This is a genomic window from Nonomuraea sp. 3N208, assembly GCF_052245935.1.
Lineage (GTDB): Bacteria > Actinomycetota > Actinomycetes > Streptosporangiales > Streptosporangiaceae > Nonomuraea.
This window is the reverse complement of record NZ_JBQQBR010000029.1, coordinates 1-110449: the sequence shown is the minus strand read 5'-3', so window position 1 is coordinate 110449 and position 110449 is coordinate 1. Positions and strand designations below refer to the sequence as shown.

The 110449-nt window shown below is 69.3% G+C and carries 114 protein-coding genes, 1 tRNA gene and 4 pseudogenes; 74 read left to right on the top strand and 45 right to left on the bottom strand.

Translation table 11 applies throughout. The features are described 5' to 3' along the window. Positions 1-66 precede the first annotated feature (66 nt). Positions 67-1137, top strand: coding sequence for a LacI family DNA-binding transcriptional regulator (locus ACTWPT_RS37665; protein ID WP_443182288.1), 1071 nt, complete (start codon positions 67-69; stop codon positions 1135-1137). A gap of 582 nt (positions 1138-1719) precedes the next feature. Here the strand turns inward: ACTWPT_RS37665 and ACTWPT_RS37660 are convergent. After that, entirely contained in the window at positions 1720-2421 is a 702-nt protein-coding gene (locus tag ACTWPT_RS37660) for a TetR/AcrR family transcriptional regulator (RefSeq protein ID WP_443182287.1), read from the bottom strand. 52 nt (positions 2422-2473) lie between these two features. Here ACTWPT_RS37660 and ACTWPT_RS37655 point away from each other — a divergent pair. From ACTWPT_RS37655 to ACTWPT_RS37610, 10 genes and pseudogenes are all read left to right on the top strand, one after another. Continuing rightward, positions 2474-2992 (top strand): annotated as a pseudogene (locus tag ACTWPT_RS37655) (amidohydrolase family protein); the annotation flags it as partial. Between the two features lie 25 nt (positions 2993-3017). Beyond that, positions 3018-3182 (top strand): amidohydrolase family protein, encoded by a 165-nt coding sequence (locus ACTWPT_RS37650; RefSeq protein ID WP_443182286.1) that lies wholly within the window; start codon positions 3018-3020, stop codon positions 3180-3182. A gap of 12 nt (positions 3183-3194) precedes the next feature. Continuing rightward, positions 3195-4571 carry an NAD(P)/FAD-dependent oxidoreductase gene (locus ACTWPT_RS37645; protein ID WP_443182285.1) on the top strand — a complete coding sequence of 459 codons (1377 nt, stop codon included), beginning with the start codon at positions 3195-3197 and terminating at the stop codon, positions 4569-4571. A 244-nt stretch (positions 4572-4815) separates the two neighbouring features. After that, a complete protein-coding gene (locus tag ACTWPT_RS37640) occupies positions 4816-5922 on the top strand; it encodes an aminotransferase class V-fold PLP-dependent enzyme (RefSeq protein ID WP_443182284.1) in 1107 nt (368 codons plus the stop codon). Beyond that, positions 5919-7229 (top strand): ABC transporter substrate-binding protein, encoded by a 1311-nt coding sequence (locus ACTWPT_RS37635; protein WP_443182283.1) that lies wholly within the window; start codon positions 5919-5921, stop codon positions 7227-7229. Before ACTWPT_RS37640 ends, ACTWPT_RS37635 begins: the two co-directional genes overlap by 4 nt. Further along, a complete protein-coding gene (locus tag ACTWPT_RS37630) occupies positions 7226-8128 on the top strand; it encodes a carbohydrate ABC transporter permease (RefSeq protein ID WP_443182282.1) in 903 nt (300 codons plus the stop codon). The genes ACTWPT_RS37635 and ACTWPT_RS37630 overlap by 4 nt, the downstream gene beginning before the upstream one ends. Continuing rightward, positions 8125-8934: a carbohydrate ABC transporter permease gene (locus ACTWPT_RS37625; protein ID WP_443182281.1), complete on the top strand. Its 810-nt coding sequence runs from the start codon at positions 8125-8127 to the stop codon at positions 8932-8934. The genes ACTWPT_RS37630 and ACTWPT_RS37625 overlap by 4 nt, the downstream gene beginning before the upstream one ends. A 2-nt stretch (positions 8935-8936) precedes the next feature. Beyond that, positions 8937-10646: a glycoside hydrolase family 36 protein gene (locus ACTWPT_RS37620; RefSeq protein ID WP_443182280.1), complete on the top strand. Its 1710-nt coding sequence runs from the start codon at positions 8937-8939 to the stop codon at positions 10644-10646. Beyond that, positions 10647-11672, top strand: a complete 1026-nt coding sequence (locus ACTWPT_RS37615) for a LacI family DNA-binding transcriptional regulator (RefSeq protein WP_443182279.1) — start codon at positions 10647-10649, stop codon at positions 11670-11672. Further along, on the top strand, positions 11673-12968 hold the full coding sequence (locus ACTWPT_RS37610) for a hypothetical protein (protein ID WP_443182278.1): 1296 nt from the start codon (positions 11673-11675) through the stop codon (positions 12966-12968). A gap of 678 nt (positions 12969-13646) precedes the next feature. Here the strand turns inward: ACTWPT_RS37610 and ACTWPT_RS37605 are convergent. Genes ACTWPT_RS37605 through ACTWPT_RS37595 form a run of 3 tightly spaced genes read right to left on the bottom strand, consistent with a single transcriptional unit; the run spans position 13647 to position 16376 of the window. Further along, positions 13647-14468, bottom strand: coding sequence for a hypothetical protein (locus tag ACTWPT_RS37605; RefSeq protein WP_443182277.1), 822 nt, complete (start codon positions 14466-14468; stop codon positions 13647-13649). Continuing rightward, positions 14465-15172: an aspartate racemase/maleate isomerase family protein gene (locus tag ACTWPT_RS37600; RefSeq protein WP_443182276.1), complete on the bottom strand. Its 708-nt coding sequence runs from the start codon at positions 15170-15172 to the stop codon at positions 14465-14467. The genes ACTWPT_RS37605 and ACTWPT_RS37600 overlap by 4 nt, the downstream gene beginning before the upstream one ends. After that, positions 15150-16376, bottom strand: a complete 1227-nt coding sequence (locus ACTWPT_RS37595; RefSeq protein WP_443182275.1) for a radical SAM protein — start codon at positions 16374-16376, stop codon at positions 15150-15152. Before ACTWPT_RS37595 ends, ACTWPT_RS37600 begins: the two co-directional genes overlap by 23 nt. A gap of 91 nt (positions 16377-16467) precedes the next feature. On the opposite strand from ACTWPT_RS37595, the gene ACTWPT_RS37590 reads away from it, so the two are divergent. Beyond that, positions 16468-16746, top strand: coding sequence for a hypothetical protein (locus ACTWPT_RS37590; RefSeq protein WP_443182274.1), 279 nt, complete (start codon positions 16468-16470; stop codon positions 16744-16746). Positions 16747-16876: 130 nt separating this feature from the next. Here the strand turns inward: ACTWPT_RS37590 and ACTWPT_RS37585 are convergent, their stop codons facing one another. The 3 genes from ACTWPT_RS37585 to ACTWPT_RS37575 all read right to left on the bottom strand — a co-directional run bounded on the left by ACTWPT_RS37585 (position 16877) and on the right by ACTWPT_RS37575 (position 19118). Further along, positions 16877-17698: an alpha/beta fold hydrolase gene (locus ACTWPT_RS37585; RefSeq protein WP_443182273.1), complete on the bottom strand. Its 822-nt coding sequence runs from the start codon at positions 17696-17698 to the stop codon at positions 16877-16879. Positions 17699-17717: 19 nt separating this feature from the next. After that, on the bottom strand, positions 17718-18287 hold the full coding sequence (locus ACTWPT_RS37580) for a DJ-1/PfpI family protein (RefSeq protein ID WP_138666282.1): 570 nt from the start codon (positions 18285-18287) through the stop codon (positions 17718-17720). Between the two features lie 87 nt (positions 18288-18374). Beyond that, complete coding sequence (locus ACTWPT_RS37575; protein WP_443182272.1) at positions 18375-19118, bottom strand: GntR family transcriptional regulator; 744 nt, start codon at positions 19116-19118, stop codon at positions 18375-18377. Positions 19119-19557: 439 nt separating this feature from the next. On the opposite strand from ACTWPT_RS37575, the gene ACTWPT_RS37570 reads away from it, so the two are divergent. The 9 genes and pseudogenes from ACTWPT_RS37570 to ACTWPT_RS37530 form a co-directional block, all read left to right on the top strand. Next, positions 19558-20925: an extracellular solute-binding protein gene (locus ACTWPT_RS37570; protein ID WP_443182271.1), complete on the top strand. Its 1368-nt coding sequence runs from the start codon at positions 19558-19560 to the stop codon at positions 20923-20925. Between the two features lie 80 nt (positions 20926-21005). Beyond that, on the top strand, positions 21006-21872 hold the full coding sequence (locus tag ACTWPT_RS37565) for a carbohydrate ABC transporter permease (RefSeq protein ID WP_443182270.1): 867 nt from the start codon (positions 21006-21008) through the stop codon (positions 21870-21872). After that, positions 21872-22783 (top strand): carbohydrate ABC transporter permease, encoded by a 912-nt coding sequence (locus ACTWPT_RS37560; RefSeq protein ID WP_327585834.1) that lies wholly within the window; start codon positions 21872-21874, stop codon positions 22781-22783. The genes ACTWPT_RS37565 and ACTWPT_RS37560 overlap by 1 nt, the downstream gene beginning before the upstream one ends. Next, on the top strand, positions 22783-23850 hold the full coding sequence (locus ACTWPT_RS37555; protein ID WP_443182269.1) for an ABC transporter ATP-binding protein: 1068 nt from the start codon (positions 22783-22785) through the stop codon (positions 23848-23850). Before ACTWPT_RS37560 ends, ACTWPT_RS37555 begins: the two co-directional genes overlap by 1 nt. Then, a complete protein-coding gene (locus ACTWPT_RS37550; RefSeq protein WP_443182268.1) occupies positions 23850-24926 on the top strand; it encodes an ABC transporter ATP-binding protein in 1077 nt (358 codons plus the stop codon). The genes ACTWPT_RS37555 and ACTWPT_RS37550 overlap by 1 nt, the downstream gene beginning before the upstream one ends. 275 nt (positions 24927-25201) lie before the next feature. Then, entirely contained in the window at positions 25202-26662 is a 1461-nt protein-coding gene (locus ACTWPT_RS37545) for an NAD-dependent succinate-semialdehyde dehydrogenase (protein ID WP_443182326.1), read from the top strand. Then, on the top strand, positions 26659-27099 hold the full coding sequence (locus ACTWPT_RS37540) for an Ldh family oxidoreductase (RefSeq protein ID WP_443182267.1): 441 nt from the start codon (positions 26659-26661) through the stop codon (positions 27097-27099). The genes ACTWPT_RS37545 and ACTWPT_RS37540 overlap by 4 nt, the downstream gene beginning before the upstream one ends. A gap of 51 nt (positions 27100-27150) precedes the next feature. Further along, positions 27151-28386, top strand: a complete 1236-nt coding sequence (locus ACTWPT_RS37535) for an iron-containing alcohol dehydrogenase (protein WP_443182266.1) — start codon at positions 27151-27153, stop codon at positions 28384-28386. 546 nt (positions 28387-28932) lie between these two features. Next, positions 28933-29166: pseudogene (locus ACTWPT_RS37530) on the top strand (hypothetical protein); the annotation flags it as partial. 31 nt (positions 29167-29197) lie between these two features. Here the strand turns inward: ACTWPT_RS37530 and ACTWPT_RS37525 are convergent. The 3 genes from ACTWPT_RS37525 to ACTWPT_RS37515 form a co-directional block, all read right to left on the bottom strand. Beyond that, entirely contained in the window at positions 29198-29911 is a 714-nt protein-coding gene (locus ACTWPT_RS37525) for an SDR family NAD(P)-dependent oxidoreductase (protein ID WP_443182265.1), read from the bottom strand. Continuing rightward, the gene (locus tag ACTWPT_RS37520; protein WP_443182264.1) at positions 29904-30722 is read right to left on the bottom strand and encodes an SDR family NAD(P)-dependent oxidoreductase; all 819 of its coding nucleotides are present in this window, start codon (positions 30720-30722) and stop codon (positions 29904-29906) included. Before ACTWPT_RS37520 ends, ACTWPT_RS37525 begins: the two co-directional genes overlap by 8 nt. A gap of 120 nt (positions 30723-30842) precedes the next feature. Then, a complete protein-coding gene (locus ACTWPT_RS37515; RefSeq protein WP_443182263.1) occupies positions 30843-32087 on the bottom strand; it encodes a PucR family transcriptional regulator in 1245 nt (414 codons plus the stop codon). 362 nt (positions 32088-32449) lie between these two features. Here ACTWPT_RS37515 and ACTWPT_RS37510 point away from each other — a divergent pair, with 362 nt between their 5' ends. The 15 genes and pseudogenes from ACTWPT_RS37510 (at position 32450) to ACTWPT_RS37440 (ending at position 46282) form a co-directional block, all read left to right on the top strand. Next, complete coding sequence (locus tag ACTWPT_RS37510; RefSeq protein ID WP_443182262.1) at positions 32450-33319, top strand: transketolase; 870 nt, start codon at positions 32450-32452, stop codon at positions 33317-33319. Next, the gene (locus ACTWPT_RS37505) at positions 33316-34326 is read left to right on the top strand and encodes a transketolase family protein (RefSeq protein WP_443182261.1); all 1011 of its coding nucleotides are present in this window, start codon (positions 33316-33318) and stop codon (positions 34324-34326) included. Before ACTWPT_RS37510 ends, ACTWPT_RS37505 begins: the two co-directional genes overlap by 4 nt. 23 nt (positions 34327-34349) lie before the next feature. Continuing rightward, complete coding sequence (locus ACTWPT_RS37500; RefSeq protein ID WP_443182260.1) at positions 34350-35168, top strand: SDR family NAD(P)-dependent oxidoreductase; 819 nt, start codon at positions 34350-34352, stop codon at positions 35166-35168. Further along, complete coding sequence (locus ACTWPT_RS37495) at positions 35165-36478, top strand: ABC transporter substrate-binding protein (RefSeq protein ID WP_443182259.1); 1314 nt, start codon at positions 35165-35167, stop codon at positions 36476-36478. Before ACTWPT_RS37500 ends, ACTWPT_RS37495 begins: the two co-directional genes overlap by 4 nt. Then, entirely contained in the window at positions 36478-37350 is an 873-nt protein-coding gene (locus tag ACTWPT_RS37490) for a branched-chain amino acid ABC transporter permease (RefSeq protein WP_443182258.1), read from the top strand. The genes ACTWPT_RS37495 and ACTWPT_RS37490 overlap by 1 nt, the downstream gene beginning before the upstream one ends. 14 nt (positions 37351-37364) lie before the next feature. Further along, on the top strand, positions 37365-38423 hold the full coding sequence (locus ACTWPT_RS37485; RefSeq protein ID WP_443182257.1) for a branched-chain amino acid ABC transporter permease: 1059 nt from the start codon (positions 37365-37367) through the stop codon (positions 38421-38423). Further along, the gene (locus ACTWPT_RS37480; protein ID WP_443182256.1) at positions 38416-39120 is read left to right on the top strand and encodes an ABC transporter ATP-binding protein; all 705 of its coding nucleotides are present in this window, start codon (positions 38416-38418) and stop codon (positions 39118-39120) included. The genes ACTWPT_RS37485 and ACTWPT_RS37480 overlap by 8 nt, the downstream gene beginning before the upstream one ends. Then, positions 39117-39869 (top strand): ABC transporter ATP-binding protein, encoded by a 753-nt coding sequence (locus ACTWPT_RS37475; protein ID WP_443182255.1) that lies wholly within the window; start codon positions 39117-39119, stop codon positions 39867-39869. The genes ACTWPT_RS37480 and ACTWPT_RS37475 overlap by 4 nt, the downstream gene beginning before the upstream one ends. Before the next feature lie 74 nt (positions 39870-39943). Beyond that, positions 39944-40177 (top strand): annotated as a pseudogene (locus ACTWPT_RS37470) (aldehyde dehydrogenase family protein); the annotation flags it as partial. A 166-nt stretch (positions 40178-40343) separates the two neighbouring features. Continuing rightward, positions 40344-41204, top strand: a complete 861-nt coding sequence (locus ACTWPT_RS37465) for an SDR family NAD(P)-dependent oxidoreductase (RefSeq protein WP_443182254.1) — start codon at positions 40344-40346, stop codon at positions 41202-41204. Positions 41205-41214: 10 nt separating this feature from the next. Further along, positions 41215-41763: a MerR family transcriptional regulator gene (locus ACTWPT_RS37460; RefSeq protein ID WP_443182253.1), complete on the top strand. Its 549-nt coding sequence runs from the start codon at positions 41215-41217 to the stop codon at positions 41761-41763. A gap of 772 nt (positions 41764-42535) precedes the next feature. Next, positions 42536-42859, top strand: a complete 324-nt coding sequence (locus ACTWPT_RS37455) for a hypothetical protein (protein ID WP_443182252.1) — start codon at positions 42536-42538, stop codon at positions 42857-42859. A gap of 22 nt (positions 42860-42881) precedes the next feature. Continuing rightward, positions 42882-44105, top strand: coding sequence for a cupin domain-containing protein (locus tag ACTWPT_RS37450; protein ID WP_443182251.1), 1224 nt, complete (start codon positions 42882-42884; stop codon positions 44103-44105). A gap of 717 nt (positions 44106-44822) precedes the next feature. Next, positions 44823-45809 (top strand): tyrosine-type recombinase/integrase, encoded by a 987-nt coding sequence (locus ACTWPT_RS37445; protein WP_443182250.1) that lies wholly within the window; start codon positions 44823-44825, stop codon positions 45807-45809. Between the two features lie 20 nt (positions 45810-45829). Next, a complete protein-coding gene (locus ACTWPT_RS37440) occupies positions 45830-46282 on the top strand; it encodes a hypothetical protein (RefSeq protein ID WP_443182249.1) in 453 nt (150 codons plus the stop codon). Between the two features lie 363 nt (positions 46283-46645). Here the strand turns inward: ACTWPT_RS37440 and ACTWPT_RS37435 are convergent, their stop codons facing one another. Next, positions 46646-47026: a VOC family protein gene (locus ACTWPT_RS37435; RefSeq protein WP_443182248.1), complete on the bottom strand. Its 381-nt coding sequence runs from the start codon at positions 47024-47026 to the stop codon at positions 46646-46648. Positions 47027-47089: 63 nt separating this feature from the next. On the opposite strand from ACTWPT_RS37435, the gene ACTWPT_RS37430 reads away from it, so the two are divergent. Beyond that, positions 47090-47842, top strand: coding sequence for an AraC family transcriptional regulator (locus ACTWPT_RS37430; protein ID WP_443182247.1), 753 nt, complete (start codon positions 47090-47092; stop codon positions 47840-47842). Positions 47843-48059: 217 nt separating this feature from the next. Here the strand turns inward: ACTWPT_RS37430 and ACTWPT_RS37425 are convergent, their stop codons facing one another. From ACTWPT_RS37425 to ACTWPT_RS37415, 3 genes are all read right to left on the bottom strand, one after another. Continuing rightward, positions 48060-48707, bottom strand: coding sequence for a hypothetical protein (locus ACTWPT_RS37425; protein ID WP_443182246.1), 648 nt, complete (start codon positions 48705-48707; stop codon positions 48060-48062). 147 nt (positions 48708-48854) lie between these two features. After that, positions 48855-49361, bottom strand: a complete 507-nt coding sequence (locus ACTWPT_RS37420) for a single-stranded DNA-binding protein (RefSeq protein WP_443182245.1) — start codon at positions 49359-49361, stop codon at positions 48855-48857. 93 nt (positions 49362-49454) lie between these two features. Then, positions 49455-49643 carry a hypothetical protein gene (locus ACTWPT_RS37415; RefSeq protein ID WP_443182244.1) on the bottom strand — a complete coding sequence of 63 codons (189 nt, stop codon included), beginning with the start codon at positions 49641-49643 and terminating at the stop codon, positions 49455-49457. 467 nt (positions 49644-50110) lie between these two features. Here ACTWPT_RS37415 and ACTWPT_RS37410 point away from each other — a divergent pair, with 467 nt between their 5' ends. The 3 genes from ACTWPT_RS37410 to ACTWPT_RS37400 all read left to right on the top strand — a co-directional run bounded on the left by ACTWPT_RS37410 (position 50111) and on the right by ACTWPT_RS37400 (position 51531). Then, positions 50111-50353: a hypothetical protein gene (locus ACTWPT_RS37410; RefSeq protein WP_443182243.1), complete on the top strand. Its 243-nt coding sequence runs from the start codon at positions 50111-50113 to the stop codon at positions 50351-50353. Between the two features lie 393 nt (positions 50354-50746). Continuing rightward, positions 50747-51046 carry a hypothetical protein gene (locus tag ACTWPT_RS37405; protein WP_443182242.1) on the top strand — a complete coding sequence of 100 codons (300 nt, stop codon included), beginning with the start codon at positions 50747-50749 and terminating at the stop codon, positions 51044-51046. A gap of 80 nt (positions 51047-51126) precedes the next feature. After that, positions 51127-51531, top strand: coding sequence for a hypothetical protein (locus ACTWPT_RS37400; RefSeq protein ID WP_443182241.1), 405 nt, complete (start codon positions 51127-51129; stop codon positions 51529-51531). An 856-nt stretch (positions 51532-52387) separates the two neighbouring features. On the opposite strand, the gene ACTWPT_RS37395 is transcribed toward ACTWPT_RS37400, so the two are convergent. The 4 genes from ACTWPT_RS37395 to ACTWPT_RS37380 all read right to left on the bottom strand — a co-directional run bounded on the left by ACTWPT_RS37395 (position 52388) and on the right by ACTWPT_RS37380 (position 55604). Next, positions 52388-52939: a hypothetical protein gene (locus tag ACTWPT_RS37395; RefSeq protein ID WP_443182240.1), complete on the bottom strand. Its 552-nt coding sequence runs from the start codon at positions 52937-52939 to the stop codon at positions 52388-52390. Between the two features lie 218 nt (positions 52940-53157). Beyond that, on the bottom strand, positions 53158-53682 hold the full coding sequence (locus ACTWPT_RS37390) for a hypothetical protein (RefSeq protein WP_443182239.1): 525 nt from the start codon (positions 53680-53682) through the stop codon (positions 53158-53160). Positions 53683-54067: 385 nt separating this feature from the next. Continuing rightward, on the bottom strand, positions 54068-54559 hold the full coding sequence (locus ACTWPT_RS37385) for a hypothetical protein (RefSeq protein ID WP_443182238.1): 492 nt from the start codon (positions 54557-54559) through the stop codon (positions 54068-54070). A 748-nt stretch (positions 54560-55307) separates the two neighbouring features. Beyond that, positions 55308-55604, bottom strand: coding sequence for a hypothetical protein (locus ACTWPT_RS37380; RefSeq protein ID WP_443182237.1), 297 nt, complete (start codon positions 55602-55604; stop codon positions 55308-55310). Positions 55605-55718: 114 nt separating this feature from the next. On the opposite strand from ACTWPT_RS37380, the gene ACTWPT_RS37375 reads away from it, so the two are divergent. The 4 genes from ACTWPT_RS37375 to ACTWPT_RS37360 all read left to right on the top strand — a co-directional run bounded on the left by ACTWPT_RS37375 (position 55719) and on the right by ACTWPT_RS37360 (position 59823). Beyond that, positions 55719-56117: a hypothetical protein gene (locus ACTWPT_RS37375; protein WP_397115065.1), complete on the top strand. Its 399-nt coding sequence runs from the start codon at positions 55719-55721 to the stop codon at positions 56115-56117. Between the two features lie 248 nt (positions 56118-56365). Further along, complete coding sequence (locus ACTWPT_RS37370) at positions 56366-57508, top strand: hypothetical protein (protein WP_443182236.1); 1143 nt, start codon at positions 56366-56368, stop codon at positions 57506-57508. Positions 57509-57669: 161 nt separating this feature from the next. Further along, the gene (locus tag ACTWPT_RS37365; protein WP_443182235.1) at positions 57670-58956 is read left to right on the top strand and encodes a hypothetical protein; all 1287 of its coding nucleotides are present in this window, start codon (positions 57670-57672) and stop codon (positions 58954-58956) included. 135 nt (positions 58957-59091) lie between these two features. After that, positions 59092-59823 carry a hypothetical protein gene (locus ACTWPT_RS37360; protein WP_443182234.1) on the top strand — a complete coding sequence of 244 codons (732 nt, stop codon included), beginning with the start codon at positions 59092-59094 and terminating at the stop codon, positions 59821-59823. Between the two features lie 411 nt (positions 59824-60234). Here ACTWPT_RS37360 and ACTWPT_RS37355 read toward each other — a convergent pair whose 3' ends face one another. After that, positions 60235-60657, bottom strand: coding sequence for a hypothetical protein (locus ACTWPT_RS37355; RefSeq protein ID WP_443182233.1), 423 nt, complete (start codon positions 60655-60657; stop codon positions 60235-60237). Continuing rightward, positions 60654-62189: a WD40 repeat domain-containing protein gene (locus tag ACTWPT_RS37350; protein WP_443182232.1), complete on the bottom strand. Its 1536-nt coding sequence runs from the start codon at positions 62187-62189 to the stop codon at positions 60654-60656. Before ACTWPT_RS37350 ends, ACTWPT_RS37355 begins: the two co-directional genes overlap by 4 nt. Before the next feature lie 245 nt (positions 62190-62434). Here ACTWPT_RS37350 and ACTWPT_RS37345 point away from each other — a divergent pair, with 245 nt between their 5' ends. From ACTWPT_RS37345 to ACTWPT_RS37335, 3 genes are all read left to right on the top strand, one after another. Further along, the gene (locus tag ACTWPT_RS37345; RefSeq protein WP_443182231.1) at positions 62435-62884 is read left to right on the top strand and encodes a hypothetical protein; all 450 of its coding nucleotides are present in this window, start codon (positions 62435-62437) and stop codon (positions 62882-62884) included. A gap of 73 nt (positions 62885-62957) precedes the next feature. Further along, on the top strand, positions 62958-66443 hold the full coding sequence (locus ACTWPT_RS37340) for a protein kinase domain-containing protein (RefSeq protein ID WP_443182230.1): 3486 nt from the start codon (positions 62958-62960) through the stop codon (positions 66441-66443). Between the two features lie 760 nt (positions 66444-67203). Next, a complete protein-coding gene (locus ACTWPT_RS37335) occupies positions 67204-67614 on the top strand; it encodes a hypothetical protein (RefSeq protein WP_443182229.1) in 411 nt (136 codons plus the stop codon). Here the strand turns inward: ACTWPT_RS37335 and ACTWPT_RS37330 are convergent. Then, positions 67611-69113, bottom strand: a complete 1503-nt coding sequence (locus ACTWPT_RS37330) for an IS4 family transposase (RefSeq protein ID WP_443182228.1) — start codon at positions 69111-69113, stop codon at positions 67611-67613. The genes ACTWPT_RS37335 and ACTWPT_RS37330 overlap by 4 nt on opposite strands. A 178-nt stretch (positions 69114-69291) precedes the next feature. On the opposite strand from ACTWPT_RS37330, the gene ACTWPT_RS37325 reads away from it, so the two are divergent. Continuing rightward, on the top strand, positions 69292-70239 hold the full coding sequence (locus tag ACTWPT_RS37325; RefSeq protein ID WP_443182227.1) for a site-specific integrase: 948 nt from the start codon (positions 69292-69294) through the stop codon (positions 70237-70239). On the opposite strand, the gene ACTWPT_RS37320 is transcribed toward ACTWPT_RS37325, so the two are convergent. Both ACTWPT_RS37320 and ACTWPT_RS37315 read right to left on the bottom strand, forming a co-directional pair. Continuing rightward, a tRNA-Ile gene (locus tag ACTWPT_RS37320) sits at positions 70237-70310 on the bottom strand. The genes ACTWPT_RS37325 and ACTWPT_RS37320 overlap by 3 nt on opposite strands. Before the next feature lie 264 nt (positions 70311-70574). Continuing rightward, positions 70575-70892, bottom strand: coding sequence for a hypothetical protein (locus ACTWPT_RS37315; RefSeq protein WP_443182226.1), 318 nt, complete (start codon positions 70890-70892; stop codon positions 70575-70577). A 167-nt stretch (positions 70893-71059) separates the two neighbouring features. Here ACTWPT_RS37315 and ACTWPT_RS37310 point away from each other — a divergent pair, with 167 nt between their 5' ends. The 3 genes from ACTWPT_RS37310 to ACTWPT_RS37300 all read left to right on the top strand — a co-directional run bounded on the left by ACTWPT_RS37310 (position 71060) and on the right by ACTWPT_RS37300 (position 74847). Beyond that, positions 71060-72979, top strand: a complete 1920-nt coding sequence (locus ACTWPT_RS37310) for a sensor histidine kinase (RefSeq protein ID WP_443182325.1) — start codon at positions 71060-71062, stop codon at positions 72977-72979. Continuing rightward, positions 72967-73602, top strand: a complete 636-nt coding sequence (locus ACTWPT_RS37305) for a response regulator (protein ID WP_443182225.1) — start codon at positions 72967-72969, stop codon at positions 73600-73602. Before ACTWPT_RS37310 ends, ACTWPT_RS37305 begins: the two co-directional genes overlap by 13 nt. Positions 73603-73710: 108 nt before the next feature. After that, the gene (locus ACTWPT_RS37300) at positions 73711-74847 is read left to right on the top strand and encodes an FAD-dependent oxidoreductase (RefSeq protein WP_443182224.1); all 1137 of its coding nucleotides are present in this window, start codon (positions 73711-73713) and stop codon (positions 74845-74847) included. A 101-nt stretch (positions 74848-74948) separates the two neighbouring features. On the opposite strand, the gene ACTWPT_RS37295 is transcribed toward ACTWPT_RS37300, so the two are convergent. Both ACTWPT_RS37295 and ACTWPT_RS37290 read right to left on the bottom strand, forming a co-directional pair. After that, positions 74949-76412, bottom strand: a complete 1464-nt coding sequence (locus tag ACTWPT_RS37295; RefSeq protein ID WP_443182223.1) for a S1 family peptidase — start codon at positions 76410-76412, stop codon at positions 74949-74951. Between the two features lie 85 nt (positions 76413-76497). Continuing rightward, on the bottom strand, positions 76498-77430 hold the full coding sequence (locus ACTWPT_RS37290; RefSeq protein WP_443182222.1) for a LysR family transcriptional regulator: 933 nt from the start codon (positions 77428-77430) through the stop codon (positions 76498-76500). Between the two features lie 96 nt (positions 77431-77526). Here ACTWPT_RS37290 and ACTWPT_RS37285 point away from each other — a divergent pair, with 96 nt between their 5' ends. After that, positions 77527-77751 (top strand): DUF6158 family protein, encoded by a 225-nt coding sequence (locus ACTWPT_RS37285; protein WP_443182221.1) that lies wholly within the window; start codon positions 77527-77529, stop codon positions 77749-77751. Next, complete coding sequence (locus ACTWPT_RS37280; protein ID WP_443182220.1) at positions 77751-77987, top strand: hypothetical protein; 237 nt, start codon at positions 77751-77753, stop codon at positions 77985-77987. Before ACTWPT_RS37285 ends, ACTWPT_RS37280 begins: the two co-directional genes overlap by 1 nt. On the opposite strand, the gene ACTWPT_RS37275 is transcribed toward ACTWPT_RS37280, so the two are convergent. Beyond that, positions 77988-78974, bottom strand: coding sequence for an NADP-dependent oxidoreductase (locus tag ACTWPT_RS37275; protein WP_443182219.1), 987 nt, complete (start codon positions 78972-78974; stop codon positions 77988-77990). Between the two features lie 67 nt (positions 78975-79041). Between ACTWPT_RS37275 and ACTWPT_RS37270 the strand changes: the two genes are divergently transcribed. Then, positions 79042-79452, top strand: coding sequence for a winged helix-turn-helix transcriptional regulator (locus ACTWPT_RS37270; RefSeq protein WP_443182218.1), 411 nt, complete (start codon positions 79042-79044; stop codon positions 79450-79452). On the opposite strand, the gene ACTWPT_RS37265 is transcribed toward ACTWPT_RS37270, so the two are convergent. From ACTWPT_RS37265 to ACTWPT_RS37255, 3 genes and pseudogenes are all read right to left on the bottom strand, one after another. Beyond that, the gene (locus tag ACTWPT_RS37265; protein ID WP_443182217.1) at positions 79439-79603 is read right to left on the bottom strand and encodes a hypothetical protein; all 165 of its coding nucleotides are present in this window, start codon (positions 79601-79603) and stop codon (positions 79439-79441) included. The two genes, ACTWPT_RS37270 and ACTWPT_RS37265, sit on opposite strands and share 14 nt — an antisense overlap. Continuing rightward, the gene (locus tag ACTWPT_RS37260) at positions 79600-79803 is read right to left on the bottom strand and encodes a hypothetical protein (protein WP_443182328.1); all 204 of its coding nucleotides are present in this window, start codon (positions 79801-79803) and stop codon (positions 79600-79602) included. The genes ACTWPT_RS37265 and ACTWPT_RS37260 overlap by 4 nt, the downstream gene beginning before the upstream one ends. A 77-nt stretch (positions 79804-79880) precedes the next feature. Next, a pseudogene (locus ACTWPT_RS37255) lies at positions 79881-79967 on the bottom strand (hypothetical protein); the annotation flags it as partial. Between the two features lie 195 nt (positions 79968-80162). Here ACTWPT_RS37255 and ACTWPT_RS37250 point away from each other — a divergent pair. Then, positions 80163-80963: a putative hydro-lyase gene (locus ACTWPT_RS37250; RefSeq protein WP_443182216.1), complete on the top strand. Its 801-nt coding sequence runs from the start codon at positions 80163-80165 to the stop codon at positions 80961-80963. Here ACTWPT_RS37250 and ACTWPT_RS37245 read toward each other — a convergent pair. Next, on the bottom strand, positions 80948-81523 hold the full coding sequence (locus ACTWPT_RS37245; protein ID WP_443182215.1) for an AAA family ATPase: 576 nt from the start codon (positions 81521-81523) through the stop codon (positions 80948-80950). The two genes, ACTWPT_RS37250 and ACTWPT_RS37245, sit on opposite strands and share 16 nt — an antisense overlap. A 134-nt stretch (positions 81524-81657) precedes the next feature. Here ACTWPT_RS37245 and secY point away from each other — a divergent pair, with 134 nt between their 5' ends. Beyond that, the gene (gene secY / locus ACTWPT_RS37240; protein ID WP_443182324.1) at positions 81658-82947 is read left to right on the top strand and encodes a preprotein translocase subunit SecY; all 1290 of its coding nucleotides are present in this window, start codon (positions 81658-81660) and stop codon (positions 82945-82947) included. Positions 82948-82955: 8 nt separating this feature from the next. Here secY and ACTWPT_RS37235 read toward each other — a convergent pair whose 3' ends face one another. Genes ACTWPT_RS37235 through ACTWPT_RS37220 form a run of 4 tightly spaced genes read right to left on the bottom strand, consistent with a single transcriptional unit; the run spans position 82956 to position 85939 of the window. Continuing rightward, a complete protein-coding gene (locus ACTWPT_RS37235) occupies positions 82956-83624 on the bottom strand; it encodes a response regulator (RefSeq protein WP_443182214.1) in 669 nt (222 codons plus the stop codon). Next, positions 83621-84562, bottom strand: a complete 942-nt coding sequence (locus ACTWPT_RS37230) for a sensor histidine kinase (protein ID WP_443182213.1) — start codon at positions 84560-84562, stop codon at positions 83621-83623. Before ACTWPT_RS37230 ends, ACTWPT_RS37235 begins: the two co-directional genes overlap by 4 nt. A gap of 45 nt (positions 84563-84607) precedes the next feature. Then, a complete protein-coding gene (locus tag ACTWPT_RS37225; protein WP_443182212.1) occupies positions 84608-84997 on the bottom strand; it encodes a PPOX class F420-dependent oxidoreductase in 390 nt (129 codons plus the stop codon). 33 nt (positions 84998-85030) lie between these two features. Beyond that, a complete protein-coding gene (locus ACTWPT_RS37220; protein ID WP_443182211.1) occupies positions 85031-85939 on the bottom strand; it encodes a phosphotriesterase family protein in 909 nt (302 codons plus the stop codon). Positions 85940-86098: 159 nt separating this feature from the next. Here ACTWPT_RS37220 and ACTWPT_RS37215 point away from each other — a divergent pair, with 159 nt between their 5' ends. Continuing rightward, on the top strand, positions 86099-86554 hold the full coding sequence (locus ACTWPT_RS37215; RefSeq protein ID WP_443182210.1) for a TIGR02611 family protein: 456 nt from the start codon (positions 86099-86101) through the stop codon (positions 86552-86554). Positions 86555-86608: 54 nt separating this feature from the next. Then, the gene (locus ACTWPT_RS37210) at positions 86609-87523 is read left to right on the top strand and encodes a TolB family protein (protein WP_443182209.1); all 915 of its coding nucleotides are present in this window, start codon (positions 86609-86611) and stop codon (positions 87521-87523) included. Here ACTWPT_RS37210 and ACTWPT_RS37205 read toward each other — a convergent pair. Together ACTWPT_RS37205 and ACTWPT_RS37200 are read right to left on the bottom strand one after the other, a co-directional pair. Then, a complete protein-coding gene (locus ACTWPT_RS37205; protein ID WP_443182208.1) occupies positions 87518-87838 on the bottom strand; it encodes a GroES family chaperonin in 321 nt (106 codons plus the stop codon). The genes ACTWPT_RS37210 and ACTWPT_RS37205 overlap by 6 nt on opposite strands. Before the next feature lie 92 nt (positions 87839-87930). Further along, a complete protein-coding gene (locus ACTWPT_RS37200) occupies positions 87931-88851 on the bottom strand; it encodes an endonuclease/exonuclease/phosphatase family protein (RefSeq protein ID WP_443182207.1) in 921 nt (306 codons plus the stop codon). 142 nt (positions 88852-88993) lie between these two features. Between ACTWPT_RS37200 and ACTWPT_RS37195 the strand changes: the two genes are divergently transcribed. Further along, entirely contained in the window at positions 88994-90169 is a 1176-nt protein-coding gene (locus tag ACTWPT_RS37195; protein WP_443182206.1) for an ArgE/DapE family deacylase, read from the top strand. Positions 90170-90201: 32 nt separating this feature from the next. Here the strand turns inward: ACTWPT_RS37195 and ACTWPT_RS37190 are convergent, their stop codons facing one another. After that, complete coding sequence (locus ACTWPT_RS37190; RefSeq protein ID WP_443182205.1) at positions 90202-90519, bottom strand: rhodanese-like domain-containing protein; 318 nt, start codon at positions 90517-90519, stop codon at positions 90202-90204. Between the two features lie 81 nt (positions 90520-90600). On the opposite strand from ACTWPT_RS37190, the gene ACTWPT_RS37185 reads away from it, so the two are divergent. Further along, positions 90601-91194: a TetR/AcrR family transcriptional regulator gene (locus ACTWPT_RS37185; RefSeq protein WP_443182204.1), complete on the top strand. Its 594-nt coding sequence runs from the start codon at positions 90601-90603 to the stop codon at positions 91192-91194. 6 nt (positions 91195-91200) lie between these two features. On the opposite strand, the gene ACTWPT_RS37180 is transcribed toward ACTWPT_RS37185, so the two are convergent. From ACTWPT_RS37180 to ACTWPT_RS37170, 3 genes are read right to left on the bottom strand one after another with little or no spacing between them, the layout of a single operon-like run. After that, complete coding sequence (locus ACTWPT_RS37180) at positions 91201-92007, bottom strand: ABC transporter ATP-binding protein (protein ID WP_443182203.1); 807 nt, start codon at positions 92005-92007, stop codon at positions 91201-91203. Continuing rightward, the gene (locus ACTWPT_RS37175) at positions 92007-93014 is read right to left on the bottom strand and encodes a FecCD family ABC transporter permease (RefSeq protein WP_443182202.1); all 1008 of its coding nucleotides are present in this window, start codon (positions 93012-93014) and stop codon (positions 92007-92009) included. Before ACTWPT_RS37175 ends, ACTWPT_RS37180 begins: the two co-directional genes overlap by 1 nt. Continuing rightward, entirely contained in the window at positions 93011-94060 is a 1050-nt protein-coding gene (locus ACTWPT_RS37170; protein WP_443182323.1) for a FecCD family ABC transporter permease, read from the bottom strand. The genes ACTWPT_RS37175 and ACTWPT_RS37170 overlap by 4 nt, the downstream gene beginning before the upstream one ends. A gap of 97 nt (positions 94061-94157) precedes the next feature. On the opposite strand from ACTWPT_RS37170, the gene ACTWPT_RS37165 reads away from it, so the two are divergent. After that, a complete protein-coding gene (locus ACTWPT_RS37165) occupies positions 94158-95174 on the top strand; it encodes an ABC transporter substrate-binding protein (RefSeq protein ID WP_443182201.1) in 1017 nt (338 codons plus the stop codon). Here ACTWPT_RS37165 and ACTWPT_RS37160 read toward each other — a convergent pair. Next, positions 95158-97587, bottom strand: a complete 2430-nt coding sequence (locus ACTWPT_RS37160) for a helicase-associated domain-containing protein (RefSeq protein ID WP_443182200.1) — start codon at positions 97585-97587, stop codon at positions 95158-95160. The genes ACTWPT_RS37165 and ACTWPT_RS37160 overlap by 17 nt on opposite strands. Before the next feature lie 78 nt (positions 97588-97665). Then, positions 97666-98172, bottom strand: a complete 507-nt coding sequence (locus tag ACTWPT_RS37155) for an ATP-binding protein (protein WP_443182199.1) — start codon at positions 98170-98172, stop codon at positions 97666-97668. A 221-nt stretch (positions 98173-98393) separates the two neighbouring features. Here ACTWPT_RS37155 and ACTWPT_RS37150 point away from each other — a divergent pair, with 221 nt between their 5' ends. The 6 genes from ACTWPT_RS37150 to ACTWPT_RS37125 all read left to right on the top strand — a co-directional run bounded on the left by ACTWPT_RS37150 (position 98394) and on the right by ACTWPT_RS37125 (position 101874). Next, positions 98394-99215, top strand: a complete 822-nt coding sequence (locus tag ACTWPT_RS37150; protein ID WP_443182322.1) for a helix-turn-helix domain-containing protein — start codon at positions 98394-98396, stop codon at positions 99213-99215. Beyond that, positions 99216-99452 carry a DUF397 domain-containing protein gene (locus ACTWPT_RS37145; protein WP_138670671.1) on the top strand — a complete coding sequence of 79 codons (237 nt, stop codon included), beginning with the start codon at positions 99216-99218 and terminating at the stop codon, positions 99450-99452. It abuts the gene before it with no gap. Positions 99453-99540: 88 nt separating this feature from the next. Beyond that, complete coding sequence (locus ACTWPT_RS37140) at positions 99541-99798, top strand: hypothetical protein (protein WP_305924687.1); 258 nt, start codon at positions 99541-99543, stop codon at positions 99796-99798. Between the two features lie 43 nt (positions 99799-99841). Continuing rightward, positions 99842-100600: a hypothetical protein gene (locus tag ACTWPT_RS37135; protein ID WP_443182198.1), complete on the top strand. Its 759-nt coding sequence runs from the start codon at positions 99842-99844 to the stop codon at positions 100598-100600. Between the two features lie 20 nt (positions 100601-100620). Then, a complete protein-coding gene (locus ACTWPT_RS37130) occupies positions 100621-101502 on the top strand; it encodes a hypothetical protein (protein ID WP_443182197.1) in 882 nt (293 codons plus the stop codon). A 105-nt stretch (positions 101503-101607) separates the two neighbouring features. After that, positions 101608-101874, top strand: coding sequence for an RNA polymerase sigma factor (locus ACTWPT_RS37125; RefSeq protein ID WP_443182196.1), 267 nt, complete (start codon positions 101608-101610; stop codon positions 101872-101874). Here ACTWPT_RS37125 and ACTWPT_RS37120 read toward each other — a convergent pair. Further along, entirely contained in the window at positions 101861-102451 is a 591-nt protein-coding gene (locus ACTWPT_RS37120) for a histidine phosphatase family protein (RefSeq protein WP_443182195.1), read from the bottom strand. The genes ACTWPT_RS37125 and ACTWPT_RS37120 overlap by 14 nt on opposite strands. A 58-nt stretch (positions 102452-102509) precedes the next feature. On the opposite strand from ACTWPT_RS37120, the gene ACTWPT_RS37115 reads away from it, so the two are divergent. Continuing rightward, positions 102510-103478, top strand: coding sequence for a zinc-binding dehydrogenase (locus tag ACTWPT_RS37115; RefSeq protein WP_443182194.1), 969 nt, complete (start codon positions 102510-102512; stop codon positions 103476-103478). Here the strand turns inward: ACTWPT_RS37115 and ACTWPT_RS37110 are convergent. Further along, entirely contained in the window at positions 103462-104379 is a 918-nt protein-coding gene (locus ACTWPT_RS37110; RefSeq protein ID WP_443182193.1) for a TIGR03621 family F420-dependent LLM class oxidoreductase, read from the bottom strand. The two genes, ACTWPT_RS37115 and ACTWPT_RS37110, sit on opposite strands and share 17 nt — an antisense overlap. A gap of 196 nt (positions 104380-104575) precedes the next feature. Between ACTWPT_RS37110 and ACTWPT_RS37105 the strand changes: the two genes are divergently transcribed. Continuing rightward, a complete protein-coding gene (locus tag ACTWPT_RS37105; protein WP_443182192.1) occupies positions 104576-104716 on the top strand; it encodes a hypothetical protein in 141 nt (46 codons plus the stop codon). Positions 104717-104720: 4 nt separating this feature from the next. Here the strand turns inward: ACTWPT_RS37105 and ACTWPT_RS37100 are convergent, their stop codons facing one another. Beyond that, entirely contained in the window at positions 104721-105365 is a 645-nt protein-coding gene (locus tag ACTWPT_RS37100; protein WP_443182191.1) for a hypothetical protein, read from the bottom strand. A gap of 96 nt (positions 105366-105461) precedes the next feature. Between ACTWPT_RS37100 and ACTWPT_RS37095 the strand changes: the two genes are divergently transcribed. The 5 genes from ACTWPT_RS37095 to ACTWPT_RS37075 all read left to right on the top strand — a co-directional run bounded on the left by ACTWPT_RS37095 (position 105462) and on the right by ACTWPT_RS37075 (position 110110). Then, positions 105462-106229, top strand: a complete 768-nt coding sequence (locus tag ACTWPT_RS37095) for a phytanoyl-CoA dioxygenase family protein (protein WP_443182190.1) — start codon at positions 105462-105464, stop codon at positions 106227-106229. Further along, positions 106214-107170, top strand: a complete 957-nt coding sequence (locus ACTWPT_RS37090; protein ID WP_443182189.1) for a phosphotriesterase family protein — start codon at positions 106214-106216, stop codon at positions 107168-107170. Before ACTWPT_RS37095 ends, ACTWPT_RS37090 begins: the two co-directional genes overlap by 16 nt. 2 nt (positions 107171-107172) lie before the next feature. Further along, positions 107173-108360, top strand: a complete 1188-nt coding sequence (locus ACTWPT_RS37085) for a cytochrome P450 (RefSeq protein WP_443182321.1) — start codon at positions 107173-107175, stop codon at positions 108358-108360. After that, complete coding sequence (locus ACTWPT_RS37080) at positions 108357-109160, top strand: SDR family NAD(P)-dependent oxidoreductase (RefSeq protein ID WP_443182188.1); 804 nt, start codon at positions 108357-108359, stop codon at positions 109158-109160. Before ACTWPT_RS37085 ends, ACTWPT_RS37080 begins: the two co-directional genes overlap by 4 nt. Before the next feature lie 92 nt (positions 109161-109252). Beyond that, positions 109253-110110: a Gfo/Idh/MocA family protein gene (locus tag ACTWPT_RS37075; protein ID WP_443182187.1), complete on the top strand. Its 858-nt coding sequence runs from the start codon at positions 109253-109255 to the stop codon at positions 110108-110110. Positions 110111-110449: the final 339 nt, after the last annotated feature.

The window sequence follows — 110449 nt, the reverse complement described above, 5'->3', positions numbered from 1 at the left end:
GATGGAACGATTCTGCAAAGCTGAGAGGGGTGGCGGAGCGTCAGGCCAGATGACACGATCTCACTCATGAGCCAGTCAGACCGCAGGCCCAGAGTCCGCCTCGTGGACGTGGCCCGCGCTGCGGGGGTGTCCAAGACCACCGTGTCGGACGCGCTTAATGAGGCCGGACGGCTCCCTGCCGCCACCCGGGAGCACGTGCGAAGGGTGGCACGGTCCCTCGGCTATCGCCCGAACGCCACGGCACGGTTGCTGCGCGCCGGGCATACCCGCCTGCTCGGCGTCGCGGCCCGTGAGTACGTCGAGACGCCGTGGGTCTACGCGGAGCTGGCCTACTTCGCCCAGATCGTCACCGCCACGACCCAGGCGGCTCTGGCCCACGGCTACGGCGTCGTCCTGCTGCCCACATACGGGCCGGACGACTGCTGGCTGGACATGCCGCTCGACGGCGTGTTCGTCATCGACCCGGTCCAGGGAGACCCGATGGTCAGGGACTTTCTCGTGGCCGGCGTCCCCGTGGTCGCCGACCGGAGGGCGCTGGCGGAGGCCGCCGACGAGGCACGGGAGATCGGCCGGTGGGTCGACTTCGACTACGCCGCCGCCGTACGCCAGGTCCTCGACCACCTGGAAGAGGCGGGCGCCGAGCGGATCGCGGTTGCCGCGGGCGCGACCACGGCCTGCTTCCACCAGCAGACCGTCAGCGCCTACCACGACTGGTGCGCCGAGCGGCGGCGCGAACCCCGGATCTCGTTCCTCCCCGCCCCCGGAGTCCGGCAGACGCTGGACGCGGTGACGGAGTTGCTGGCCGCCCCCGTTCCGCCGGATGCGCTTTTCACCCTGGTCGAGCTCAGCCCGCCGCTCCTGCTTGACGCGATTCGCAGGCTCGGTCGATCCGTCCCCGATAACCTGCTGCTGGTCTGCGCTACGGAGGACCCGGCGGCCGGCTACACCGACCCGCCGATCAGCACGCTCGGCTTCCTGCCCGGCCAGACCGCGCAGGCGGCGGTGAACCTGCTCGTCGACTGCCTCGAAGGCCGCCCGGGCGATCTCGGCCGCCTGTTCTCGGCCGACTTCCAGGTCCGCGCGTCCTCGGTCGCTCCAGGCCGGCGACCGGCGGTGGCGAGTCTCACCCTCGGCTGACGCGCGCCCTGGACTCCCTGGGGTCGGACGCCGAACTCGGCCTTGAACAGCTTGCTGATCGCTGGGGCCCTCAAATGCCCACCGGCTCGCCACCACGGACGCGGCAGGATGGACCTGAGCGGGGCCGGTGAGGTCCAGGTGACGGCCGTCTCCCCCTGTCCATCGCTACGATCTCCACCTCTATGCCGAGCCGGGCTCCGCGCTACTCCGACATGGCCGCCGAGCTGTGGGGCGAGAAGCCGGACATCACCGCATACATCCAGAGCTGGGCCGGCCGCGCCACGCTATCACCCGCCTGCGGAAACTGTCCGGCACGGGCACCGTCCTGCTCACCCCGAGCTCAGCCGAGCCGCCCTTCGAACAGGACGCCGACATCCTTGACCCCGCCCGCACCCGCGACCTGATCCCGCCCAGTGGCACATGACCGCCGTGCCGGGCCTCGGTTTCCCGGCCGTTCACGGTGCCGACCGGCGTGGCCGACGGGCTGCCGACGGGCATGCAGCTCATCGGCGCGCGCTTCGCCGAGGCCCTCCTCCTCGATGCCGCCAGGCCGTCGAGGACCGCACGCCCGGTTGACGCCCGTCACCTGACAGGCCGCGGAAGCTGCGCCGCCATCCCGTCGAGCAGGAGTTCCAGCGCCCCCGCGTAGGCGCTGCCGATCATCGTCGCGGCCAGGGCCTCGGCGCACGCGGCGATGTTCGGGTACTCCTCGGCCGGCAGTTTCGCGTACGTCGAGCGCCACGCGTCCTCGTCCGCGGTGGCGGCGGGCTCCGGCAGCGTCCTGGCGGCGGCTTCCAGCGCGGCGAATCCCAAACTCATGTCGATGAAGCTGTGGTAGTGCCGTGCGGCCTGCTCGGGACCGAAGCCCGCCGCGCGCAGGATGCCCAGCCCCACTTCCACGGCCCTGATCTCGCTCGGGCGGCGGGTGACCCGGGCCGCCGACAGGCGCGCGGCCTCGGGATGCCGCTGGTAGGTGACATACAGGCGGCGGCCGAGCTCGCGTAGGCTCTCCCGCCAGTCCCCGCTCGGGCGAAATCCCTCCATCGCGTGGCGGATGAGCTCGTCCGCGATCGCCAGGACGAGCTCGTCGGTGTTGCGGAAATAGCGGTAGAGCGACGAGGGATCGGCTCCCAGGGCGGCGCCCAACCGGCGCACCGACAGCGCGTCCGCGCCGTGGTGGCTCAGCAGCCGGATGGCGGTCTCCACGATCAGCTCGCGGGAGAGCACCACGCCTGACTTGGCGGGCCGCCGCCTGCGTGGTGCGCCGATGACGCGATCATTCACGCCTTCCAGATTACGACAACACCGTTGACGGGCCAAGCGGCCCGCTAGTTCCATGGGGCCAGGCGGCGATGACAGCCCCCACGCCGAGGTTCGAGCCGTGTCGCTCGCCGCATGCAGCCTTTCCCGATTGGACCTGTCCTCCATGGCGCATCCCCATGCTGACCTGCTGTTCTCTGGCGGCCCCATCCTGACCATGGACGGAGCCCGCACCTGGGCGAGCAGTCTCGCCGTCCGCGACGGCCGGGTCGTCGCGATCGGGCATGACGAGGTGAAGGAGCTGGCCGGGCCCAGCACCGAGGTCGTCGACCTGTGGGGACGGCTGTTGCTCCCCGGTTTCCAGGACGCCCACGTCCATGCCGTCATGGGCGGAGAGGAGCTGGGGCAGTGCGACCTGACGGGCACCACCGACCCGCAGGAGTACGCCCGCCGGATCCGCGCCTACGCCGACGCGAACCCCGGCAAGGAGTGGATCACCGGCAGCGACTGGTCCATGGAGAGCTTCGACGGCGGCACGCCCACCCGTGACCTGCTGGACACCATCATCCCCGACCGGCCGGTCTACCTCACCAACCGCGACCACCACGGGCAGCGCGTACGTGAACCACCTCGACGACGCCGGCAGCCTGCGCCCCGGCAACCGCGGCGACCTCGTCGTCCTGGACCGCAACCCCTTCGACGGCCCCGCCGCGGCGATCGCCGACACCCGTGTCGCCCTCACCTACGTCAGCGGCGAGCGCGTCCACACCGCACCCGACGCCTGAAGGAAACGCACCATGCATGCCGAATCCCTCATCGACCGCGCTCTGAGCAAAGCCATATCGACGCCCCTCTGGCTCGACACCCCCGACCGTCCGGCTCCCAGGCGACCGCTGGACGGTGAGACCACGGCGGACCTGGTCGTCGTCGGCGGCGGGTTCACGGGCCTGTGGGCCGCTGTCCGGGCCAAGGAACGAGATCCCGGGCGCGACGTCCTCCTCGTGGAGGGCGATCGCATCGCCGAGCACGCGAGCGGCCGCAACGGCGGCTTCTGCGACGCGAGCCTCACCCACGGCCGTGCCAACGGGCTCAGGCGCTGGCCCGACGAGTACGACCTCCTGGAGCGGCTCGGCGCGGAGAACTTCGCCGGCATCGCCGCGACCGTGGACAGGTACGAGATGAGCTGCGGCTTCACGCCGGGCGGCGCGCTCTCGGTGGCCACCCGCCCGCATGCGATCGCTTCCTTGGAGCCCGACGTCGCCGGGTTCCTCGACCGCGACGACGTCCGCCGCCTCGTGCGATCGCCCACCTATCTCGCCGGACGTCTCGAAACAGGGGAAGACGCGACCGTGGACCCGGCACGCATGGCCTGGGAGCTGGCCCGGGTCGCCGAAGCCCTCGGGGTGCGTATCGTCGAGCACACCCCCGTCACCCGGCTGCGGAAGCATCGCGACGGGCTGACGGTCCACAGCGGCGCGACACGGATCCACGCCGGCCAGGCCGTTCTGGCCACGAACGCGTTCACGTCACTGCTCGGCCTGCGCTCGCTCGCCGTCGTCCCCGTCTACGACTACGTGCTCGCCACGGAACCCCTTACCCCCGAACAATGGGAATCCATCGGCTGGCAGGAGCCCTACGGCATCAGCGACATCGGCCACCAGTTCCACTACTACCGCCGTACCGCGGACAACCGCATCCTCTGGGGCGGCTACGACGCGATCTACCACTACGGCCGGTCCATCCGGGCCGAGCACGAGCATCGCCCTCAGACGCACCGGCTCCTGGCCCGGCACTTCTTCGAGACCTTCCCGCAGCTCAGCTATGTCTCCTTCACCCATCGCTGGGCCGGGGTCATCGACACCTGCTCGCGCTTCTGCGCCTTCTACGGCCTCACTCACGGCGACCGCGTCGCCCACGCCGCCGGGTACACCGGCCTGGGCGTGGGAGCGTCGAGGTTCGCCGCCGACGTCATGCTCGACCTGCTGTCCGGAGCCGACACCGAGCGCACCCGCCTGCGCATGGTGCGGCAGCAGCCGGTGCCCTTCCCGCCGGAACCGCTCGCCTGGGCGGGCATCCAGCTCACCCGCCGGGCAATGGCCGGGGAGGATGAGACGGGCAGGCGCACCCTGTGGCTGCGCCTGCTCGACCGCCTCGGGATGGGGTTCGCCTCATGAGGCCATCTCGTGTTCCGTCCGGCGGCACATCGGATCGGCCTGCGGCATGCCGCAGGCCATCGAGACCGTCTGGCCGCAGGCCGTGGTCCAGACGTGCGTCGTGCCCCTGCTCCTGTTCTGCCACATCGCGGCAAACTGCCTCTTGCATACGATATGAACGTTCAAATATCGTCTGCCTAGCGTTTTGGCGCACTGCCTCCTGCTATCTGCTGTCTTTATGCCCCCTAACTGGTCTGGAGCTGGTTTGAACGTTCCACCTGCATATCTGAGCCAGTTCCGGGAACCGGCCGGATATGTTGACTTCGCCAGGATCGGGCCGCCCTCGCTGGCCGTAGCACGGACCGTCGCGCAGGCTGCGGAGTCGCTGGCCCACGATCCGTCCGCAGCGCTCACCAGACTGGAACTTGAGGCGAGCAGTGCACGCGCCGCCGCGGCCCGCCTGCTGAGCTGCGCCCCGCATGAGGTGGCCTTCGTCTCCTCCACCAGCCACGCGCTGTTCGCCGCCGCGGCGGGCCTGGGCGGCGGCGTGGTGCTCGTCCCGCGCGGAGAGTTCCCCGCCAACGTCTATCCGTGGCTGCGGTTCCAGGAACGCGGCGGGCTGCGGCCACGCTGGATCGACTCGGCCGCGATCACCGCTGACGTCCTGCTCGAGCACCTCGACGACGACGTCAGGGCGCTGGCGGTCAGCGCGGTGGACGCCACGACCGGCCACCGCGCCCCGCTGGGCGCGCTGAAGGAGGTGCTGGGCGAGAACCGGCTGCTGGTGGTGGACGCTATCCAGGGCCTCGGCGCGGTGCCGCTGGACGTGGCGGCGGCGGACGTGCTCGCCTGCGGCGGGCAGAAGTGGCTGCGGGCGGGCTGGGGAGCGGCGCTGTTGCTCGTCCGCGACCGGGTGGCCGACCGCCTCGCCCCCGGTCTCGGCGGCTGGTCGGGCGTGCACGCTCCCTTCGGAGCCCGGCACCCCATGCCGCCGCTGCCCGGAGCTGTCGCGCACACGCCCACCAATCCCGACCTCTCCGCCGTCGCCGCACTGGGAGCCGCCATCGACCTGGTGCTCTCCGCCGGAGAAATGAACATCGCCCGGCAGATCGCCCACACCCTGGCGAGCCTGCTGGATGCCGCCAGGACCGCGGGCGCCGAGGTCCTGGTCCCCGCCGAGCCGGCCGGGATCGCCCGCGTGCGACTGCCCGGCCACGACCCCGCCAACACGCACGCGGCACTCGGCGCCGCCGGACTCACCACCACGCTGCGCGGCGGCTGGATCCGGCTCTCCCCGCACGCCACCACCCCCGGCGACACTGCCGACCGGCTCCGCGCAACACTCACCCCCCGAAAGGAAACACACAAATGATCAACCGTCGTGGAGCCCTCGCGCTCGCACTCACCGGCACGCTCGCCCTGGCCGCCTGCGGCGGCGGCAAGACCCCGGAGAAGGGCGGCGGGCCCGTCAAGATCACCGTCTGGAGCTGGAAGCCCGCCTCCGACGGCCTGGCCGCCGTCGCCAAGGACTTCGAGCAGACCCACCCCGGCATCAAGATCGACGTTCAGGCCGTCGGCAATCCGGCTATCTGGGACAAGATCACCATTGGCATGGCCGCGGGCGGCAAGGGCCTGGCCGACGTGCTGCACATCGGCATTGACTACCTGCCCGGGTACATGGACAAGTTCCCCGGCGGCCTGGCCGACCTGCGCAAGCTGGGCGCCGACACGTACAAGGACGCCTTCGCCAAGGGGCTGTGGCCCACGGTGACCGGCAAGGACGGCGGCGTCTACGCGATGCCCTGGGAGGTCAACCCGGTCGGCTTCTTCTACCGCGCGGACCTGTTCAAGAAGGCAGGCATCGACCCGGAGAAGATCCAGACCTGGGACGACGCCATCGAGGCCGGCAAGACGCTCAAGGAGAAGACGGGCGCCTTCCTGATCGGCCTGAACAAGCCCGCGGCCGGCGGCGTGGACATGGACTTCTACCAGGCGCTGCTGCAGCAGCAGGGCGCCTTCTACTTCAACCAGCAGGGCGAGGTCACGCTCGCCTCGGCGCCGGCCGTACAGGCGATGACCCTCATCAAGAAGATGAACGACGCGGGCATCGTCGCCGACACCTCCGGCGAGAACACGGCCAAGCAGCTCATCAGCGGCGGCAAGCTGGCCGTGCTGCCGTGGGCGGCCTGGGCGGTCAGCTACATCCCCGAGATGCGTCCCGAGCAGAAGGGCCTGTGGCGCGTCATGCAGCCGCCCGCGGTGACGCCAGGCGGCAAGCGCGCCGCGATCGTCAACTCCACCCATCTGTCGGTCTCGGGGAGCAGCCCGCACCAGGCGGAGGCGTTCAAGTTCGTGGAGTACGCGCTGACCAAGCCCGAGGTCATCAACAAGGTCTTCAAGGAGGGCGGCGTCTTCCCCGCGCTGACCGCGGCCTATTCCGACCCGGCGTTCACCGCGCCCCAGCCCTACTTCGGTGATCAGCCCGCGCTCAAGACCTTCGTGGACGCGCTCACCGAGGGCGCGGACGCAACCTACTACTCGGGTGACTACGCCAGGGCGCTGAAGATCGCCAGTGACGCTCAGACGAAGGTCCTGCTCAAGGGTGCCGACCCGGCCGCGGCGCTGACCGAGGCCGCCACGCTGCTGTCCCAGCAGACGAACAGGAAGCTCGCGGGATGACACTCACACTGTCGCGCCCCGGGCGGGTGGCGGTGGGCAGGCGCTCCCTCGTCACCAAGCGGAACATCCCGTACCTGCTGGTCCTGCCCGCGCTGCTGGGCTTCGTGGGGTTCAAGGCCTATCCGATCGTGGCCGCCATGTACATCAGCCTGACCACCGGCGCGGGCGCGGCACGCAGCTTCGTCGGGCTGGACAACTACGTGCGGCTGGTGAACGACCCGCTGTTCTGGACGTCGCTGTGGAACACCGGGCTGATCCTGGTCGTCCAGGTCCCGATCATGCTGCTGCTCGCGCTGCTGCTGGCGCTCGCGCTCAACTCCTCCCTGGTACGGCTGCGCGGCCTGTGGCGGCTGGGCGTCTTCATGCCGTCGCTGACCGGTCTGGTCGCCTACGGCGTGATGTTCTCGGTGATCCTGCGCAAGGACGCGGGACTGCTCAACTGGCTGCTCAGCCTCTTCGGCGTCGAGGCGATCGACTGGCTGGGCAGCCCGTTCTGGGCCCGCATCGCCATCGTCATCGCCCTCACCTGGCACTACACCGGCTACAACGCGGTGATCTACCTGGCCGGCCTGCAGAGCATCCCGAAGGACCTCTACGAGGCGGCGATGGTGGACGGCGCCGGCTCGGCTCGCAGGTTCTGGTCGATCACAGTGCCCCAGCTGCGGCCGATTCTGCTGCTGACCGTGGTCCTGTCCACGATCGGCACCCTGCAGCTGTTCGACGAGCCGTTCGTGCTGACCGGCGGCGGGCCGGACAACTCGACCCTGACGATCTCGCTGTACTTGTACCAGAACGGCTTCCGCTACTTCGACTTCGGTTACGCCGCGGCGATTGCCTACGCGCTCACGCTGATCGTGGCCGGATTCGGGATCGCACAGATGAGGATGCAGAAACGATGAAGGGCTGGACGCTCACCTTCGTGCTCGCCGCGGTGTTCGGCCTGTGCGTCGGCCCGTTCTACTGGCTGGCCATGGCGGCCACGCACGCCAACTCCGACATCTTCTCCTGGCCGCCGAGGTTCTACCCCGGCGACCAGTTGGTGGCCAACACGGCGAAACTGGAGGAGTCGATCGGTCTGGTCAACGTGCTGGGCAACACGCTCTTCGTCGCGGTCGTGCAGACCGCGGGGGCGATCGTGGTCTCGCTGCTGGCCGGTTACGCCTTCGCCAAGTTCCAGTTCGTCGGGCGCAACGCCTTCTTCGTGCTGCTGCTGTCGACGCTGGTCATCCCCGGCGGCGTGACCATCATCCCGATCTTCGAGATGATGAACGACATCGGGCTGATCGACAGCTTCCCCGCGCTGATCCTGCCAAGCCTGTCCGTCCCGTTCGGCATCTTCCTGATGCGCCAGTCGCTGCTGGCCATCCCCGACGAGCTGCTCGACGCGGCCAGGGTGGACGGCGCGGGCGAGCTGCGGGTGCTGTGGCGGGTGGTGATCCCCGTCATGCGCCCGGTACTCGCGGCGCTGGCGGTCTTCCTCTTCCTCGGCGCGTGGAACGACTTCCTGTGGCCGCTGATCGCGCTGCGCACGCCGGAGATGTACACCCTGCCCGTCGCGCTGGCCACCCTGCAGGGGCTGGCCAGGACCGACTTCGGCCAGGTCATGGTGGGCACCGCGATCTCCTCGCTTCCCATGATGGTCCTCTTCCTCATCCTCCAGAAACAGTTCATCTCCGGCCTGCTGGCCGGTGCCACGAAGGGATAAGCATGCAGGTCTGGGAGCCCTACGCGCTCGGCGAGACGACCGCGGTACGGGCCGGCGCGGTCGAGCTGGTACTGGCCGGAGCGGCCGATGCGAAGGTGACGCAAGTCGCCGACCGCACCTGGCTGATCGACGCGCCAGAGGCCACGGCCGCGCAGTGGCGAGTGCCGTGCGTGCGCGTCAGCGCGTTCTGGACGCCCTTGGGCGGGACCCGCTGGGTGCCGCCGATCTGGAGCGCGCCGCTGGTGTCGAGGCTGACAGCGGGCGCGCCGGTGGTCTCCCTCATCGGTACGGCCGGCGCCAACGTCTGTACGGTTGGCCTGGCCGAACCGGTGGCCCAGGTGAGCTTCACCGGCGGGGTGATGGAGGAGACCGGCGAGTTCGTCTTCACCCTGCACGGCGACGGGCTGCGGATCCGGCTGGACCTGTCGGAGCGGCCGTTCTCGGCGGCGGTGGCCGACGTGGCGGCCTGGTGGAAGGACGACGCGAGCGACCTGCCGCCTGCGCCGGATCGTGCCCGGCTGCCGGTCTACTCGACCTGGTACAGCATGCACCAGGAGGTCACCGCCGAGTCCGTGGAACTCCAGGCGCGGCTGGCCAAGGAGTTGGGCTGTGAGACGATCATCGTGGACGACGGCTGGCAGACCGCCGACCGGACGCGCGGCTACGCGTTCTGCGGTGACTGGGAGCCGAACCCGGCCGCATTCCCCGATATTCCGACACATGTGGCTCGGGTGCGCGAGCTCGGCATGTCCTACATGCTCTGGTACGCGCTGCCGTTCGTGGGCAAGCACAACGCCGCCTTCGAGCGCTTCGAGGGCAAGTTCCTGCGTTACCTCGACCATATGGACGCCGCCGTGCTCGATCCGCGCCACCCGGAGGTACGCGAGTTCCTCATCGACCGGCTCGTCCAAGCGGTCGAGACGTGGGGCATGGACGGCCTGAAGATCGACTTCGTGGACCGTTTCGCGACCCCGGGCGGTGACCCGGCGCCCGGCGAAGGGACCGACTGCACGGATGTGGACGAAGGGGTCAGGCGACTGCTCCACGATCTGGACGCGCGGCTCCGCCGTACCAGGCCGGACGTGCTGATCGAGCATCGCCAGCCGTACACCAGCCCCGGGCTGTGGCCGTACGCGAACATGATCCGAGCGGTGGACTGCCCGCTCAGCTCTCAGGAGAACCGGCAGCGGACCGTGGACCTGCGGCTCGCCGCCGGTCCTGTGGCCGTGCACTCCGATATGATCCTCTGGCATCCCGACGAGCCCGCCGAGCAGGTGGCCGTGCACCTGATCAACGCGCTGTTCTCGGTGCCGCAGATCTCTGTGGACCTGGCGGTACAGCGGCGGGACCAACTCGCCGCGATCCGGTTCTGGCTGGGGATCTTCCACCGCTACCTGGGCACGCTCCAGCTGGGGACGCTGCGGCCCGAGCAGCCCGAGCACGGCTACCCGCTCGTGCGGGCCTACGATGGTCACACCACGATCGTCGCTCGGTACGCGGCGCTGCCCGTGGACGTGCCGGAGTCCGGGGAGCTGCTCGTCGCCAACGCCGACTCCGATCCGCGCGTCGTCCTCTACGGCACCGGCTCGGCGCACGTCGAGGTGCACGACTGCGGCGGCGCCCCGGTCCGCGCGGCCACGCTCGCGCTGGAGTCCGGGGCCTGCGTCGTCGAGGTGCCCATGGGTGGCCTGCTCACGCTGAGGAGAGATTGAGTGACGACACGCCGGCCACGCACACGCGGGGTCACCATCGAGGATGTCGCGCGGGCGGCCGGCGTATCCCGCCAGACGATCTCCAACGCGCTCAACGCCCCGTACCGGCTGAAGGCGGAAACACTGGAGCGGGTCTCGGCGGTCATCGAGGAGCTCGGCTACCGGCCCGACCAATCGGCACGCAGCCTGAAGTCGGGCACCAGGCGGATCATCGGCTACCCGACTCCGGTGGATGATCCGGCCAATCCCAACCCGCTGATGGGCGGCTTTCTCGAAGCGGTCGTGGCGGCGTCGGGCGAGGTGGGCTACCGCATCTTGCTGGTGCGCCCGCAGCCGGGCCAGAGCCAGGAGCAGGCGCTCGACGAACTGATCGCCGCGCGGACCGTGGACGGCTTCCTGCTGTCGGACATACTGCGCGATGACCCCCGTGTGGCCCACCTGACCGGCGCGGGCTTCCCGTTCGCCGCCTTCGGCAGGACCGCGCCCGAGCAGCCGCAGTCCTGGGTGGACGTCGACAGCGTGCAGGCGGTGATCGAGTTGGTCGGCATGGTGGCGGCCGGAGGGCACCGGCGGGTGGCCTTCCTGGCCTCCTCCTCCGGGCAACCGTGGATGGATGACCGGCGTGACGGGTTCCTGGCCGGCGTGCGCCGCCATGGCTTGGCCGGGCAGGTGTACTCGCCGGGCGACGATCCAGACGAGATCGTCGCGGCCACCCGCGAGTTGCTGGCCGGGCGCAACCGGCCCACCGCGATCGTGGCCGGCGGCGACTGGCTCGCGCTCGGCCTCTACACGGCGGCTCGCGCCGAAGGGCTGGAGATCGGTAAGGACCTGGCCGTAGCCGCCTTCGATGACCTGCCGATCACCGGGTTCCTCCAGCCCGCGCTGACGACGGTGCGGCTGCCGCTGCGCCGCATCGCCGAGGCCCTGATCAGCCGCCTCCTCCAGATCATCGAAGACGGCGTCACCCCGCAGGCGGGGCTCTTGCTCCCCGGCGAGCTGGTGATCCGCCCGAGCCTAGGACCATGAATGCAGTTGGACTCCGGCCACGACGAGCTCGTGGCGATGTTCGCGTGGGCGCGCGACCGCGCGCTGCGCTGGGCGCATCCCGGCGGGACGCGCGGCCCGGTGAATGTTGACGAGCGGCGCCCGCACGGCACCGGCGAGGGCGTCTACCTGCCCTCCTACTGGGCCGGGTACGCGCACCGCAGTGGGTTCTACGCCCGTGACTTCGTCCACCAGGCGGCGGGCGCCCACCTGCTCGGCCTGGCCGAGGCCAACCTGGCGATGATTCGCTGCTTCGCCGCCTCGGCGACCGAAGAGCACGGCCACCGTCCGGTGTGGGCGTTCAATTTCGACGGCTCCTACCTGTCGATCGACTACCGCGGTCCCGACGAGTTCGTGAGGGAGGTGCCCGCGGTCTTCGAGCTGGTGGAATGCGTGGCGGCGCTCTACCGCTGGACCGGCGAGCGCGCCTACGTCCATGACTCCGTGCTGCGTGACTACTGCTCGAACGCGATCGCGCTTCCCGCGACCGGTCGGGGCGCGGGCATCTTCCAGGGCATCGCCAGCTACAACGAACTGAGCGGCGAGCCGCTGGCGGTGGCCGGTGACGGCATCGCCGCGCAGTACGCCGCCCACCTGGCGATGGCCGAGCTGACCAGGGCGCGCGGAGAGGACGGCGGGCGGTTCGAGGCACTGGCCGCACGGCTGCGCCGCCATTACGAGCAGGAGTGGAACGGCGCTCGCGGCTTCACCTTCGATGGCCGGTCGGTCACCGGGTGGGGTGCGGAGAACAGTTGGTTCATGCCGTTGAAGGGTCTGCGCGAAGACCCTGCCTACCTCGACTACATCGACGCGCAGGCGAGTGGTCCCGGGCGGCCGGAGAACGTCGAGGCGTGGACGTACCTGCCCGACGTCTTCTTCCGGCACGGCAGGCAGGAGACCGCCTGGCGGTGGATGCGGGAGATCTTCCACGCCCGCACCGCCCCGCACGTCGCGGGCGGGCTCAACGGCGACTACCCGGAGGTCTCCTTCACCCTGGTCAGCCAGGTGGTGGAGGGGCTGCTCGGTGTCCGGCCGGACGCGCCGGGCAACGCGTTGACCACCCTCTCGCGGCTGCCCGCCGAGATCGGCTGGGCCGCCGTCTCCGGCATCCCGATCGGGCGGGGCAGCGTCACGGTTCGGCACGACGGCGGGCACGCCACCACGCTCACCAACCTGTCCGACCGGGTGAGGTACCGGTGGACCGCCCGCTTCCCCGACGGGTCCGCCACCACCCGACACGTCCCGCCCGGCGCCACCGTCACCGCGGAACACGGCTGAGCGTATGGATCCCTCCGGCCTCGATGGCCACGGACGCACTTGTAGCCGCCGTCCCTTACGGGAGACTTGGATCTTCACGAGTGCGCGAACAGCGCGATCGCGGGAAGGACCAGTCCGGCGGACCAGAAGCTGCAGGCCTGTACCGCGTCAAAACACCGTCGTGGCCTTCTGAGCTGTGGTTTGACTGAGTTCGCAGGTACAGACAAGATCACGGCTTGTGCCTGTTCGCCTGTTCCATCTGATGATATCTATACGGCGGTGCTGCCGGGGGTGGCGCGGTCGGTGGCGGAGGCGAGCGTTGCTCTGGTGCCGCGGAGGGTGGCGGTGGGGAGGCGTCCGAAACTGGCGGTCCCCCTTCGGTCCGCCCTTAGGGCGGTAGGCCGACCCACGGATTCGGGATCGGCTGTTGCGCCCCTGGTGGAGTGAGTAGGGCGGGTGGGACTCGCCCGCAACGGTGGACACAAGCGACAGGTCGAGCCTCTCGGCGAGCCATGGGCGAGCCTGCAATGGGGCGAGGTCACCGCCGATGACGGCGACGGGGCGGGCGGTCGTCCCCGCTCGGGCAGCGGCCAGGGCGACGTATAACGCGGCCCCACCGATCAGGACAGATGTGCGGCCGTCGGGGTATCGGGTGGTGTCGATCGAGATATTGCCGATCACGCCGAGGCAGGGCACTGGCTACCTCCGAGGTCGGCGGGGCAAGTGGTCGCAGTCGAGGACGGTTGAGCATGCTGGCCTGTTGGCGCACAATTTGGGGCTCGCCGGAGGGTTGAGGAACAGGCGCTTGAAGTAGATCAGGACCAGATGCAGCCACCACGTGGGCGGTGCCTGGTCGGGAAGCGTGACGCGGTATCCGCGGGCGGTGATGAGGCCCCGGTAGCGGGAGCAGTCGGCGGCGGCGCAAGCCTCCAGGACGAGCCGCATCCGCTCGTGGGCGAAAGCCCCGTTGCCCGCATTCAGGCCGAGCAGCGGAGCGAGCTTGCCGACCATGCCGGAGTCCACGGGGATGATGCCGCAGTGGTAGCCGCGGGCGTAGAGGGCGGCGCACTGGGCGACCTTGTAAGAGGCGCCGTGCACCTCGGCGGCGAATGCCTCGATAAACGCGTTGGGCGCCATGGCGAGCGGTCGCCGGCCGCGGACCTGCGAGGTGGCGATGAAAGTCTCCAAGGAACGCAGATAGCGGATGCGGGCGTCCACCAGTCCGAGCGGGCGGACGAGTTCGACGACCTCGGGGTCCTGGAAGCTAATGAGCGCGTCCCAGCCATAGGCGTCGGCCTTCTTCACCACCTCGGCGTAGACGTCCACCATGGTGTAGGACACGCGGGTGCTCCATCCGGCCACGAGCATACGTATCCGCCAGTCGTCCACGTGCAGGGGCCACCACTGGTTGTTGTCGTGGTTGGCCTCGACCGCTGCCTTCACCCCCTCCTGCGCGCTGACGACCGAGACCAGGTCGTACAGGCGTGGGGCGAGTTCGGGTATCTCGTCGCTGTCGTTCACGGGTGCTCCTGGAGAGCGTGCAGGGCGATGGCCTTGTTCGAGGAGGTCACGGGCCGTCCCAACCGACGCCGCAGCATCTTGATCGCAACCCGGGTTGGCCACCCCGTACAGGACAGTACGATCGTGTCCGCTTGCTGTACTGCCTCTTTTCTCAACTGATCCACGAGCGCAGCCTGTTGGTTGAGAGTAACCTCGGCGTACCCATCGGCCTGGCCGAGGCTCGCTGAGCCCGTGACGATGACGCCTTGCTCGGCGAACTGGATGACCTCAACCTCGGTGATCTCGTCTGGGTAGGGCGTCACCAAGGCAATCTTCCGCGCGCCGTGCGACCGGAGCTGTGCCAGGATCGCCTCGAACGCACTGACCACGCGCACCGGCGAACCGGTCGCGACCTCGGTGAAGCGGTCGAGTTGCGTGAAGGCCGCCGACGTGCACGCCAGGTAGACCCGTCCCAGCGGGAGCCGGGAGAGTTGGTGCAGCGCTCCGGGAACGGCCTCGATCAGCCCGGACAGGAAATCGTCGTCCAGCGCCGTACCACCGTGGGCAGGCACCAGCCGGGCGTAGTGCCATACCGTACGTCCGCGCCCCCACTCTGGCAGCTCGGTCTCTACGACCGCGTTGGCCCAGGGCACCAGCACCCCGACGTGTGAAAGGGAAGGGCAGGGGAGTAGGTGGGAATGGTCAGACGTCTGCTGGAGCGTCATCCCGTTCTCCATAGATATAGCGGGGCGCGTGGGCGGTGACCGTCATGTCGGCGACCTCATACAAGGGGCGGGCGGTGCCGGCTTCTACGACTTGGATGGGGTATGAGCCCAGGCGCCGATGCCAGGTCCCCCGGGTCGTGACGAAGAACGAGTGCAGCTCGGGAATCTTGCGGCCCTTGGGGTAGACCCGCTGCTTCATCGGCTGGTCGAAGATGTGATCGATGTCCGCCTTCCAGCTCGTGAAGTGCTCGGACGAAGGCAGCGTCTTCTGCTCCTGTACCGCGGCCAGTGGCGTGCCTGGGTAGGCGCGGGCCTGCCGGACGTTGATCCTGTGGCACAGCAGCCCGGCGTCGAGGATGCGCACCAGCCCGGCGAGGTTCTCGTAGTGGGTGCGGTGGGTCTCGCCGGGTAGGCCGTAGATCAGGTTGAGGCCGGGGAGCAGGATACTCAGTCCGCCGGGGCCGACTTGGGCGCCCGCCTGGTTCACGTGCTCGACGGCCCGGACGAGAATGTCGGGCGTGCAGGTGAGGGTATTGCGCTTGATGACCTCCAGGTCGAAGGACTCGATGCCCATCGGCGCGCAGTTGCCCTCGGTGCAGTACGCGGCGACCAGGCGGGCGATCTTCGCGCCTGCCGGTGAGGCCACCGCGAGCGGGTCGGCGTTGTCGATATGCAGGGTCACCAGGTCGGGGGCCGCGGACTCCCGGATGGTGGCAAGCAGCTTCTCGATGGCTCCAGCATCGCGGTTCATGTACGAGAAGAAGCAGGTCTGTTGCCCGAGCCTGAAGTGCCGCACACCGGCGGCGTGCAGGATGGCCACCTCGGCCAGGACGTCCTCGATTGGCCGGAAGTCCACCACCGGTGCCTTGACGGGCTCGTTGCAGAAGTCGCAGAACCGGCGCCGGGTGCATCCCCGGTACAGCTCGATCTCCGCGACCGGCGTCCAGCACAACTGATCGACCAGGTCTCGGTAATCGACGCGGTCCACGGTCAACCGCTCGTACGGGGCTGCCTGACGGCTCCCCGCGGTGATGTCGGCCGAGGTGAGCGTGTGCGTGTGGACGGCGTCGAACAGCCCACCATAGGCTGCCGGGTCGGCCAGCGCGTAGGCGGCCAGTGGGCCGAGCAGGACGCGGCAGCCGCGTGTGCAGGCAAGCGCCCGTGCGATCTCCTCGACTGAACCGTTCTGTGCCTGGAGATGCACTGAAGGCACGGCGTCCCCGGCGATCACCACGGTGAGGGCGGCGTCGCTGAGCAGGCGCAGCGCATCCTCCCGGTTGACGGTGGCCGAGTAGGTGAGCCGATCCGACAGCGGAGGCTCCTCGTACGGCCGGCCGCCGTTCAGACACCAACGGTGTCATCAACTCCGCCCACGCCAGGCTCCGCGCTCCCGGCGAACGCGCGAATACCGTCCTGCCATCGTCTGGCACCTACTGTCGGATCCCAACGCTCGCTTCATCGACCTCGGCGCCGACTTCTACGACACCCGCATCGGCCCCGAGCGCAAGAAACGCAACCACGCCCGCCAGCTCGAAGCCCTGGGCTATCGAGTCATCTTGGAACCCATCGCCTGACCAGCTGACCTGATCACAAACCCTGTCGCACCGAACCACGCCGGGGTTCGCTGCCGCCTTCCTACTTACGCTCCGATTTTCGGATCAGAAGTCCGTAGCTTGAGCACGGGCTGCGGACCTGTCGCAGCAATTAGGGACCTCGTTCCCGGCCGAGGAAGCACGACAGGAGTCGCCTGAAGTCGTGCGGGTGTTCGAGCGCCGGCACGTGCCCGCATCGGCCGAGCACGTACAGACGGACATCGGCCAGGTGTTCGAGCAGGGGCAGGGCTGCCGTCCCGAGCGGGGTGACTCGGTCCTCGGCGCCGTGGACGAGCAGCACGGGCGCGCGGACCCCCGCCAGCGTTTGCGCCGAGAGGGTGAGGTCGTCGGCCCAACGTGCCCTAGGTGGAGGGAACAACGACGCGAATGCGGCCGCTCCCGCTCGCATCGCGGCTGCACGGGCAGCGACGGCCGACTCGGTCACGAGCGCTTGGTCGAGGACGAGGCGACTCAACATGTCTCGTGCCCCGAGCGGGTCGGCGGGGGCGGCCCAGACCGCGTCGAGCTCGGCGGACAGCGGCGCCGCGGGGGCGCCCATCGTCGAGACCGCCACGACACGGGTGACCTGCTGGGGACGCGCGGCCGCCAACGCCAGCGCCACGGCACCGCCCATGGAGTGGCCCACCACGGCGTAGTGCTCGACACCGAGAGCATCCATCAGGCCCGCGGCCTGCTCCGTCCACAGCCGGAGCCCACCCCTGGAGCCGGCCGGGATCGGTGTATGGCCGAACCCCGCCTGGTCAGGAGCCACCAGGTGCCAGGACGTGCCCAGCGCCTGTGCCGTCGTTGCCCAGGCTCCGGATCCGGTCGTACCGGGTCCGGAGCCGTGCAGCAACAGCACCGCGGGCCCGGTGCCGCTCTCCAGGACGTGGACGGGGGAGCCGTCGACTGTGACGGTCCGAAGTGCCGTCACCGGGACAGGCCAGGTGTGCTCATGCCGATGCGGAGTTGATGGACTTCGAGAAGACCTCCATCATCGCCCTGCCGAATTGCGGCATGTCGGGCCACCCCCGGCAGGAGACGAGGTTGCCGTCCACGACGTCGGGAGCGTCGATGACCGTCGCGCCCGCGTTCTCCATGTCACCGGTGATGGGGGGGAAGCACGCCGTCTTTCGCCCCTTCAGCAGCCCGTACACAGCTGGCACCTGCGCGCCGTGGCACACCAGCGCGATCGGGAGGTTGCGCGCGAAGAAGTGCTCGGTGATGCGCCTGACGTCGGCGTCGACCCTGATCCACTCGGGGGCACGTCCCCCAGGGATGATGAGGGCGTCATAGCGCTCGACGTCGACCTCGGCCCAGGGCACGTCGACCGGCAACTTTCGGCCGTTCTTCTCCACGTAGGCGTCGGAGTTGGGGTCGAACTCGTGGATGACCAGCTGAACGTCACGCATCGTCCGTGACGAGACGTCAACGTCCCAGCCGCCCTCCTGCACGCGATAGTAGGGATACATGGTGTCGAGCTCCTCGGCGGCGTCGCCGGTCAGGAGCAGCGCTCTGGGCACCTGCTTCTCCTCGCATCTGGGGCGGGTGAGGTGGATCCAATCCGATCCGATCGGATTGAGTTAGCATTCCTCGGCCCAGCCCGCCCGTCAAGCCTCTACCGCCATTCCGTCCGCGCCCTTGGCCTCGTCGAACAATCGTCGGAACCGCTCGCCGGACAGCAGGATGTGCCGACGCATGGCGTAGGCGGCGGCGTCGGGGTCACGCGCGGCGATCGCGGCCAGAACTTCTTCGTGCTCGGCCATGGCCAAGTGAGTGACCTGGGTGTCGTGGAGAAGCCGGAACAGGTGCACGTGCGTGTGCAGGCGAGCGAGCGCTTCGCGGATGACCTGGTTCTCCGCGCTCAGGGCGACGAGATCGTGAAAAGCGGCGTCGCGTAGCCCGAAGGCGCCATAGGCCATGGGCCCGCCGCCCCCCTCCAGCTCCGCCATCTCCTCCAGCATTCGTCGCAGACCGGCCACCTGCTTCAAGGATGCGCGTTCGGCGGATCTGCGCGCCGCTGCCGGCTCGAGGAGCAGGCGGACCTCAAGCATGTCCTCGAATCGGTGACGGGTGATTTGGGGGGGAATGCGATAGCCGGCATGGGGCACACGCACGACCAGGCCCTCGGCCTCCATGCGGTTCAGAGCGTCTCGAATCGGCGTCTGTGAGACCCCCAGCTCTCGCGCCAGGACGTCGATCGTGACGCGGGAGCCAGGCTCGATCCGTAGCGACATCATCTGTCCGAGCAGCGTGTCGTACACCTCGTCGGCAAGCCGGCCGCGAGATCTTCCCGGCGGCATTCCGCCCGTCATGGCCCCACGGCGCCGCGCGATCATCGCTTCGTCGTCCATCGTGACGTGAGGTCCTTTCTTGCGTCTTCGGGAACCTGTTGACATCGGTCGCAACACTGCGGGATGTTGACGCTCCCACTCGGATCGTATAGGAAAGGTGACGGATGCCGGCCATCCTTCACCCATCGGGGAACCGCCCGCCATCGCTCCGCTTCGATCAGTTGGAGCTCCCATGAGCATGCTCGACGTCCTATTCGGTTCGCCACCGGGCCGCACCAGGACCGAAGGACTTCTCGACTGTTGAAGCCCCATTACGTCGCGGCGTACTCGTGACGCCGGTCTGCGGGTCAGCCCCTGCGACAGCCGGCAACACGCCTGAACAACCCAGCAACTGCTCGGCGAAGCACGCAGCAAGGCTCCAGAAGTCCCCACCCAGAAAGCAGGCAAGAAGATGCGGTATCCAAAGCGAATAGGACGATTGTCCGTTCCCGGTCGAAAGGTGCAGCTGGCGACGGCGGCCATGTTAGTGGCCACGACCGTGGCGGCTTGCGGCGGCCAGGACGACAGCGCCCCCAAGGCACCGGCGACCATCCCGGAGCTCACCAAGGATCCGCTGACCCTCAGCTTCATCTGGTTCGACTGGCCCCCCGCCCACGCGCTGGAAGCCTTCGCGAACGCGGAGTACACCAAGGAGCGGTCGAACGTGACCATCAAGGTCAAGACCGTGCCGAACGCGAACTGGCACGACGCGATGTTCACCCAGTTCGCCGCGCACAAGACCGACTTCGACATCCCGATCCTGGACTCGCAACACATCGGCGAGGCCGTGACGAACGGCAACATCCTCGACATCACCGACTTCGTCAAGAAGAACATCGACGTCAAGGCCTACAACCCGTACCTCCTGGCGGCCTACGGCCAGTTCCCCCAGGCGGAGACCGGGAAGCGCGACGAAAACGCCAGCCTGTACGGACTGCCGCTGCTCGGCGACACCTGGACGATGATCTACCGCAAGGACCTGATCGGCGACAAGCCACCGCAAACCTGGGACCAGATGATCTCAGTCGCCGAGAAGTGCCAGGCGGACCACCCTGGCGTCAGCGGGCTGGCTTTCCACCAGGCCAACGGCTCCGACGCCGCGGCCGTAACCTACAACACGGTCAACGGCGTCTACGGCGGCAACCTCTGGGACCCCAAGACGCGCAAGATCGACGGCGTCCTCAACGACACTGCGGGCCAGGAGGCGATGGACGTCCTGGTCAACAAGATGAAGCCGCTGACCGCCAAGGGCTCCGGCAACTGGTTCATCGACGAGGTGAACGCGGCGGTCGCCCAGGGCAAGGCATGCATCGCGTTCAACTGGATCGCCGCGAGCGGCGGCCTGCTTGACCCGAAGCAGTCGACGCTCGGCACCACGCGGGAGCAGATTCTCGACAAGCTGGGTTTTGCCACCCTGCCGAGCCAGAAGACGAACCTGGTGCCTCTCGGCGGCATGGGGATGCACGTGTCGGCCTACTCCCCCAAGGCGAACCAGGCGGAGGCCCTGAACTTCATGAAGTGGTTCGAGCAGGCTGATATCCAGAAGAAGTGGGCCGCGGCTGGTGGCGTGCCATCGCGTACGGACGCCCTGGAGTCGCCCGAGTTCCTCAATGCCCAGCCGTTCAACCAGGTGTACACCGACTCGGTTCCGCGGATGCGGGACATGTGGAACGTGCCCGAGTACGCGCGCCTCGTCGACATTGAGAACACCAACGTGAACGCGGCTCTCAACGGCGCGAAGACGCCGAAGGATGCGCTAGACGACATCGCCAAGGAGCAGCAGGGCGTGCTCAACGCCAGCAGCCGCAAGGGCGGCGGCGGATTGTGAGTGACTCCGCCCCTCTGACGACCGACCACCCCGGGCAGGTGGCGTCTGCGACGCCGCCTGCACCGGGTCGGTCCCGCCGCTTGAGCGACCGCGGGCTCGCCGTGGCCTTCATCTCCCCCGCGCTGCTGCTGTTGCTCGCAATGTCGGTGTTCCCGTTGCTGTGGGCGTTGTACCTGTCTTTCACCGACTACTCGGCCACTCGCGGGGGGCCCGCCCAGTTCATCTGGTTCGGGAACTACACCGCCATCCTGACTTCGGCGCAGGTCCACCTGAGGGCCTTGACGACGTTGATCTACGTGTTCGGCGCGGTCGCCCTGCAGACCGTGCTCGGTTTCGCCATCGCCTACCTGATCTCACGGCGCACGCACGGGCGAGGACTGCTGACCACTCTGTTCTTGGTTCCGATGATGCTGTCGCCGGTCGTGGTCGGGCTGTTCTGGCGATTCATGCTCGACGCGCAATTCGGCGTGATCAACAGCGTGCTCGGCTCGCTCGGCCTGGGGCAGGTGGAGTGGCTCACCCGGCAGCGAACGGCACTGATTTCCCTGATCCTTGTCGACACCTGGCAATGGACGCCGTTCATCATGCTCATCGCACTTGCGGGCCTTACCGCGGTTCCCAAGTACTTGTACGAGGCCGCCTCGATCGATCGGGCGTCCGAGTGGTTCCAGTTCCGCACCATCACTCTTCCGCTGGTGTGGCCGCTGCTCCTCATCGCCGTGTTGTTCAGGGCCATCGAGGCCTTCCGGCTGTTCGACCTCGTCTACATCCTCACCAGCGGAGGTCCGGGGGTCTCCACCGAGACGTTGTCGTTCCACGTCTACAAGGTCGCGTTCCTGGGCTTCAACACCGGAACCGCCTCGGCGTACGGGATCCTCATGGTCCTCGTCGTCATCGTCCTTACGCAGCTCTACCTGCGCTACTTGAACAAGCTCAAGGAGGACTGATGGCCCTCTCCGTCGACGAGGCCGTGTCCACAGGTCCTGCCCGGGATCACACGCCCCCCGCGCGCCGCTTCGGCGGCCGGGGCCGCTCCGTGCTGGAGGTCGCGCTGCTGACCGTGCTGGCCGTCGTGATGCTCTTTCCGGTGCTGTGGATGATCGAGACGTCCATCAAGGAGAACCGGGACGTCTACGCCATCCCGGCCAAGTTCTTCGACTTCAAGGTCACTATGGACCATTTCAAGGACGTGTTCGTCGCCTCCGGCGGCGGTCGTTCGACCTTGTCCGTCTCGTTCCTCAACTCTGTCGTGGTCGCCGGGGTCTCCACGGCGCTGGCCACCGTGCTGGGGGTCCCGGCGGCCTGGGCCTACTCACGCTTCGCCGTGAAGGCAAAGAAGGACCAACTGTTCTTCATCCTGTCCACCCGCTTCATGCCGCCCGTGGTGGTCGTGATCCCGATCTTCCTCATGTACCGCCAAGTCGGACTCATCGACACCAAGCTCGGCCTGATCCTCATCTACGCCGCGTTCAACGTCCCGTTCACGATCTGGATGATGAAGGGGTTCGTCGACGAGGTGCCCGCAGAGTACGAGGATGCCGCCATGCTCGACGGCTACACCCGCTTGCAGGCGTTCTGGCGATTCACCCTTCCCCTGCTCCTGCCCGGCATCGCCGCGACGGCGGTCTTCGCACTCATCTTCTCGTGGAACGAGTTCGTGTTCGCCATCTTCCTTACCTCCAGCGACAACGTGCGGACGGCCCCACCTGCCATCGCCGGCCTCATCGGTGGAACCACTGTGGACTGGGGTCTCGTGGCCGCCGCCTCCGTAGTGTTCGCCCTACCGGTGCTCGTCTTCGCCTACCTGGTGCGCAAGCACCTCGTCGCCGGTGTGACGCTCGGGGCGGTGCGACGCTGATGGCGGGCATCGAGGTGACGGCCCTGCACAAGCGCTACCCGGACGGGACGGTCGCAGTTGATCACGTGGACCTGTCCATCGGCGACGGCGAGCTGTTCGTGATGCTCGGCCCTTCGGGTTGCGGCAAGACGACCACGCTGCGGGCCATGGCCGGCCTGGAGAGGCAGACGACGGGCGACATCCGCATCGGCAACACGCTGGTCAACGACCTGCCGCCCGCCGAGCGCGACATCGCCATGGTGTTCCAGTTCTACGCTCTCTACCCGCATCTGAGAACCCGCGACAACCTGGCGTTCCCACTGCGGGCCGAGGGACTGCCCAAGGCGGAGGTGCGCGAGCGGGTCGACGAGGCCGCCCGGCTGATGCGGCTCGGTCCGCTCCTGGACCGGCGACCGCGCCGGCTGTCCGGCGGGGAGCAGCAGCGCGTCGCGCTCGCTCGCGCCCTGGTGCGACGACCGCGCGCATTCCTCATGGACGAACCTCTCACCAATCTGGACGCGGAGCTGAGGGCGGACATGCGCACGGAGATCAAGCACCTGCAGGGGGAGCTGGGGACGACGATGGTCTACGTCACCCACGACCAAGTCGAGGCGATGTCGCTCGGTCACAGAATCGCCATCCTCAACAAGGGCCGCGTCGAGCAGATCGGCACGCCGCTGGAAGTCTACGACCGTCCGGCGAGTCTTTTCTGCGCCGCGTTCATCGGCTCCCCGCCGATGAACCTGATTGAGGTGGAGGTGGCCGACGGGAAGCTGCGCAGTCAGGGCGGACTGGCCCTCACGCCACCGCCAGGCCTGCCGCGCGACCGTCGTCTGGTCGCAGGCGTCCGGCCGGAGGCGCTGGAAGTCACAGAACCAGGGGCGGAACGTTCGGTCCCGGCCCGCGTGGTCTCGGCGGAGTGGCTCGGCGACGAAATCATCTACGTGGTTGACCACGGCGGCCAGCGCGACGTACGGGTTCGGATGCCACCGACTGTCCGTTTCGCCGCTGACGCACCGGTCGGGCTGCGGCACACCGGCGGGACCCCGGCGGTCTACGACGTGAGCACGGAAGAGCTGGTGGCCTGATGGGAACCGTGGCAGTGCACGGGCTGTGCAAGTCCTTCGGTAAAGTCCAGGCCCTGGACGGGGTGACGCTGGACGTACCGGACGGATCGTTCTTCGTCGTGCTCGGACCCTCCGGGGCAGGCAAGACGACGACCCTGCGAGCGATCGCCGGCCTTGAGAAGCTTGACGCCGGGTCGGTGCATCTGGACGGGAGGGACGCGACCGGTGACGCCCCGGCCGCACGCGACCTGGCCATGGTCTTCCAGAACTACGCCCTCTACCCTCGACACACGGCGTACGAGAACATCGCTTCGCCGCTGCGGGCACGCCGCTGTTCTTCGAGCGAGATCGCCGCTGCCGTCGAGCAGATGTCGAGCCTGCTGCACATCGAACGTCTGCTGCAGCGTCGTCCGGCGCAGTTGTCGGGCGGTGAGATGCAGCGTGTCGCCCTGGCCCGGGCACTGGTCCGTCGCCCACGCGCGTTTCTCATGGACGAGCCGCTGACGAACCTCGACCTCAAGCTCCGCGTCGAGATGCGCACCGAGCTCACCCGCATCCACCGGAGCCTCGGAGCAACCTTCGTCTACGTGACCAACGACCAGGTCGAGGCCCTGTCCATGGCCGACCAGGTCGCGGTCCTCAAGGAGGGGAAGGTGCAACAGGTCGGAACGCCGGCCGAGGTGTACGAGCGTCCAGCCAACCAGTGGGTCGCGGGATTCGTCGGGAGCCCGCCGATCAGCCTGCTCGCCTGCCACGCCGAGGGAGATCGTCTGGTCGGGGCGGAAGGCTGGACGCTGCCGCGGCCCCGCTGGACCACGGCTGAGGACGGTCGTCCGCTGCTGCTGGGCCTGCGCGCGGAGGACCTGTCCGTCGAGCAGCGTGGGGACGCGTCGTTGTCGGGTGAGCTCTACGGCCTTGAGCCACTCGGTGACCGAACGGTGGTCGACGTCCGAGTGGGGACGGAGATCCTCAAGGTCAAGGCACGAACCACCGTTACCGGTACGCCGGGCGAGCGGCTGCTTGTCACGGTCGACCTGGACCGTGCGCACCTGTTCGATGCGCGCACCGGGCTGGCGCTGTCCGAGGCCGGGAGGTAATCGCGCAGGGCGGCGACGTCAATATGCGCCCGCACGTGGCAATCGAGCCTCGGCGGACCGTCACTGGTGAGCACGGCCTGACGACGCTGAAGCAGCCATGGCCCGAGAAGGCGATCGGTGGCGCGGGGCGTCGCCCTGCAGCCAGGGCCAAGGTCACATTGACCCGCTCGGCAACCTCGACCCCGACGAGATCGGGTGACCCGTTCGTCAACGCGCGTGGCGCGATCGCTGAGGTCACGCTGGACATCACCAAGAACATCACAGGAGGCGACGCAATGAGTGACCCGATGAACGTCCTGGCCCCCGAGCACCGGCGGCTCCGGATTGGCGACGCCTGGCGCGACGCCGCCAGCGGAGCCACCTTTGTCGTCGAGGACCCGGCCACCGGCAAGACCATCGCCGAGGTGGCGGACGCCGACGTCGTTGACGGGCTCGCCGCTCTGGACGTGGCAAGCAAGGCAATGGCGGAGTGGGCGGCGACCCCGCCGCGAAAACGGTCAGAGTTGTTGACCGCGACGTACCGGGCACTGACCGAGCGATCCGAGGAGGTCGCCCGGCTGATAACGCTCGAGATGGGCAAGCCGCTCGCGGAGGCTCGGGGAGAGGTGGCCTACGGCGCCGAGTTCTTCCGTTGGTTCGCCGAGGAGGCGGTGCGCGTCGAGGGGCGCTACAACACCGCTCCCGCTGGTGGATATCGCGTCCTCACCGTGCCGAGGCCGGTCGGACCGTGCGTCTTCGTGACGCCCTGGAACTTTCCGTTGGCCATGGGTGCCCGCAAGATCGCTCCTGCGCTGGCGGCGGGCTGCACGACGATCACCAAGCCAGCAGCCCAGACGCCACTCACCATGCTGTTCCTGGCCCGCATCATGGAGGAGGTCGGCGTTCCCCCGGGCGTCGTCAACGTCGTGACAACCAAGCGTGCCGGCGAGGTGGTCTCAGCACTGCTGGCCGACCGTCGGACCCGCAAGCTTTCGTTCACCGGGTCGACCGAGGTCGGGCGCGTGCTGCTACGACAGGCGGCGGACAACGTGCTGCGCACCTCCATGGAACTGGGCGGCAACGCGGCCTTGATCGTGTGTGCCGACGCGGACCTGGACGTCGCGCTCGACGGTGCCATGGTGGCCAAGATGCGCAACATCGGGGAGTCCTGCATCGCGGCCAACCGAATCTACGTCGAGGAGCCGGTGCGCGAGGAGTTCACGGCGCGCTTCGCCAAGCGGATGGGCGCGCTCTCGGTGGGCCATGGTCTCGACGACGGCGTGGACGTCGGGGCGTTGATCGACGAGGCCTCGGTCACCAAGATCGACGAGCTCGTCGCCGACGCGGTCAATCGCGGAGCCCGTGTCTTGGTGGGCGGCGAGCGTCCGGATGGGCCGGGCCACTTCTACCCGCCTACGGTCCTCGTCGACGTGCCCGAAGACGCGCGGATGCTGGAGGCGGAAATCTTCGGCCCGGTGGCCCCGATCATCTCGTTCACGTCCGACGACGAGGTGATGGCGAAGGCCAACGACACCGAGCACGGCCTGGCCGGATACGTCTTCACCCGTGACCTCCAGCGGGCGCTCCGGTTCGCCGAGGGGCTAGAGACGGGGATGCTCGGCATCAACCGTGGTCTGATTTCGGACCCGTCAGCTCCGTTCGGAGGTGTGAAGCAGTCCGGGATCGGCAAGGAGGGGTCGCACGAGGGCATCCTTGAGTACCTCGACGTCACCTACGCGGCGATCGACCTACCGTGACCGGCCTGCTGCTCCGGGTGCCCGCCGAGGATCACCGCGCCCTGCGCGCACATGACCTGACCGGCCTCCACCCGTGGGGCGGGACCCGGGCCATGGTCGGCACGGATCCGCTGGCACCAGGGGACGCCGTCGACTCCGCCGGTGTACGCGCCACAGACGCGGCCGCGGCGGTGGATGGGGCGATCAGCCCTTTCGGCGGTCCCAAAGGCTATGCCCTCGGGCTCATGATCGAGGTGCTGGTCGCGACCTTGACTCGTACCGCCCTTGGCGACGATGTCCGCGGGACCCTCGACCCGACTGACCAGCCCACCAAGGGCGACGTCTTCATCGCGATGGACCCGAGGGCGCCCGGGCACGACCGAGTCTGGGAGCCCGGCGCGCGCGCCTGCGCCACCCGGCCGCCAACCTTGCCGGCGCCGTCCCGGTCTCGCAGGTGACCCGGACGTCCGCCCAGCAAATCACCGCCGACGTTCCAGAGAGGCACTGACATGCTTGAGACCGTCCGCGGACCACGCCAGCTGATAGTGGGCGAAGGGGTCGCGCAGAACATCCCACGAGTGGTGGCCGAGTGTGGCTCGCGAGTCCTCATCGTGACCGACCGGGTTCTTCTGGGGCAGCCGGGCGTGGCCGAGATCGTGGCCGCCGTGCGGGAGAAGGTCGAAGTCGTCGGGGTGTTCGCCGACGCGACTCCGGACGTGCCACTCACCGATGTCGCCCTGGCCGTCTCGGTCGCCGCAGAGGTGGACGCCGACGTAATCCTCGCCATCGGGGGTGGCACGGTGATCGACCTCGCCAAAATCGTCGGCGTCATCCGGTGCCACGGTGGGACGCCGCGCGACTTCTACGGGGAGTCGAAGGTGCCGGGGCCGACGATGCCTCTCGTCGCGGTCCCGACGACATCAGGCACCGGCTCCGAGCTCACGCCCGTCTCGGTGTTGACCGACCCGGACCGCGAGCTGAAGGTGGGAGTCTCCAGCGTCCACATCGTGCCCGACTTCGCCATCGTCGACCCCGAGCTCACCTACACCTGCCCTGCGACCGTCACTGCCCACTCCGGCATCGACGCGTTTTGTCACGCGGTGGAGAGCTACACCGCGCGACCCCGGGCCCACGGACCGCGCGACCCGGTGGAGCAGGTCTTCCTCGGCCGCAACCCCATCACCGATCACTACGCGCTCCTGGCCGCGGAGCGGATCGCCCGCAGCTTGCCCCATGTCGTCAGGGACGGAGGCGACAAGGACGCGCGCGCGGACATGTCCTATGGGTCCATGCTAGCCGGGCTCGCGTTTTCCCACGCAGGCAACGCGGCTCCGCACGCTCTTCAGTACCCCATCGGCGCAGCCACCCACACACCGCACGGCCTGGGCGTCGGGCTGCTGCTGCCCTACGCGCTGGACGCGGCCAGGGATGCCATCGGCGACCGGTTGGCCATCCTCGCCGGGGTGTGCGGGCTCGACGTGACCGACGCCTCGGATGCCGAGGCCGCAGATACGTTCCTCACCTGGCTCGACGGGCTCCTTGCCGACATCGGCATCCCTAGCACCTTGGCGGACATCGGCGTGGCACGCGCCGACCTCCCGCGCTTCGCGGAGATGGCCAGTGGCGTCACCCGCTTGATCCAGAACCATCCAGGCCCGACCGACACCGCCAGCCTGACCGCGATCCTCGAAGCGGCCTGGCTCGGGGACCGGACCCGACACGTCCTGACGCCGGAGCAGAGATAGTGACGGGCCTTTCACATGACGACGAGTTCGCTGCCCCCTGGGTATCGGAATTGTCGGCTACGCCTTAATGGGAGCCGCCCATTCCCAGGCCTGGCGCACGGCTGCGCGCCCACCAGGCCGGCCACGGCCACAACAGCCACAACCCCACGGGCCCACCTCGCTCCACGCGGTGACATAACGTGTGGGTGCCCGAAACTCGGCTGTTGAGGCTGACCTGGGGGTTTGGCGTTTCAGCGTTGGCAGGCATGATCGCGTCCATGGCGCTACGGCTGGTTTATCTGATCTTCGTTCGGCTCGCGGGTTGGCTGGTGCTGCTGGCTCGCTCGCAGAGTGCCATGCAGTCATGCAACTCCACACTGTAAACGGCAAAGCACTGGCAGTCACTAAGAGGGCGAGATCTAGATGGGTCAGTCGAGGACAGGCGTCTCACAACCTCTCCTCAACAGTGACGGCGACGCGCGCCCCCATCATCTCTGAGCGGGCGGCCCCGCCTACCACAACGGGCACTCAGCCGACCCATCCCCGCCTTGCACGTCTACGCGTACATGCCGGTGTATGTCTACCTGTACGCCGACAGCCGTCACCGACACCGGCTCGGCCGCGTTGAACTGGCGGCTGTTCCTGCCCGAAAGCTGGGACGACACCAACGGCCAGGACCCGGACCGAGGCGGTGGCCGAGACGGCGCCCTACGCCGGCGTCGGCCGCCGTCCGGTGGCCGCCAACTCGTGACAAGCCGTCCAGCCTGCGCGAGCTGGTGCTTGCTACGGGCCGTTCGCTGAGGCACCGGTCACCGGTTCCGCACATCATGGTCTAGATCAGGGTGTAGCCGCCGTCGGCCAGGAGTTCGGTGCCGCAACAGAATCCTGCGCCGTCGCTGAGTAGGAAGCGAACCGCTGCGGCGACCTCGGTCACCTCGCCGAAGCGTCCCACCGGGATCGAGTTCAGCCAGCTCTGGTGTTTGTCCGGGTCGAGGTCGAGGAAGGGCGTGCGGGTGTAGCCAGGGGAAACGGCGTTGATGCGCACGCCCCGTTTGGCCCACTCGACGGCGAACGTGCGGACCATGCCCATGACTCCGGCTTTAGCGGTGTTGTAGTGGATGATCCTCATAGGTCCGGGCACGATGCTGGTTCCCGCGTTCGACGCGATGACGACGATGCGTCCCGCGCCCGCCGCGAGCATCCGGCGTCCGAAGGTCTGGCAGGTGAGGAACACTCCGCGCAGGTTCACCGCGAGCACGGCGTCGAAGTCATCGATGGGCAGGTCCTCCGCCGCGATGTCGGGCCCGCGGACCCCGGCGCACGCGACGAGGGCGTCGACCCCGCCCGTCGCTTCGGCCGCGCGCTCCAGCGACACCGGATCCCGGACGTCGGCCTCCACGAAGATGCCGGCGGGACCCGGGCGTAGGTCGAGCGCGAACACCTCGGCGCCCTCGGCCAGCAGTGACTCCACGATGCCCAGCCCGATCCCGCTCGCTCCGCCGGTGACCGCCACCCTGCGACCGGCGAACTCCGGTGTCTCAGTCATGGGGGAGTTCCAGGTTCTCGGTCGTCCGGTCGAAGGCGATCGTCGGGAGATCGACGGCTCCCGCCCCGGCGTCGGCGGCGATCACGGCTCCGGTTATCATCGACGCCTCGTCCGAGCACAGGAACGCACAGATCGTGGCGATTTCCTCGGGTCTGCCGGCCCGCCGCAGTGGCACGTCCCGGGTGACGACACCGTAGGCGTCCTCGCGGGTTATCTGCCGCTGACCGGCGAGTTGGTCCATCTGAACGTCCGACATCTCGGTACGGATCCACCCTGGGCACAGGCAGTTGGCCCGGACTCCGACCCGGCCGTAGTCGCGGGCGATCGATCGTGTCAAGCCGACCAGGGCGTGCTTGGTCGTGACGTACCCGACGACCTCGGGCGCGGCGGCCAGGCCGGCGATCGACGAAACCAGCAGGACGTTGCCCTGCCGTGGGATCAGTTCGCGCAAGCCTTCCCGCACGATGGTGAAGGCGCTGGTGAGGTTGGCGGAGATCGTCGCCTGCCATGCGGCGTCGTCGACGTCGAGGGCCGCACCGACATCGTGCCCTCCGGCGTTGGCGACGATGATGTCGAGCCCGCCGAAGTGGCCGGTGGCCGTCTCGACAGCACGGCGGGCGTCGAGGGTCTGCGAGGCATCCCCGATCGCGACCACGGCTCCGATCTCGTCAGCTATCGAACGCAGCGGTTTCTCACGCCGCCCCATGATCACGACGTGTGCGCCTTCCGCGACGAACTTGCGGGCGGTGGCGGCACCGATGCCGGTGCCGCCGCCAGTGATGAGTGCGACCTTGCCGTGCAGCCTGAGCATGCTTGTTGGACCTCCTAGTGCCGCCGGGGTGGTCAGCGAAGTGTGTTCGCCGCGGCTCCCGCGCGGCTATGTGCGCTCGCGCCAAGTGCGGTGAATTGGTTTGGGGAGTCTTTACAGGGCCTATCGCTCGACCATTGACGCATGGAGCGTCAGCGCCGCTTCGAGTTCGAACCGGCGTTCGAGCACTGAGTGTCCGAGGAGCGTTTCGGCCTGGCGGATCCGGTAGACGAGGGTGTTGTAGTGAATGCCCAGCCGCCGTGCGGTCCGGGCCTGGTTGCAGTTCTCGCCGAGGAAGGCGCGCAGGGTGGAGCGCACGCGTTCCGTCGCCTCGTCGCAGGCCGCGAGGGCGCCCAGCTCCCGGTTCATGAACCGGCCGGCCCGCTTGGGATCGCTGCTGAGCAGTGAGACCGCGCTGATCGTACGGTAACGGACGGGCCTGGATCCGGTACGCCGCCAATCCTGGCAGAACCGCAGTGCGTGCAGGGCTTCCCTGTGGCTGTCGGCGAATCCCTCCAGGCCGAGACCGACGTCGCCGGCGGCGATGATCACACCGTCGGGCGGCCGTATCTCGTTCACCAGTTCGTCGACCGCGTCCGGCGACATCTTCGAGGGCACCTCGACCCACGCCCACAGCGTCGCCGTCTCGGCCTGCACGACGAGGGACCGCGCCCCGAGCCGCCGTGCGAACTGCGTGACGACACGCTGAGCCGTATGGACGTCATGGGGAGTCAGCGGAGCACCCGGCACGGCCAGCAGGAGGGCCACATGCCCGCCGCTGAGCGGATAGCTCAGTGTCAGCCCGGCCGACTCGGCGTCCTGCTCGGTTTCGCCGAGGAGCTTGCAGACGAGCTCGGCATGCCTGGCCGCCGCCCCATTCTTGCAGCGCTGCAGCTCGGCGCGGTATTCACCGATCAGCGCTGCGGGAACCTGGTCGAAATAATCGAACAGGAAACTCGCCGACGCCTCGAAGAGGTTGCCGAGCAGTGCCGGATCGTCGGCGCGCGCGGTGAAGGCCCGTGTCCAGGTGCGCCAGAAGTACCGGTGGCCGACCTCGTAGGAGTGCATGAGCACGGAGAGATCGGTTCCGTGCCACGCGAGATCGCGCGCGTAGACCACGGCCTCGTGCGGGGGTGACGGAACGGCCAGGCGGCCACCGTGTCTGAGCAGGTCGAGTTTCATGTCCAGGTTGGCCAGATTGCTGCGCCGGTAGGATGCGCTGTCGATCACGCCGGGAACCTGGTCGATGATGATGGTGGACACCTCGTCGACCAGGGACTCGACGGACGCCGCGAGCCCTTCCGCGGTGTCGCGGAACACTGCCGCCGTCTCCGGGCCGGTATCGGTACGCCTTACAACCGCCGCCATCATCGGCTCCTCTCCCTGGCCACGCCAGCGCACGGCAGTGCGCTATCTGCCGCGCTGTCTCGCATGTGGACGGCGGATCGAGGGTGTGGCGAGCGCTTCAGATGTTACGTAGCGGTTTCGCCTCGGCGCAAGGACGTAAACGCTGGTCGAACCGCGATTGTGGGTATCCCACGGCGCCCGCCGCGTTCGTTGGGCATTCATCACGTAGCTGTCCCGACTCCCCGCCCGGATCATCTACGCCAGAGCGGCGGACCTCGCCGCCAGAAAGGTAAGGGGGGCAGGTGCGGGGACCACAGATCCACGACGACGACGTCCCGGCGGAGCTCCAGCTTGAGCGGGGGCGTGTGCCGGAGGGTGCCGATATGGATCAGCGTGCGGCCGGGTTGCGCCGCGAGGTGATCCGCCTCATCGACCGGGCCGGGATGGGGCACTATTCGAGCACCCTGTCCTGTACGGAGATCCTGGTCACGCTTTACTTCCGGACGCTGCGGCTGCGCCCGGAGAAGCCCGCTTGGCCCGACCGGGATCGTTTGCTCCTGGGCAAGGGCCATGTCGCGGTGGGGCTCTGGCCTATTCTCGCCGACCTCGGCTACCTGCCGCCGGAGGAGCTCGACACGTTCGGGCGTATCGGGAGCCGCCTGACCGATCACCCGGACATGACGACTCCGGGGATCGACTTCAGCTCCGGGGCGCTCGGCCACAACCTGTCCGTCGGAGTCGGCATGGCGCTCGCCGGGCGCCTGCGCGGCTCCGACCACCGCACTTTCGTCCTGCTCGGCGACGGCGAGTTGCACGAGGGGCAGGTGTGGGAGGCCGTGATGGCCGCTTCCCACTACGGGCTGGCGGGCCTGGTGGCGATCGTCGACGCCAACGGCTCGTGTGCCGACGGCGACACCTCGGCCGTGATGAACATCGAGCCGATCGCCGGGCGGTTCGAGAGCTTCGGCTGGCGCGTCGCCGAAGTAGACGGTCACGACCTGAAGGCGCTCGCGGCGGCCCTCGACGCGCTGCCGGAAGAGCCGATCGGCCCTCCGACCTGCGTTGTCGCCCGGACCCTGAAGGGCAAGGGGGTGTCGTTCATGGAGGCGGACCCCACGGGCTGGCATCTGGGCTTCCTCGGACCGGCCGACCGCGACCGCGCACTCAGGGACCTCGGCGAAGACCTTCTGAGAGAAGACCTTTCGGGTGAAGACCTTTTGGGCGAAGACGTGGTGGGAGAAGAGCAGGCATGACCGGTGAGCAGGCGGCCGCCGCCATGGCCGATCCGTTCAGCTTCAACATGGGCGCGGCCGAGGTGGGCGGCGGTGCCGCGATCGGCCGGGCACTCGCCGATCTGGCCGACGAGCGCGACGACATCGTCGTGGTGACCCCCGACATGGCCGTCACGCCGGTGGGCGGCGCCTTCGCGGCCCGCCATCCGGACCGGCTCTTCGATCTGGGGATCGCCGAGAACAACGCGGTCTCCGTCGCGGCGGGCATGGCGGCGTCTGGATACGTCCCGTACGTCATCATGATGGGCGCCTTCGCTTCGCTGAAGTGCGCTGAGCAGATCCGCACCGACCTCGCGTACAACGCGCTGCGGGTCCGCGTCCTGGCCGCCTGGTCGGGGCTCGCGATGGGGTACTTCGGGACGAGCCACCACGCCGTCGAGGAGATCGGGCTCGCCCGGTCCATTCCCGGCCTGACCGTGGTGGCCCCGAGCGACGACGCCTCGGCACGGGCGCTGCTGCGGTCGACCGTCGATCACCCGGGTCCGGTCCTGTTCCGTCTCGGAGACGGGGAGGAATCGGACGTTCACCGCTCGGAACCGCACGTCCCGCGCGGCGCCATGGTGGCGGTGCGGGCCGGGGGCGACGCCACGGTGATCGCCACCGGCAGGGGCGTCCAGGCCGCGGCCGAGGCGGCCGATCGCCTGGCCGAGGAGGGCATCCGGGTCGAGGTGCTGGACGCGCTGTATCTCAAGCCGCTCGATGAGGAGGCCATCGTCGAGGCGGCATGCCGTACCGGGCGGATTCTCACCGTCGAGGAGCACAACGTCGTGGGCGGGCTCGGTACGGCAGTCGCGGAGGTGCTTGCCAGGCACGGGGTCGTCGCACATCTGGCCCTGCAAGGGCTGCCGGACGAGCGGCTCGTGGCGGGCCTGCCCGCACAGCTCTACGAGCGCTACGGGCTGACGCCCGCGGGCGTCGAGCAGCGGCTTCGGAGGCTGGTCGTGGGCCCGCGGCGGCGCGCGACCTGATGGTAACGGACTTGGAGATGACGATGGATTTTCGTGGCAGGACCGCGCTGGTGACCGGGGCGGGCGGCGGGATCGGCAGTGCCGCGGCCCTGCGCTTCGCCGCGGGCGGGGCCAACGTGTATCTGGTCGACGTCGACGGCGCACGACTGGAGCAGGTCGCCGACGCCGTGTCGCGCGCCGGCGCCGGAGTCGGGTTCCGCGTCGCCGATGTGACCCTGGCCAAGGAGGTCGAGGACTACGTCGCCGGGGCGGTCGAGACGTTCGGGAGCATCGACGCGTTCTTCAACAACGCGGGCATCGAAGGGCCGGTGGCCCCGCTGGCCGAGTATCCCGAGGACGGCTTCGACCGTGTGATCGCCGTGAACCTCAAAGGTGTCTTCCTGGGGCTACGGCACGTCCTGCCAGTCATGCTCGATCAGGGCCGCGGCGCGATCGTCAACACCGGATCGCTCGCGAGCGCGCGAGGGCTGCCCCTCACCGGGGCGTACAACGCGGCCAAGCACGCCGTGCTCGGGCTGACAAGGACAGCGGCGGCGGAGGTCGGATCGCGGGGGGTCAGGGTCAACGCCGTACTGCCGGGAATGATCGACACTCGGATGCTCCGGTCGCTGGCGCATTCGCTGAACGACGGCGACGTCGACGGGGGAGTGGCCGCGATGGCGGGCAGCGCGCCGGCCGGGAGGCCCGGCACACCCGAGGAGGTCGCCGCTGTCGTGTGCTTCCTGGCCTCGGACGCCGCCAGTTATGTCAACGGGGTGGGCTGGCCGGTGGACGGCGGAGCCCTGGGAACGATGGGCAACTCGCACAGCGCCACATCCACGCAAGGAGCACGAACACCATGAAGCGAAACAAGCTGACACTATGGGCCGTGGTGGCCGCGGCGACAGTGGGGCTTGCCGCGTGCGGGACCGCCACCCAGACCACGACCAGCAAGGACAAGCTGGCGGGCCTGAAGGTCGACAAGAGCCAGGTGAAGTGCGGCCTGGGCACCGGCAAACCGGCGACCGGGGCGCCCATTGCGATCCGCGCGCTGGTGAGCGCGAGCGGCGGCGTCGACTTCACGTCCTCGCCGAAGTCCGCGTCGGCCTTCTTCTCCTGCGTCAACGCCAACGGCGGCATCAACGGACGGCCCATCGACTATAAGTACTCCGACGACGCGCTCAACCCGCAGAACTCCTCGGCGATCGCGGCGGGATTCGCCAACGACCCGAACGTCGTGGCGCTTGCCGGGGATGCTACGTTCATCGGCTGCCAGCAGGCCAACGACCAGTACGTCAAGAAGAACCTTTACAGCATCACCGGCGTGGGCGTCCCCCGGTCCTGCTTCCACTCGTCGAACATCGCGCCCATCAACGCCGGGCCCCGGATCTCCGCGCTGTCGACGGTGCAGTACTTCGCCTCGCAGGGCAAGGCGAAGCGGATCGGGCTGATCGGTGTGACGATCCCGGGGACGGGCGACTGGGAGGTCGAGGGGGTGGAGGGATACGCGAAGCAGAACGGCCTGCAGGTCGTCAAGACACTGCTGCACAACCCGGGACTCCAGGACGCCCAGCAGTACGTCACCAGGATCAAGTCGGCGGACCCCGACCTGTTCCTCATCATGGACCCGGCCTCCGACGCCGTGGCGTCCCTCAAGGTGGGGCAGACGCTCGGCCTGAAGGACAAGTTCCACTGGGCGTGCCTGGCATCGTGTTATGACGCCAGCCTCCCAGGGCAGATCGGGACGTACTGGAACGACAGCTTCGTCGCCAACTCCGAGCTGCAACTGGTGGACGCCTCCACACCCGACAATCTGCTCTGGCGTCAGGTGCTCGAGGCCTACGGCGAGCCGAGCTACCCCCGTGACACGTTCAGCCAGGCCGGATTCCTCTCGGCGAAGATCCTTACCGAGACACTGCTGAAGCTGGATCCCGCCAAGATCGACCGGGCCACGGTGAGCAAGGCGATCCTCGGCATCAAGAACTACAGATCCGACATGCTCTGCGCGCCCTGGTACTACGGCGAGGCGACGGAGCACAACGCCAACCACAGCACGCGCATGGTCATCGTGAAGAACGGTGTCTACGTGGCGGCCGGGTCCTGCGTCGATGCCCAGGACCCCGACCTGACCGCCATCCGTGCCGCCGAACAGGCCCAGGGCCTGGTGGGCTGATGCTCAGCCTCGCCATCATCGGCGTCGGGGTCGGATCGATGTTCGCGCTGTCCGCCGTCGGAATGCTCGTGCTGTTCCGCACCACCGGAGTGCTCAACCTGGCGTTCGGCGCCCTCGGCGCGGTGGCGGCGTTCGCGGCCTGGGACATGTCGCCGGGCGGCCAGGTCGGCTGGGGCGCCTACGTCGTGGGCGCCCTGGCCGCCTCCGCCCTGTCGGTGGTGTACGGAGCGGTCCTGGGACCGTTCCTGGCCGCGCGGGAGCCTGTGGTCAAGGCCACGGCGACGCTGGGCTTCGCGCTTGTCCTGCTGGGGATCCTCGAGTGGCTGTTCCCGCAGTCGGCCGTGATCCGGGCGGTGGGCCTCCCGATCGACCAGGCCGGATTCGACCTCGGCGAGACGCGGATCACCGCGGCCCAGGTGGTCGCGCTCACGCTGGCACTGGTCGTGACCGGCGCGACGATCGTCTTCCTGCGGATCTCTGACACCGGGCGGGCCATGCGCGCGCTGGCCGACGACCGCGAGCTCGCCTCGATGCTGGGGGTGCGCGTCCGGCGTGTCGAGACCCTGTCGTGGGCGGTGAGCGGACTGCTCGCCGGGGTGTCGGGGCCGCTACTGGCGAATCTGAGCAACACGCTTCAACCCGAAGCTCAGGTGTTCCTGGTGATCCCCGCTCTGGCGGCGTGCGTGATAGCCCAGCTGCGGTCGATCCCGCTGGCCCTGGCCGCCGGGGTGCTGGTGGGCGTGGCCATGGAGGTCAGCACCTACAACGATGACCTGGCGCAGTACCACCAGGTCGTCCCGTTCGTCTTCGCCGTGCTGTTCATCCTCTACCAGCAACGGCACCGGGTGATCTCGATCGCGGCCGCCCGATGAATAGGAAGGCCACCATGGAGGATTCCGCGCCCCTGGCTCAGGTGGTCACCCGGCCGGCCGGGACCGGGCTCACGCGCCTTCGGAACATCCGGGCGTACCTGCCGGGCGCGCTGCTCGCGCTGGCCACCGCGCTGGTGATCCCGGGCGTGACCGACGCGTTCTGGCTGAAGACCTTCACGGTCGTGGCGATCTACGCACCGGCGGCGGCCGGGGTGGGCCTGCTGTACGGGCGCGTGGGCCTGGTCTCGCTCGGCCAGGTGGCGCTGCTCGGCGTCGGCGGCTGGATCACGCTGCGACTCGGCTTCGGCACCGGACTGCCCTACGAGGTGGTGCTTCTGCTCGCCGGGGTAGGGACCACGCTGATCGGGACCCTCGTCGGGCTGCCGGCGCTGCGCCTGAGAGGCCTCAACCTCGCGATCGTCACGCTCATGCTCGCCGCCGCGTTCCAGTACGTCTTCGGCGCCCTTCAGTTCCCCGACGGCGGCGGCGGATTCTCCGGCCACAGCGGGAAAGGCCTGACCATGAGCCGGCCCGCGCTCGCCGGCAGCGACCCGGCGTACTTCCGCTACTGCATCGTGGTGGCGGCGCTCAGCTTCCTGGCCATGTCGCTGTTGCTGCGTGGCAGGGCAGGGCGGGCATGGGCGGCGATCCGGCAGAGCGAGGCCGGCGCGCTCGCCTCGGGCGTCAACGTCACCCGGGGCAAGCTGCTGGCGATCGTCGTGGTCTCCTTCGTGACGGGCGTCGCGGGCGGGCTGCTGGCGACCAACATCGGCAACCTGTTCCCGGATGGCTTCCGCGCACGCGGATCTCTCGAGCTCTACGCCGTCGTGCTCATGGGCGGAGCGTTCTCCCTCTGGGGCGCACCGGTGGCGGCTCTGCTCTACGTGGCGCTGCCCGCGCTGCTCACCCACACCTGGCATTTGGACGGCAACCTGCTCCTCGTGGTGTTCGGGGTGGGGCTGATCCATTCCCTTTCGACCTCTCCGACCGGGCTCACCGGAGGGCTCGGCGCGTTGGCAGGCCGGCTGAGACGGGGCCGGGAACCGGCCGGAGAGAAGGCCACCGATGCTTGAGGCCAGCGATCTTACGGTGACGTTCGGTGGTGTCAGGCCGCTGGACGGCGTGTCCTTGTCCTTCGAGGGCGGAGTGTGCGGCCTCGTCGGCCCCAATGGCGCCGGCAAGACCACGTTCTTCAATGTGCTGAGCGGGTTCGTGACGCCGCACGCCGGGACCGTGACCTTCGCCGGCCGGAACCTCGGGGAGATGCCCCCGTACGGCAGGGCCCGGTGGGGGATCCGGCGGACCTTCCAGCAGGAACAGGTGATCCACGGCCTGAGCGCCTACGACAATGTCGGCCTCGTCGCCGAACACGCCGGCGGCGGGCCGCGCGATGTCCGCGAGGCGCTCGACTTCGTGGGCCTGCGGCAGGCGGGCAGGCTGGGGAGCCGGCTGTCCATGCTGGAACGACGGCTGGTGGAGATCGCCAAGGCGGTCACCAGCCGGCCCAGGCTCGTCCTGCTCGACGAGCCGGCCGCGGGCTTCGCCGACGAGGAGACGAATCACCTCATCACGCTGATCAGAGCCATCCCGGAACGGTTCGGCGCCCTGGTGATCCTCATCGACCACGACATGGAGCTCGTCTCGGCGGCGTGCGGTGTCACCGCGGTGCTGGACTTCGGGCGCCTAATCGCTCTCGGCCCGACCCGCGAGGTCCTCGCCGACGAGCGGGTCAAGCACGCCTACCTGGGAACCGAGGATGTGATCGAATGACTGACCAGGCGCTGGTCATCGAAGGGCTCCAGGTCGAGCGGGGCGGCCGTACCGTGGTTCGGGGCGCCTCGCTGCGGGTGCCCGCGGGCGAGATCCGGGCCCTGCTCGGACCCAACGGCGCGGGCAAGAGCAGTCTGGTCCTCGCGCTCGCCGGGGTGCTCCCGCTCAGCGGGGGGACGATCACCCTCAATGGGCGGGAACTGGCCGGCCGCCGGCCTGAGGGTGTCCGTGCGGCCGGTCTGGCGACCGTTCCCGAAGGACATCGTGTCCTGGGCGATCTCACCGTCGCCGACAACCTGGCCGTGGCCGCGGCCGTGCAGGCGCGCGGCCGGCGCGATGCCGCCCTGGCCCGCGTCCACGAGCTCTTCCCTGAGCTCGAGTCGATCGCAGGCCGCCGCGCGCGTTCGCTGTCGGGCGGCCAGCAGCAGATGCTCGCGCTGGGGCAGGCACTGGCGGGCGAACCTCGGTTCCTGGTCGTGGACGAGCTCTCGCTGGGGCTGGCCCCCGTGGTGGTGCGGCGACTTGTCCCCGCGCTCAAGGCGATCGCCGGGCAGGGCGTGGGCGTCCTGCTCATCGAGCAGTTCACGCACGTGGCGCTGATGGTGTCACACGAGGTGTACGCCCTGGTGGGCGGCCACATCCGGCTGCACGAACCCGCCGGGCGCCTGCGGGACCGGCCCGAGCTGCTGGAAGCGGTCTACCACCTGGCCGAGTCCGTGACGATCGAGGAAAGTGAGAAGGGGACATGAGTTTTCTCGAGGAGAAGGTGTGGCGGGGCAAGGTGTTCACCGGGACGTAGACCCGTGGTTCCGGCGGCGAGGCCCCGGTGGTCGAACCGGCCACCGGAGCCGAGCTGGGCAGGACCGGTCGTGCGACGCCTGGCGATGTCGGACCGTCCGCCCGCCGGGCCGCCGAGGCACAGCGCGAGTGGGCCGCCCGGCCCTTTGCCGAACGGGCAGCGGTGCTGCGCCGGGCCGGGGATCTCTGGCTCGCCCACCGTGAGGAGATCGCGCAGTGGCTGATCCGCGAGGGCGGCAACATCCCGGGTACGGTATAAGCGAGCGACTGCCCGTCCAGGGCAAGAACAAAGGCAGACTCACCCTCAAGCGCCGGAGCGGGCAGGTGGCGGTCCACGTTCCTTTGCGCTTCCGGTCACGATCTTCCGTTTTGGTGGTCACGTCGGTTTTGCGTTCGAGCGCGCTCGAAGGCATAGCGTCCCCGCCATGACGACACAGACCTGGATCATCACTGGCGCGTCCCGCGGGTTCGGACGCGCACTGGCGGAGTCGGCGCTCGCGGCGGGCGACCACGTGGTGGCGGCGGTGCGCCGGCCCGAGAGTGTGGCCGATCTGGAGGCCAAGTACCCGGACAACTGCCTGATCGCGAAGTTCGATGCCCGGGACATCGCCGCGGCCGCGGACCTCGTGCGCGACACCCTCGACCGCTTCGGTCAGCTCGATGTGCTGGTCAACAACGCGGGCCGGGCCGTGGTCGGAGCGGTCGAGGAGGTCAGCGACGCGCAGTTGCGCGAGTTGATGGATCTGCACCTGTTCGGCCCCGCCGCGCTCGTCCGGGCGGCGCTGCCCACGATGCGTGAGCGGGGCACCGGGACGATCGTGCAGATGAGCAGCCAGGGTGGGCGGACGTCGTTCCCCGGCGTGTCGGCGTACTCCGCGTCGAAGTTCGCCCTCGAAGGCTGGTCCGAGGCCCTGGCCGGGGAGGTCGCGCCGTTCGGGATCCGGGTGATGCTCGTCGAGCCCAGCCGGTTCAGGACTGGCTTCAACGGGGGCGATGTGCTCGAGTTCGTCGAGCCGTCCGCGACCTACCGTGACTTGCTCGCCAACGTCCGTGCGGACATGGCCGGGACCGACGGCCGCCAGGAAGGTGACCCGGCGCGGGCGGCCGAGATCATCGTGTCCCTCGCGCACGGCGTCGAGGTGCCGCTGCGGCTGCCGCTCGGGCGCGAGGCGGTCGAGCGTATCTCGCGTGCCTACCGGCGCGGCCTGGACGAGGTCGAGCAGTGGGCCGAGACCGCCCGCAGCGCCGACTTCGAGGGTGTCTCTGCATCGGTACGGCCCATCTAGGCTCGTGGTCATGGCCACCGACGATCTGATGACCAGGGCGCTCGAAGCGCTTGGGGACGACGGTCCGCTGGCGGTCGAGGCTATCCACCGCCTCGCCGACCTGGCCGATCTGCCCGAGACGATGACGATCGCCGAGGTTGCCGACCTCCTCGACATCTCGCCCCACACGCTGCGCTATTACGAGCGGGCCGGGCTGGTCGAGGTGGCCCGCGACGGTAATGGTCATCGCGTCTACGACGCCGAAGCGGTTCGGCGCCTGGTGTTCCTCACCCGGATGCGGCTGTCCGGTATGCCGATGCGTGACCTGCAGCACTACATCTTGCTTGTCGATGCCGGAGGGCACACGGTGCCGGAGCGGCTCGATGTGCTGGTCGAACATCGCGACACCATCCGCCGCCGGATCCGTGAGCTGACCCTTTCCCTCACGGCGGTCGAATACAAGATCGCCACGTACGGGGGCTCGACCGGGCCGGACGTTCAGGCCCTCGGCACCACCACCGGTACCGACCGCACGGCGCTGCCGGACGAGCCGCTGCGACGGGCACTCCCGGCAGAGTGAGGGACGCCGACGCTCGCCGGGCTGCTAGCGGTAGTCCGGCCTCCCTCCAATCTCCGGCCACAGCCCCTGCGGGAAACGATCACTTCCCCGCTGGGAAACGATCTTCAAGGCCTCGCATTCTCCAAGCTCAACTGCACTCGTGAACTCCCCTAGACACCTACCGCGTCGAAGGCCGCCAGTTGGCGGCGGCCGCCGCCTCCACAAAGGTTGTCGCTGCCGCCCTGCTGCGCAGCCCTCACAGCTGAGCCCGACACTCCAGGCAGCCGGCGGCTGACCCCTTGTCATCAACGGCTGCCGGCGCCGTTCCCCCGGTCTGCGTCGGGTCCAGCGGGCCGAAGGCGCCCAGTGCGGTGCTCCGGCCAAGGGGGTTCCCAAGAAGATCTTCACCGTTGACCGGATGGAAACCCGACAACGGCGATCAAGGACCGGCGGAGTGTCCGCTCCGGGCCGAACACCGTCCAGCAAGTTCAACTCATCCCAGAGGGGACGCTCGGTCATCAATGGTGACGATCGGCAACTCTCATAAATGATCAATTGTCCGAGATCAGCGGCGCGGGCGTTCCATGAGCCGTCAGCCCGGGGCCGCCGTTCGCATAACTCCTCACACAACCCGGGCGTTCTGCAAGTCGGTTCTGAGAAGGTGTCGTAACCTCAGGTTCGGTGCTGGACGGTGAACGACCGCGATCAAGCATCGACGTGATGCCCCACCTCGGTTACCGTGCTCCATAGGACACACCCACGGTAACCAGCGAGGTCCGCCCAAGGGGCAAACATGTCTGACGAGGAACAGCGGTCTCTCACCAAGGAAGAGATCCAGAACTACTTCCGGGACAACACCGACTTCTTCTACGGCGCCTTGCGCCAGGCTCAGGAACTGGTGGACAACAGCCGCGAGGCCGGAGAATCCGCGGAGATCCCCGTCCCGGTGGATACGCTCAGGACAGTGCATCAGGCGATGATGGCCATGTACAAGATCATGGGTGATCAGGAGATGCTGCCGCCGTTCGGCAACCACGGCAACCGGGGGCCGGGCGCGGACTGGAACCCGCTCACCCCGCACGGCGTCGATGTCGGTGACCTCAGTCCTTTCGGCTGACCAGGGGAGCAGGTACCAGGTCATGAGCATCCTGAAGAAGCTGCTGTATCCGCATGACCTGGAGGCGTTCTTCTCCCGCACCTGGGAGCAGGACTACTTACACATCCGCAGCGCCGACAATCCCGCCCTGCGCGAGCTGCTACCCGCGCTGGTGTCGATTGAGGATCTGGATGAGCTGCTCACTGTCACCTACGCCACCGGCTCCCACCGCTCTGATGTTCTGTGCCTGACCCGGGACGGGCACGTCTTGGCACCCGGCGATTACCTGCGCCCGGCTGCTGCGGGGCAGCCGCTCGTGCAGATCGACGTGGAACGCGTGCTGACGCTGTACCGCCACGGCGCGTCGATCACCCTGAACCGGGTCCACGAGGCCCTACCTGCGGTGGGCGGGCTGTGTGATGAGCTGTCGGCGTTCTTCGGGGTACGGGTGCACGCTAATGCCTACCTCACTCCCGCCGACGCCCAGGGCTTCCCCACCCATTTCGACACCCACGACGTGATCCTCCTGCAGCTCGCCGGCGCCAAAAGTTGGCACATCCAGCCGCCGCCGGTGCAACTGCCGACCCCCGCAATGCACGACCACGGCGTCGCCCCGACCGGTCCCGTCACCGAGGTCCTGCTGCGCTCGGCAGAGCTGCTGTACATTCCCCGCGGCTTCGTCCACCAGGGGATTGCAACCGATACCGCATCGGTGCATCTGACCCTCGGCATAACCCCCTACCCCTGGTCCTGGCTGCTTCACCGGCTGGTGGACGATCTGGAGCGCAACGACGCCGATTTCCGGCGATCGGTGGCCTCGCAGCTGGGACGCGCCGCTCTCGACGAGCGCCGGCTCACCGAGACCCTGACGATGCTGGCGGCGCGGCTGGTCAACACCGAACACGTCCGGCGTACCCTCGACCACCAGGTCGCCGGGATCGACCGCCCGGGCGGCATGACGCTACGCGGGCTGCTGACGCAGCTCACGCACGCCGAGCAGGTCACGCCAGCGACCCTGGTCCGGCTGAAGCAACCGGTCGAGGTCGACCTGAGCCGATCCGGTGATCGCATCATGCTGTCCTTCGGGCGCACAGCGCTCACCCTTCCCGCGTTCACCGAAGCGCCGCTGCGTATCCTGTGCAGCGGCGCTGCCGTCTGCGCTGCGCAGCTTCCCGCCGGGATCGATGACAGCGGGAAGCTGGTGCTGATCAAACGGCTGATCCGGGAAGGGCTACTGGAGTTCGCCGATCCCCTCGTCCCGGCCTGATCGATCCTCGGCACGGCCGTAGCCGGCGCGGAGCACATGCTCCATGACGCGTTCGCCGAGCTTCTCGGCCGGGCACAACGCGCCGGCGCGGTGCGGCACTCACAGGGCAAATCCAGGAGATCTACCAGCGGTGCGTCGTCCGGCTTCCACCGGAGACACAGCAGTTGCTACTGGTCGCAGCCGCAGAGCCCGGCAGCCTGCTCTGGCGTGCCGCCGATCGGCTGGCCATAGGCATCGAGGCGGCAACACCGGCCGTGTTCGCCGGACTGGTCCAGATCGGCGACCGGGTGCAGTTTCACCATCCGCTGGTGCGCTCGGCCGTCTACTGGGCGGCCTCGCCCGAGGAACGGCGTCGAGCGCACGGTGTGCTGGCGGTTACGGCGCTGTGCCAGCGGCACCGAATGCCAGCGAGACGGGGAGCTTGGTGGTTTTGGCGCTCATCGGAACGGGTCATAGCCCGGATCAATGCCTCAACAAGATGAGACCACACGCTGGATACCTCGGATCAGTGAGACTGCCTCAACCACCTCGAGACAGGACAACTACCGTGACGAGCCGCGAACGAGTCCGTTCGGCTGAGAAACTCAGAGGCTCAGTGGATAAGCTTCCTTATCCACTGAGCCGGTGTAAGATCTCAGTGGATAACGCGGATCCGGTCGGGTCGTAGCCCGGGGGAAAACTCAGCGGATAAGAAGGAGCACCAGGGGAGGAGGCGGGATGGCGGGCAAGGTGGTGCCGCTGCGCGCCGGCAAGTCCCGCGCCGCGAACGGCGTCCAGGGCGGCCCGGGCGCCGGCGCGGGTTCGTCCTCGGCGGCCGCGTCCGATCCCGCCGCCGAGGCGATGCTCGCCACCGCGGCGCAGGCGCTGGCCACGATCGAGCGCTACCTCGACCGGTGCAAGCTCAGCGAGCACACTGTGCGGGCCTACCGCCGCCAGTGCGCCGCGTTCGTCGCCTGGCTGGGCGAGCACGCGGCCGCGCACCCGGACGCCTTCGGCGACGTGGTCGGCGGCGAGGCCGCGGTGACCGCCTACAAGCGGCACCTGCTGCGCAGGAAGGCCTCCCCGGCCACCATCAATCAGGCGCTGCCGGCGATCGAGCTGATGTACGAGCGCGGGGCCCGGCTGCGCTTGGACGTCAAACGCGCGCGCGTGCCCCGCCCGGGCGAGCCGGACGCGCTCACCCTTGCCCAGCAACGCGCGCTCGAGCGCGCCGCCGACCGGCGCGGCCCGCGCGATGCGGCGATCATCTTCACGCTGCTGTGCAGCGGCGCCCGGGTGGAGGAGTGCGCCCGCCTGGACGTCGACGGCATCGCCGTCACCGCCCGCACCGGCGAGATCCGGTTGCACGGCAAGGGCGATGAGGTGCGCAAAAATCCGCTGCCCGCGCCGGCGCGCGAGCGGCTGTCGGCCTGGCTGCTGCAGCGCGGGCACGAGCCGGGCCCGCTGTGGACCGGGCAGCGCGGCCCGCTGACCATCTCCGGCATCACCCAGGTGGTGCTCGCCACCGGCGATTCCGCCGGAATCACCGGACTACGCCCGCACGACCTGCGCCACACCTATGCCACCCGGCTGCGCGAGGACGGCGCCGACCCCGCCCAGATCCAAGCCCTGCTCGGCCACGCCCGCCTCGACACCACCGCCCGCTACTTCCGCGCCGGCGCGGCCGAGCTCGCCGCGGTCGTCCAGCGCACCTTCGAGGAGTGACACCCTGAAGGGAGCATCTCGTGACCGTCACCCAGGTACGTCTGCACACCGACCAGGACGGCCGCCGCTACGAGCTGACCGTGCAGGCCGTCGACGGCGGCCACCAGGTGGAGCTGCTCGGCAGCGACGCCGACGGCCAGCTGCTGGCCGCGTGGCGCGGCACGCTGCCCGCCGCCGACCTGGCGGCGATCGCCCAGCTGCTGGCCTCCGGCGCCGCGGAGCTGACCGGTACGCCGGCGCCGCGCCCGGCCGCCACCGTGGAGCAGCAGCGGGCCAAGCACGCCAACGCCGCCCGGCCGTGGAGTGCCGAGGACGATGCGCGCCTGGCCGAGCTGGCCGCCGCACCCGAGGCCACCATCGAGGACCTGATGCGCGAGCTCGGGCGTAGCCGCGGCGCCATCCGGTCCCGGCTGGAGAAGAAGGTGCCCGGCAGCCCGCTACTCCTGCGCCGGGCCGCGGCCGCCACGCCCTGACTCGTCGGGCGTGACGAACAGGCGATCTCGGCGAACCACCCGGCAGGGCCCCAGATGTAGGGGTCGAGGTCGCTGCTCATGAGGCTTGAGGAGCAAGACTTCGTGGTCCTGCCCCGCAGGTGGGGTGGTGGAGAGGACGCTGTCGTGGATCTCCCAGCGCAGGCGGTGCGTACGTGACTATGAACGGCTATCTGGGCACCACGAGGCCATGGTCCTGTGGGCGATGATCATCCTCATGGGACGACGACTCGCGCGATCCGCATCTCCCAAATCGACCTGACGATCAGTTTGTACACGGCACTGAGGGATCGACTGAATTCCTTCGAGTGGCTTCGCGCGACGCACGAGGCGTCGCGGTCGCCACTATTCGGCGGTGTGGTCGTACTCCATGGCGCCGACCACGTTGCCGGATGGGTCGGCGAGCCAGATGAGATGGCCGACGCCGGCGATGGTCGTGCATGGCATGAGGACCTGGCCGCCAGCGGCCAGAGCGGCCATAGTGACCTTGTCGACGTCATCCACGGCGATAGTGCACTCCCAGCCGGTGGTCGGCTGGTCGGGCAGCAGGTTGCGGCGCTGCTGGAGCGCGGCCGTCACGCCAGGACCGCGTGGGTCGTCGGCCTCGATGCGGTAGAAGCCCGGTGGTCCCCATGCAGAGAACTGCCAGCCGAAGCTCGCGCGGTAGAAGGCACGCGTAGCTGGGAGGTCGTCGGCGTTGATAGCGACGTGAGACAGCTTCGTCATGACCATGACGGTACGAGGGCCGACACGTGCGCACTGCCGTCAACGCGGCCTATTCTGTCGTCTATGCGTCAGGCCGTCGACAGGCCCGAGCCAGACGTGCGGTGCTATGCGGTGTCGCATTCGGGCGGTGTGCTGGACCTGCCGCAGGACCCGGCCTGGGACCAGCTCATCTACGCCGTGCGCGGCGTGCTGACCGTCCAAACCTCCGACGGATCATGGGTGGTGCCGCCGCACCGCGCTGCATGGATCCCCGCCGGCGTGCTCTATCGGCTCGGCCTGTCGGGCCGGGCCACGCTGCGCACGCTCTATCTGACACGCGCGCTGGCGCTGCTGCCCCCAACCTGCCGCGCGCTCGACGTTTCGCCGCTGCTGCGCGAACTCATCCTGCACGCGGTGCGCTTGGCGCCGCTGCGGCTGGCCGACCCGGTGCACGAACGACTGATCGCCGTCCTGGCAGATCAGCTGGTTCCGCTTGGCGACGTCGCGCTGCAATTGCCGGCGCCACGGGACCCGCGCGCCGTCGCGGTCGCAACGGCCCTGCATCGCGACCCGGGCGACATCTCCTCGGTGGACGTGCTGGCCCGCCGGGCGGGCGCCAGCCGCCGGAGTCTGGAACGAGCGTTTCGTCTCGATACCGGCATGACCGTCGGACAGTGGCGTCGCCGCCTGCGCATGTTGGAGGCGCTGCGACTCCTCGCTGCCGATGTCCCCGCCACCATTGTTGCGGCTCGGGTGGGATATGCCACGCCCAGCGCGTTCGGCGCCGCATTCCGCGCCGAACTGGGTGGCACCCCCGCCCGCTGGTTCGTCCGCTGACTAGCCGGAGCGAGGTCTCGGTCGCTCCAACTCGCGATCAGTTTGTTCACGGGGACTAAGAACCTCAACACGCCGACTTGACGGGGAACCGTATCGCGTACTCCAGGACGATGATTCCTAGAGGGATCATGGGGGTCGTCTCCTTTGCTGGATGGACGGAGTGGAAACGCCTCCGGCGCGAGAACGCCGGAGGCGGGAAGAGTGGCTGAGTCCGGGATCAGTGCCGCGTCTGCCTGCGCTCCTCGTCGGTGAAGCCGTAGTGGCCGGTCCGGCTACCGCGGGCGATCATCTGGCCAGCGGACGACAGGGCGGCCTCGCTGAGGTCGTGGTCGTACTGGATGGCGGTGTCGGAGTCGATGCCGAGGTTGTGCGCCAGCGTGTGAACGGCGTCGTTGGCACCCAGGAGGACGAACTTCCAGACGCGCTTTTTGCTCTGCAGTTCGCCGATCATGTCGTGGACCGTGTCCTGGTTGAACGTCCGGGAGGCGTTCTCCAGGCCGTCAGTCAGGACAACCGTGATGATCTCGTCAGGCCGGTATGGCTTGGGCAGGCCGCGCACGAAGTGGCGGGCCCGGGTGATGGTCTGGCCCATCGCGTCCAGCAGCGCCGTCTGCCCGCAAGGCTTCAGCGTGATCGCGGGCACCTGGCTCAGGTCGCGGTTGGTGAACAACGGCTCGACCTCGTGGTCGAACTGGGTCAGCGACACCGTCGTACGGCCGGGCACGTTGCGCTGGTCGGCCAGGAAGACTCGCGCTCCCTGCTCGGTCTGCGTCTTGATCGAATGCATGGAGTAGGAGCGGTCGAGGACGAGTTGGATGAGGCGCCAGCCGGTGGCGGCGATCAAGGTCATGGTGTTCGTCTCCATGCGGTAGTAGTGAGGGAATCAGCGGATCCCGCGCGGCGCTACACGGCCGCAGTCCGGGCAAGCCCTGGGCGGATCACGAACGGCGGCCCAAGGGGGACGGTCGCGGCGGCCGCTCCTGAACCGGGGAGCGGCCGCCGCTTGGGTGGGCTAGAACTCCGGGGCGGGGTCGTAAGCCCCGGCTCCGGCCATGACGGGCGCCTGCTCGCCGGAGGCCGGGTCGGCGTCCTGGTCCTCGGCGGGCATGCCGTCCCAGGGGTTCTGCGGGGGAGTGTTGACGGTGCGGCTGCCGCGCACCTTGACCACCTTGGCGGTGGCGTGGCGCATGGACGGGCCGATCTCATCGACCTCCACCTCGTAGACGGTGCGCTTGTCGCCTTCCTTCGTCTCGTAGGTGCGCTGCTTGAGCCGCCCCTGCAGGATGACGCGCATGCCGCGCTGGAGGCTCTCGGCGACGTTCTCGCCCATCTGCCGCCACACGTTGCAGGTCAGGAAGAGGCTGTCGCCGTCCTTCCACTCGTTCGTCGAACGGTCCATGAACCGCGGAGTGGACGCGAGGCGGAAGCGGGCCACGGCCTGGCCGGTCGGGGTGAAGCGCAGTTCCGGGTCGTCGACGAGGTTGCCGATGAGGGTGATGACGGTGTCGCCTGCTGCCATGGTGTCCTCCAAGGACGTCAGGTGGGATGAGCGGTTGCCGAAGCGGGACGGGAACGGAGCGGGCGGGGGCCGGCGGCCCCCGCCGCGCAGGACCTAGAAGGGGATCTCGCGGTCGGCGACGGTCGCCAGCCGGTACGCCTCGACCTGCTCGCCCACGCGCCCCAGGCAGATGCGGCCGCCGTCGGAGGTCGGCCAGCTGTGCTCGAGGGTGACCTCGTTGGCGCACCGGGTGCAGGCGGTGATGTCCGTGCGGTAGAGGGGGAGGCCGAGCTTGAGGGTCATGGTGTGGCTCCTTCCGTACGGTGCCCCTGCTGGGTGTCCGTTCCGTGTTTCGGTGAGGGAGGACACGCAGGTGGAAGCGACGGAAGGCAACGCGGCGGCCCCGGCCAACAAGATGTTTTGGCGCCCCGGCCGGCGCTGACGTTCACCCCGCTCGCGCCAAAAGATCTTGGCTGGGCGGGGTGAGCGCAGCGAAAGCCGGGTTGCCTGGAGGAGCGTGCCTGCGAGGCTGACTGAGCCGGAATGCGGGGCGGGTCCACCAGCAGGGACTGAAGGCAGGTGGCCCGCCTCAGCCCCACGCTCCGACCGCACGATCAGCGCAACCCCGGCATCCGGTCCGATGCGGCGACGAGGTCCTCCGCCCGTACGGCGCGACCGCCGTACGGCACCCTCGCGTCGAAAGGGCGTCGCCGCGGTGGCGCGCCCCGTGCGCGCCGCCGACCACCAGAGGCGGTCGGCGGAAACCGCGGGTGCGCGGGCCTCTGACCGCGTACCGTCACGGTCGTGACCGTCGCCCCCACGCCCGGAACCCGGTAGACATCGCCGCCGACGCCTGCGAGCGCGCCACGCACCTGGATCTGCTCGTGCATCAGCTCGGCGAGGCATCCGTGGAGCCGGCCGAACGCGAGCGCCTGGCCGCCGCGTTGGCGGAAGTCGAGGCGGCGATCGCCAACGTGGCCGCGAGCGTCGGCTTGCCGCCACGACGTCCTTAGCGTCCAGGCCCGGCATTCGGGTCGCATGTAGTGCGGGCTGGATGCGGGGATGGACCTGCGACGGAACCGTTTCGTACGGTAAGCGCCTTCCCGCAGGTCGGAGTGGGTGCTGAACGAAGGTCGCGCGGAATCGTTGGCGTACGTTCCTGTTCGGTCGCAGCTCGCCGGTGGTCATGGTTGCGGGGCGGATCGGCTGGTGGGTGACGCCCGGTGATGGCGATCTTTGTGCCCGGAAGTCCTCAGCAACGGACAAGATCAACTCGGCACGTGAGCGGGATGGCGGCGCGACGCCAACACCGCCACGAACACCGCCACGAACCCCGACGCGGACGCGATTCGGCGCGAGGACTTGGCGGTGCCGGCGCGCGAGGAAACCGCGCTCTCGGGGCGAGCGTGTCGTCGCCTCCCCGGCACCGGTCGACGACGCCCCGGATCGCGGCGGCGAACCGTTCGTCGAGCCGCCGGGGGTTGGTGTTGCCGGAGGACGTCGACGTCGACCTGCTCGCCGCGGTGGCCGAGGACGTGTACGCCGCGACGGAGCCGCCCACCGCGGTGGGCGGCAGGCTGCCCGGCGAGCTCGGCGACGCGGTCGCCGGCCCCGTCGGCGAGCTCGCCAACGCGCTGTACGGGATGGACACCATCACGCCGACGACGCTCGCCGGGATCGTCCACACGGTGCGCCGTGAACGATGACCTGCGATGGAACGACGGCGGAACGAGCTGGAACGCCCATACCAGTGACCGAAGTCGGCATATTCGAAAAGGAGAAATACATGAACAAGCGACACGCACTGGCGGGCCTGTTGCTGGCCGGCGCGATGGCGGCGGTGGCCGGGGCAGGCACGGCAGAAGCCAGCGCAGGCTCCGCCCACCTCGCGATCGAGCCCACCGGGACCGGCAACTGGTTCGTCAGCGTCACCGGCAACGCCCCAGCGGCCGGCCAGAGGCGAGTCTGCTTCAACCTGTACGGCGACGACACCTTCGACCACCACCTGTACGGGGGCTTTGGCAACGCGTGCAGTGACACCAATTCCGCTGGCCACTACAGCATCTCGGTCTATCTCCCCAGCTACACCCTCAACGAGGACTGGGGGAGGGACGAGGTCTATGCCAAGGCCACCTTCGCGGCTCCAGGATCGCCGACCGTCAAGTCCAACACCGTGACGGGGTACTTCTGATCGTCCGCCGCCCGCCCCACCCACGCCCAAGGCACGGCAGACGCCACCACAAAGCCGGCAACGTTGGACCTGACAATCACGGCCCGGCTGCATAACTCAACCGCAACTGCAGCCGCCGTCGTCGGGTGGCCGGACGAGAAGTCAGTCCAGACCGATGGCGGCTCGGGCCTTCTGATCCCCGATGTAGGTCGCCGCCGCAAGCTGGATCAACACGAGCCTACGCGCCGAGACGGCCGCCAACCCGTTCCTGACAGCGTCGGCATACTCTGCGATCAGGCCGGCGAACTCGTTGGCCCGTTTAGCGCGTTAACTAACCGCTATCGACTGTGTACGATACGTACGGCGTGTCCCTCCCTGTGAATCTCGCGTACCCGTTAACCTCCCGTGTTCTGGCTGTTCGGAACGTCCTCGATCCCCCGGGAGGATGCGTGCGTAAGCCCGTTGTTGGTGACCTGCGTGTCCAGCCGATCGACCATGAGTCCGGTCGGCGTTCGTACACAATCGTGTCGGCTGAGGGCGAGGTCTGCCGGTGGCCGGATGGGTTCTTAAGAGCACGCGAGGGCGGAACCGATCGCACCTACGCCTACTTGCTGGTGGATCACCTGCGGTGGCCGGAGTTCGAGGTCCTACTCTCCGACACCGTCACGATGGCCGACCTGGAGCGGTATATGGCGGCCGTGGGCGCCGAGTTCGCGGGGCCGCACGCAGCTCTTTGCCAGCCTGCACAACGAGCCGCCCGGCCGACCCGACGGCAGCGAGGGCCCAACTGGCCAGGAACCATCCTCATGGCCGGCGGCCGGCCAGCCGCTGTGAGCGATGCCGCCCGCCGTGACGGCGCGGTCGGCTTTCAACCATTTCAAGATTCTTCGGCGGGCGTTTGGCCGCGTTGGCGAACGGGGTATGGCTCCATGCTCGCTTCATGATCGACACCCACCAATTCCCTGCGAATTTGCGCCCTGATCTCGTCAGCGAGTTCCTTCCGATGCTCCTCATCGGTCTCTGCCTCCCATGCCCCACGGAGCTGTCTGACAAGGGCGCTTTCGCAGGCTGAGAGAGCCATCAAGTCATCCTGGCGCTGTCCAAGAAGGTCTCCCCACCCTTGCCCGAAGGCGCTGACCGGCAGGTGTGAAAGGTCGATCACCCGAGGGAGTCGTCCGTGCTCGCTCACATGAGGAAGTTGCTGCATTTTGTCATGGCGATCCAGCTGCCGCAGCAGCGAGTCATACGTCTTCTCCAGGCGCTGCTGGTGACGCTCCTCCCGAACTATCCGTTCCTGGCTTTCCATCTGCATGCGCGCGATCTCGATCGCTGTCTGCTGCTGGCGGCGTCCTGCTCGGAAGGTCGCGAGAATCCCGGCGATGCCTACCCCGGCGGTGCTCAAGGCGCTTATCACTATGGTCCAGTCCACGGCGATGCTCCTCACCTTCGGCCTAACTGAGCAACGATCGGGCCGTCGTAGTTGTTGCAGCCCCCAAGATCCAGTGATGACGTCGGTTTGAGACGCACGTCGCGAACATGCACGCCACGTGAATGGCCAGCTCAACCACGAAATGCGATCATGATTGGTCGGTAAATCTGCGCAGGTGTACCTGCTCTTCCAGGTAGACACCCTCCAGGCCTGAACAGTCACCCGGCCGCCGGCATGCTGCCCCCGTGCGTGCCGCGGCAGCTCCCCACACGGCCAAGGGCGTCGTCCAGGTCGCCGCGGGTCCTGAGTCGTTCCTGGTGCGGCACCGAACTCAGCTGGAAGGGTGAGTTGACCTGCCGTTTCCGCGCAGGGTTGCGGCGAACCTCTCGCCGTGAAGTGCCTGGCTCACAACCTCGATGGACCGAGCCAGGCGAACCAGGGGGCCCTTCCTCGCGGTAGACGGCCAGCACCGCCTCGACAGCATCCGGGGAAAGGCCGCGAAGGTCGACGGCGGCATGCCGGTAAGCGGCCCTGGCTCCACCGGCCTGTGTGTGCAGGTGTTCGGAGGCGTCCAGGACGGTGACGTTGGTGAGTCCGGCCTGGTGGAGTAACAGGGCCAGGACGGGCCCGGTGATGGAGGCGCCGACGATGGCAACGGCGGGCTGGTCGCAGTCATGGGTCGTGGATGGGACGGGGGAGGTCACGGTCGAGGCGTCGGGACGCGACGGGGTGAGGATGATCACGGCAGCTCCTGTGCTGGTTGACGGGGCTGCCGGAAGGGATGTCCGAGTGAGGTCCCGGGCCTGGGGCGGCGGGGCCTCCCCCTTCCGGCGCCGAGCCGTCAGCGGCACGGCGAAGCGCCCGGCAGAACTCGTCCGCCCGGCCATCGCGGAGCACAGCGACGCGCATGGCACAGGGGCGGGCGAGAGGCCGGTTGCGGGGCGCGCCGCCGTACCGCAGGCTGCGAAGCCGGAGAAGGGGGACACGCGCCACTGCCTGAGCGCCGCACGATGCGGCGCCCTTCGGCGTGCTGCCCGTGCCGGCGCCATGGGCTGCTGTGACACGCGCACGGCAACAGGCCTAGTGGGGGGCGAGGCGGGCTGCTGTCGGGGCCAGCGCGTCGCGTGGTCAAGCGGCCTGAACGGAGCAGGTGGCGTGCGGCGTGATGCGCGCGGCTGCCGCCGTGCGGCTTGCGAGGCGGACGGTCTGAAACGGAATGATCGGCATGCCGATGGTGACGCGGAATCGCTGATGGCGGGCGCCGATCGTCCAGGCGAACCGGTGGTTTCCGCCGTGTCGGATCTGGACGCCGCCCACCTCGCAGAGGGCCTGCGCCAGCCAGTCCCGCCGAGACTGGCCGCGCCGGCGCGGCCTCGCGCCGGCGGTGAGGAGCTTGCGGACGGTGTGCTCGGCGGACGGCTCGCCGGCGCGGAGCTTTTGCAGGCTCCGCTCGGGGATCGTGGTGGCATCCGGCATGAGCCACATCGACCGCGCGGCGGTGCGGCCGAGGTAGACGGCGTTGCAGGAGCGGTAACCGACGCCATCGTGACCGGGCATGATGACCGTGCCGTCGGCGGCGATCCTCGCCACGGGGTCGGCGTAGGCCAGAATGCCTCTCAACCCGAGATCGGACGCCAGGCGAAACGTCTCGGCGATGGCCCAGCTCTCCTGGCACCGAGCAGTATTGCTCCATGTCGAACGCCGATGCCACGACGCGGTGTGCGCTGTAGCGGCCCGAGGACAGGCTCTGGTGGCGGCTCTTGACCTGGAGTTCGGGTGCAGCACGGCCGGTTTGGGCCAGATGCTGCAGGGCGCTGTGGCGGAGCTGGTGCAGCGTCCACCCGCCTTGCTTGTCGAGCTCGGCAGGGTCGCGGATGTCGGGGTTGGCCAGCGGCCGGGTGAATGTCTCGAACAACTCGGCGGCGCGCCGGTAGGACAGGCGGGCCCGCCCGGTGACCGGGCAGGCGTCACCTGGGGGTGCGGGCTGGCGCGCCGGTCGGTGAGGAAGACAGGGCCGCGGGTGCGGCCCTTTAGCAGCTGCGGCAGCAATTGGGCGGTGCCGGACTGCCAGTGCACCCATTCGATGGTGCCGCCCTTGGAGGTGACGCGGCCGCGCTTGTCAGCCAGCAGCAGGTCCTCGATGTCGAGGCAGAGGATTTCCTTGGCCCGCGCGCACGTCTCGTACAGGGCCTTCCAGAGCGTTCGTTCGCGTAAGCCGGCTTTCACCTCAAACAGGCCGGCGATCTGGTCGCGTGACAACGCCCTCCGGCGGTCCGGCGGTCCGGCGGCGCGGGCCGGCGCTCGATGCCGATGATCGGGTTGCCGACCAGCCAGCCGCCCTCACGCCACCAGGTGATGGCGGCCGTCATCACCAACAGCTCGCGGTTGACGGTGTCGGCGTCGACCAGCCGGGCCCGCTGCGCGAAGGCCTCGGCCCAATCCCGGGGATGCTCGTCAAGAGCTCCCGGGCGAGGCGAAAGGGCACCATCATCTCCTCGACCTGCGCATCGAGCTTGGCGAGCCTCTGATCGAGAAGATCGAGATGCTGCAGGTGCAGGCGACACATCAGCGCGTGAGGCTCATCGAAGCGGCCTTCCAAGACCATCGACAGGTCACCGATCTTGGCGCGCATCCGGCCCAGCGCCAGCTCGGGCCAGGGCCGCACCGTGTCGTTCCCCAGCGATGCTCCCTGCGCTCTCAACGAATACTCAACAAGTTCTCAACACCGCCTGGCGCACCATGTGGATCGCCAGTTGATCAACAGGACAAAGGGGGCAAGATGCGATTCGGGATCAAGGCGGTAGGAATGCTGGTTGCGACCGGCGCGATCATGGCGGCGACACTCGTGAACGGGCCGGCCGCGTCGGCCACCCCGTCTCCGTGTTCCGTGTACGACTCTTCCATCTCTAACCTGGACGGCGGCTACGGCGTGATGAAGGGCTCCTACAACCTCAAGAAGGGGCCCTATGCGGACCGGTGCGGGAACGTGACCAGGCTCGGCAGGGGCCGGGTCATCTACCTTCACTGCTGGGTGCGGAACGGGCGTGGCCACCTCTGGGTCTATGGCCGGGTGAAGGGGACGGGGACGTACGGCTGGATGTCCGTCGACAACTTCAGTTCCATCCGTCACTCGAACTACGAGACGTGCAGGCCGGATGCCGATCGCGACCACTCGTAGAAGAACTCCTTGGGAGAATCAAGAACCAGCGGCCATCACCTCCATCCTGGCGGCGGGTCTGCTCACCCCCGGACCAGGAATGCTTGGGCTTGCGGCAAGGCGGAAAGCGGCGCAGGTGCGCCTTTCCGACCGACGCCGCAACCTCGGCCTTGTCTCGGACCAGTCGCTTTCATCGGCGAGTTGATGAGGTGACGGCGCGTCAGAGCCCTTTGTGCGAAGCGGGCCGGAATTGGATAGGGGACAGACGAATGGTTGACACGCCGAGAGCAACGGCGTCCCTTCTCGGGCTGGTCTTGGCAGCAAGCCTCGCTGCCTGTTCATCAGACGGAGACCAGCCCGGGGTGGGAGCGGACGCCGGCCACAGGTCTTCGGAGACTGGCACCAGTGGAGACTTCACCCAGCAGAACATGATCATTACGGCTGTCTGCTCGCGGGGGAACGGCAGCGGCGGAGTCGTCAACGTCGATGGCTGGAACCCGCAAAGCTGGAAGCACCTGGCGCATGCGGAGTTCCAACTGCCGGACACGGCGATTGTCGAGTACGACAGGTCCGAGCCCAACACCGCCGTGAGGCAACTGTGCGAGCCCGATGAGCTGCCCGCTGATGCCGAGGATGTGACAGCCATCAGATCGCTCTTCGACCAGGACTTCACGAAGATGGCCGTGGTCACCCAGGACCCGCAGATCGCGGCGACTCATGTCGGCTACGTCGACCGTGCGGGCAAGTTCACCGACCTGACCGGGAACGAGGACTTCGGCAACACTCCGCACGAGCACAACGCGGCCTTCTCCCGGGACGGGAGCGCGGTCTGGTTCACGTACGAGGTGACCGACCAGCCGGGGATCTCAACCAAGGACCGGGTCGCGAGCCGAGCGCTTGCCGGGGACCACAAGGCGGTCGACCAGTTGGAGGTCAGGACTGCCCAAGAGCTCATCATGGTGGGGAGAACTCCGAGCAGGGCCGTGGTGGCCAGCAGCGCCTTCCTCTCGCCGGACGGCAAACGCCTTCTGGCGAGAGGTTACGTCCTGGACGTCCCGGCGGAGGGCCAAGGGGTGAGCCCGGACCTTGTGGAGAAGGGCAGATACATCTCTTGTGGTGGTGGCTGGCTCGACAACGACACGGTGCTGTGCAGCGCGGACGGCAGGTTCGCCGCGCTCGACATCGCCTCGGGGGCGAAGCCTGGAGCGCCCATACTCCCCAGCAACGACCACGACAACCACGCCATGGTGATCTCCCCTGACGGTCAGAGATTCGCGTTTCTCTCCCAGAAGGGGGCCGCGATGGATTACTACCTCTGCGACACCAAGCCGGGATCCACGCCTCAGAAGGTCGAGCGAACCGGGGAGTTCTCCGCGCTCGGCGACACTGCCGCATTCATCGAATGGCGCTGAAAGCACGCGCCTCCGGCGGGGACCGTCACCATGATCAATAACGTCACCGTGGCCCGTGCGTGGCAGTGGGCAATGGGTGAGAGCAACCGCGCCGGATCGGAACCTTGCGGCGATCTCGGCAGCCGAACCGACCGACGCGTTCTGCTGAATGGAGGATTCGTGTGAATCGGCCCAGGTGCGTACTCGTGGCGGTGGTGGCCGCTGGCCTTCTCACTTCCTGCGGAGGAGGCGCGGGAAGCGATGGCTCGGGAGGGTCGCACGGATCTCGGACCGGCACGGCTACGCCGTCCTCGTCCGCCTCGCCTGAGCATGTCGCGCCCAGAACACAGCTGTCGGTCCCCAGCCTCTATGACACCTCCCGCGGCTGGGAGTCAGATCTGCCGGGGGACCAGCTCACCCTGCCGCACTCCGGGGCGGTCGCCGTCTTCCGGCAGGGCGGCAAGAACGACGGCACCTTCACCGTGCTCGATGTGACCAGCGGCAAAAGCCTGTGGAAGGCCGAGGTGAAGGGCCCCGGACTGATGTCAGCGTTCTCGGTCACCGTGCAGGGAAAGGACTACCTGGTCGCCTCAGCGTCCGGCTTTCAGGGCACCGACGTGGTCAGCAAGGGCCGGCAGGTCACGACGATCGACATCTTCCCCGCCCGTGCCGCTGGAGACGGCGTCAAGCCGGCTCACCATCTCGAACTGGACGGCGAGGGCGCGGTCAGCAACGGCGGTGGCGGACTGCTGGTGGAGCTGGACAACGACGTGGTGGTGACCGTGGATCCGGCCACCGGCGCGACGAAGACGTACGACCTGAAGAAGATGGAACCCCCAGCCAGCGAGTGCAAGCTGTGTTTCGCTTCGACCGAGGCCGTAGCGGTCACGTCGCGCGGGCCGCTGCTGGCCACCAATACCCAGCCGCGCCGCCACTACTGGGTGCCGGGAGCCTGGTCAGGTGGAACTCTCACCACCAACAGCGAGCACAAGATCTTCATCGCCCCGGTCAAGGACTCCCTCGTCGCGCAGTGGCGCGACGAAGGCGCGCCCAACGACACGTGGGCCGTCCTGGACCCCGCCACGGGAAAGGTCCGCGCCAAGGTCGACTGCGCGCCGGATCAGCGCGTGACGGCCGACGACTCCAAGGGAGCCTCCCTGTCCGCCGACGGACGCTATCTCGTCCGCAGCCACACGGCCTTCGACTTGGACAAAGGCACCGGCCACTGCTTCGAGGAGACCGACCAAGACAAGCCGGTCCATCTCACCGGCGTGACCGATGCCGGCGTCGCCTTCGGTATCGGCGCCTCGACCGCCGACCAGGCCGACCCGCGGGTCACCATCGACCTCGCCACAGGCCAGGTCCAGCTCGGCGACTACATCGTGGCTCCCTTCGGCGACTACTCCGGATACGGTCTGTTCTGGGACGACTCCACAGACACCATGGTCGCCTATCCACACGCCAAGTGACCTCCCGCGTAGGCGCCCGATCGCGCTCAGCGGTACAGCCGGCACAGGCCCCTGGATGCGCCGTACCTGATGCTGGGGCGAACCGAGAGAAGACCGGAACCTGCGTGAAGGCCGCTGCATGCGAAGGATCAGGCCGTGAACGAACTATTTGACGTCATCGCCACATGGTTCGACGGCCGTTCGACCACGAGCATGGTGGTGTGGGGGTGGCCCATGCTGGTGTGGGGCCGCGTCGGGAAGGTCATGTTGTACTTCGCCGCGCTGTCCATCGTGTTGGACCTTCTCGACCCCCACAAGCTGCGAATGCGGGGCGGCGAATTGAAGGTCCGCGCTACCGGCGCTCTCGCTCGTGCCCGGCTCAGGCTGTCTCAAGCCGGCGTGGCCCGCCTCAACACGAATGTCCGGGAGCAGTTCATGCACGGACACGCCTATGATCAGTGGGGCATTACCTACTACGCATTGGCTGAACGTAGCCGTCCGGGCTACGTTCCCCGCGCGCTGGGCTGCTCGCTTGAGGAGTACCAAGCCTTCCATCAGAGCGTCATCGCAGAGCTGCCCCGCGTCCACGCGGGGGACGACGGCAATCCATGCGACCGCGAGCACGACGCTCTGTGCGCCGGACAGCGTCGTCACATTTCTCTGCGGATCGACGCGTTCCTGACGGAACATGTGCCCGCTGATCGGCAGCGGTTCTTGGATGGAGGCTGGAGCTGGCTGCTCGCCAAGGCAGCGTGGTGGGCTGTGAGGGGCGCTTTCGAGCTGCTTCTCGGCGCGCTCCTGTATCGCACTCGGCCGCTGTATCTGTTCCGCTGGGCGGCGTTCGCCCTGGTGCTTGTCGGCGGACCGCTCGACACGCTCGCCGCATGACTGCCGGTAAGGAAAATCAGCCTCATGCCCACCGAACCGGACTGGTGATCATCGCACGGTGAGCGCTTTCCCGCGCCCGCATCACTTTCACCGAGTCGCATCGGCCGACCCTGCGTGGTCGGCCCGGGCCGAGTCGGCCGCCCTGCGCCGCCTGGTGGTCGACGGCGTATCGGTCGCCGAAGCCGCCCGCACGCTCAAAATCCGGCCGCTCCACCACCTACACGGCACTCACAGAACACTGACCAGTCATTACCTCAGCCCGCGGCCGTTTCTGCCGCCAGTTTGGCACCCCACATGAGGAGTGAGCTGGGAGCGGGTCATGCTTGTCGCCGGGCGACAGAGTTCAACGCCAGGAGCAGCAGGACCGTTGCGGCCGGCCTGATCGCTGTCCACCGTGTCACCTGATCTCCCTCAACGCGGTCCATGGGACGTCGAAGGCGGGCGAACGCGCGCCAGGTCGCTGCCGAACCCAGCGATCAGATCTCCGTCGCCGGTCACTACGAGAGCGATCGGTCTGGTCGGCAGGATCATCGGGTGGCAGAGATCGTGTCCCGTCTCCAGGTCGGTCAGTGAGATGGTGCCGTCCGCGCGGCCGACGTAGACGGCCGGCCACGCCCGTTCCGTCGCCGTGGTGACCTCTGTCGTGCCCCGGATGTCCGGGCCGATCCGGGTGCCGGAGACACTCCAGACGCGGACCGTGTCCGGCCTGCCATGTCCCGGGACGGTGTGCGCGGCGACGACGCCGGGGCCAGCAAAAGCGAGAACAACGTCGTCGTCGGCGTCAGGGATGGTGATCGACGGGGCGGTCAGGTCGTCGAGGGCGTGCAGGGTCATGGGTCGGCCGTAGCCGGACCGCGCCGCGAACGGCCTGCCGTCGATGACGCCGGTCGCGAACCCGGTGATCCTGGTAATGACCGCGGTCTGGGCTTCGTCAAGGAGTATGCCGTCGGTGGGTGCCAGATCTTGATCCGGCCGTCCCGGCCGAACGTGACGATGACTTCCCGCCCTCGCAGCACGATGTGGGAGAGGCCGTGCACAGACGTGGGATGCGCGAAGATCGGCGCCCCGAGGGGGAGGTGGCTGCTCAGGTTCCAGCGTCGCAGGTTGCCGTCCTTGAGGTAGCGCGAACCGGCGCCCGTGGCCACGATGGCGTCATCGCCGTCGAGCCAGACCGCGGCCGCGCGAGTGCCTTCGACACCGCTTTTCAGCGGCGCGGCCAACGGCCGCCCGTCCAGGCTGTGGCGCACCACGATCGTTCCGCCCTCGTCGACGCTCGCCACTACGTCCGCGGATTCGGCCGAGGAGACGGCGCTGATGCGCTCGTCGTGTCCGGGTTCGGGGTCAACCGGCCGGTCGAGGTCCCACAGGGCCACCACTCCTTCGTAGGCCGAGCTGGTGAGCAGCAGGTCACGATCCTGCCACCGCACGGCGCGCACGGCTGCGCGCGAGGCCGGCCACGCGAGCGGTGGGTCCTGCTGCTGCGAGGTGCTGAGATCCCATAGGCGCACCCGCCAGGGCGTGGGCACCGCGAGCCTCCCTGACACCGTCGCCAGCCTCGGATAAGGGTACGAATCTGACCACATGTCCATCAGCCCATGCGGGTGGCGGTTGAGATGGGCGGTGATGTCGACACTCGTCCGGGCGCCTGTCGCTGGATCGAAGGTGACGATGGAACCGCGCTCTTCGATCACGGTGACGAGGTCGCGACCGTCCGTCGTGGACAACGGGGTCCGTCGCACTGTCCCCAGGTCAGGCGGAATCCTCATACTCAGCCGCCCACCGTCGTCCAGATCCCAGAGCGACAGATCGCCACCGTCGGTCAGCAGGACATGCCTCCCGTCGGCCAGCCTGCCCGCGTACATCGAGTACGTGCGGGACGAGCTGAAGTCGGTCACGTGGCGACCGGTCGGGAGCGACCAGCCGCTGACGCGGCCTTCCAGATCTTGAGTCACCATCCACCCGGCAGGGCCGGAATCCACCACGTGCAGATCGAGTAGGTCCGCGTCACCGATCCTCAGCGTGTGCCGCAGCGACGCGTCCGCGACGTCCCAGATGCCCACCCAGCCCCGATCGTGACCGGAGACGAGCAGGGGGTACTCACCGGCCGTTGAGAACGCCAGGCACCGGACGGGTTCCGCGCACGGCAGCAGACTTGACTGACCGGACGGCACATCCCACACTCGCAGCCGGTACCGCCCCTCGGTCTCACGCCTGTCCTTGTCGCAGACGGCTAGCGACGGACGATCCCCCAAGATCCCCCAGGCCACGCTGGTCACCGGCCCGACATGCAGCTTCAGGACGAGCCGCGGATCGAGATCGGTGCCGCTCGCCCAAGAGACCCGCCACAACTCGGCGCCACCGCGCACCCGAGCGCGAGCTGGGCCATGCAAGCGATCAGGAACCTGGTGATGGATCTGGACGATCCGGTTCACCCCCGGGGCGTCACCCGAGCAGAGGCGTTCGCAGAAGTTGGCATCGGTTGGTGCCCGTGGCACGATCGACCCCTGTCAGGGCGATCGTGGCGGTCGGGTTCGGGAGGGGGATGAGCGAGTTATCGGCGGGGCCACGTGGCCATCAGAGCGGGGCCCATCGTGCGGCCCGCGTTGGGCTGGTGGCGGGGCTGTCCGCTGTGGTCGTTTCGGGATTGCTGCCCTGGGTCGCGCTGGCTCGGTCGGGAACGGCCGTACAAGCCGAGGGATTCGTTCCGGGTTTCGGCCAAGCCGTGGCCGGCCATCTGGGACTGTCCTATCTGGACGTTCATCGCGCTGTTCCGGTGATGATCCTGGTGACGTTCGCGTTCGCGGGTGGCGCGATCATCGCGTCGTCGCTGGCGGCGATCGCCCTGATCCGGCCGTCAGGTGGCGTTCATGTGCTGGGCGCCGCACTCGCTGCAGCGGACGTTGTCGCGTGCGGTGCGGCCATCCTGCCGTCTCATCCCGATTTAGTCCCCAGTATTGGGCCTGTGGCGGGCGCGATCGGATTCTTCGCGCTCGCGACCTGCCAGGCCGTGCTGGCGCGGGGGGCTCCACGCCGATGTTCAGCATCCGGCAGATGCCCTTGACCTTCAGCCCATCCGGAGTTTCCCCGAAATGGCACGCTCAATGCTTCCTCTCACCCCATCCGATCCGCGGCGTTTGGGTCGTTACTGGCTGGCCGGCCGGCTGGGCGCGGGCGGCCAGGGCGTCGTCTACGAGGGCTACGGGGAGACAGGAGAGCGGGTCGCGATCAAGATCCCCCGGTACGACAGCGCCGAATCACGCGCCACACTCGCGAAGGAGGCGGCGGCGGCCCAGCGGGTGGCCTCGTTCTGCACCGCCAAGGTGATCGAGGCACAGGTCGATTCGGCGCCGCTGTACATCGTCAGCGAGTTCGTGCCAGGGCCGAGCCTGAGGCGGGTGGTAGCGGAGTCGGGGTCATATGAGAAGGACGCGCTGCGCCGGCTGGCGATCGGGGTGGCGACCGCGCTGACCGCCATCCACCAGGGCGGGATTGTGCATCGCGATCTCAAGCCGGACAACATCATCATGGGGCCGGACGGGCCGCGCGTGATCGATTTCGGTGTGGCCCGTGAGGTGGGGCCGACGACGAGCGGGCCGATCATGGGCACGCCCGGATACATGCCGCCGGAGGTGTTCTCGGGGCGGGGCGCGAGTGAGGCGGCCGACCTGTGGGCGTGGGCGATGGTGGTGCTGTTCGCGGCCCGGGGCAAGGACGTGATTGAGGCGGGGGATCCGGCCGCCGTCATTGGGCGGGTGATGGAGTTCGAGCCGGACGTGTGCGGCCTGCCTGAACCCCTGGATGCGTTGGTGGCCGCAGCGCTTGCCCGGGATCCCACGGAGCGGCCGGCCGCCGGGGAGGTGCTGCTGCGGCTGGTGGGCCATGGCGGCGAGGCGCTGCTCCGCCGCGGCGATAACCTGCTCGAACGCGGCCTTACGCAGGCGGGTGCTCTGACCGGACGGCCCGAGCCCGACCTGGGTGCGATCGCGGAGGAGCTCTACTGCGAGCTGACCGAGGCCGAGCGGGCGACCGTGCCCGAGGTGTTCCTGCGGATGATCGACGGCGACGAACTCCGGCTCGTCAGCAGAGACGAGTTGCCGGACTCGCAGGCCGTGGACGCGATGCTCACCGTGTTCGGCGCCGCGGGCCTGGTCACGCGGTCCGGTGCCGCGTACGAACTGGCCACGCCCGGCCTCCTGCACGCCTGGCCCCGGCTGCGCGACTGGGTGGCGGGCAACCGCGAAGGGCTGCCCGTCCACCGGCGACTCGCCGAGGCGGCCGCGCTGTGGAATGAGCATGGCAGAAGACCGGCCGACCTGCTGCACGGCTCGGCACTCGACCGGACGCTGCAGTGGGCCGCCACCGCGCACAAGGACCTCACGCTGGGACGGCGCGAACGCGAGTTCCTCGACGAGGCGGTGAGCCTGGCCCGTAGGAGGGCGAGGAGACGCCGTCTGGTCGCGGCGGCCCTGGCCGTACTCCTCGTGGTCGCGCTCGGCGGGCTCGGCACTGCGGAGTACCTGCGCAGGGAGTCGAGCCGCCAGCGCGACGACGCGCTGGCGCGGGAGCTCGCGCTGCGAGCCGCCGACCTGCGGCAGAGCGATCCTCAGGTCGCGAAGCTGCTGAGCGTGGCCGGTTGGCGGCTGAGCCCGGAACTGCCCGAGACCCGCGGCGCGCTCTACGACTCGCTCTCTCAGACCACGACCTCCGTCTTCCTCGACCCCGACTACACGGCCGCGACCGTGCAGAACCTCAGCCAGGACGGCCGCGTGCTCGTGTCCCTGGACGGCGGGACAGCCAGGATCTGGGACATCACCGGCCAACGGCGGATCGGCGTGCTGTCCGGGGTGAGCGCGGAGGTGTCCCAAGCCGCGCTCACCCCCGACGGGCACACCCTGGCCCTCCTCGACCACGAGGGGGTAAGGCTGTGGGACACGCGCACCGGAAGACCGCTCGGCGCCCCCATCGCCCGTCAAGGCAGGCAATCGGCGGGCGGCACACTCAGCTTCGACGGCTCCGGGCGCTACCTCGCCATCCCCTGGGGAGCGAAAGCCCTGCCCGAATGGTGGGACGTCGCCAAGCGCAAGCAGCTCACCGCTCCCTCGGGAGCCGCGCTCAACGCGATCAGCCGGGACGGCCGCTTCGGCTACGTGGTGAAAGGCCATGAAGCGGAGTTGTGGGACCTGCGCCGGGGCAAGAGGACGCCGATCCCGCCGACCGAGCGGGACAAGGGCGTCATCAACCAGACCACCTTCAGCGACGACGGCAAGATGATGATGACCACGGAGCTTGTGCATTCGAAAGAGACGAGCAGGATCCGTATGTTCGAGCTGCCGTCCGGTGAGGAGGTAATGACCCAGGAGGGCGGGGTGGGCCCGGGGGGCGGAGTGGGCCCGGAGGCCGGTTTCGTCTTCGGCGACGCTTTCATCGCCAACTGGGGCAGCCGGGAGCGACTGACCTTGCAGCGGCGCTCCACCCCTGACACGGTGTCCAACCAGGCCCTGCCCGCCTTCTACAACACGGTGTACAGCCAGGCCCTGCCCGCCTTCGTCGGCGGGCTCCGCTTCGACCTCGCCGGCCGGGCCGTCCGCTATCTGGACGGACACGGCGCTGTCCACACCGAGGATGTCTCGATGGTGTTCGACCCGCCGGGCGGCGGCGGCAGCGAGAGCGGGAACGTACGGCTGGCCCCCTCCACGCGCGTGCTGGCCGCGATCTGGGAGGATCGGATAGAGGTCAGGGACGCGGCGACGGGCCGCGCTTTGATGAAACTGATCAGCCGGTCGGGCGGTGGCGGCGCGACCGCCTTCAGTCCCGACGACCGCCGGCTCGCCTTGGCCGCCGACGACACGGTCCACATCGTGGATCTGACCGGGTTTAAGGTGTCGGCCCGGCTCAAGCTGGGGGGCGGCGTCGAGCAGGGCGCCCAGGCGCTGGCGTTCAGTCCGGACGGACGCACGCTGGCCGTGTCGCGCTACGGGCAGCACGGTCGCGTCGAACTGTGGGACCTCGAACGCGGATCTCAACGAGCGGAGACCGGGACGGGCGCGAACGACCTCGCCTTCCGCCCCGACGGACGGCTGCTCGTGACCGTAAACCCGCTCCAGCTCATCGATCCGGAAAAGGGCGCCACCCGGCCTCCCGAACAGGGCACCGGGCAGCTCGCCGGCGCCTTCGCCTTCAGCCCGGACGGCCGGCAGGTGGCCTTCTCCGGGCCCGGCCGACTCACCCTGTGGGACGGCGACATCAGGACCAAAATCGCCGAGTTCCCCGCGGTGCCGGGCAGCGAGGCCACCAGGCTGGCCTGGTCGCCTGATGGGCGCACGATCGCGACGTACGAGCAGGGCTCGCGCGTACGTCTCTGGGACGTGCCGAGCCGGCGACCTCTGGGCCTCGTCTTCGACGGCAAGCAGGCGGCGGACAGCGCCCACAGCGGGTGGGTGGCATTCTCTGCGGACGGCACGAAACTCCACACCGCCGCCCCCGACGGCACGATCCGTGTGTTCGACGTGGACGAGCGGCACGTGGCCGCGACCCTGTGCGTGCGCGCCGGTCGTACGCTCACCGCCGGTGAATGGTCCCGCCACCTGCCTGGCATCGAACCGTTCACGATGTGTCCCTAGCCAGTAGGGCCTTGGTGAATACCGGAGCAACCAGTGAGGTGGTCGGGGTCGAGGGCATCCAGACGCTGTTTGGCCACGCTCGCTTGTCTTCCTCGCCGGTGATTCGTTCGTTGCCCGCCCCCGCCCCGCGCCCTCCTCTGCCGGTACGCCAACACGCAGCGCCTCAGTGAGCCCTCCGCTCTGTTTCCACGACCCTGGATCGTCACCACCCGGGTGCCGGGCACGCCTGCCGACCGCACCCCCGTCACGCGCGCCGCAGAAGTCGCCGATGTCCTGGCCGCTTTCCTGACGGCTCTTCACCAACCCGCCCCCGCACGCGTCCGCCAGCCGCTTTGACCGCGAAGGGTCGCTGGCCGACTGCTCTGAGAGGTTGACCAAACAGCTCGCCGAAGCCACTGAGCTTGGGGCTGACCCCGGCGCAGACACCGTCCACGCGGTCTGAGCCGACGCCGCCGCGCCGGACTGGGCCGGCCCTGCGCGGAGGCTCCACGGCGACCTGTTTCCGGCCAACTCCACGGCACCATCTGCGGCGTGATCGACTTCGGCGACCTGTTCGCCGGCGATCCGGCCGCCGACCCCGGCGCCCTGACTCTGCTGCCGGACGGCACAGCCGACAGCTTCTAAGGCGCGTACCAGCCCGTCCCGGACGCTGCAACCCTGGGCCGCGCCCGCGGATGGGATCGGCGCTCTCGTCGGCCGACGCCCAACACGTGCCATGAGGGCGAGGACTGCGAGGAGATATGGCACATGCGCAGACAGAGTGAGCAGGTGGCATCGGTGCTCGATCAGGACCCGCCTGGCCGTAGCGGCAAGCACCGTCGTGGCGCTGCTGTGCACCGCCATGGCGGCCTTCATCGTGGCGAAGCTCAAGGACATCCGGGAGAGCACGCTACTTAGCTACGTCTCACACTGGCAGACGCATATCCGCGAAGTTCTCGCCGACGTGCGCTTGGACCGGCTGTTCGTGCCTGGGGTCGAGCAGGTATTCACCCGGATCGATGAGAAGAACGAGGCGTTGCTCGCCGCACGCGCCTCCGACGATCCGCAGGTCCGGGCGTCGGTGCGCGGGAAGCGGCCGACCGGGCCAGTGACCAAGCAGCGGATCAGGGCGACGATCCGCACGGTGCTGGCCTCCGCGAAACGGGAGCACGTCGCAATGCCAGTGAGTTAAGGCGTTTGCGCTGGTGACAGGGCTTTTCGGCTTATTCTGATCTTGTATTTGACGCTGCCCGATGGGGTCATCTGATCGCGTTTCTTGGTCACGAAGGTGTTCTTCGGCGGCTTCTTGACACGGTCGCATTGCCGATCGCGGCGTGGGGGCACCAGGTCCTCGAGGAGATCCATGATGGCCTCGCGGCGTGCTTGGTCGACTGTGTCGGGGCTGGTGCGGTGGCTGCTGGCGTGGGTGCGAGCGACACGGATGGTCACGGTGAAGGAGATGCGGTCCGGATCTATCCCGGCGGTGCGGGCGGCCTCGGCCTTGAGGCTGCATAACGCCTGGTAGACGGCGAGCAGGGCGAAGATCTCCTGGTTGACGAGCTCGGGCAGCCTGGAGCGGAGGATGAAGGCGGCTCCGCGAAGCCGGGTCTTGAGTTCGCCGTACCCGTTCTCGCTTTCCCAGCGCTCGTGATAGAGGGCGGCAAGCTTGCGCGCTGGCGCTCGTCTGTGGTCAAGCAGCGTCGTGACCAGCCGGAACTGCTCCACTCTGGTCGAGCCGCCAGGGCCTTTGACTGTGATGGTGTACTCGATGATCCGTACCCGATGGCCCTGCGGCGGTCGGGGCAGAGTCCTGCCGGCGGCGCGGGCCTGGCCGTAGCGGACGTTCTCCGCCGGGGTCGGCATGATCGAGATGAATGATCCGTCGGGCAACTCGTGAACCGGGGTGAACACTTGGTTCTTCTTGATCCGCCAGACCAGATCAGCGCCGGTCGCAGCCGCCATGCCCCATAACTCGTGACCGGGGAAGTTCCGGTCGGCCAGCAAGAGCATGCCCGGCTGGAGCGCGTGCAGCACCCGCCGGGCCAGCTTCTGTTCGCTGGCCTTGGCCACACTGTCGAAAGCGGCATCGATGACGGCGTGCGTGCCGCACTCGATCAGCGCGAGCAGCCGCACCTGCGGGTTACCGCCCTGGGTGACGCCGAACGCCGTGGCGTTGGCCGTCGTGTCGGCTGCGTCCAGCCCGGTCCCGTCCCAGGCCACCAAGCGCAACCCGAAGACGAAGGCCCCCGGCGTCGCCGGGCCGGCCACCGGCCCACGCAGGCGATCGAACAGGAGCTCCAGTGGCTTGGCTCCCAACCGCTGCCTGGCCTTGGTCAGAGCCGAACTGGTCGGCAACACCACACCGCGCAGGTGACGCAACCCATCGGTGAGCCAGCGCATCACCGACCGATAGCCCGGCGGCGCCAGGCTGTCGGCCCCGCTGAACAGGCACAACCCGAGGACGAAGTACAGCACCGCCCGCGCCGGCAGCAACCGCCGCCGCTGCTCCCGGCATCCGGATACTTCGATCACATCATCAACCAGATCCGGGCTGATCTCACAGGTCAGCACCCCTAAACCGGCAGGACACTCCTGTCCCGAGCTATTGGCCGATCCGTCCTTCACCGCCGGGACGGCAACATCGTCGGTGATGGAGAGCGGCAACGCGGGCATGGCAGACTGAGCGAGCATCGAAGCTCCTCGATGGGGCGAATGCGTTCTTGGTCGATCGCCGTCCTATCGAGGACTTCGTTGCATCAACAGACGACACACCGAGCGTCATCGAATCGCGACACTCCGCTCACGTGCGCCAATCTCTGCACTCGCGAATCTGTACGTCTACCTGCAGAAATGCCTTAACTCACTGGCATTGGAGCACGTCGTCACTTTTAACGCCGCCGAGCTGGTGAAGCTGGACGCGGGGAAGAAGGCTAAGGGGGTGGTCTGGACGAAGGCGCGGGTGGAGGCGTTCAGCGTCGCGTACGAGAAGCGTCTTGCCGCTGAGCGGGCCGCCCCGGTTCAGGCGAAGAAGTCGCTGGAGAGGTTCAAGGTGTGGCTGGCGACGCCGAGGCCTTCGCCGGTGATGGTGTGGACGCCAGTTCAGCTCGGTACCTTCCTCTACTATGCGGCGCCTGACCGGCTGTACGCCCTGTATCACCTGATCGCGTTCCGAGGCTTGCGTCGTGGCGAGGCGTGCGGTGCGCGCTGGATCGACGGCGAGTTGGACGAAGGTCTGCTGGCCACGGCCAAGCAGCTCACCAACGTCGGCCGGGAGGTGAAGGAGGGATCGCCGAAGACAGAGTCGTCGGGCGCGGTGGTCGCGCTGGACAAGGTCACGGTCGCCGTCCTGCGGGCGCACAAGGCGCGGCAGAACGAGGAGCGGCTGGCGTGGGGATCGGCGTGGACGGACACCGGCCGGATCTTCACGCGGGAGGACGGCAGCGAGTTGACGCCTGACTGGGTCAGTGAGCACTTCGAGCGGTTGGCGTTCGCGGCTGGCCTGCCGCCGATCCGCCTGCATGACCTTCGCCACGGTGCGGCCACGCTGTCCCTGGCGGCTGGCAACGACATGAAGACGACGTCGGCGATGCTGCGGCACTCGAGCGTGTCGATCACGGCCGATCTTTACACGACGGTGCTGCCGGAAGTGGCGCGGGAAGCGGCCGAAGCGAGTGCCGTTCTGGTGCCTCGGGCGGTCGCCGTGGGGGAGGCGTCCCAAACTGGCGGTCTCCCTACGGTCTCCCATCTGGGAGACCGCCGACCCGCCGACTTGGCGGGATCAAGGAACCCCCACGTACAGCCTGGAGTGGGAGAGTAGGGCGGGTGGGACTTGAACCCACGACCCACGGATTATGAGTCCGATGCTCTGACCGGCTGAGCTACCGCCCCTGGATTCAGTTGTGTGCAGCGCGGCAGGGTGTCATGCCCGGCCTCGTGCATGGCTAAGGCTAGAGCATTTCGATCCCGTTCTGGTGCCCCGCCGGACGGGAGACAAGGTCCCCCGGACATCATTCCACGCTCCGCAACGTCAGCGGACCCTCAACCGATCGTATCCGCGGCACTTTCAGGTCGAGTGCACGCGTAAAGAGGGTACTGGTGGGGGAGCGGGGTCGCTGTCTGCGGAGGGGTGGCGGGGCACATGGAGGGTGTCGGTCAGCGGTCCAGCCGTACTTCCTCGGCGTTGTGGCGGCGTCGGCTGCGCAGCCAGTGACCGAGCGTCACCAGCCCGAACCCCACGAGGTAGACCACCGAGGTGAAGGCCAGGTAGCCGATGCTGCTGTCGAGCAGCTCCGGCGAGGTGCTGCGCGGGAAGGCCGCGGTCGCGCCGTTGGTCCACTCCATGACCAGGAGTCCCGTCTGGAAGGTGTAGACCTGGGCGAAGACGACGGCGAACGCCAGGTAGGCGCCGAGCCGGTTGCGGATCAGCAAACCGATCGGCAGGGCCAGCAGGACGACGATGATGGCGACCATGGTGTTCTCTCCTTGTTGTTCGGAGGTGTTCGGGACGCATCCACTGTCGGTGGATCGGTCATGGGCGCGCATCGAGGGCAGCGCTGGATATCGTGCCGGGCAGGCCGGTACGTGTTGGCACTGATGCCAGGGCGGCGTTCGCGCAGGAGAATGTCGCGGTGAGCCGCATGCGCTGGTGGATGGTGGTGGCGACGATGGCGTGCGCCGGCGCGTGGACCACGCTTGCCTGGGCGGCTGGCGGGGGCTGGGCGGCGGGCGGGGGCTGGGCGTTCGCCGTCTATCTGCTCGGGCTGGTGCCGCTGGGACTCGGCTGGTTGATCGCGGTACGGGCGCCGGCCAGTCCTGTGCCGGGCGCGCTCGCGGGGGTGGCGGTCTCGATGCTGGCCGTGCCCGCGCTGGAGGAATGGGGCCGCCACTCGTGGTGGGGGGCGGTGATCTGGTCGTGGCAGGTGGTGGGGTTTCTCATCCTGTTACTGATCTTTCCTGACGGGCTGCTCCCGGGACGGCGGTGGCGGGTGGCGGCGGCCGCGGTGCCCCTGTCGGCGGTCGGTGTGACGGCGGCGATGGTGGTGACCATGAACCATTACGACCCGCCGCCGGTGGCCCGCTCACCGGTGGCGGTGCCGGCGGGTATCTGGATGCCGCTGATGGTGGCCGCGCTCGCGGCGTTGCTCGTCGTGTCAGTCGCCAGTGTGAGCTCCGTGGTGGTGCGTTACCGCCGCGGTGACGAGCGGGTACGCGCGCAGACCAGATGGCTCGTCCTGGCCGCCGTGCTGGTGGTGGTGCTCATGGTGGCCAGTTGGGCGATCACCGCACTCGGCTGGGCGGGACCCGCCGCGTACGGCGGCTTCCTGATCGGGATCGTGGTGCTCGTCCCCGCCGCGGTGGCCGTGGCCGTACTGCGCCATGACCTGTTCGAGATCGACAGGATCCTCGGCGACTCTGCGGCGTGGGTGGTGACCGCGATCATCGCTGCGGGCGTGTTCGCCGCGTCCGCCGTCGTGCTCGGCTCCTTCTTCGGCCGTGACTCGCCGCTGGGCGGGTACGGGGCGGTGTTCGTGGCCGCGTTGATCCTCATGCCGGTGTTCCGGCGGGTGCACGACGCCACCGGACGGGTTTTCGACCGGGACCGTACGGTGATCCTCGCCGGCATCGCCGACTTCGTCGACCGGGTACGGGACGGCACGGCGGAGCCGGAGTCGGTGCAGGAGGCGCTGCGCGCGCTCGCCGGTGACCCCGGGCTGGTCCTGCTGCTCACCGAGGCCGAGCGCGGCGGGTACGTGGACATCTGGGGAACCGACGCCGAGGTGCCCGCGGACCGGACCACGCTGCCGTTGCGGACCGCCGATGCCGAGATCGGCGTGGTGGTCCTGGGCCGCGCGTCGGCGCGTCAGCTCAGGCGCGTCCGCCTCGCGGTGTCGGCGGCCGGGTTGCCGATCGAGGTGAGCCGGTTGCGGCTGGGCCTGCGCAGGGTTCTGGCGGAGGTGTCGGAGAGCCGGCGGCGTCTGGTCTCAGCCGCCGTTGCGGAGCGCAAGCGGCTGGAACGCGACCTGCACGACGGCGCCCAGCAGCACCTGCTGGCGGTCGGCATGCAATTACGGGCCGCCCAGCGGCGACTCGACCCTGCCGACCCACTCTCCCTCGAGCTGGACCTGGCGGTGGACCGGCTGGAGGACACCGTCGGCGAGCTCCGAAGGCTGGCCCACGGCCTGCGCCCCGCCAGCCTCGACGACGGGCTCACCGCCGCCCTGCGCAGGCTCGCCGCCCAGTGCGCCCTGCCCGTCGACCTGCGCGCCGGCACGGTGGAGACCAGCGACGTCGTGGCCGCCACCGCATACTTCCTGGTGGCCGAGGCCATGACCAACGTGCTGAAACACGCCGAGGCGACCGGCATCCGCGTAAGCGTGCGCCAGGCTGGGGATTGCCTGCACATCGCCGTCACCGACGACGGTGTCGGCTTCACGCCGTCCCAGGCGTCCCTGACCACCCTGCGCGATCGTGTCAGCGCGATCGGCGGAACGCTCTCGGTGATCAGCGCGCCGCACGAGGGCACCACGATCGAGGCGGAGATGCCATGCGCGTCATAGTGGCGGAGGATTCGGCGCTGTTCCGGGAGGGGATCGTCCGGCTGCTCCAAGACGCGGGTCACGAGGTCGTCGCCGCCGTCGGGGACGCCCAGGCCCTGGTCGACGCGGTACGCGGGCGCCGGCCCGACATCGCGGTCATCGATGTGCGGATGCCGCCGACGATGAGTGACGACGGAGTGCAGGCCGCCCGGCTTCTTCGGCGGGAGCTGCCCGATTTCCCCATGCTGCTGCTGTCCCAGCACATCGAGACCACCAACTCGGTCCCGCTGGTGAGCACCGGAGCATTCGGATATCTGCTCAAGGACCGGGTGCTGCACGTCGACGACTTCCTGTCCGCCCTCGCCAGGGTCGCCGCAGGCGGCTCGGCGCTCGATCCCGAGGTGGTGGCGGCGCTGATCAACGCCCAGAACACGCAGATCGCGCGCCTGTCCGAGCGCGAGCACGACGTCCTCGCCCTCGTCGCCGAGGGACACTCCAACACCGCCATCGCCGCCCGCCTGGTCATCGCCGAGCGCACGGTGGAGGCGCACATGCGATCGATCTTCCAGAAGCTGAACTTGCCGGACTCGGCGGAGAGCAATCGTCGCATTCTGGCGGTTCTCACGTACTTGAAGTCCCTCTGATCGCCGCGTCGCCGCCAACCAGCCGGGCGCTTGTCGGGATCTTGAGGATGATCGGCCCGATGCTCTATAACTAGTAGTACTACTTATTGTAGAGCCAAGGGGGCGGCGGTGCGGGTGCTGGTGGTGGGGGCGGGGATCAGCGGGCTCGCGGCGGCGCAGGGGTTGATCGCCGCGGGGCACGAAGTGGTGGTGCTGGAACAGGCGCAGGAGTTGCGCCTCGGGGGTGGGGCCATCACGTTGTGGTGCAACGGCACGGCGATCCTGGCGGATCTGGGCGTGGGCCTGGACGGGGTGGGGCAGCGGCTGACGACGTTATGCCTGCGGACCGCGCGCGGTCGCCGCGTGCTGGAGTTCGACCTGGAGGCGCTGGCGCAGCGGTTCGGGTCGGCGGCGCGGGTGATCCCCCGCGGGTCGCTGATCACCCTCCTGGAGAGCGGGTTGCCGGAGGGGACCGTGCGGTTCGGTGCGCGGGTCGCGGAGCTGCAGGCCGACGGGGACGGAGTACGGGTGCGGACGGAAACAGGTCAGGAGTTCAGCGGTGACTTCCTGGTCGGGGCCGACGGTGTGCACTCCCGGGTGCGCGCTCTCCTGCTGGGAGGTGGCGAGGCGGCTCTGACCGGTGCCGCGGTCTGGCAGGGCCTGACGTCGGCTCCGTTCGATCCCGGGTCGACCACGACATTGATGGTCGGCCGGCAGGGCGACTTCGGGTTCATGGGCGCGGGTGACGGGCTCATGCAGTGGTTCTTCGACGTGCCGTGGTCGCCGGGCGCGCCGCCGGAGGACAAGCCGCTGGAGATGCTCCGCCGCCGGTTCGCAGGCTGGGGTGGGCCGGTCGAGCGGGTTCTGGCGTCGCTGGAGGACGGTGACGCCGAGGTGTTCCCGCACACCCGGCACAAGGTGCCGCGCCGCTGGGGCGACGGGCGGTGCGTGCTGCTCGGGGACGCGGCGCACGGGATGCCGCCCGTCATGGCGCACGGCACGAACCAGGCGCTCGAGGACGTGGCGACGCTGGTGGAGTGCCTGGGCGCCGTGCCCGATCCGCGGGCGGTCGTCGGCGTGTACTCCTCCAGGCGGAGGCGGCGCGCGGCCCTGGCCTCCACGGTCGCCTCCCACGCCCTCGCGGTGTCCGGCCCGCGGACGTTGATGCAGAGCGAGCACCTCATCCGCATGAACGGCGCCACACCGCCGCGTCTTGCCACTCGCGGGTTCGGATTCCTGCTCCGCACTCTGAGCAACCGGATCTGACCGGCTCGGCCCATCGACGACGCTCGCCGACCGGCCATGAGCGTGGCGAGGCCGGGACGTGATCGTCGTCCCGGCCGCACCTGCTCAGCTGGATTGAGCTGTCATGGGCGGTTCAAGCCCAGCGTGTACGAGCCCGACCCGCTGTAAGCGTGCACGCGATACCGGTAGTACCCGGCAGTGCCGTTGTAGCTGATCGTCTCGTCGGGGTTCGGGCTGTCGCCCCTGGCCACCACGGACCAGGATGAGCCATTCCACTTCTGGAGGTACACATCGAAGTCCGCACCGCTCGGACCGTCGAGACAGGCGGAGTGGGTGCCGGACACCGTCGCCTGGTAGTAGGAGCCGTTCGGCTGGTAAGCGCTCGCGTTCGAGGTCAGCGACCCGCTGTAGGTCTCCTCAAGGCCCTGGCAGCCGGTCGGCGGCGGGTCGGTGCCCCCGGCGGTGACCAAGGTCAGGCCGCCTGTGGAGAGGATCTCGCCCACGGGCTGGAAGTACGTGGTGCCGCCCACGGTGCAGTTGCCCGAGCCGCCCGAGGTCATGCCCTGGGCCTGGTCGCCCGAGATGAACGAGCCGCCCGAGTCGCCGCCCTCGGCGCACACCGTGGTACGCGTCAGGCCGGTGACGGTGCCCTCCGGGTAGTTGACGGTGGCGTTGAGCGCGGTGACCGTGCCGCAGTGCCACTGCGTGGTGGAGCCGGAGCGGCACACCGAGCCCTGAGGCTGGGTGACGGTCGCGCCGCGTACCGGGAGGATGCCGGCGCTGTAGCCGTTGACGACGCCGGGGGCCGTCCACTGCGTGTTGGTGGCGACCCACGCGTAGTCGTTGCCGGGGAAGGACGAGATCTGGACGGTGCCCTGGGCCACCCGGTTGTAGCCGGTCGTGGTCACGCCCGTGGCGCCGCAGTGGCCCGCGGTGGTGAAGCCGAGCTGGGTGCCGCGCCTGGCGGCGAAGCCGACCGAGCAGCGGTAGCCCTCCGAGGTGTAGTACGCGTCCCCGCCCCGGATGTCGTAGAACAGGTGCGGGCGCTCGGCCGACTGCTCGATCTTCACGGCCGCGGCGTCCACGCCGCCGGCGGTGATCCAGGACTGTGCCGCCGCCGCGTCGCTCGCGTGCACGATGACCGAGTTGTCCTGGGGCGAGATGGCCCAGCTGTGTACGGTGGCGGGCGGCGCGGTCCGGTCCAGGCCGTCCTTGACGGTGGACAGCTGGGCCAGCGACCGCGGCACGATGCGGGCCACGGCACCCGCGCGGCGGATCTCGCCGGCGTCGGCCGGGTCGACGCTGGCCACGACGAAGGTGCTCTCGGCGCCCTCGTACCAGGTGCCGGCGAAGCGGTCGCCGAGCTTCTTGCGCAGGCCGGGTGCGGCGGAGTTGCCGCGGGCCTCGTTCGCCAGGCGGTTGATCACCTGCTCTTCGGTGATGCCGAGATCGCGTTCCAGGGCGTCCACGACGCCAGAGGGCGGCTTCGCGGCTGAAGAAGCGCCGGAGGGTGCGGCGACGGCGGGGGTGGCCGTCACGACTAACGCGCCGATCGCGATCGCGATCAGCGCCGGGCTGCGGAGCATGATGGTCTCCTCGCTGCTGGGGGGTGCCGTCAAGGTAACGGCGGACCCAGGAGCGGAGGAGTATCACTTTGCCCCTATCACCGTGTTATGGCGCGGTGCCATAAGCCGGATTTCGTACCAGCCAGTCCTGATAGACCGGGCTCCGGCGGACAGCGTCCTTGTGGGCCTCCTTGGCCTGCGCCACCACCCAGGCGGCGTCGGGTGCGGTGGGGTGGCGGCCGAGGAGCTGCCGCCAGCGCAGCGGAGCGCCGGCGAGCGGGACCATCACCAGGCCCTGGGCGGCCTGGTGGGTGGCCTGGCAGAGCACCACAGCGCGGCCGACCTGTGCGAGGTGTGTGCACGTCGAGACGTCCGTCTCGTAGATCGTGCCGGGCGTGAACCCGGCGCGGGCGCACGCCATCGCGAAGCAGTCCGCGAAGCAGCCCTCTCCTGGCGTCACCGCCCACTGCTCGTGGGCGAGATCGGCCAGCTCCGCCTCCTTCTCCTTTGCGGCGGGATGGGCCTCGGCGACCAGGCAGAAGACGGGGTCGAGGCTGATGGTCTCCCACACGAGCGTGCCGGTGGGGGTGCCGGAGTCGCCGCAGGCGCCCGTCAGCACGTAGTCGAGGCGGCCGAGCTCGACCATGCCGGTCAGCTCGTGTGCCGACCAGGACGTGTACGTGCTGACCTGACGCTCGGCGGCCAGCCGGTCGACGAGGCCGCCGAGTATCGGCCCGTTGGTGGCGCCGATGCGGAAGCCGGGGGAGGGGGCGTGGGCGAATCGTACGGCTTCCTCCTGCAGTTCTTTGGCAGCGGGGAGGAGCACCCGTGCTCTGGCGAGCACGAGTTCGCCGAGGCGGGTGGGCCTGGCGCCGTGGCGGTCGCGTTCGAAGAGGGCGCCGCCGAGCACCCTCTCGATGCGTTTGAGCTGGGCGGTCAGGGCCGGTTGTGCCAACCCGAGTAGGGACGCGGCCTTGCTCACACTTCCCGCGTCCGCGACCGCGCGGACGATTCTGAGGTGCCTGAGCTCGAGGTCCATAACGGGAAGGTAAAGCCGGGGCATCTTATAGACAATCCCTATATGTCAGGAAATATGACAGATATTGTCGGGGGACTCTGGGGTAGAGGGAAACCCATGACGACGATGGGAATAGATCCGGCCCAGCTCAGCGACGACGACCTGGTACGCGAGCTGCGCCAGCTGCACGCCACCCGGAGTGACACCTTCTTCCACGGCTCCGACGACGCCCTGGCCATGCACACATCCCGCACCAATGAGCTTGAGTCCGAATACCTCCGCCGGAACCCGGATCGTGAGGTCGACCCCTTCAGGTTGCGGGAGGGAGCGAGGCAGCGCTGATGTCCGAAGGTCACGATGTGCAGGCATTGTCGGACGTGGACATCCATGTCTACGAGGCCGTGGCGTCCCAGGCGGTCGAGAAGGGCCACGCGGACCTCAAAGGGCTGATCCGGGCGTCGGGACTGGGTGAGGAAGAACTACGCAGGAGCATGGCGCGGCTGGTCGAACACGGGTACGTCGTGCCCAAGGGGGATGGGTACGTGCTGGGGCCGCACACGTTCGAGGTCGAGTACTGATCACATCTCCAGGACGAGCTTGCCGACGAAATCGCCGCTCTCCATCAGCGCGTGCGCCTTCGCGGCCTCGGCCAGCGGGAACACCCGGTCCACGTGCGCGGCCAGTCGTCCCTCCGCCGCCAGGCCGGCGATCGACTCCAGCGCCGCATGGTCGGGCTCCACGACGAACACCCCGGACCGCAGCCCGGCCCGCTCGTACGCCGCCACGTCCCCGGGCGTCATCCCCGCGCCCCCGATGAACGCGCCCCCGGGCCGCAAGACGGGCAACGACCTGGCCGGATAGTCCTTGCCCACCATGTCGAGCACGACGTCGACGCCCGATGTGCCCGAGTCCGGCGCTATGCCCGATGTGTCCGAGTCTGGCACCATGCCCGACACCGCCCGGGCGAAGTCCACGGTGGTGTAGTCGATCACCTCGTCCGCCCCCAGCCCTCGCACGAACGCGTGCTTCGCGGCCCGCGCCGTGCCGATCACGTACGCGCCGCGTAGCTTGGCGAGCTGCACGGCCAGGTGTCCGACGCCCCCGGCGGCCGCGTGCACGAGCACCCGCTGCCCTGCCGAGACCGCCGCGACGTCGGCGAACGCCTGCCAGACGGTCAGCGCCGCCATCGGCAGCGCCGCGGCCTGCACGTGATCGATCCCGGCCGGCTTGCGGGCGAACTGCCGCGGCCTGGCGACCACGTACTCGGCGTACGCCCCGGCGTAGCGCGGGAAGTTGAGCATGCCGAAGACCTCGTCACCGGGCTTGAACCGGCCGACGTACTCGCCGACCTCCTCCACCACGCCCGACACGTCCCAGCCGGGGATCAGCGGCAGATCGACGTAATCCGGCGGATACGGCGTCCGCCGCAGCTTCCAGTCCGGCGGGTTGACGCCCGCCGCCCGCACCCGCACGAGCACCTCGTGGGCTTGCGGCACGGGCCGCGCCACCTCGGTGAGTTCCAGCACTTCCGGCTCCCCGAAGGAGCGGTAGGTAATTGCACGCATGCCTCACATGCTGGTCATCACAGGTATCCGTTGTGAAGAAGGCACTTGTTTGATATTCAGGTACCTAATGGATACTACGTTTCCCGACCTGAGACAGTACGGCGGCGCCGAGGCGTTCCTCCGGGCGTGCAAGCCCAACACGGTCCTCGAGATCTTCACCAGCAAGTGGACGGGCCTGGTGATGGGCGCCCTGCTCGACGGCCCCAGGCGCTTCAACGAGCTCCGCAGGATGCTCGACGGCATCACCCAGAAGATGCTCTCCCAGACCCTGCGCACGCTCGAGCGCGACGGCCTGGTCAGCCGCACGGTCTATCCGACGATCCCGCCGCGGGTGGACTACGAGCTGACCGGTCTCGGCAGCAGCGCCATGGGCGTGCTGCGGGCCATCGGGGGGTGGGCGGGGGAGCACGCCGACGAGGTGATCGCCGCGCGGGAGGTGTACGACAAGAAGGCGCAGGAGCCGATCAGATCCGTCTGATCCGGGCCCAGACCACGAACGTGCCGCCGAACACCGCCATGATCAGCCCGGTCCACAGGTTCACGGCGCTGCCCAGGACGCCGGCGATGATGAGGATCACGCCGTAGATCAGGAACAACCCGCCGATCACCATCCGGATATCGCTCATCATAGGATCACTCCGTACATCACAGCCGCCAGAACGAGGGCGCCCGTGCCCAGCAGCACGGGCGAGCGGTACCACTTGGCGTCCCCGGCCAGCGCGTCGTCCTCGATGGTGACGTCGCTGAGCCCGTACACGAGCCCGCGCAGCTCCTCTTGCGGCTTCTGGGTGGTGACCAGCGTGACCACGATCGACACCACCACGTCCACGGCGAACGGACCTTGGAGCGGTAGTAGAACGGCATCATCACGATGCCGAGGAACACCATCGCGGGGACCGCGCCGATCCAGTAGTAGTGCACGGTCATCGCGCCGTACTGCGCTCCGTTGGCCGCCATCCCGAGGATCTCGATCGCGCCCAGGTTCGCCGACACGAACGCCAGGCCGGTGATCCAGGCCGGCAGCCCGCGGCCGGCCAGGAAGAAGTCCAGACTGGTGCTGATCCGCCGGCGCGCGGCGAAGCCGATCGCGAGCACGGTGGCGAAGTAAATGGCGATGAGCAGGTAGTCGAGGGGGTTCACATCGAGCCGCACCTGCGCCCGCTACCCGGGAAAAGCACGACATCACGCATGAGGCGTAATGTCGTGTCTGTGGACGTCGCCGATCTGACCCCCGCGCAGGCGCGGGAGCGGTTCCGCACCGGCGAGCGGGTGCCCACCGCGGGCTGGTGCCGGGGTTGGACGCAGGCCAACCTGATCGCCGTGCCCGCACGGCTGCGGTACGACCTGCTGTTGTTCGCCCACCAGAACCCGCGGGCGTGTCCGGTGCTCGACGTGGGCGAGCCGGGGACCTCGTCGACGGAGCTGTTCGCCGGTGATCTCCGTACCGACCTGCCGGGCTACCGGCTCTACCGGGACGGCCGTCCGGTCGCGGACCTCGACGAGGTGGTGGAGGAGTGGCGCGAGGACCTCGTGCCGTTCCTCATCGGCTGCAGCTTCACCTTCGAGCGCGCGCTGCTGGCGGCCGGCGTGCCGGTGCGGCACCTGGAGCTGGGGACCAACGTGCCGATGTACGTGACCAACGTTCCCTGTACCGCGTCAGGCTGCCTTTCCGGGCCGCTGGTCGTGTCGATGCGGCCGGTGCCGGAGGAGCTGGTGAAGACCGCCGTCGACGTGAGCGGGCGTTACCCGCGGGTGCACGGGGCGCCGGTGCACATCGGCGACCCCGCGGTCATCGGCATCGACGACCTGGCCAGGCCCGACTTCGGTGACCCGGTGGAGGTGCGGGCCGGCGAGGTGCCGCTGTTCTGGGCGTGCGGGGTCACGCCGCAGGCGGCGATCATGGCCAGCGGCGTCGAGTACGCGATCGGGCACCTGCCGGGCCACATGGCGATCCTGGACGTACGGGACGAGGACTACCGCGTGGTCTGAGGCGGGATGCCCGCCGCCGTGAGCTGCTCGCCGACCGGCGGCGCGCCGCACCGGTTGTCGATCTCCAGATGCGGGACGACCGGCGGCTCGTCCACCCGGATGTTCCTCAGGTAGTCGCCGAAGGCCGCCAGCTTGCCCGCGTCCCTGCCGTACCCCCTGACCGCCAGGCGCTCACGCAGGGTCGGACCGTCGGAGCGCACCCAGAGCAGCCGCACCGGCGGGCCGCCCAGCTCCGTCACCCACTCCGCCCACCTGTCCGCGTCGTGAACCTGGGTGGTGAACGGGCCGTCGAGCAGCACCGGGCAGCCATGCCCGCGGATCTGCCTGGCCAGCCTGGTCAGGCCGGCGTATTCATGGCGTTTGATGTGCTGGTCGTACCAGGGGCCCTCGCGTTCGCCGTCCGGCCGGCCGTGGGCGCGCAGGACCTCCGCCACGAAGTCGCCGTACACGGTGTCCTTGTCGAGCACGGCGGGCACGGGGGACAGGCGGGCGAGGAGCTCGGCCGCCACCGTGGACTTGCCCGCGCCCGGCGGCCCGCTGATCACCCAGACAGTGCTCATGGGGTCAACATACGGTGGCCCACCACAGGCAGCGGCGCTTGCGCCGCGCCTACGCAGATCTGCGTACGCGGGTGCCTCGGCTGGGCGGACGACCTCCGAGGGCGCACCAGTCAGACTCGGTGCCCATGCTGACCGTGTTGACCGTATTGACCAGGGCGTTCCGGGTGCCGGACCTGCGGAAGAAGCTGCTGTTCACACTCGCGCTCATCGCGCTGTTCCGGCTGGGGCAGGTCATGCCGTCGCCGGGGGTGGACGTGGTGGCGGTGCGGGAATGCGTGGGGACGGCAAGCGGCGGGCTCTTCGATCTGGCGCAGATGCTCAGCGGGGGCGCGATGCTGCAGCTGTCGGTGTTCGCGCTCGGCGTGATGCCGTACATCACCGCCAGCATCGTCATGCAGTTGTTCGCCGTCCTGGTGCCGCGCCTGGAGACGCTCAGGAAGGAGGGGCAGCGGGGTCAGGCGAAGATCACCCAGTACACGCGCTACCTGACCGTCGCGCTCGCCCTCATGAACGCCGGCACCGTCGTCGCGCTGGCCCGTGCTGGGCAGCTGCTGCCCGGGTGCGCCCGGCCGCTGCTGCGGGACGACGGACTGCTGTCCTCGGCCGTGATCGTGCTGACCATGGTGGCGGGGGCCTGCGTGGTCATGTGGCTGGGCGAGCTGATCACCGACCGGGGGATCGGGAACGGCATGTCGCTGCTCATGTTCACGCAGGTCGTGGCCGTCTTCCCGAGCTATATGTCGAAGATCTTCGTGCTGACGCCGGTCGGCGCCGTGGTGATGACGGTGGCGGGGCTGTTCCTGGTGGCCGCTGTGGTGTTCGTGGAGCAGGCGCAGCGGCGGGTGCCGGTGCAGTACGCCAAGCGCATGGTGGGGCGGCGCATGTACGGCGGGAGCAGCACGTACATCCCGCTCAAGGTGAATCAGGCGGGCATCGTGCCGGTCATCTTCACCACGTCGCTGCTGTACCTGCCGACGCTCGCGGCGCCGCTGCTCGGGGACGAGGCGGGCGCGTGGGTGGCGCGGAACCTGACGTCGGGCACGCACCCGCTCTACATGGCCGTGTACGTGCTGCTGATCGTGGCCTTCGCCTACTTCTACGTGTCGATCACCTTCAATCCCGAGGAGGTGGCCGACAACATGCGGCGCTTCGGCGGATTCGTGCCCGGCATCCGGCCGGGGCGGTCCACGGCCCGGTATCTGGCGTACGTGCTGTCCCGGCTGACCGCGCCGGGGGCGGCGTACTTGGGGGTGCTGGCATTGTTGCCGCTGGTGGCGTTCGCGATTCTGAAGGACCCCGGAACCCAGCAGAACTTCCCGTTCGGCGGGACCAGCGTGCTGATCATGGTCGGGGTCGGGCTCGACACCGTCAAGCAGATCGAGGCGCAGCTCCAGCAGCGCAACTACGAGGGTTTCCTGAGGTAGGCAGGCGGCTATGGAGGGCCGGCGAGGCCGGCCCGCATGGCGAACACCACGAGCTGTGCCCGATCCCTGGCGCGCAGCTTCACCATGGCGCGGCTGACGTGGGTCCGCACGGTGTCGGGGCTGATCACCAGCTCCTTGGCGATCTCCTCGTTCGACCTGCCGGTGGCCACCCACGCCACCATCTCCCGCTCCCGGGGCGTGAGGGTCTCGATGCCCTCGACCGGCTCCGTCCCGTGCCGGTCGAACAGGCCGATCACCTTCCTGGTGATCGCCGGTGACAGCAGGGCGTCCCCGGCGGCGACCACGCGGACCGCGTTGGCCAGCTCGTCGGGGGCGCTGTCCTTGAGCACGAAGCCGCTGGCTCCGGCCTGGAGAGCGGCGAAGACGTACTCGTCGACGGCGAACGTGGTCACCACCACGATGCGTGTGCCCCGCAGGTCCGGGTCCGCGGCAATCGCCCGGAGGGTGGCCAGGCCGTCCATGCCGGGCATGCGGATGTCGAGCAGGAGCACATCGGGGCGGGCCCGCCGCATCAGCGCCAGCGCCGCCGCACCGTCGGCCGCCTCGCCGACGCACTCCATGCCGGGCTCCCGATCCAGCAGCGCCCGCAGCCCCATCCGCACGACCGCCTGGTCGTCGGCAATGGCCACCCGAATGTCCGGGTGGTGTGCCGTCACGCCGAGACCTGCGGGAAGCGGGCGATCACCTGGAAGCCGCCGCCCTCACGTGGTCCGGCGGTGAAGTGGCCGCCTGCCTCGGCGACCCGGGTCCGCATCCCCGAGAGCCCCCGTCCCTCGGCCGCGCCCGTCCAGCCGACGCCACGGTCGGTCACCTCGAGCACGAACTCGCACGGGTCGTTCGCCACCCGCACCAGCGCGCTGGTCGGGCCCGCGTGGCGCAGCACGTTGGTGAGGGACTCGCGCACCACCCGGTAGACGGTGTTCTGGAGACAGGCGGGCACGGCGGGGTGCGCGGGCTCGACGTCCACCGGCAGGCCCGCGGCCCGCACCCCGTCGATCAGGCTCGTCAGGTCGCCATCGGGCGGGTCGATGCCGTCGAGCGCGGCCCGTAACCCGGCGAGCGCCGTCATGCTGGTCTCCCTGATGGCCTGCAGCGAGGCCCGCGCCTGCTCGGGATCGTCGTCGAGGGTGACGAGCGCGAGCCCGGCCTGCAGCGCGATGGCCGCCAGCCCGTGCCCCGCGGCGTCGTGGACCTCTCCGGCGATCCTGGCCCGCTCCAGCGCCACCGCGTCCTCCTGGACGGCGGGGAGCACCGGCCTCACCGGTGCGGCAGGCAACGCCCAGGCCGCCTGGGCCGCGTGCGCGCGGGACGGTTCGATGTTGGCCCAGGCCGCCTGAGTGGCGTGCGCGCGGGACGGTTCGATGTCGGCCCAGGCCGCCTGAGTGGCGTGCACCGGGGGCGGTTCAGTGTCCGCGGCCGCCGCGGCTGCGGCCGCGCGGGCCTGGGCGAGTCCGCTGAACGACCAGGGGACGGCCAGCCAGCCCGCCCACGCGAGCATGACCACGACCGGAACGTCGCCCAGCCGGGTCAGGCGTGACAGAGCCGCGAGCGGCCTGCGCAGGCGGCCGCCCCTAGGCGTGTGCTGCGTCTCCATCCCCCACCCGGCCAAGGCTCGTCGTAGCCCCGATCCTAGCGAGTTTCACACTCTCCGGTTCGATATCGGCGTGCCCAGACCCCAAGAGATGATCTTGTTGGGCTTGATCCTGATGATCTCCCCCGAAAAGCCGTGGAACGGCGGCTCTTGATCCGTCAGCGCCTCCGCCGTGCCCCGGATCTCGACGCCCCGCACCGTCCACGGATTCACCGAGGCGAGATCGTCCACCACGAACGCCACCGTGCTGCCCGCCTGGATGTTCCTGAACTTCTTGGAGTTGCCCAGGTCGTGCCCGCCGATGTCGATCGTGCCCGCATCGGGGTCGACGAAGAAGCCGGTGGGGCTGTTCTGGACCTGGCCGTCGGGGGAGACGGTCGCCAAACGGCCGAGCCGCTGCGTGGCCAGGTAATCCAGCTCTTCTCGCGTGAAGGTCATACGGCAAGCGTGCAACCTCAAGCGCCGTTGAGGTCAAGCCGAGCCGGAGGTCAGCCACCGCAGCGGGTTGTCGTGGGTGAGCAGGCGGATCGTGTCCTCGCCCGTGCCCGCCTCGCGCAGGCGGGGCAGCAGCTCGTGGAACAGGTGGGCGTACCCGGGCCCGTCGTATTTGCGCAGCTGCGCGACTCGGCTCAAGCCGGTGCTGATCAGCAGGCGTTCGGCGTGGCCGTCCTCGATGAGGGCGAGCGCGATCCTGGCGGCCTGGTCGGCGCCGAGGCCGAGGACGCCCAGGCTCACGTACGCGCCCTCTTCGGCGATCTTGCGTGCGGCGCCCAGGTCGCTGCCCGCGTAGCCGACGGCGATCCGGGAGCCGGGCAGGTTCTGGCCGAGCAGGATCTCCAGCAGGGCTAGGGCGTTCGTGCCGTGGGTGGCGACGGGCAGGCGGGACTGGAGCGCGGCGCGGGCGGCGGCGATCAGGCAGCGTTCCTCGCGCGGCGTGGGCTCGGGACCCCAGCTGCCGACTTCGCCGATCACGCCGGGGAACACCCCCGTGCCGTCCAAGCCGCTGGAGATCTCGTACATCAGCTGCCTGGTGAGCTCGTCCACGTCCTCGTCGCGCACGTCCGTGAACGGCTCGGCGAACAGGCCCGTCGAGGCGATCACCGGCACTCGGCTGCTCGCCGCCACGCGGGCCAGTGTGGCCGCGTCGCGGCCCATGCCCAGGCTGGTCAGATCCACCACCAGACCCAGGTCGCCGGACTTGCGCAGTTCGCGGAACTCGCCGGCGACGGTCGCCTCCTCGTCGAGCCAGCGGTACGGGTCGGAGTCGACGCCGACCGCCCAGCGCATGTCGGTGCGCAGGTGCTCGTGGGGGAGGACGGTGCCGTTGACGGCGGCCGCGCGTACGGGACCGGTGACGGTACGAAGCAAAACCTCGGGCATAGCAGACATTAACCGATATTTGCCGAATAGTGGCAGCTCATGAGGGCGGGCGCCGGAAATTTTACGTTACGGGAAGTTTGGTGATTTGCTAGTCATCTGCAAGTTGAGGACACGGACGGGGTCGTATCCTTGGGGGCACACCGACTGCCGGGGGGCATTGTGCCGATTCAGAACTCCGACACCGGCGACGCCGACGTCATCAAGGGGGAGGCCGCCGAGGATTCCAGCATGCCCGGACGCCGCCACGGCATCCATGGCTGGCTCGACGGCATCAGAGCCACCCGTACGGGCGCGCTCACGCTGAAGATCGTGATCGGCGTGATCGGAACCGTCATGGTGGTGGGCGGTCTCGTCATGGTGCCGTTCCCCGGGCCCGGGTGGCTCGTGGTGTTCGGCGGCCTGGCGGTGCTGGCGACGGAGTTCCACTGGGCGCACAAGCTGCTGGAGTTCGGCAAGGCCACGCTGCACGCCTGGACGGAGTGGTATAAGAGGCAGGGCTGGACCGTCCGCATCATCGTGCTCGTCGTCACCCTGGCCGCGGCCGCCGTGATCGTCTACTTCGGCCTGCTCACGCTGGGCTTCGACGTCATCGAGATCGCGCAGCGCTACATCTAGACCCGGTCGTTATGGCCGCCCGGAATCGGGCGGATGCCTGCCTATTCTGCGGGCGTGATCGTCGAATTTGCCCTCGCGCTGTCCTTGACCGTCTCCGCCGCTCCGGTGGACCTCGCGTTACCCGGCACGGGCGGCATGAAATATCGCGAAAATACCGGCGATCCCGTCCAGCTCACCGCGTTCGGCCTCGGCACCAAGCGCACGTACCTGCGCTCCGCCGCCGGATCCGCCTTCGCCTGGGAGAAGAACCTCACCGAGGTGTCCGTCGCACCCGGCGGCCGGCTGGCGGCAGGCGTGCCGGCCACGTACCGCTCCGGCTACGACGCCCTCGTCGTCACCGACCGCACCACCGGCGACTCGACCAGGATCCGCACGGTCAAGAAGCCGCTGACCGCCTCCTACGCCTCCTGGTCCCGCGACGGCAAGAAGGTCGCGCTCACCGTCGAGCAGAAGGTGAGCGGCAAGTGGCGGGTGCTCGGCTTCACGGTCGTCGACGTGACCGCGAAGACCGCCCGCACGGTACGGATCAACGGCCTGAGCGCGAGCGCGGGCTTCTGGTGGAGCCCCGACGGCAATCTCGTCTCCCGGCACGGCACCGGCCTGCGCCTCTACCGGCCGTCCGACGGCGCCATCATGCGCACGCTGAACGGCGTCGGCCTGCCGACCGGCCCTGAGGACTCGTTCTCGCCGTCCGGCAAACGCCTGACCACCTGGTGCCCGTCGCGCTTCAAGGAGCAGCTCTGCCTGGTCGACCCCATCGCCGGCAAGATCGCGCAGCGGGTAGACGTACGGCCAGAGGCGGTGTTCGGCTGGTGGGACGAGAGCCATGTCATCGCGGTCATGCCGAACCGGGGCGCCTACCGCCTGTCGGTCGTGGACCTGAGCGGGAAGGTGACGCGCGTGCTCGCGAACGTCCCCGCCAAGACGTGGGCCGCGGAGTTGTGGCTCTCCTTCACCCGCGGGTCATAGGTAGAGCCCGGTCCCGTGGTCGGTCTCCTGCGTGGCCACGGCGTGCAGGTCGCGCTCCCGCATCACCAGGTAGACCTGCGCGTGGACCTCCACCTCGAACTGCTCCTCCGGGTTGAACAGCACCTTGTCGCCCACCTTGACCGAGCGCACGTTCGTGCCCACGCCGCACACCTCGCCCCAGGACAGCCGGTTGGCCAGCTTGACCGTCGCGGGAATGACGATGCCGGAGCCGCTGCGTCGCTCCTCTGCCTCCTGCTCCAGCTTGATCATGACCCGGTCGTGCAGCATCTGAATCTCGAACTTGGGCTGTTCCACGGCTCAAGTCTATGAGTCACGGTACCTGCCAACTTCCGGTACGCCTCAGCACCTTCCGGCCGCCACGCACTACCGCGTCGCTGACCTCGCGATCACGGCAGCCTGAGCTCGGCGAAGACCGGCCGGTGGTCGGTACGCCGCAGCGACAGCACCTCGAACGCGCGCACCGCTATCCGGGAGTCGGCCAGCACGTGGTCGATCGTCACCCCCGGTGACTGCACCAACGGGCCGTTCTGCGGCCAGGTCGCCACGAAGCCCTTCCCCATGACGTCGGCCGCGTCCCGATAGCCGGCCGCCAGCAGGTCGCGCATCGGCAGGTGGTCGAGCGTGGCGTTGAAGTCGCCCGCCAGCACCCGCAGCGCGTCGCCCCCGCGTGGCAGCGCTTCGAGCCCCGCCTGCCAGCACGGCTGCCGACCGTACCGTTTGGGCGCGCACGGGTGCACCGACACGATCTCGATCCGCGCCCCGCCGGGATGCTTCATCCAGGCTCTGGCCTGCCCGAACCCGCCCTCTATGATGAGCTTTCCGGCTTCGAGCGAGTGCCGGGCGTACACGGCCGACCCGCCGACGCCCGGCAGGGGGTGGGTGACGGCGTGCGGGAGCACCTTGCGCACCCCCGCCTCGTCCAACCGCTCCATGGCGGCCGGCGTGAACTCCTGCAAGGCCAGCACGTCCGGTCGCAGCCGGCCGACCAGCTCCATCAGCTGGGCCGTGTCGGCCTGGCCCACCAGCAGGTTGGCCGCCAGTACCCGTAGCATCGGCCCCTTCGCGTCCGGATTGCCGTCGGACAACGCCCGGGGCAGCACGGCCGGCACCAGCGCCAGCACCGCCACGAGCGCGACGGTGCCCGCCGCCCGCCGCCGCAGCGCCCACGCCAGCAGCCCGCCCGCCACAGCCGCCACCGTCGCGTACGGCGTGAACGCCACCACCGGCACCCACGGCCAGTCCGGCTCGAACCCGCTCAACCGCACCGCCGCCCACAAGGCGAAGGGAACCACCGCAATCCAGCTCACCCATGTCCGCACGCTCTGTATCGCCACATGTCCCACTACGGGTTCACGCCGTTAGGGTGTGCTCCATGCGCGACGTGGAGGCCCGGGTACTGAACGCCATCGACGAGGCCGAGACCGTCACCCGCTGGCGGAGACCGTCAGGGTGCCCAGTGTCACCGGCACCGACGCCGAGTCCGAGCTGCAACACCGCTTCGCCCGCCTCCTCACCGAGGCGGGCATGGACGTGGACGTATGGAAGCTCGACCTCGCCGACCTGACCGGCCGCCCCGGCTTCCCCGGCACGGAGGCCCCGAGGACCGAGGGGTACGGCGTCGCGGCCGTGACCGCCGGCGAGGGCCCGCCCGCGCTGGCGCTCCAGGGTCACGTGGACGTCGTCCCGACCGGCGACCTGGCCAAATGGGAGGGCAGCGACCCGTTCGCCGCCAGGATCGCCAGCGACGTGCTGCACGGCAGAGGCGCCTGCGACATGAAGGCAGGGCTCGTCGCCAACCTGGCCGTGGCCAGGGCGATCGCGCGGGCCGGGGTGCGGCTGGCCAGACCGCTGGCCGTGCACTGCGTGATCAGCGAAGAGGACGGCGGGCTCGGCGCGTTCGCCACTCTGGCCAGGGGCCACACGGCCGAGGCCGCGGTCATCACCGAGCCCACCAGTGGCGCGATCATCACGGCGAACGCGGGTGCGCTGACGTTCCGGCTGGAGATCGCCGGGCGGGCCGCGCACGGCGCCACCCGGTACGAGGGCGTCAATGCGATCGAGGTGTTCTGGCCGGTGTTCGAGGCGATCAGGCGCCTGGAGGCCGAGCGCAATCGGGACGTCCCTGGCCTGTTCCAGGGCAACGTGATGCCGTACCCGATCGAGATCGGCACCGTGCGGGCGGGGGACTGGGCCAGCACGGTCCCCGACCTGCTGATCGCCGAGGGCCGCCTGGGCGTGCGCCTCGATGAGGACCCGGCGGCGGCGCGGGCGGCGTTCGAGCAGGTGGTGGCGGAGGTCGCGCATCCCTGGCTGCGGGCCAACCCGCCGGTGGTGACGTGGCCGGGCGGCCAGTTCGCCAGCGGGCGGCTGCCCGCCGGACATGAGCTGCTCGGCGAGGTGCGCCGGGCGGTCGCCGGCACGACCGGCGCAGAGCCCGCCGAGTCGGCCGCGCCGTACGGGAGCGATCTGCGGCTCTACACGGCGGGCGGCATCCCGACCCTGCACTACGGCCCCGGGGACGTCCGATACGCGCACGCCCCCAGAGAGCAGGTCAGGCTGACCGAGCTGCACGCGGTCACGCGGGCACTGGCACTGCTCGCGGTGCGCCGCTGCGGAGCACTTTGAGCAGTGCGGCGTGGAGCGGCCGGGTTCTTGAGCTATGCGGACTCGACCGGCAGGCCGGCCTGAACCCAGTCCTCGATGCCCTCGACGTATCTGCGGACGTCGGTGTAGCCGAGCGCGCTCAGCCGGGCTGCCACGGCCTTGCTATTGGGGCAGGACGGGTTGGTGCAGTACGTGACGATGGGGGCGTCCTTGTCGGGCAGCAGCGCGGCGGCACGCTCGGCGACCTCGCTCTCGACCAGGGGGATGGCGCCCGGCAGGTGCTGCTGGGCGTAGTAGTCGCCGCCCAGCGTGTCGACCACCGTCACGGTGCCCAGGGCGGTCTTCAGCTCGTCACGGGTGATGACGTTCATTGTGTCCTCCAAGGAAAGTGGACTACAGTCCGATTTGTGGATGGCTCGAAAATTACCGGACCACAGTCCGGTTCGTCAAGCATGCCGCTGGAACTGTTGCGTGCCCGGCCGCCCAAGGAACGCGCGGACGCGGCACGCAACAGGGAGAAGGTGCTCGCCGCCGCGGCGGCGCTCTTCGCGGAGAAGGGCGTGGAGGCGGTGTCCATGGACGCGATCGCCGCGGCGGCGGGAGTGGGCAAGGGCACGCTTTTCCGCAGGTTCGGCGACAAGTCAGGGCTGGCCGTGGCACTCCTGGACGACCGCGAACGCGACCTGCAGCAGCGCATCCTGTCGGGCCCGCCGCCGCTCGGCCCCGGCGCGCCCGCCCGGGAGCGGCTCGCCGCCTTCGTCACCGCATACCTGCGCTATCTCTTCGACCACCTGGACCTGGTCCGCATGTCGGAGACCGCCAGCCCGGGCGCGCGTTACCGCATCGGCGCCTACCGGTTCTGGCACCGGCACGTCGCCATCCTGCTGGCGGAGTCCCGCCCCGGCGCCGACGCCGACGTCCTGGCGCATGCGTTGATGGCCGCCGTGGGCGCCGAGGCGGCAGGCGTGCTGAAAGACGACTACGGCCAGGACCGGGCGGTGCAGGGCATCACCGACCTGGCCCTGGCCGTGGCGAACGCGGGCTGACGGTCGTCAGGCGGAGGCGGCGGGCACGCGGCGGCGAGCCTCCGGGACGATGAGCGGGGTGCCGGACTGCGGGTCAGGGATGATCTCGCAGCGCAGGTCGAAAACCTCGTGCACCAGCTCAGGGGTGACGATCTCGGTGGGATCGCCCTCGGCCACGATCGTCCCGGCCCGCATCACGATCAGGTGGGTGGCGTACCTGCACGCCTGATTCAGGTCGTGCAGCACCGCCACCATGGTCCGCCCCGCCTCGTGCAGGTCCGCACAGAGATCAAGGACCTCGATCTGATGGGAGATGTCCAGGAACGTGGTCGGCTCGTCCAGCAGCAGGATCGGCGTCTCCTGCGCCAGCGCCATGGCCAGCCACACCCGCTGCCGCTGCCCGCCGGACAGCTCGTCCACGATCCGGTCGGCCAGTTCCGCCACGTCGGTGGCCCGCATGGCCTCGCTCACGGCCGCCTCGTCGGCTCGTGACCACTGCCGCATGAGCCGCTGATGCGGATACCGGCCCCGGGCCACCAGGTCCGCCACGGTGATCCCGTCCGGCACGATCGAGCTCTGCGGCAGCAGGCCGAGCCGCCGCGCCACCTCCTTCGACGGCAGCGACGTGATGACGCTCCCGTCCAGGTGCACGGCGCCGGCCTTGGGCTTGAGCATCCTGGCCAGGGCCCGCAGCAGGGTGGACTTGCCGCACGCGTTCGGGCCGATGATCACCGTGAACGACTCGTCGGGGATCGCCACGCTCAGGTCCGTGGCCACGACACGCTGGTCGTAGGCGAGGGTCAGGCCGGTGCCGGACAGACGTGCATCGGGCATCAGTGACGGTCCTTTCGCAGGAGCAGGGCGAGGTACGTGCCGCCGATGGCGGCGGTCAGCACGCCGACGGGCAACTGGGTGGGGGCGAGCAGCCGCTGTGCCGCCAGGTCGGCGCCGGTCAGCAGCACGGCGCCCATCAGCGCGGACGCGCCCATCGTGACTCCGGGGGAGCGGGTGAGCCGGCGGGCGAGCTGGGGCGCGGCGAGCGCGACGAAGATGACGGGGCCTGCGGCGGCGGTGGCCACGCCGGACAGCAGCACACCGGCCGTGATGGCCACCGCGCGGACCGGCTCGACCCTGATGCCCATGGCCTTGGCCGCGTCATCTCCCATCTCGATCATCCGCATCGGTCGCGCCAGATACAGGCACACGGGCACGAGCACGGCCAGCGCGAACGCGACAGGGATCGCGTGATCCCAGCCGCGCCCGCTCAGGCTGCCGGTGAGCCACGCGCCCGCGGTGGCCGCGTCGTTGATGTTCGCCCTGGTCAGCAGGTACGAGTTGACCGCCAGCAACAGTGCGTTCGCCCCGATGCCGACCAGGACCAGCCGGTAGCCCTGCACGCCGCCGCGGAAGGCCAGCGCGTACACGAGCACGGCCGTGATCACGCACCCGGCCAGCGCACCGCCCGCGATCGTCATGGCCGAGCCGCCCGCGACCACGGCGATGATGCCGCCCGTCGAGGCGCCCGCGGTGAAGCCGATGAAGTCAGGGCTGCCCAGGGGATTCCTGGTGAGGCTCTGGAAGATCGCACCGCTCATCCCGAACGCCGCGCCGACCAGCAGCCCCGTCACCACGCGGGGCGCACGGAGCTTGCTCACGATCAGCTCGGCGACCGGCGTGCCCTGGCCGAAGAGCGCGGCGACGATGTCGGGCACGGGCACGGTGAACTCGCCCGTCGAGATCGCCGCCACCGCCACCACGCAGCCGACCAGGAGGAGGGCGGCGGTGACGAGCAGGGCGCGGGGCGCCAGCCGTACGGAATAAGGGCCGACACGCACGTTCACAGCGCCGCCACCCGCTTCCGCCTGGCCAGCATGATGAAGATCGGCGCGCCGATCACCGCCCACACGATGCCCACCTGCACCTCTCCCGGCCGGGCGATGAGCCGGCCCACCACGTCGGCCCCCAGCAGCAGCACCGGCGCGGCCACCGCCGAGTACGGCAACACCCACCGCTGGTCGGGCCCCACCAGCGCGCGCACGGCATGCGGCACGATCAGCCCCACGAACCACAGCGGCCCGGCCGCGGCGGTGGCCGCCCCGCAGAGCAACGTGACCGCCACTCCGGTGAGTGCCCTGGTACGGCCCACGGCCACGCCCAGCGCCTTGCCCGCGTCGTCGCCGAGCGCCAGCATGTTGAGCGGCCTGGCCAGCAGCAGCCCCAGCACCAGGCCCGCGACCATGAACGGCGCCAGCCGCACCAGCGTGTCGGCCGTCTGCCCGGCCAGCGACCCGGTCAGCCAGAACCGCATCCGGTCGAAGGTCTGCGAGTCCATCCGCAGGATCGCCGAGGCGATGGCCGTGGCCACCATGCCGAGCGCGACGCCCGCGAGGGTGAGACGTACCGGGCTGGAGCCGGAGCGGCCCGCCGAGGCCAGCGCGTAGACGATCACGGAGGCAAGCGCGGCCCCGCCGAACGCGAACCACACGTAGACCGCGGGATCGGTGAGCCCGAACAGGCCCAGCGCCAGCGTGACGCCCAGCGCCGCCCCCTCGTTGATGCCCAGCAGCCCCGGGTCGGCGAGGGGGTTGCGGGTCAGACTCTGCATCAGCGCGCCGGCGAGGCCCAGCGTGGCGCCCACCCCCAGCCCGAGCAGCGTACGCGGCACGCGCAGCTCCCGGATGACCGTGTGGTCGTTGGAGCCGTCCGGCGCCAGGAAGGCGTCGATCACCGTGGCGAATGGCACGGACCGAGCGCCGAGCGCCACGCTGGCCATCGCCATCAGGGCCAGCACCGCCAGGGCGACGACGAGCCCGGTGGCCAGCACCGCGGGACGCGCCCACGCCGGTCCTCTCGCGGACTCGGCCGCCTCTTCGGCCGCCTGGTCCATGGTCACCGCCGGGCGCACCCGACCCCCTCTCGTCGCAGTCAAACTTAGGCAAGGCTAATCTAATGGGCTTGTAAGAAGGCAAGCCTAACCTTAGGAGATGACCATGTCGGGACCGGTGCTGGCACGCAGGGGCTTCCTGTCGGCCACGGCAGGACTCGCGGCGGCCGTGACACTGGCGGCGTGCGGTGACGACGGTGGCACGCAGACGCCTGCCCCGGCCGGTTCCACCGCCCCCGCGGCTCAGGGCTGGTCGTTCACCGACGACCGCGACAAGAAGATCGAGCAGCCCAAGGTCCCCTCCAGGATCGTGGCCCAGGTCGGCGCGGCCGCCGCCCTGTGGGACTTCGGCGTGCGCCCCATCGCGGTGTTCGGCCCCCACAAGCTCAAGGACGGCAGCAAGGACCCGCAGGTCGGCAACGTCGACATCACCAAGGTCCAGGGCCTGGGCAACGTGTGGGACGAGTTCAACGTCGAGCAGTACATCGCCCTCCAGCCGGACCTCCTGGTCAGCAGCATGTACATCAAGGGCACCCTCTGGTACGTGCCCGAGAAGTCCAAGGACACCATCGAGCAGGTCGCCCCGACCGCCGGCATCATGCTCACCGGCAAGAGCGCCACCGAGGTGATCGGCACGTACGAGGAGCTGGCCAAGTCCCTCGGCGCCGACATGGCGGGTGTGCCCGAGGCCAAGGCCCGCATGGAGGCCGCCACCAAGGAGCTCGCCCAGTTCAAGGACCTCAAGATCCTCATGGCGTCGGGCGGCGTGGACGCCTTCTGGGTGGTCAACCCGCCCGAGTACCCGGACATCGTCCACCTCACCCAGGCCGGGCTGAACGTGGTCACCCCGTCCAAGGTCGACGAGGGCGGCTTCTTCCAGACGCTGAGCTGGGAGAACGCCGACGAGTACGAGGCCGACGTCATCCTCTACGACACCCGGACCCAGGCGCTCAAGCCCGAGGAGATGATGAAGAAGCCCACCTTCGCCAAGCTCCCCGCCGTCAAGGCCGGCCAGCTCTACCCGTGGAACGCCGAGGCGCCCTACAGCTATCAGGGGTACGCGGACTTCCTCGAGGCCCTCGTGGCGAATCTGAAGAAGGCTAAAAAGCTCCTCTGACCTCGACGATCTCGGCGAGAGGGAACTCCAGGTAGTCGCCTGCCTCTTCGCACCAGGCGTCGAGCGCGCCGCCCTTGAGCTCGCCGTGGCTGATCGTGGCGGTCAACCCGTCGGTGAGCGTGATGCCGGCCCGCACGCCCCGGTCCACCACGAAGCCCAGCAGCGACTGCTGCGCCGTCGGCAACCGGGTCGCCATCCTGCCGATGATCGCCCAGGTGCGGCCGCTCTTGTCGGCCTCGGCCCGGTTGGCGGCGATCAGCCGGCGGGCGTGCTCGCCCGGGTCGGGCGGCGGCTCGGCCAGCAGGTGAGCCGGCGGCTCCAGCTCGCGCAGTGCAGAGAACTCGGCCACCTGGCCTCCGGGCAGCAGGATCAGCTTGCCGTTGTTCTGCTCCTCGCTCTCGGCGAGCTCCGCGGCCCTGACCCGGTGGATGGTGATCTCGCCGGTGTCGGAGACGGGCACCGGCGCGTAGCCGGCCTCGCGCAGCGCGGCCAGCGTCCGCTCGGCCTCGGCCGCGCTCACCAGCACGGTGGGGGCCAGCAGACGCAGGCCGAGCCGGGTCAGCCGCCGGTGTGTGGCGATCTCGGCGAGCAGGCCGGGATCGCCGGCCTGGATGACGCAGCCGACCGTGGTGACCGTCACCTCGCCGTGCCGGCGCGCGGTGTCGCGCACGAGGTATTCGAGCGGCTGCGGGATCGTGCCCACCGCGGCCAGCTCGTCGAGCAGGTCGTCGGCATCGTAACCGCGGTCGAGCGCCCGGCGCACGCTCTCTGCGGTGAAGCGCCACACCGAGGCGGCGCCCCGCGACTCGCGCTCGGCGACCCTGTCGAGCAGCGCCGCCAGCTCCGCCGACGGCGGGCCGGTCACCACGGCCGTCAGGTCAGGGCCGAACAACGCGCTCCTGCGCACGCTCGCCAGCGCCCGCGTGGACACCTCGGCAAGTACGGGATCGTGCTCGACCATGGGCACGGACTCGTCGTTCTCGTCCCCGGGCCGGGCAGTGAGACCCGACAGCGCCCTGCCGAGATCGGTCAGCGCGTCGTTGGCCACCAGGCCGAGCAGCCTGGCCTCGTCCAGCACCGCCGGGGCACAGTCCAGCAGCAGCTGACGGTCGATCAGCGGCGCGTGCCAGTGCACGCTCGCGATGAGGCTGTCGCGGTCGGCGAACGCCGTGCCGGCGGGCAGGCAGGCCAGGACCGGCAACACCGCCCGGCGCACCCGGGCCACGGCGCTGCCCGCGGGGTCGTCGCCGAGTACGGTGCCGTACTTGCCGTCGATCTTGCGGAGCGATGAGCGCTCCATGCGCCACCACGCCGACAGAAGCACCCGCAGCCGGGCCGCGCCCTCGTCCAGCCGCCACCGATCGAAGCGCTCCGTCGGCACCAGGCCGCCGGCGGACTCGTCCCAGGCCAGCAGTCTGGCCACCGCGCAGACCTCCAGCAGCAGCCGGGTCTCGTCCTCGTCGCAGCCGGTCTCCTTGGCCACCCTGCGTACCTCCCGCACGCCCACGCCGCCGGTCTTCAGCAGCGGCAGGGGTGTCTTGGAGGTGTTGTCGAGCAGGGCGGCGCACCGCTCGACCACGTGCGGCGCGGCCAGCGTCATCAGGTGGTCGACCTCTTCGGGATCGACCGGGATCGTGGCGACCTCGGGCGCCGCGGGCGTGAAGGGCGGGTGGTAGCCGGGGCCGCGCAGGCGGAGGGCCACCTCGCGGGGGATCTCCGCCACGTGCCAGCTGGGCCGGAAGAGCAGGCCGTGGTCGGCGCACCACTTTTCCGGCGTGCCGGGCGTGACGAACCTGCCGCCGTCCACGGGCAGCGCGGGCCCCTCCCAGGCGAACCGGTCGAGCAACGCGGTGGTGCCGGCGGGGGCGCTCTGGGTCAGCGCCATGATCCGCTCGGCGTCGCCGAGTGTCTCGGCCACGCGGGCGATCGTGCGGCGTTTGTGGCCCTGGGCGGGCAGGCCGAGGTTGCGGGCGAGCCCGCGCAGCGCGTCGTTGCTGATCGTCCAGGAGTTGAGGTAGTGGTCGAGCGGCTCGCCGAGGCCGAGCGGCGCGGCCCACCAGCGCGTGACCCCCTCCGCCAGGTGGATCACGCCGCTCTCGCCAGGCCAGGCGAGCGCGTGGTCGTAGAGGTGCTCCAGCCAGCCGGTCACGTCATCGGCCGGCGCGTCGACGAAGGCCGCAAGCCGTTCGGCGGTGGGCTCGCGCATGGCCAGCGCCGCCTCGGCCAGCTGCAGGCAGGGCAGCGGCAGCCGCTGCAGCGTCTCCATCACGGCGAATCCGTTGCCGAGGCGCTGGGCGAGCGTGTCGAGCCGTCGCGGCCACGGCGCGGCGATGGCGTCGGGCCTGTTCGCCAGGGTGCGGGCAAGCCTGTCTTCGTCTAGTGTTCGTAGCCAGCCGAGCAGGTGATCTTCCATCCGTCAGCACTCTCATGGGGTCGCACGCGGGACTCACCGTGAGCCATGGCCATCCACGGTAATGCAGATCACCCCCGGTCAGGAGAGGACTGCCCAGACGATCTTCCCGTGAGGCGCCAGCGCCGACCAGCCCCAGCGGTGGCTGAGTGATTCGACGATGTGGAGTCCGAGGCCACCGGTGTCCAGGGGCCCAGGGTAGCGCAGCACCGGCACCGATGAGCCTGGATCGGTGAAGGCGCAGGTCACCAGAGGCCCGTGGCGGACGAGGGACATGTGGACGGGGCAGTCGCGGCGCCGCCCGGTCAGACGCAGGCCATGGCGCAGCGCGTTGGTCGCCAGCTCCGAGACCACCAGCTCCATGTTCTCCACCAGCTCGGCCAGCCCCCATCCCGTCAGCGAGCCGACGGTGAAGCTGCGAGCGGAGTGGACCGAGGACGGCGTGGGCGGGAGCACGAACGTGGCGCTCGCGTAAGGCCCGTGGACCAGCAGATCGCGTGCCGCCTCCGGCCACCAGCCGACCGGGGGCCACCAATCGAACGTGGTCCATTGGCTTGGCGGCGCCGTGGTGGATTGCACGTTGATCATTCTGCGGCAATCTCTCGTGCAGGTGCAAGGGCGAATGCACGTGCAGACAATCCGTGCACACGCTACGGTTGCCATCAAATGGTCAATATGGGGGAAAGGGGATCTTGTCCGCGGCCATGATCTTTCGGCCGTGAAGTGACAGACTGTGTCGCAAGGAAACGACCAAGGAGCAGCACGTGTCCATTGATCCGCCCGGTTCCGGTTCGACCGTTCGGCGCATCATGTTGGGGGCGAGCCTGAGGCGCCTGCGTGAAGCCAGCGGGCTCGACCGGGCACAGGCCGGATTCCACATCCGGGCGTCCGAGTCCAAGATCAGCCGTATGGAGCTCGGCCGCGTCGGATTCAAGACACGTGACGTGGAAGACCTTCTCACCCTGTACGGCGTCGTCGACGATGCCGAGCGCCGAGCCCTGCTGGAGATGGTTCGCGAGGCCAACACCCCCGGATGGTGGCACAAGTACTCGGCCGAGCTGCCCGCGTGGTTCACCACTTACGTGGGCCTGGAAGAGGCGGCGAGCGTGGTGCGCACCTATGAGGTGCAGTTCGTGCCGGGCCTGCTGCAGACGGCCTCGTATGCGCGATCGGTCTTCAAGCTGGGCCACCCCGATGCGGGTCCCGACAGAATCGAACGTCGCGTGCATATGCGCATGCAGCGTCAGGAGCGCTTCAGCCAGAAAGACGGACCCCGGTTGTGGGCCGTCATCGACGAGGCGGCGCTCATGCGGACCATCGGCGGGCGGGAGGTCATGCGCGAACAGCTCCAGCATCTGCTGGAGGTCGCTGCCCTGCCCAACATCACCATTCAGGTGATGCCCTTCAGGTTCGGCAAGCACGCCGCTGAGGGGGGTGCGTTCAGCATCTTGCGGTTTCCCGAGTCCGACTTGTCGGACGTTGTCTACGTCGAGCAACTCTGGGGTGCCCTGTACCTGGACAAGCGTGAGGACGTCGATCCTTACCTCACGGCCATGGAGCAGCTGTGCGTGGAGAGCACCACGCCAGGAGGCACCGTCGAGCTCATCGGCGGTCTTCTCAGAAAGATTTAGATGAACCAGACCTACAACGGCATGCCGGCGACCGATCTGACGCAGGTCGCGTGGCGCAAGAGCCGCTACAGCAACTCGCAGGGCAACTGCGTGGAGCTTGCGCAGCTTCCCGACGGCGGCATCGCGGTGCGCAACTCGCGCTTCCCCGACGGCCCTGCCCTCATCTACACCCGTGACGAGATCCGGGCCCTGGTGCTCGGCGTGAAGGACGGAGAATTCGACGGCCTCCTCGTGTAACACCATGTTAACCTCCGGCGCGCCTGCTTAACGGGGGTGCGCCGGAGGCGTAACCGCCCGGCCTCGTGCTCAGGTCAGGATTCAGGTCATGCTCGACCAGATGACCCTGTATCCGATCGCCGACGACGTGCTGTTCGCGCCGGGCGGCAAGGTCGTGATTCGCACTTATGGCGTGGCGCCGACGACGACGGGCGCCTCCGTCTCCTACCGGACGTGGGTGACCGGCATCCGGGACCAGCCGCGGTACTGGCACTGGGGCCACTTCGAAGACGCCACCTCCGGGCACCGCAGGGTGCTGGAGTGGCTCACCGGCCGGGGACCGCAGCCTTCCCAAGCGCTGGCCTGATCGCTATCCTCATGCCAAGCAACCGCTTGGTAGAGGAGGCGTGGTGCGGCGCGCGATCCACCTGCTCGAGGAGGTCGACTTCAGGCCGATGAACTCCAGGCGGCCGCTGGAGTACCTGACCTGGCTGACCACGTACAAACGGGAGGACGAGACCCGCGCCGCTCCCGAGCTCACCTCCGGCACCTCCATCAGGTCCCGCGAGATCGACCTCGTCGGCGCCTTTTACGCCGTCGGCATCACCGGCCACCCGCAGTTCAAGGCCGTCACGCTCTGGGACTGCCACGGCGGCTGGGAGGGCGGCTGGCGGCAGATGATGGAGATCTACCAGGGGGTCGACTCCCGCCTGTTCCTGTCCGACATCGACGACCTGCGCTTCTCCGCGTTCTCGCGGCCGCTCGGCGCCGCGCCCGGCTGCCCGCCGCTGGCCGAGGCCCCAGCCGCCGAGCTCTACCTCTTCGAGAGCGCCCGGGTCCGCCCCGGCGCCGCGCTCGACTATCTCGACGCGGTCCGCGCCGAGCGCGCCCCGCTGCTCGCCGAGCACGGCCACACCCTGGTCGGCCTGTACGAGGTGCTGTTCTGCGACACCGAGGTGGTCACCTTGTGGGCCGTCTCGCTCGACGACCACCTGGCCACTCAGCGGGCCCGCGACGCCGCCCTCGGCCTCGACGACGAGGTCGCGCCGGATTCCCGGCTGCTGGACTGGGGAAAACGGGCTCGCGACTACCTTGACGGCCCGTGGCGTGAGACGCTTCTGGCACCGTTCCCCGGCTGCCGCCTGGCGCCAGGGGCCCTGCCGGGCTAGCGTCGGCTGCGGAGGTGGCCATGACGGATCCATACCTCTACAACGGGCAGAACCCCGACGATCACGTCGCGTCGTGCCCTGAATGCAGCGCCGCCATCGCGCTGCTCGACCATCCGGACACCGCGCTCGCTCCACCGCCCACGCTGCGCGAGGCGGTGATGTCCAAGGCGCGCCGCCGCCGCAGCCCGGCTCTGGTGGAGGTGGCGTCCGTGGCGGTGCCGTACGCCGAGCAGGTCGCGATCATGGACGACCTGCTGGCCGAGCTGAGCCTGGCCCAATGGGACGCCCCGGTCGCCAAGCACGGCACGGTCAGGGGCATGGTCGAGCACCTGGCGGCCAACGACGCCGCCATCGCCCACTTCGTGGGCGCGCCCGAGGCCGGCGCCGCGACGGTGCACCGGCGCTGGCGCGAGCAGGCGGGCAACCTGCTCGAACGTGTCTCCTCCAGCAACGAGGTCCTGCTCGGCGTCGAGGTGACCCTGGCGGGGGCGCGGCCGGCCCGCGCGCCGCTGCGCCACGCCATGATCCAGCGCACGTTCGAGACCTGGACCCACACCGACGACATCAGGGCCGCCACCGGCGGCTCCAAGTCCGCGCCGCGCGACGAGCACGTGCACATGATCGCCGAGTTCGGCCTGGCGCTGCTGCCGCGCGCGCTGAAGGGGCCGCGCCGCGACGTCTCGGCGACGATCGTGCTGACCGGGCCCGGCGGCGGCACCTGGACGATCCCGCTCTCGCCCACCTCGGACCACGTCGCCGTGCTGATCTCGGCCGACGCGGTGGGCTTCTGCCGGCTGCTGGCCAACCGATGGCCGCCGGACTCCTTCCCGTACGCCGCCGAGGGCGACCCCGCCCTCGCCCGCGACCTGATCCGTGCCGCCGCGACGCTGGGGTGCGATTGATGGCGAGGGAGTGCCGTCGCCTGGAGGAGCGGCGGGAGCGAAGCGACCAGAGCGGAGGAAGGCGGCGGCGTATGGCGACCGAGCCCGCCTCGCGGAGTGAGGCCAATGAACACTGACATGGAGCTGTGTGCCCGTCTGACGGCAGGGGACCTGGACGCGCTGGCCGACGCCTACGATCAGCACGGTCCGCACGTGTACGGGGTCGCCGCAAAGATCACCGGAAGCCAGGAGTACGCCGAGGAGATCACCCAGAGCGTGTTCGTCGCCCTGTGGGAGCAGCCCCTGGCGTATGACCCGAGTCTCGGCTCGTTACGCGGCTGGCTGGTCAGCCGCGCGCTGCACGAGTCGGCGCTGCGCTCTAAGGTGAGTTGAGGGGCGCGTTCCAGGTCAGGAGCACAGGTTCGGCGTGCTCGAACCCGAGCCGCGAATACGTGCCGGTCTCCAGCTTGAGCAGCCGGCCCTCCGCGGGCCCCAGACCTAGCCAGCGAGCGGCCAGGACCCGCAGGAAGTGCCCGTGCGCGACCAGCGCCACCCGCCCCTCGACCGCCATGGCCCGCGCGATCACCCGGTCGGCGCGGGCGGCCACCTGGGCGGCGCTCTCGCCGGGGTGCTCGGCGTCGCCGGGGATCACGCCGTCACGCCACAGGTACCAGCCGGGCCGGGTCTCGCGGATCTTCAACGTGGTGATGCCCTCGTACCCGCCGTAGTCCCACTCCCACAAGTCCGGATCCACCTCGTAGGCCGCCAGCCCGGCCAGCTCCGCCGTCCGTCGCGCGCGCTGGGCGGGGGAGACCAGCACCAGGTCGAACGACTCCTCCTTGACCAGCGGCGCCAGCGCCCTGGCCTGTTCCTCGCCGTGCTCCGTCAAAGGCAGGTCAGTACGTCCTGTGTGCTTGCCCGCCTTGCTCCATTCGGTCTCACCGTGCCGGAGCAGCAGCATCTCGTCCATGGACTCCATCATCCGGCACGCTTGACCTCAACCTAGCTTGAGGTAGCAGGGTAGGGCCATGGATGCGATCAGACTGCACGAATACGGCCCCGCCACCAACCTCCGACTTGAGACCGTTCCCGATCCGGCGCCCGGGCCGGGAGACGCACGCATTGCCGTCCACGCGGTCGGGCTTCACTTCATCGAGACCCTCATGCGCCGGGGGCAGGCCGTCGGCCCGCACCCCGCGCCGCCGCTGCCCGCCGTTCTGGGGACTGAGGTCGCCGGCGTGGTGGAGTCCGTGGGCGAGGGAGTGCCCGCCGAGCTCGTGGGACGCCGGGTGGTGACATCCGGCGTGACCTCGGGAGGGTACGCCTCGCTCGCCGTGGCCCCCGCCTCCTCGCTGGCCACGCTGCCCGGCCACGTGGACTACGGTCCGGCGGTGGCCATGAACACCACGGGGGCCACCACGTTCGGGCTGCTGGAGCTGGCACCCTTGAGCGCGTCTGACGTGGTGCTGGCCACGGCCGCGGCCGGCGGCATCGGGACGCTGCTCGTGCAGTACGCGCGCAGTGCCGGCGCCCGCGTGATCGGGGCGGCCGGCGGGCCCGCGAAGGTGGCGCGGGTCGAGGAACTCGGGGCGGACCTGGCCGTGGACTACCGGCAGCCAGGGTGGGACAAGCTGGTGCGGGAGGCGTTCGGCGAGGTCACCGTGGTCTTTGACGGCGTCGGCGGCGAACTCGGGCGTGCGGCGTACGAGCTGCTCGGGCGGGGCGGCAGGTTCGTGGTGTTCGGCTCGGCCGCCGGCGAGTGGTTCTTCCCCGGCAAGGAGGACGCCGCGGCGCGGGACGTGACCGTGTACGAGGGGATCGCTCACCTGCTCGGCCGCGAGGGTGGCGTGGGCGACCTGTCAGCACGGGCGCTCGACGCGGTGGCCGACGGGTCGCTCACGCCCGCCGTCCAGGCGTTCCCCCTGGCCCGGGCCGCTGCGGCGCACGAGGCGCTGGAGAGCAGGAACACCATGGGCAAGGTCATCCTCGTGCCGTAGCGAGCTCCTCGACGACGGGGACGAAGGCGGGGAGGTCGCGCTCGTGGTGCACGACAAAGTACGAAATGTCGTGCTCATCCCGCCAATAACGGAGTTTGTCGACCATCTCGCGCTGCGTACCGAGGAGCACCTGGGGTGTCTCGTCCAGTGACGAGCTGTCGGCCGCGCTCCACGCCTCCTCCGCCTTCCGCCGGCCCGCCTGGACCACGCTCGTGCCCAGCTCCAGGCGGGCGTAGCGGTCGCCGGCGGCCGCGCGGACATGGCGGAGCTTGCCCAGGAACGCCTCAAGACCGCCGTCCCGCACGTCGGGCCCGCTGCCGTCCGGACTCACCCGCATCCCGATGTTGACGATGTCGGCCTGCTCGGCCGCCAGCCGCAACACCCGCGGCCCGCCGCCGCCCAGCAGCAGGGGCGGATGCGGCCGCTGCACGGGCTTGGGCTGCTGGTCGAGCCCGTCGATCCGATAGTGGTCGCCGCGGAAGTCGAACGCCCCGTCCCCCCAGAGCCCCTTGAGCACCGCGACCGCCTCCCGTAGCCGCTCCACCCGCACCGCGGGCGCCTCCAGCGCCATCCCGGCCCCGGCGTAGTCGCCCGCCATCCAGCCGGTCCCGATCCCGACCTCCAGCCGCCCGCCGGACAGGAGATCGAGCGTCGCCGCCTCCTTGGCCAGCACCGCCGGATGCCTGAAGTCGTTGGCGAACACCAGCGTCCCCACCCGCAGCCGGTCGGTAGCGCAGGCGGCCGCGGTCAGCGCCGCGATGGGCGCGAACCGGGACCCGACCAGGTGATCGGGGATCAGCAACACATCGAACCCGGCCCCTTCCAGCCGCCTGGCCTTCTCGGCCCACGCCTTCCCTGACTCCGCCTCCCGCACCACAGCCCCGAACCTGAACCGCCGCACATGTCCTCCTAGGTGGTCAAGCAAGCGCTTGGGATAAACCATATGCGGCAAATGTCAGCGCAGGGAGGAGTTGATCGACTACGGTGCGTGCCGTGACCTCGACCCTGAACGTGCCGCCACCCGTCGGTTCATCGACGAGGTGCTTGAGCGGGACGGTGAGTGGCTCGAGCGATGGGAGCGCATGTGATCTGCATGAATGTGCAGGCCATGCGGGTTCAACGGCGTCGCGCTCCCCAAGGTGGACCCCGCCACCGTAGTGGAGTTCCTGGAGGGTGTCAGACAGGGTGAGGTCGGCCTGGCGCACCTGACGGCCTGGCTGGAGGAGCAGGTGCGCTGAGCCGTCAAGGGCGCGGCAGGGCGAGGGCGATGCCGCCCGCGGCGGCGGCGAAGACGAGCCAAGCCGCGCCCGCCACAAGGTTGCCCAGTTGGGCGATCCAAGCGATCGGGATGAGGAACGGCGCCACGATCATGGCGATGGAAGCCCACTTCGGCGCGGCGCTGCGCAGGGCGGCGATACCCAGCAGGACGAAGCCCAGCAGGCTCAGGAAGAACGAGAACCCGAGCACCGAGGTCGGCAACCCCTCGCTGATCTCCGTCACCAGCCGATTCGTGGTCGGCACGTCCAGCCCGATCTTGGCCGCCGCGTAGATCACGTCGTCGGTGTCCATGCCGACCGGCAGCGCCAGGATGAAGGCGAGGATCATGCCGACCAGGCCCAGCACGGGCCGCCCCGACCTGGCGACCTTGCTCACCGCCAGGATCATGGGGACGATGGCGGCGAAGCTCAGAACGCTGACCCAGCTCCAGAGCGGATAGGCGTCGAGGTTGGCGACGAAGGACCGGATGTAGGCCTCACCCTCGGCGGTGGCGTCGTTCGGGGCGAGCAGCAGCGACAGGGCGAGTGCGAGCGGCGCGGCCACCGCGCACACGATCATGGCGTTCCGGGTGAAGCCGGCCGTGGTGGGGGACGTCTCAACTGCGGTCATACCCCGAGGGTGGGGCGGACAGCGGCCACGCGCATGAGTAGGGGCTACTCAAATCGTCTCTTACCAAGCGCTTGCTTTAGGTGCGAGACTGGGCCCATGGAGATCCCGGTGCGCCAGGCCACCGACGACGAGGTGGCGTTCTTCCACGAACACGGCTGGGTGCGGCTCGGCCGGCTCATCGACCCCGGCACCGCGGCCGAGCTGCGCGAGCGGGCCACCGGCTATCTGAGCGGCCGGGCGAAGAGCAAGCAGACGCTGGTCGACCAGGCGTTCGGGCAGTCGAGGGACATCGCGGCGAGCGACGAGATGTTCGGCGCGCTGACCATGAGCCCCCAGATGGGACGCAACGCCGTCCGGCTGCTGCGCGGCGTCCGGGCCGTCCGCGTGCAGGTCACCAACCTCCTGGTCAAGGAGGCGGGCGAGCATGGCGCCACCGAGTTCCACCAGGACTTCCCCTGGATGCCGATGGACCGCTCGGCCATGCTGACCGTGTGGCTGGCACTGGCCGATGTGCCCGCCGACATGGGCTCGCTCAGGTTCTATGAAGGATCGCACCGCCACGGCCTGCTCGGGCGCAGCTTCACCCGGCCCGGGGACGACCAGCTCAGCCAGCACCCGTGGCTGAAGGAACTGGAGGTGTCGCCGCCGCTCGACCTCAAGGCCGGCGACGCGACCGTGCACCACGCCCTGACCGTGCACGGCGCGCCCGCCAACCGTCACGACAGCCCGCGGCTGTCGTTCACCGTCACCTACTTCGACGCCGACGCCCTCTACACCGGCCTGCCGTACACGCAGACCGATGGGGTCGGGCTCGAGGTGAACCGGCCGTTCGAGCACGAGAGGTTCCCGTGCCTGAAACCGTGAGAGGCCCCGTCGCCGACCTCGGGGCGACGCTCATGCACGAGCACGTCTTCGGGCTGAGCCCGGAGATCCTGTGGAACTGGCCGGACATCCCGGAGGGGTGGGACCTGGAGACGCGGGCCCGGGAGGCGGCGGGCAAGCTGGAGGCGCTGAAGGCCGAGGGCATCGACACGATCGTGGACCTGACCGTGGTCGGTCTCGGCCGGCACATCCCGTCGGTGCAGCGGGTGGCCGAGCTGACCAGCGTGAACATCGTGGCCGCCACCGGGCTCTACACCTACGACGTGCTGCCGCCGTACTTCGGCAACCGCGGTCCTGGATCGTTGTTCGGCGGGCCCGACCGGCTGGCGGAGTTCTTCGTACGGGACATCGTCGAGGGCATCGGACGGACCGGCGTCAAGGCCGCCATGCTCAAGTGCGCCTCCGACCACCTCGGCATGATGAAGGGCTGCGAGCGGGTCTTCAGGGCGGTCGCCGAGGCGCATCTGGAGACCGGCGCGCCGATCACCACGCACTCCCACAGCGCCGCCCAGGGCGGCCTCGAACAGCAGCGCCTGCTCGCCTCGCTCGGGGTCGACCTGAGCCGAGTGGTGATCGGGCACGCCGGGGACTCCGGCGACCTCGCCTACCTCGAAGAGCTCGTGGCGGGCGGCTCCTACCTGGGCATGGACCGCTTCGGGATCGAGACGATCAGCCCGTTCGAGCAGCGGGTGTCGGTGGTGGCGGCGATGTGCGAGCGCGGACACGCCGGAAAAATGGTCTTAGGTCATGACTCGTACTGCTTCAACGACCGATTCGACGCCGACGTCGTCCGGCAGCGTCACCCCAACTACCACCTTCTCCACATCTCCCGCGACGTCGTGCCCGAGCTCCGCAAGAGGGGCGTCACGGACGACCAGCTCCACCAGATGCTCGTCGACAACCCGCGGAGGATCTTCACGTGACCATGGACTTCGACGTCAGCTCGGACTGGCACGTCGCCGCCCCGTACGCGTTCCTCGCCCGGCTCCGTGCGGAGTCGCCGGTGTTCTGGAGCGAGCACCTCCAGGCGTACGTCCTGAGCCGCTACGCCGACGTGCGGGCGGCCTACGGTGACCCGCGGCGCTTCTCCTCCAAGGGCTCGCTGACGATCTCGCGCAGCCTGACCGCGGAGACCAGGGAGAAGCTGGGCGAGCACGGCTCGTTCCTGTCCAGCTTCGTCGCCAACGTGGACCCGCCCGACCACACCCGGCTGCGCCGGTCGGTGTCGCGGGCGTTCACGCCGCGCGCGGTCGCCGCCATGGAGGACACGTTCCGGACGCTCAACGAGGACCTCCTCGACAGAATCGCGCCGCAGGGCGGGGCCGACTTCGTGGCCGAGATCGGGCACGAGCCGTCGATCAAGCTGACCGCCCGCTTCATCGGGGTGCCGGAGTCCGACGAGGCGTTCGTGCAGGCGCACGTCAAGGACTGGTTCCAGCTCTTCCTGTCACCGCAGCCGCCGCAGCGCCAGCTGGAGCTGGCCGACAGCTTCCTGACCTATCTCGACTACGTGGACCGCCTGGTGGCCGCCCGCGCCAAGGATCCGCAGGACGACTTCACCTCGCTGATGACCTCGCTGATCGGTGCCGAGCTGACCCACAGGGAGGTGGTCGAGCTGATCTCCACGATCCTGCTCGGCGGCAACGACACCGTGCCGAACCAGCTCGGCAACACCGTCCTGCGCCTGCTCAGGGAGGACGCCTGGCCGGTGCCGCCGGAGCAGATCGCGAACGCGGCCGAGGAGTGCATGCGCATCGACGGCGCCTCGTTGGGCTCCTTCCGGTACGCCGCGACGGACATGTCACTCCATGGCGTGACGATCCCCGCAGGCGCCCTCGTCCTGCTGTCCACCGACTCCGCCGCCCACGACGAGACCGTCTTCCCCGACCCCGAACGGTTCTGGATCGACCGCCCGAACGCCGCCGACCACATGGTCTTCGGCTACGGGATCCACTTCTGCGTGGGCGCCGCGCTCGGCCGCCTCCAACTGCGTGCCGCGCTCGACGTGCTCGGCCGCCGCCTGCCCGGCCTGCGGCTCGTGCCCGGCCGGCCGATCGCCTTCAGGAAGTCCATCGTCGGCCGCGGCCTGACCTCGCTGCGGGTGGCGTGGTGACCGGCCGCTTCGACGGGCGCGTCGCGCTGGTGACGGGTGCCGGGTCCGGGATCGGCGCGGCCTGCGCGACCCGGCTGGCCGCAGAAGGCGCCTGCGTCGGCGTGCTGGACCTGCGCGCGGCCGGCGCCAAGGCCACGGCTGCCGCCATCCGCGCCCACGGTGGCACGGCCATGGCGCTGACCTGCGACGTCTCCGACGAGAAGCAGGTGGAGGAGGCGGTCGCGATCCTGGTGGCGTCGTTCGGCCGGGTGGACGTGCTGCACTCCAACGCCGCCGCGTTCGACCCCGGCGTGTACGGCCGCGACCGCGAGCTCGAAACGCTCGACGTGGCCGTCTGGGACCGCACCATGGAGGTGAACCTGCGCGGCGCCATGCTCATGGTCAAGCACACGGTCCCTGTCATGCCCGACGGCGGCGCCATCGTGCTCATGTCGTCGGTGTCCGCCCTGGTCGGCGACACGGTGCATGCCGCTTACGGTGCCTCCAAGTCGGCCCTGATCGGCTTCACCCGCTACGTCGCGACCGCGTACGGCGCCCGCGGTATCCGCTGCAACGCCGTCGCCCCCGCTCTTGTGATGACGCCGGCCGCCCAGCGCGCCCTGACGCAGGAGCAGCTCGCCGACAAAGCCGCGGAACGCCTGCTCCCTTGGCCGTGCACGATGGACGACGTGGCGAGCCTGGTGGCGTTCCTGGCCTGCGACGAGAGCCGCTGCGTCACCGGCCAGACCCTCGTCATCGACTCGGGCACCCTGGCCCACCGGCCCCAGCACGCCGTCCAGCGGTGGCGCGAGCAGCAGTGACGCCGGTGGGCGGGCCGGGTCAGTGGAGCGGCCGGCCGGTCGGGGAACCAGATGCGGGGTGTATGCCCAATAGGGTGACCTTGGGAGGTTTCATGGAGCCGGTGGCAGTGGGGCTGATCGGGGCGGGGCCATGGGCCCGGATGGCGCACGCGCCCATGCTGGCCAAGGGCCCGCACACGCGCCTGGCCGGCGTATGGGCTCGGCGTCCGGAGGCGGCGGCCGAGCTCGGCGTGCCCGTGTTCGCGCGGGTCGAGGAGCTGTTCGACGTCTGCGAGGCCGTGGCGTTCTGCGTGCCGCCGGCCGTACAGGCCGAGCTCGGCGCCCGCGCGGCCCGCGCGGGCAAGGCGCTGCTGCTGGAGAAGCCGCTCGCGGACTCTCTGGAGGGCGCCAGGAGACTGGCCGACGCCGTCGCGGAGTCGGGCGTGGCCTCCCAGATGGTGCTCACGCTGCGGTACGCCGTCCAGACCCGTGCCTTCCTCGCCCGATGCGGCGAGATCCAGCCGTTCGGCGGCCACGCCGCGAACATCTCCGGCGCACTCCTCGGCGACCACCCCTTCGCCACCCCCTGGCGACTGAAGCGCGGCGCGCTGCTCGACGTCGGCCCGCACGTGATCGACCTGCTGGACGCCGCGCTCGGCCCGGTGACCGGCGTGCGTGCGCACGGCAACTCGCTCGGCTGGACCGGCCTGCTGCTCGAGCACGAGGGCGGCGCGGTCTCCGAGGCGTCCCTGTGCATGGCCGCCGTCGGCGACCTGCCGCCCGCCACGTTCGCCGTGTACGGGCGCACCGGCAACGCCGTACTCCTGCCCATCGACGACGACCCCCTGGAGATGATCGCCGAGGAGTTCGCCGCGACTGTGCGCAACGGCGGCGGCCATCCTCTCGACGCCGCCCATGGGCTCAGACTGCAGCAGATCATCGCCGAGGCCGAGGCCCAACTCGCCCCTTGACGGCACCGGCATTTGGAGGATTGATAGCGTTTGTCCGACGCGCAGTGCGTAGCGAAGTCCGGTGCGAGTCCGGCGCTGTCCCGCAACTGTCATAGCCAGGTCGCCTGCCTCTGCGCTGACGCCATCAACCCTCGTGGAAAAGGGTGATCCGTCGCTCATCGCGGGTCTCTCGGTTCCGACAGTGTGAAAGGACTACTCGTGAGGCCCGTACGCACGGCCTTCGCGGGCGCGCTGCTGGGAACGCTGGTGCTGGCCGGATGCGGTCAGACCGGCACCACCGCCAGCCCCCCCCCGGCCCCCACCAACACCTCTTCCCCCGCCCCCACCTCCGCCCCAACG

Bases quoted from the DNA above. Each gene is read 5' to 3' on its own strand.
- ACTWPT_RS37665 (WP_443182288.1), top strand. From the start codon at position 67: ATGAGCCAGTCAGACCGCAGGCCCAGAGTCCGCCTCGTGGACGTGGCC.
- ACTWPT_RS37645 (WP_443182285.1), top strand. From the start codon at position 3,195: ATGCATGCCGAATCCCTCATCGACCGCGCTCTGAGCAAAGCCATATCG.
- ACTWPT_RS37635 (WP_443182283.1), top strand. From the start codon at position 5,919: ATGATCAACCGTCGTGGAGCCCTCGCGCTCGCACTCACCGGCACGCTC.
- ACTWPT_RS37630 (WP_443182282.1), top strand. From the start codon at position 7,226: ATGACACTCACACTGTCGCGCCCCGGGCGGGTGGCGGTGGGCAGGCGC.
- ACTWPT_RS37625 (WP_443182281.1), top strand. From the start codon at position 8,125: ATGAAGGGCTGGACGCTCACCTTCGTGCTCGCCGCGGTGTTCGGCCTG.
- ACTWPT_RS37620 (WP_443182280.1), top strand. From the start codon at position 8,937: ATGCAGGTCTGGGAGCCCTACGCGCTCGGCGAGACGACCGCGGTACGG.
- ACTWPT_RS37610 (WP_443182278.1), top strand. From the start codon at position 11,673: ATGCAGTTGGACTCCGGCCACGACGAGCTCGTGGCGATGTTCGCGTGG.
- ACTWPT_RS37600 (WP_443182276.1), bottom strand. From the start codon at position 15,172: ATGACGCTCCAGCAGACGTCTGACCATTCCCACCTACTCCCCTGCCCT.
- ACTWPT_RS37575 (WP_443182272.1), bottom strand. From the start codon at position 19,118: ATGGACGACGAAGCGATGATCGCGCGGCGCCGTGGGGCCATGACGGGC.
- ACTWPT_RS37560 (WP_327585834.1), top strand. From the start codon at position 21,872: ATGGCCCTCTCCGTCGACGAGGCCGTGTCCACAGGTCCTGCCCGGGAT.
- ACTWPT_RS37555 (WP_443182269.1), top strand. From the start codon at position 22,783: ATGGCGGGCATCGAGGTGACGGCCCTGCACAAGCGCTACCCGGACGGG.
- ACTWPT_RS37550 (WP_443182268.1), top strand. From the start codon at position 23,850: ATGGGAACCGTGGCAGTGCACGGGCTGTGCAAGTCCTTCGGTAAAGTC.
- ACTWPT_RS37545 (WP_443182326.1), top strand. From the start codon at position 25,202: ATGAGTGACCCGATGAACGTCCTGGCCCCCGAGCACCGGCGGCTCCGG.
- ACTWPT_RS37535 (WP_443182266.1), top strand. From the start codon at position 27,151: ATGCTTGAGACCGTCCGCGGACCACGCCAGCTGATAGTGGGCGAAGGG.
- ACTWPT_RS37525 (WP_443182265.1), bottom strand. From the start codon at position 29,911: ATGACTGAGACACCGGAGTTCGCCGGTCGCAGGGTGGCGGTCACCGGC.
- ACTWPT_RS37520 (WP_443182264.1), bottom strand. From the start codon at position 30,722: ATGCTCAGGCTGCACGGCAAGGTCGCACTCATCACTGGCGGCGGCACC.
- ACTWPT_RS37515 (WP_443182263.1), bottom strand. From the start codon at position 32,087: ATGGCGGCGGTTGTAAGGCGTACCGATACCGGCCCGGAGACGGCGGCA.
- ACTWPT_RS37510 (WP_443182262.1), top strand. From the start codon at position 32,450: ATGGATCAGCGTGCGGCCGGGTTGCGCCGCGAGGTGATCCGCCTCATC.
- ACTWPT_RS37505 (WP_443182261.1), top strand. From the start codon at position 33,316: ATGACCGGTGAGCAGGCGGCCGCCGCCATGGCCGATCCGTTCAGCTTC.
- ACTWPT_RS37500 (WP_443182260.1), top strand. From the start codon at position 34,350: ATGGATTTTCGTGGCAGGACCGCGCTGGTGACCGGGGCGGGCGGCGGG.
- ACTWPT_RS37495 (WP_443182259.1), top strand. From the start codon at position 35,165: ATGAAGCGAAACAAGCTGACACTATGGGCCGTGGTGGCCGCGGCGACA.
- ACTWPT_RS37490 (WP_443182258.1), top strand. From the start codon at position 36,478: ATGCTCAGCCTCGCCATCATCGGCGTCGGGGTCGGATCGATGTTCGCG.
- ACTWPT_RS37485 (WP_443182257.1), top strand. From the start codon at position 37,365: ATGGAGGATTCCGCGCCCCTGGCTCAGGTGGTCACCCGGCCGGCCGGG.
- ACTWPT_RS37480 (WP_443182256.1), top strand. From the start codon at position 38,416: ATGCTTGAGGCCAGCGATCTTACGGTGACGTTCGGTGGTGTCAGGCCG.
- ACTWPT_RS37475 (WP_443182255.1), top strand. From the start codon at position 39,117: ATGACTGACCAGGCGCTGGTCATCGAAGGGCTCCAGGTCGAGCGGGGC.
- ACTWPT_RS37465 (WP_443182254.1), top strand. From the start codon at position 40,344: ATGACGACACAGACCTGGATCATCACTGGCGCGTCCCGCGGGTTCGGA.
- ACTWPT_RS37460 (WP_443182253.1), top strand. From the start codon at position 41,215: ATGGCCACCGACGATCTGATGACCAGGGCGCTCGAAGCGCTTGGGGAC.
- ACTWPT_RS37455 (WP_443182252.1), top strand. From the start codon at position 42,536: ATGTCTGACGAGGAACAGCGGTCTCTCACCAAGGAAGAGATCCAGAAC.
- ACTWPT_RS37450 (WP_443182251.1), top strand. From the start codon at position 42,882: ATGAGCATCCTGAAGAAGCTGCTGTATCCGCATGACCTGGAGGCGTTC.
- ACTWPT_RS37445 (WP_443182250.1), top strand. From the start codon at position 44,823: ATGGCGGGCAAGGTGGTGCCGCTGCGCGCCGGCAAGTCCCGCGCCGCG.
- ACTWPT_RS37435 (WP_443182248.1), bottom strand. From the start codon at position 47,026: ATGACGAAGCTGTCTCACGTCGCTATCAACGCCGACGACCTCCCAGCT.
- ACTWPT_RS37430 (WP_443182247.1), top strand. From the start codon at position 47,090: ATGCGTCAGGCCGTCGACAGGCCCGAGCCAGACGTGCGGTGCTATGCG.
- ACTWPT_RS37425 (WP_443182246.1), bottom strand. From the start codon at position 48,707: ATGGAGACGAACACCATGACCTTGATCGCCGCCACCGGCTGGCGCCTC.
- ACTWPT_RS37420 (WP_443182245.1), bottom strand. From the start codon at position 49,361: ATGGCAGCAGGCGACACCGTCATCACCCTCATCGGCAACCTCGTCGAC.
- ACTWPT_RS37415 (WP_443182244.1), bottom strand. From the start codon at position 49,643: ATGACCCTCAAGCTCGGCCTCCCCCTCTACCGCACGGACATCACCGCC.
- ACTWPT_RS37400 (WP_443182241.1), top strand. From the start codon at position 51,127: ATGAACAAGCGACACGCACTGGCGGGCCTGTTGCTGGCCGGCGCGATG.
- ACTWPT_RS37375 (WP_397115065.1), top strand. From the start codon at position 55,719: ATGCGATTCGGGATCAAGGCGGTAGGAATGCTGGTTGCGACCGGCGCG.
- ACTWPT_RS37370 (WP_443182236.1), top strand. From the start codon at position 56,366: ATGGTTGACACGCCGAGAGCAACGGCGTCCCTTCTCGGGCTGGTCTTG.
- ACTWPT_RS37355 (WP_443182233.1), bottom strand. From the start codon at position 60,657: ATGACCCTGCACGCCCTCGACGACCTGACCGCCCCGTCGATCACCATC.
- ACTWPT_RS37330 (WP_443182228.1), bottom strand. From the start codon at position 69,113: ATGCTCGCTCAGTCTGCCATGCCCGCGTTGCCGCTCTCCATCACCGAC.
- ACTWPT_RS37315 (WP_443182226.1), bottom strand. From the start codon at position 70,892: ATGGTCGCCATCATCGTCGTCCTGCTGGCCCTGCCGATCGGTTTGCTG.
- ACTWPT_RS37310 (WP_443182325.1), top strand. From the start codon at position 71,060: ATGCGCTGGTGGATGGTGGTGGCGACGATGGCGTGCGCCGGCGCGTGG.
- ACTWPT_RS37305 (WP_443182225.1), top strand. From the start codon at position 72,967: ATGCGCGTCATAGTGGCGGAGGATTCGGCGCTGTTCCGGGAGGGGATC.
- ACTWPT_RS37295 (WP_443182223.1), bottom strand. From the start codon at position 76,412: ATGCTCCGCAGCCCGGCGCTGATCGCGATCGCGATCGGCGCGTTAGTC.
- ACTWPT_RS37290 (WP_443182222.1), bottom strand. From the start codon at position 77,430: ATGGACCTCGAGCTCAGGCACCTCAGAATCGTCCGCGCGGTCGCGGAC.
- ACTWPT_RS37285 (WP_443182221.1), top strand. From the start codon at position 77,527: ATGACGACGATGGGAATAGATCCGGCCCAGCTCAGCGACGACGACCTG.
- ACTWPT_RS37280 (WP_443182220.1), top strand. From the start codon at position 77,751: ATGTCCGAAGGTCACGATGTGCAGGCATTGTCGGACGTGGACATCCAT.
- ACTWPT_RS37275 (WP_443182219.1), bottom strand. From the start codon at position 78,974: ATGCGTGCAATTACCTACCGCTCCTTCGGGGAGCCGGAAGTGCTGGAA.
- ACTWPT_RS37270 (WP_443182218.1), top strand. From the start codon at position 79,042: ATGGATACTACGTTTCCCGACCTGAGACAGTACGGCGGCGCCGAGGCG.
- ACTWPT_RS37265 (WP_443182217.1), bottom strand. From the start codon at position 79,603: ATGATGAGCGATATCCGGATGGTGATCGGCGGGTTGTTCCTGATCTAC.
- ACTWPT_RS37250 (WP_443182216.1), top strand. From the start codon at position 80,163: ATGAGGCGTAATGTCGTGTCTGTGGACGTCGCCGATCTGACCCCCGCG.
- ACTWPT_RS37245 (WP_443182215.1), bottom strand. From the start codon at position 81,523: ATGAGCACTGTCTGGGTGATCAGCGGGCCGCCGGGCGCGGGCAAGTCC.
- ACTWPT_RS37230 (WP_443182213.1), bottom strand. From the start codon at position 84,562: ATGGAGACGCAGCACACGCCTAGGGGCGGCCGCCTGCGCAGGCCGCTC.
- ACTWPT_RS37225 (WP_443182212.1), bottom strand. From the start codon at position 84,997: ATGACCTTCACGCGAGAAGAGCTGGATTACCTGGCCACGCAGCGGCTC.
- ACTWPT_RS37220 (WP_443182211.1), bottom strand. From the start codon at position 85,939: ATGCCCGAGGTTTTGCTTCGTACCGTCACCGGTCCCGTACGCGCGGCC.
- ACTWPT_RS37190 (WP_443182205.1), bottom strand. From the start codon at position 90,519: ATGAACGTCATCACCCGTGACGAGCTGAAGACCGCCCTGGGCACCGTG.
- ACTWPT_RS37185 (WP_443182204.1), top strand. From the start codon at position 90,601: ATGCCGCTGGAACTGTTGCGTGCCCGGCCGCCCAAGGAACGCGCGGAC.
- ACTWPT_RS37180 (WP_443182203.1), bottom strand. From the start codon at position 92,007: ATGCCCGATGCACGTCTGTCCGGCACCGGCCTGACCCTCGCCTACGAC.
- ACTWPT_RS37170 (WP_443182323.1), bottom strand. From the start codon at position 94,060: ATGGACCAGGCGGCCGAAGAGGCGGCCGAGTCCGCGAGAGGACCGGCG.
- ACTWPT_RS37165 (WP_443182201.1), top strand. From the start codon at position 94,158: ATGACCATGTCGGGACCGGTGCTGGCACGCAGGGGCTTCCTGTCGGCC.
- ACTWPT_RS37160 (WP_443182200.1), bottom strand. From the start codon at position 97,587: ATGGAAGATCACCTGCTCGGCTGGCTACGAACACTAGACGAAGACAGG.
- ACTWPT_RS37155 (WP_443182199.1), bottom strand. From the start codon at position 98,172: ATGATCAACGTGCAATCCACCACGGCGCCGCCAAGCCAATGGACCACG.
- ACTWPT_RS37150 (WP_443182322.1), top strand. From the start codon at position 98,394: ATGTTGGGGGCGAGCCTGAGGCGCCTGCGTGAAGCCAGCGGGCTCGAC.
- ACTWPT_RS37145 (WP_138670671.1), top strand. From the start codon at position 99,216: ATGAACCAGACCTACAACGGCATGCCGGCGACCGATCTGACGCAGGTC.
- ACTWPT_RS37140 (WP_305924687.1), top strand. From the start codon at position 99,541: ATGCTCGACCAGATGACCCTGTATCCGATCGCCGACGACGTGCTGTTC.
- ACTWPT_RS37130 (WP_443182197.1), top strand. From the start codon at position 100,621: ATGACGGATCCATACCTCTACAACGGGCAGAACCCCGACGATCACGTC.
- ACTWPT_RS37125 (WP_443182196.1), top strand. From the start codon at position 101,608: ATGAACACTGACATGGAGCTGTGTGCCCGTCTGACGGCAGGGGACCTG.
- ACTWPT_RS37120 (WP_443182195.1), bottom strand. From the start codon at position 102,451: ATGGACGAGATGCTGCTGCTCCGGCACGGTGAGACCGAATGGAGCAAG.
- ACTWPT_RS37115 (WP_443182194.1), top strand. From the start codon at position 102,510: ATGGATGCGATCAGACTGCACGAATACGGCCCCGCCACCAACCTCCGA.
- ACTWPT_RS37105 (WP_443182192.1), top strand. From the start codon at position 104,576: ATGTGCAGGCCATGCGGGTTCAACGGCGTCGCGCTCCCCAAGGTGGAC.
- ACTWPT_RS37100 (WP_443182191.1), bottom strand. From the start codon at position 105,365: ATGACCGCAGTTGAGACGTCCCCCACCACGGCCGGCTTCACCCGGAAC.
- ACTWPT_RS37095 (WP_443182190.1), top strand. From the start codon at position 105,462: ATGGAGATCCCGGTGCGCCAGGCCACCGACGACGAGGTGGCGTTCTTC.
- ACTWPT_RS37085 (WP_443182321.1), top strand. From the start codon at position 107,173: ATGGACTTCGACGTCAGCTCGGACTGGCACGTCGCCGCCCCGTACGCG.
- ACTWPT_RS37075 (WP_443182187.1), top strand. From the start codon at position 109,253: ATGGAGCCGGTGGCAGTGGGGCTGATCGGGGCGGGGCCATGGGCCCGG.